We start from the raw sequence: 107334 nt of genomic DNA, 5'->3' as shown, positions 1-107334 counted from the left end.
TCGACTTGATCGACGACCGACAATTTAAAAGTCAGTGTGTAATCTCGTTGACTGCGTTTTGTGCCCGTATCCATTGCACCTTCCTGATAAGAAGCCAGAAGGTGTAAACCTTATTCAGGACGAAGCACATGGTAGAAAAAAGCCGAGGCGCGCTGTCCCGGCTTTATTGACCCGTCAACGATGCAAGTGCTCTTGCAGGACTTGTGCGCACAAGAGCAGGGCTTTTTTTGCCACATCGTAGCGAGCCGGATAGTTGATGAACCCGTGAGGCATGTCGATGTACTCCTTTTGTTGCACCCGGACATCTGCCTTCCTGAGCTGATGCGCGTACTGCCGTCCCTCGTCCCGCAATACATCAAGACCGCAGGTGATGATCAACGCCGGTGGCAGGCCTCGCAGGTTTTCAGCGTAAACCGGTGAAAGCCTGGGGTCTGCACGGGACACGCCCTGCGGTATGTAATGCTCGATGTACCACTCGAGCATTTCACCGGTCAGCCCAGGTCCTTTGGCGAACTCGTCATGTGAGGGGTTGTTCGCCAGGCAATCGAGCAAGGGATAGAGCAGCAGTTGAAACGCCAACCGTGGCGAACCCCGTGCGAGCGCCCACAGACTGACGGCAGCCGCCAGCCCGCCGCCGGAACCGCCGCCTGCCACGGCCATGCGCGATGGAGCCAGGCCCAGACCTGCGCCTTCTCCAATCACCCATTGTGTTGCGGCACAGCAATCGTCCACCGCCGCAGGGAACAGGTGTTCCGGAGGACGGGCATAGTCCACGGCCACAACGGCGCAGCCTGCCCACTCACACATGTGCCGGCAAAAGCCATCGTGGGTATCGAGATCGCCGGTAACCCATCCACCCCCATGAAAAAACATCAGTACGGGGAAGGGGCCTGAGCCAGCGGGTGTATAGAGCCGCAGCGGCAGTGTTCGTCCCTGATTATCGATGATCAGGTCGCGAACCCTGACGACCATCGACGCGCGCAGTGCAGCCCTGACGGTTTCCACGTCGGGTCTTGAGCCTTGCCGCGGCGTCGTCATAGCTCGATCTCGCAGGCCGTGGCCTCGGTGGTGAGTTCGACCACATATTCCTTACTGATCAAATCGCTGACCGCCAGGCACATCAATGTCGGTGGATGCCCCTTGAAAAATTTCTTGTGCGCCTTGGCGATGTCCGGCCAGAACTTCATGCTGGTGGTGTAGATGCGGATACCGATGATGCTTCGTCGATCGACGCCAAGCTGATGGATGGAGTCTTCGATAATCTCCAGGCAACGCAGGGTCTGCTTGTACGCATTACCCGGCTTGAAGGGTTTGCCTTTTTTATCGAACGCCACGGTGCCGCCCATCAAAATCCGCTCACCGACCCGAATTGCCCGGCAGTATCCGGCGATTTTTTCCCATGGAGCTTGCGAAAAAACCCGTTGGATCTTCATTGTGTCGCTCCTTTGCCCAGGTCGATGGGCAGTGATTTCAATCCACGAAACTGCAGGTTATTGGTCCGCCACACCGCTGGCTTTTGCGCGATCAGTGAAAGCTCTGGAAACCGCTTGAACAACGAGGTGAACACCACTTCCGCTTCCAGTCGGAACAACGCGGTGCCCATGCAGAAGTGCTCACCCCGGCCAAATGCCAGGTGGTCGTTGGGCTTGCGCAGGATGTCGAAGCAGTCAGGGTTTTCGAACTTTGCCGGATCACGATTGGCAGCGGCGCGCATCAAGTAGACCAGGTCGCCTTGTTTCATCGTCACGCCGTGGATTTGCACATCTTCGTTGAGTACGCGATGACTGAAGGACCCGGCGGAATCGAAGCGCAGCATTTCCTCGATGGCCGGTTTGACCAGTGTCAGGTCGGCCTTCAAGGCCTGGTGCTGATGGGGATGTTCAAGCAAGTGCAGTAAACCAATGCACAGCTGATCGGCGCTGGTGGTGTAGCCCGCCACGAGGATAAAAACGATCTGTGCCAGCACCTCTTCCATGCTTGATGCGCTGTCTTTGGCGGCCTCCAGCACCCGGCTGACCAGGTCGTCCTCAGGCTGTTTTCGGCGCTGTTCAATGATGTCGGCAAAGTAGGCGTACATTTCCTCCACACCCTTGAGCGCTTGCGCCGGTCCGTAGTCGGGGTCGAGACTGCCGACCAGGAAAATCAGGATGTCATCGGTCCAGCGCCGCAGCTTCAATGCGTCCTCGCGGGCGATGCCGTAGAGTTTGGCGAGGATCAGCGCCGGTATGCGGTTGAAGAGGTTGGCCATCAAGTCGGTTTGGGGTTCGAGGCAGGACAGTTCCTCGTCGGTAATGACCTCGATGGTTTGCCGCAAGGTCTCGATGGCGCGGGGTGTAAAGGCCCTGCTCAACAGTTGGCGGCTGGCCTTGTGTGCTGCACCGTCCTGGGAGTACATCCAGTCCGAGGCGAGTTTGACGAACCCTGCCAGTTGCGCCCGTTTTTCCTCGGGCACCTGCGCATCGACCAGTTGTTGCATGCGGTTCGAGGAATAGCGCCTGGTATCGCCCTGGGCGGCGAAGACATCGCTGTAGCGGGTCAGGAACCACGCCTTGAAGTGGGGGCACCAATAGGCCGGATGATGCTCGCGCAGGTAGCGGTAAGCCGGGTAGGGTGTGCGAACCGTGTCGCGATCGGTGAAGTCGAGCAGCGCTTGAACGTCCATGGTCATGACTCCCCATACAGTGCCGCGGTGAACTGGTGGATGTAGTCCGGTTTATCGATAGGCGCGCTGACCAGTTCACTCGGCGGCGCCAGCAAGGCAGCCAGCGTGGCCAGTTGGTGTTCGTTGGCATGGCTGTCCAGTTCGCTGCCGTTGGCGACGAATCCGCCCTCGCTCAACGGCGCAGCAAACACTTCGATCAGGTCTTGCAGCGTTTGCGACGACACCAGATGGTTGTTCTCGACTTCCTCGATAATCAGGTCAAGGGCGCGCGCATAGGTCAGGGCCACGGCCTGGCGATGGGAGACTTCGCCCGGATTTCGACAGCGTTCGACCAGGGTCTTTTCAGTTCGCTGGGCAACGTTGGCGGTAGGACGTGAGGCAAAACGCGGCCGGGTGATTGCGTCCCTGGCCACCTGGTAGGCCATGACACTGTTGTCCCCTGCAAACGTCACGCTGATCTCGCAGTCCATGCGCAAGGTGACGATCTGGTTGTAATGGTGGAATCCCTGGGAGCCACAGATTTCCCGGCACATGCCCATGACATCCAGCGCGATCCAGGTGCCGACGCTTTTGGCGACGGCGGCGAGGATGTGCAGTTCCTTGCGCTTGTGCGGTAGGTCCCAGTGCGCTTCGAATTTCGCCACGATCGCCTGTTCCAACAGCTTCAGGGCGAGCGCCTTCAGTTGTTCGGTGTATAGCCGTTGGCGGATCACCGGTTTGACCAACAGGGGCTCGCAGGTGTTGCCGGTTCGTAGCTGGCGATGGCCGGTGAAACGGTAAGCCAGGTGGGTGCACAGGCTGGCTCCACTGCTTGCTGCGGCCAGGAGCAACAAACGCTCTTGAATGAACGTTTCCATGGCGCAGGTCAGGCGTTCGCTACGGGGGACATCGCTGCTGAACGTGCCGTCCCTGGTGAAGTGTGCGTGCCGTTGCATCAATGCATCCGGCGCCAGTTTCATCTGGTCGAAGCAAATGCCGGCCACCTGGTTGGCGTGGATTCCACCCTTGGGATCGCAGGCCACGACCTTGACGCCAGGCAACAACGGGCCATTTTCCTGTTGGCGGATCTGTACCCGAAACCAGTGCGGCCCTTCGTCCTCGCCGTCGACGATCAAGCGCGCCAGCACCATGACCACTTGAGCGGCGTGCAAGGCATTGCCGATCCAGTACTTGCAAGCCGCCGGGGAAGGCGTATGCAGGATCAGGCACTGGCTCTGCGGTTCAAAGGTGACGCGAGTTTGCAGGTTGCGCACATCCGAGCCGCTGTTGATCTCGGTGCAGCCAAAGGCATAAACCGCGCCCATTTCGATCACTTCCTGGCGGTAGCGCGCCACTTGCAACGCGCTTGCCTGGGCGAACAGGGCGTTGCCGGCGATCATGTGGTCGACGACCGAGGAGAACAGCGCGTAGTCGTAGGCGCCAATCAGCCCCGTGCGTTCGTACATCTGGCGAAAATCTGACTGGCGGGCCTGTCCCAACCACATGTCATTGGTGATCAGGCCATCGCGCACAATCGTGCGCATGCGTTCGATCGTCAGGTCCATGTAGTCGCGCAGCGGCAGCTGGTGGCGTTTTTTGGGGTCGAACAGCGGGGTGACCAGCCGTTCCCGGAGTGAAATGCTCATCGGATGTTCCTCTCGTAGATTTCGAAAAAAATTTCGAAACCACCAGAGTCAGAGAGCTGGCGGAACTTGAAGCACGCGCAATCGCCAGCTGTAGCAGCAGTGGCTATTTTTCTTGCCCATGGCTGCGTGCGCGAGGGATTCGCGGTGTTTCACAAGGCGGCGCGGTTCTGTCAAAGCGCAAAGCCAGCATCGCCACCCAACAACGTTGAGTTTTTCTCCATAGCCAGACTTCCTGTGTCATCGCTACTGGACTTTTACGGCGAGCCAGACTTCGTAGTGAAAGGCAGACAACTCTGTGCGGTACGGGTTGTACTTTAGCCGCTGAACAGTTCAGGGCAAGGTGAAATACGACCACTAGTCGGACGTCGTACGGGACAACACCTCGCCAATACTGCGCCGCCTGGCCTGCAACTCGGTGGCGTGGATCAGCTGTTCAAGGTCTTCGGGGGTGACGTCAATGAAGGCTTCCATTTGCGCAAGGGCCAGTTTCAGGTCCTGGGCCGTGATCGCCTGGCTGTCGACGGGAGGGTGGTCGGCGGGAACGACGGCCACCGGTTCGCTGGCGCGTTTCGGGTAACGGATGCGCGTCAAGTTGTTGTAGGCCAAGGCGCTGAACAGCATGGTCGATGCGGCGAGCATCACCGGGCCCAGGGCTTTCCAGTCCATGGCAATGGTCGCGGGGTCGGCCAGCACCAACAGCAATGCCAGTGCCCCGGCCGGCGGGTGCAGGCAACGCAGCCAGCACATCAGGATCAGCGCCATGCCCGCCGCCAGGCACGCGCTGCCCAGGGTCCGCCCCAGCACGTGGGCCACCAGCAGCGCTACCACCGCGGCACTCAAGTAGCCGCCGAGAATCGACCAGGGTTGCGCGAGCGCGCCGGACGACACGGCAAACAGCAACACCGCCGAGGCACCCAGCGGACCGACCAGGTGCTGCGCCACTTGCATGCCGAATACCTGAGCGCACAGCCAGACGCTGAACATTGTTCCCAGCGCCATGCCGATGGCAGCGCGACTCCATTCCGAAGGGCGGGTGTTGATAGCGGCGGGCAACCAGCGAGCAAGCATGATGAACATCGTTCCGTCAAAAACCGAGGAAAAAAAAGGGCTTGCCTGGGAAACCCGGAAAGCCCTTGAAGGTGTTCCAACTGTTGGGGGAGGAACGGCGACAGTGTGCCGCGCCTTTCCGATGCTGACAAATTCATATTAATGAAGCTTCAGTTCATAATTTCTGATGTATCGGGAATCGCATTTCCATTGGATGTCCAGCGCCATGGCCAGCACCGCCATGGGGCTCTGCTTGTGTCTGGCTAATGGCTGTTTCTTCGCACGTTTTCTGTAGGAGCGAGCATGCTCGCGATGGATTTCCCGGCGCCGCGGGGTATCAGGCTGCCCAAGTCATCGTTGGCGACCATCGCGACGGGTGTTATGCGACCACTTGAGCCGCCGGCCATTGCTGGTAGGGGATGGGCAACTTGCGCGACTCGCCGCGGCCCATCGGGAAGTACAGGAAACCATTGCGCGCCAGGCGCTCGGCATCGTACAGGTTGCGGCCGTCGAAGATCACCGGTGCATTGAGGCGCTGGCGGATCAGATCAAAATCCGGTGCCTTGAATTGTTGCCATTCGGTGCAGATGATCAGCGCGTCCGCACCGTTGAGTACCGATTCCGGGGTGCCCATCAGCATCAGCCTGCTTTCATCGGGGTACAGTTGCTGGGTTTGCTGCATGGCTTCGGGGTCGAACGCGCGGACATTGGCGCCAGCGGCCCACAGCGACTCCAGCAATGGCCGGCTCGGCGCATCGCGCATGTCGTCGGTGTTGGGTTTGAATGCCAGGCCCCAGACGGCGAAGGTCTTACCGCGCAGATCGCCTTTGTAGAAGGCCTTGAGGCGCTCGAACAGCTTGTGTTTCTGCCGCTGGTTGATGGCTTCCACCGCTTGCAGCAGGTCGCTTGTGCAATTGGCCTCTTCGGCGCTGTGGATCAGGGCACGCATGTCCTTGGGGAAGCACGAGCCACCATAACCGCAACCGGGGTAGATGAAGTGGTAGCCGATGCGCGAATCGGCGCCGATGCCCAGGCGCACCGATTCGATATCGGCACCCAGGTGTTCGGCCAGTTCGGCGATCTGATTGATGAAGCTGATCTTGGTCGCCAGCATGCAGTTGGCGGCGTACTTGGTCAGTTCGGCACTGCGCAGGTCCATGAACATGATGCGTTCATGGTTGCGGTTGAAGGGTGCGTACAGGTCACGCATCACCTCGCGCACGTCTTCGCGTTCGCAGCCAATGACGATACGATCCGGGCGCCGGCAATCGGACACGGCCGAGCCTTCCTTGAGAAATTCGGGATTGGACACGATATCGAACTGCAACAGGCGCCCGACCTTGATCAGGCACTTGTCGATATGCGCCCGCAACGCATCGCCAGTTCCCACCGGCACCGTGGACTTTTCCACGAGGATCAGCGGTTGTTCCCGGTGCCGCGCCACCGCCTCGCCGACCGCCATCACCTGACTCAGGTCTGCCGAACCATCGTCACGCGACGGCGTACCGACAGCAATAAACAGCACCTGGCCATGTTGCACCGCGAGTTTTTCATCGCTGGTGAATTGCAAACGACGGGCGTCCAAGCCTTCGCGCACCAGGCTGGCCAGCCCCGGTTCGAAAATGCTCACGTGGCCCTGTTGCAACAACTCGACTTTTTTCTCGTCGACGTCCATGCAGACCACGTCATGGCCCACTTCAGCCAGGACGGCCGCTTGCACCAGGCCAACGTAGCCGCTACCCAAAACACTGATTCTCATGGCTTGCTCCTGCCCCGATCGAGTCCGACCAAGGTTTAGCACTGCCATGTTTCAGTTCGTCTATCGGTTCGTCGGCCAGAACGGTGGTTGCCGGCAGAGTATTTGACTTTCAAGGCCACGACCGGCAGCGTAGCGGCCATCCCTGTCTTACAGCGTTTTTCTGCTTCCTCTTTATTCAAGGCCGTTTCGTTTGACTGACTTACCTGCTGCTGATCCAAAAGCCGCCAAACCCAATCCCCTGACCCTGTATCTGGCCCGACTGGCCCCCTCCAGCCAATTGACCATGCGATACGTCTTGCAGGACGCCGCCGACCGCCTGGGCTTCGAAGACATGAATGTCGAGGAGATTGCCTGGCACGACCTGCAACCTGAAGACGTCATCGCCCTGGTCGCGACCTTGCGCACCGACGGTTATGCGCCCAACACGTCGTCGCTGTACGTCAATGCGGTGCGCGGAGTGATGAACGAAGCGTGGCGCATGAGCCTGATCAGCCAGGAACACTTGTTGAAAATGCGCTCGGTCAAGGGTATCGCCGGCACGCGCCTGTCCCAGGGGCGCAACCTGCGGCGCTCATTGATCCAGGAATTGATGGAGGTCTGCGCCGCCGATCCTCGGCCACAAGGCCTGCGCGACGCCGCCATCATTGCGATCCTGTACGGTTCTGGCATGCGCAAATCGGAGTCGGTGAACCTCGACCTCAATCAGGTCGACTTCAATGAACGCAGCCTGCGCGTCACGGCCAAGGGCAACAAACAGTTGATCAAGTACGCCCCGGCGTGGGCTTTCGCCAAGCTCGATGCCTGGCTGGAACTGCGCCGCTCGATGCTAAAGGAAGGCGAAGAGGACGATACGTTCCTGTTCAACCGTATCCGGCGTGGCAGTCACATCACCCGTGAGCGCATTACCAAGCACGCGATCTACTACATTGCGCGCCAGCGGGGTACGCAGGTGGGGGTGAAAATCATGCCGCATGATTTTCGCCGGTCGTTCATCACCCGGGTGATTGAAGAACACGATCTGTCCATCGCGCAAAAGCTGGCGCATCACAGCAATATCCAGACCACGGCCAACTACGATGTGCGCGACGACAACGAGCGGCGTCGGGCGGTAGATCGCTTCGACCTTTGACGGCCTTGGCTCAAGGTTCGCTCAGCACGTGCGCGTGGCCGATCGTCGAGACCTGGACGGCGCTGCCCGCCGGCGGCGCATACATGCCGGAGCTGCGCACCAGCAAGGATCGGCCGATAGGCTGGTCGGGGGCGCGAGGCTGCAACTCCACGGTCAAGGTGCAGGTGTTGCCGCTGAAGTCGCGGTCGATGACCTTTGCCCGGCAGCCAGCGACACTGGTGTCGTCGGGCAAGATGCTGGCCAGTTGCAATTGTTCGGGGCGGAGCATGATCTGCGCCGAGTGGTTGTTGCGATGATTGTTGACCGGAATCCGGCCCAGGTCGCAATGCGCCCAGCCCGCCTCGATCCGGGCCGGCATGACCACGGCGTCGCCAAGGAACAGCGCGGTCTGTTCGTCTTCGGGGTAGCGGTAGAGGTCCAGCGGATGGCCTGACTGCACCAGCCGGCCATGGCGCATCACGGCCAGTTGATCGGCGAAGGACAAGGCTTCGCTCTGGTCGTGGGTGACCAGGATGGTGGTGATCCCTGCGTCTTCCAGCAGGCGGGCGACCATCTTGCGCATGACCGCGCGCAAACCGGTATCGAGTGCCGAAAACGGCTCGTCCAGCAACATCAGGCGCGGCCGCTGCGCCAGTGCCCGTGCCAGCGCAACACGCTGCTGCTGGCCGCCGGACAACTCGTGGGGCCAGCGCGCGGCCATGGAAGAATCGAGGGCTACGCTGTCCATCAACTGGGCGACACGCTCGTGCTTTTGGTGGCCTTTGATCGACAAGCCGAAGCCGATGTTGGCGGCCACGGTCATGTGCGGAAACAAAGCGCCGTCCTGCGGGACATAGCCAATCAGGCGCTGGTGTGCCGGTACTTCATGGGTGCTGTCGACCAGGGTTTGACCATCGAGCGACAAGCGGCCGGAGTCAGGGAATTCGAAGCCGGCAATCATGCGCAGCAAGGTGGTCTTGCCCGAGCCCGAGGGGCCGACAATGACCGTACGGCTGCCGCTGGGTACCGACAGGCTGACGTTATCCAGGGCTTTATGGGCGCCGTAGGACTTGTTCAGTGAATGCAGTTCAAGAGTGTTCATCGGCCAGCCGTTTTTTTCGATTGGTGATAAAGGAGCCCGGTCAGCGGCAGCGACAACAGGATCATCAGCAGGGCATAGGGCGCTGCCGCGACATAGTCGATTTCGCTGGTCATGGCCCAGAACCCGGTAGCGAGGGTCCGCGTGCCGTTCGGCGCGAGCAACAGGGTGGCGGTCAGTTCATTGGTGATCGCCAGGAACACCAGCGCCGCGCCGGCAGCCGCCCCCGGTGCGGCCAGGCGCAGGGTGATCAGCCACAACGCGCGGGCAGGGGAGCGGCCCAGGCTGCGGGCGATGTTTTCCAGTTCCACGGGGGCCTGGGCGATGCCCGCGCGCAAGCTCACCAGGGCCCGGGGCAAGAACATCAGCAGATAAGCCAGGAGCACGGTGATGGTGGTCTGGTAGATCGGCCGGGCAAAGTGAATGGTCACGGTCACCAGGGCCAGTGCCACGACGATGCCCGGCAATGAGCTGGTGATGTAGTTGCAGCTTTCCAGTATCCGTTGCATCCGTCCGGGATAGCGGATTGACAGCCAGGCGATCGGAATGGCCGCGCAGGTGGTCAGGGCCGCGCCCGCGAGACCCAGCAGCAAGGTCTGTTGCAGGGCCGGCAGGAGCTCATCCAGGTCCCAGGCTTGCACGCCGCCGGCGATCAACCATCCGCCAAGGGTGATCAGGGGCACCCCCAGCGCCAGGGCACATGTGACGCCCTGCAAGGTCAATGCGAGCACCCTGGCCGGGGTTTTCAGGCGCACCACCCGTTGCTCACGGGCGCTACCGGAGCCCACGCGGGCGTAGCGCGCATGGCCCCGAGCGGCGGATTCCACGGTCAGCATCACCAGGCAACACAAGGCAAGCACGCTGGCCAGCATGTGGGCGGCAGGCCCGTTGAAGGTGGACTTGAACTGATCGAAGATCGCGGTGGTGAACGTGTCGAAGCGGATCATCGCGTACAGGCCATACTCGGCCAGCAGATGCAGGCCGACCAGCAATGCGCCACCGCAAATGGCCAGGCGCAACTGCGGGAGCACGACGCGAAAAAATACAGCCCACGGCTTGAGTCCAAGGGATTCGGCGACATCTTCAATGGCCGGGTCGAGGCGCCGCAGCGTTGCCGCAATCGGCAGGTAGAGAAACGGGAAGTAGGCAATGACCGACACCAGCACCCCGGCCAACAAGCCGTGGATCGGCGGCACCAGGCTGACCCAGGCATAGCTGTGGACAAAGGCTGGCACCGCCAGGGGCGCCGTGGCCAGTAACGACCACCAGCGCCGCCCCGGCAGATCCGTGCGTTCGGTCAGCCAGGCCAGTGCCACACCCAGCGCCACGCAGAGGGGAATGGTCAGCACCACCAGCAACACGGTGTTGGTCAGCAACTCGCCCACCCGCGGGCGGAACACCAAGGTCACCACCGTGGACCAGCCGGTTTGCAGGGACACGCCGATGACGTAGGCAATCGGCAGCAGTGCCAGTAACGACACCAGCACCGACAACCCGACCACCCACGCGCCACCGCGGCTCGCGAACACGCCGCGTGACCGTCTACGTAAATTGGCGGGTAGCGCTTGGGCGGTACCCACCGGCAGGATTTCAGGCATCAATTAGAGCAGTCCTGCCTGAGTCATCAGCTCCACGGCTTTTTTACTGTCGAGTTTCGAGGCGTCCACGGACGGCGCGGCGAGCTGCTGCAAAGGCACCAGTTTAGGGTTGGATTCGGCGTTCTTGCCCACGGCATATTCAAACGACTTGCCGTCCTTGAGGATGGCCTGGCCATCCTTGCCAGTGATCCACTTGAGGAACGCCTGGGCTTGTTCCTTGTGTTTGCTGGAGGCCAGGACGCCACCTCCGGAAATGCTGACAAACGCGCCCGGGTCCTTGTGTTTGAAGTAGTGCAAGGCAGTGTTCTTGCTGTTCTCGCCGGTCTTGGCCTGATCGACGAAGCTGTAATAGTGGTAGATCACGCCGCTGTCGATCTGCCCGGCATTCACCGCCTTGAGCACCGAACTGTTGCCCCGGTACGCGCTGAAGTTGGTTTTCATCGCCTTGAGCCACTCCAGGGTGGCGGCTTCGCCTTTTTGTTCGAGCATGGCGGCAACGATCGCCTGGAAGTCGGCGCCACCCGGGGATGCGCCCCAGCGGCCTTTCCAGTTCGGCGCGGCAAGGTCCATGATCGATTTGGGCAACTGGTCTTGCGGCAATTTGCTCGGGTTGTAGACGAACACCGTGGAACGTGCAGCGATGCCCAGCCATTTGCCGTGGGCCGGGCGGTAGGCTGAATCGACCTGCTCCAGGGTGGTTTTGTCCACGGGCGCGAACAAACCGGCGTTGTCGACCAGCACCATCGCCGGGGAGTTCTCGGTGAGGAATACATCGGCCGGCGAGTCGGCGCCTTCCTGCACGATCTGGTTGCCCATTTCGGTATCATCGCCGTTGCGCAAGGTCACCGGAATACCGGTTTGCTGCGTAAAACCTTCGACCCAGGATTTGGTCAGGCTTTCATGCTGTGCGTTGTAGACCACGATACCAGCGGTATCGGCGGCGTACGCGTGACCAACGCTCAGCAAAGCGGTGGCCAGCAGGGCCTTTTTGAGGAACGAAGGGATAGGGGACTTCATGCGGCGCCGGCTCCTGTTTTTTTTGGGTCGTGCAAACTGATTCAATCGAGAAAAAGAACGACGTCAATTATTCTAGATCAATACGAATCATTTGCAGATTCAAGGCGCGCTAATGTAAAGCCCCAAATGAGAAAAAATCGTCAAATCCTGTGGGCGAACCTTTGTGGCGAGGGGATTGCATCATTGGTTGGCATTTGTGGAGGGACAACCTTTTTGCGTGCCAGCCGCTGCCTGGCTGATCAGCGCGGCCAGGCGCCTGACGTTGTTCTGCTGCGCGGCTACCAGCTCCTCGATCGAGGGGCCTGATGGCGTCTGCAGGGTGCTGCGGCAATTGCCGATGACGTCCTCATGGCCATTGCTGCTGCGCAGGCGCCATCTCACGTCGAGCAATCCATACTGGCCAGGAATCGAATCGAAGCGCTGTACCTCCAGGCGCACCGACAGCTTGCGTTGCGGATTATTGTTGATCATCTGGTCGAGCAAGGCACTGCGCAACTCATCCACCAGGCTGGCACCCCACCAGTCGGTTTCCAGGATCGCCATGCCGGTATTGCCCTGGCGTACGACAATCTGCGGGCGATCGACCTGCGGCGGGACGCTAAGCAATTCAATCTCGATTTGCGCGCCATTGCGTGAAGTACCCGTCAGTTGGGCTGGGGTCAGGGTGTGAAACTGGATTGGATCGCTGCGGCAAGCGGCGAGCAACGACAACGCGGCGAACAAGGTGATTTTCAGCGAAAAAGCCATGAATGTTGCTCCTGTGGTCATTTGCTCGGCGGCCCTTGCATATCGATCGGCGCGGCATTGTTTGGACGGCCGCGTATCAACGATTCCGGATGCCGGCCCAGATAATCGGCCAGATCACGCAAGGCGCGCGAGGTGCGTCCGAGTTCGTCCAGGGTCTGGCCGAGTTTTTCCCGTTGCGGCGAGTCATCGGCAAGCGTCGAATTGGCCGATTGCAAGGTGGTGCTGGCCGATTGCAGGGTCTTGCTCACGTCCCCCAGCGTGCTTTGTACGCTAGGCAAAGTCTTGGCATTGAATTGCGACAAACCCTTGCGCAATTCGATGAGGTTGCTGTCCAGATTGCCGGCGATCCGTTCGATGGGCAGTTGATTGATCTTGGTGACCATGGCCTCGAGCTTTTCCTGCAATTGTTCGAGGCTGCCCGGAATCGTTGGAATGGAAACGGGGCGGGCGGTGGGATCGAAAACGACTTTCTCCGCCTTGGGGTAAAAATCGAGTGCAATGTATAGCTGGCCGGTCAATAGATTGCCGCTACGGGCCTGCGCACGCAGGCCGTTTTCGACGAAAGAGCCCATCAGGCGGACGCCCGCGGCTTCGTCATTGGGGTCATGATTCAAGGCCTTGAGCATTTTTGCGTGGGCCTGGCCGAGTCGCTGCGGATAAATCACGATGCCGACATTGACCGGGAACGTGCGTTTCTTCGCGTCGAAATCCAGATTGATCGAGACAACTCGCCCGAATTCGACACCCAGGAATTCCACCGGTGCATCGACCTTGAGCCCGCGCAGCGCCTGATCGAAACGTAAACTCAGGTATTGCGCCTTGCCGTAGGGCGGGGCGAGGGCTGTTTGCTGGTCCTCGAACAGTTCGTAGGCATATTCTTCCGGGGCCGGTTTGTCGTCGGGGCTGTATTCCGGCGCACGGAACGCAATCCCACCCACCAGCAAGGAAGACAGGGACTCGGTCTTGACCGCAAAACCGTTGGCACCGACGCTCACGTCCACACCGCTGGCGTTCCAGAATCGGGTGTTCTCAGTGACGTACTGATCATTGGGGGCGTGGATGAATAGTTCGATGTTCACCCCTTTGCCATCGGGATCCAGGGCGTAGGCCACGACCTGGCCGACCGGAATCTTGCGGTAGTAGACCGGCGAGCCAATATCCAGTGACCCCAGGTCCTGGGTGTGCAGGGTGAAACGCTTGCCCGGCTCGCCATAGGTGATGGCTGGCGGGTTTTCCAGACCTTTGAAGTTCTTGGCGCGTGCATTGTCCTGGCCGATATCGGCGCCGATGTAGTCCCCGGACAACAGCGTATCGATACCCGACACCCCGCCAGCGCCGATCCGCGGCCTGACCACCCAAAACTGCGAGTCTTTGCGGGTAAAGCTTTCGGCCTGTTTGGCCAGTTTGATGGTGGCATTCACGCTCTTCTGGTCGTTGGCCAGTTCCACGTCCGAGACATGGCCGATCACCACGTTGCGGTATTTGACTTCGGTCTTGTTGGCGGTCAGGCCGTCACCGGTCTTGAACTTGACCGTGATGGTCGGCCCCTCCTGCAAGATGCTGTGAACCACCAGCGATATCCCTACCAGCACCGCAACGATCGGTACGATCCACACGAGCGAAAAGCTGAAGCGGCGGGTCTTGATCGGAGCTTGCCCCGGGACCAGCGGCCCGTCAGTGGCTTGTGACTTCATCCGTGACCTCCTCATTTAATGGTTTTTGCCGCTCTTTATCCCAGATCAGTCGCGGATCGAAACTCATCGCGGAGAGCATGGTGAACACCACCACCAGGCCAAAGAACAAAATCCCCGGCCGCGGTTCGATATCGGCCAGGGCCTGGAACTTGACCAGGGAGGCCACCAGGGCCACCACGATGACGTCAAGCATCGACCAATAACCGATGAGCTCGACAAAACGGTACATCTGCGAGCGCTCGCGCAGTGCCCACTGGCTATCGCGCTGAACGGTCACCAGCAGCAGCGTCAGTGCGACGAACTTGACGCCTGGCACCGCGATGCTGGCGATGAAGATGATCAGGGCAATGTCCCATGCGCCGTGCTGCCAGAACTCGATCACGCCGCTCATGATCGTGCTGTCGGCGCCATTGCCGACCATCTTGGTGTTCATCACCGGCAACAGGTTGGCCGGGATGTAAAACACCAGGGCGGTGAACATATACGCCCAGGTCCGGGTCAACGAGTTGGTTTTACGTCGATGCAGGGGGGCGCCACAGCGCTCGCATTCATGGGGTTCGAACGTCATGTCACAGGCCAGGCCGCAGCTGTGGCAAAGGCACAGGTTGAGATCGCTGGCGACAGGAGGTGTTGTCATACGATGTCCCACAGTTCACGGATATCGCGGCCGGCAATGCGGATCATCATCAGGCTGAGGATAGCCAAGGCGAACAGACCGATGCCGGGCAGCACATCCAGTAACCCGGCGAGCTTGATCACGGCGACCATTGCTCCCAGCAGGCAGACTTCCAGCATGCTCCACGGCCTGAGGGTTTCCAGCCAGCGCATGCAAAACCTGAAGCCGGGGGCGCGCCGCGAGGTGAGGGCGTAGCTCAGCACCCAGATCAGCAGCAGCAACTGGAAAATCGGCGCGATGATCATGGCGATTGCCGCCACCAACGCAATGAACGTGATCGGCCCAAGGCTCAGCGCCAGTACCGAATCCCAAAGGGTCGCGCTGTTTTTCAGGCCTTTGAGGCTGATGCTCATGACCGGATAGAAGTTGGCGAAAATCCACAGCACCAATGCCGTGAAGGTCAATGCCAGGCGCTGCTCCACGGTCAGGCCGTTATAGCGCTGAAGTACACCGCCGCAGCGTGTACACAGGGTTTTCTGATGTTTGGCGAGTGTGACTTTTTGATACACGCAGTCGCAGTGCTCGCAGATGATCAGTTGATCAGTAGTTGCCATGGGCCAGGCTCAACAGGAGGCACGAAGTTCAGAGCACCCCCTCAATATAGAAGTGACTCGCGATTGAGCAAATCGAAATAAAGGTTATGGGGTTGGCGCATGGGCCTGGCAGTCGACCAGATGCACCCGATTTACTGTAGGAGCGAGCATGCTCGCGATGGTCGTCAACGATGACGAGGGGAGCCTGGCACCCCGCGGTGCTCTCAGGTTTTTCGCGAGCATGCTCGCTCCTACAGAGACCGCCGGGTGCCGCAAGGGGCACAGGGGTTAACCGAGCACTTCGCGCATTCGGTACCACAGCATGCCGAGCGCCAGCAGCGGCGAGCGCAGGGCGCGGCCGCCCGGGAAGGTCATGTGCGGAACGGCGCTGAACACATCGAAGCCTTTGCTGTGTCCGGCCTGGATCGCTTCGCCCAGCAGTTTTGCGCACCAGTGGGTCACGTTGAGGCCATGGCCTGAGTAACCCTGGGCGTAGAACACGTTCGGGTGCTGGCGCAGGCGCCCGACCTGGGGGAATCGATTGGCCGTGATGCCGATCTTTCCGCCCCATTGATAGTCGATGCGCACATTCGCCAACTGCGGGAAGACCTTGAGCATTTGTGGGCGCATGTAGGCCGTGATGTCCCGTGGATCGCGCCCGGAATAATGGCAGGCACCGCCGAACAACAGGCGCCGGTCTGCCGAGAGCCGGTAATAGTCCAGGCCGACTTTCTGGTCGCACAGCGCCAGGTTATGCGGGATCAGCTGCGCGGCAACCTCGGCCGACAAGGGTTCGGTGGCAATGATGTAGCTGCCGGCCGGGAGCACCTTGCCGCTGAGTTTCGGTTCGAGTTCTTCCAGGTGGGCGTTACAGGCGAGCACCAGGCTTCCCGCGCGAACCGTGCCGCCCGCACAACGAACCTTTACGGTGTCACCGTGGATCAACTCCAGCACCGGACTCTGCTCGAAGATCTGCACGCCAAGGGATGACGCAAGCCGCGCTTCGCCCAGGACCAGGTTCAAGGGGTGCAGGTGACCGGACCCCATGTCGACCAGACCGCCGGCATATACGCCTGAATTGACCACGTGCGTGCGAATCTGTCCGGGCTCGACCAGGCGAGTTTCGTGGGCGTACCCCGATTCCTTGAGCGCTGCGTATTCAGATGTAAGTCCGGCAAACTGCGCCGGGGTGTTAGCCAATTCGCAAAAGCCCCAGCGCAGGTCACAATCGATGCCGTGTTCGCGGATTCGCCGGCCCACCAGCTCGACCGATTCGATACCGGCGCGCTCCAGATAGCGCACGCCTTCGGCCCCGATATGCCTGGCGAAACCACTGACGTCATGACCAATGCCGCGTATCAGTTGTCCGCCGTTGCGCCCGCTGGCACCCCAGCCGATTCGCCGGCCTTCCAGCAGGATCACCGAGAGACCGCGCTGGGCCAGTTCGATGGCCGTGTTGATGCCGGTGAAACCACCGCCAATCACACAGACATCGGCCTCAAGGTCCGCTGTCAGCCCGGGAAATTGCGCCATGCCATGGGCCGACGCGGCGTAATACGAGCGAGCATGTTCCTGTGTGTACTGGTTCATTGGTTGGACTTCACTTTGCTCCACGAACGGGTCATCAGGCGCATGATCGACTGCGGCGGGGTGGTGGAGATATAGAGCTTGTCGAGCACTTCCTGCGGCGGGTAAACCTCGGGGTTGTTCACCAATTCAGGGTCCATGTACTGCTTTGCCGCCGGATTAGGGTTGGCATAGCCGACCGAGGCACTGACCTTGGCGATCACTTGCGGATCGAGCAGGTTATTGATGAACGCGTGTGCCTCTTTAGGGTTGCTGGCGTCGGCGGGAATGGCCAGCAGGTCGAACCACAGGTTGCTGCCTTCCTTGGGAATGGCGTAGGCGATGTTCACGCCGTTATTGGCTTCCTTGGCCCGGTTGGCGGCCTGGAACACATCGCCGGAGTAACCGAATGCCACGCAGATGTCGCCATTGGCCAGGTCCGAGACGTACTTGGACGAATGGAAATAGGTGATGTACGGACGGATGCCCAGCAGCTTGGCTTCGGCTTTCTTGAAGTCTTCGGGGTTCTCGCTGCGCGGGTCCATGCCCATGTAGTTGAGGACTGCGGGGAACACTTCATCGGCCGAGTCCATCATCGATACGCCGCACTGGCTGAGCTTCTTGATGTTTTCCGGCTCGAACAGCACGGCCCAGGAATCGATGTGGTCGATGCCCAGCACCTGCTTGACCTTGTCAACGTTGTAGCCGATGCCGTTGGTGCCCCACAGGTACGGCATCGAGTGCGCGTTGCCCGGATCGTTTTTCTCCAGCAAGGCCAGCAGCTTCGGGTCCAGGTTCTTGAAGTTCGGCAGTTGCTCGCGGTCCAGCTTGAGGAACGCGCCGGCCTTTACCTGACGGGCGAGGAAGTGGTTGGAGGGCACGACCACGTCGTACCCGGTACGCCCGGCGAGCAACTTGCCTTCCAGGGTTTCATTGGAGTCGAAAACGTCGTAGATCACTTTGATCGAGGTTTTTGCCTGGAAGTCGGCGAGGGTGGTCTCGCCGATGTAGTCGGTCCAGTTATAGACACTGACCTGAGGCTGAGCCTGGGCGACGGCGCTGAACAGGACAGTCAGCGCGAGCGGAACCATGGATTTCAATAGACGCATATCGACACCTCTTGGAATTATTGGTTTTTTCAGGTGATGATCGTTCCCACGCTCTGCGTGGGAATGCCTCAAGGGACGCTCTGCGTTCCAATGGGACGCAGAGCGTCCCAGGCTGCATTCCCACGCGGAGCATGGGAACGATCATTCAGGGGAGGGTTAGACGCTCAGCAACAGGAACTCGCGCTCCCAAGAGCTGATCACGCGCTTGAAGTTCTCATGCTCGGCGCGCTTGACCGCGACGTAGCCACGCACGAACTTGTCGCCCAGGTAACGGCTGACGGTGGCGCATTCTTCCATCTGCGTCAGCGCGTCTTCGATGGTGATCGGCAGGCGCAGGTTGCGCCGCTCATAGGCCCGGCCCTGCACCGCGGCGCTCGGTTCAATGCGCTCGACCATGCCCAGGAAACCGCACAGCAGGCTGGCGGCGATGGCCAGGTAAGGGTTGGCATCGGCCCCGGGCAAGCGGTTTTCCACACGCATGGCGTCGGGGCTCGAGGTCGGTACGCGCAGGCCGACAGTGCGGTTTTCTTCGCCCCATTCGACGTTCACCGGTGCCGAAGTGTCCGGCAGGAAGCGGCGGAACGAGTTGACGTTCGGCGCGAACATCGGCAGGACTTTGGGGATGTACTTCTGCAAGCCACCGATGTGGTGCAGGAACAACTCGCTCATGTTGCCGTCGGCGTCGGCGAAGATCGGCTGGCCGGTGGCAATGTCCACCACGCTCTGGTGGATATGCATGGCGCTGCCCGGCTCATCGCCGACCGGCTTGGCCATGAACGTCGCCGCGACATTGTGCTTGAGCGCCGCCTCGCGCATGGTGCGCTTGAACACCGTGATCTGGTCGGCCAGGTCCAGGGCGTCGCCGTGGCGGAAGTTGATTTCCATCTGCGCCGGGCCGTCTTCGTGGATCAGTGTGTCGAGGTCCAGGCCCTGGAGTTCGCACCAGTCGTAGACGTCTTCGAACAGTGGGTCGAATTCGTTGGCGGCGTCGATGGAGAACGACTGGCGACCGCTTTCGGCGCGCCCGGAGCGGCCCATCGGGGCCTTGAGTGGCAAGTCCGGATCTTCGCAACGCTGGGTCAGGTAGAACTCCATCTCCGGCGCGACAATCGGCCGCCAGCCTTTATCGGTGTACAGCTGCAGGACTTTCTTGAGCACGTTGCGCGGCGACAGTTCGATCGGGTTGCCGAACTTGTCGAAGGTGTCGTGAATCACGATGGCGGTCGGCTCGATCGCCCAAGGCACGACATACACTGCATCGGATACCGGTTTGCAGACCATGTCGATATCCGCCGGGTCAAGCAGGTCGTAGTAGATGTCGTCGTCGACAAAGTCCCCGGTTACCGTTTGCAACAGCACACTTTCCGGCAGGCGCATGCCTCGCTCATGCAGGAACTTGTTGGTGGGTGCGATTTTGCCGCGTGCAATGCCGGTCAGGTCGCTGACGACGCACTCGACTTCGGTAATCTTGTGATCTTTCAGCCAAGTGAACAGCTGATCGAAAGGGACATTCATAAAGACCTCGTTATTGGTTTTATTAACGCCAGGAGAGGCCGGTTTCATCCGCCGGACACTTCCCCTGTAGCGCGTTGACGTCTATCTTGGGCGAGCCTTGCGGTTCCATCTATCCACTTTAAGCAGGACAAAGCGCACCAAAAGAGTGCGTAAGGTCGCCCAATGACAGTCTGCAATTCACTACACGTTCAAGCGTTCAATACCTGTGATATCGCCGAGCAAATCCGAGCCACACCGGGCTGGGTCCAGCATTACCAACAGATGTCGCCGGGGCATTTTGCCGGCAGGGTGCGCTATCTGGATCTACAGGGCGTAGAGATTTACGAAGAGCACATGAACACCCGGGTCGAGCAGAATTTCAGCGCGCCACAAGGCGCGCTGGCGTTTTGTTTCGACCGTAGCGACAACGCGCTGTACGTGTTGAACGGCGAAAGCCGCAACATCTGGATCACCCCGGAGAACTACCAGGAAATCGCCGTGGTGTTCGGGCCCGAGTTTGTCCAGCGTCACGCCCTGGATGTCGCGCGGCTGGAGGGGTTGTTCATGGCGCCGCTCAATTCGCAGCAAAATGCATTGTTCAGTCGTTGGCTCAGCGCAACCCTGACCCAGCTGTCGCAGACCTACGACCCGCCAAGCCGAGAAGCCTTGACCCAGCAGCTGCTGGAGGATTGCCTGTTCATCCTCGACAACGCCTGTACCTGCCTCGATCCGGGTGCATTGCAGCGCCGGGCAGGGGAGCGGGCGATCATGAAGCGGGTAGGGGAATGGGCGGCGGATAGCCCCGAGGAACACCTCGACCTGCTGGCTTTGTCCAAGGTCGCGGGGGTTTCGCTGCGCCAGTTGCAGCACGCCTTCAAGACCTTCACCGGCATGGCGCCGACCCAATGGCTGCGCCTGCGCCGTCTGAACAGCGCCCGCCGCGAACTGCTCAGCCGCACGCCGGCACAAACCACCGTGGCCGAAGTGGCGATGCACTGGTCGTTCTGGCACCTGGGGCGGTTTTCCAGCAGCTATCGCGCGTTGTTCAAGGAACTGCCGAGTGACACCCTCAAGCGTGCAAGCGTGGTCCAGGCCGTCGGGCGTGGCCGGCGCTAGAAAGTCGGCGGGGTAATCACCCAGATCACCACGGCATCCACGACGCCGGGATTGCCATAACGATGCGGTTCCTGGCTGGAGAAACTGAAGCTGTCACCTTCATTGAGTTGAAAGTGGCGCTCGCCGACCCACAACTCAAAGCTGCCTGACAGCAGATAGCCGGCTTCTTCGCCGTCGTGGCTGTAGCTTTGCTGGCTGTAGGTGCCGGGCGGGAAACGCGAGTGGAGCATTTCCAGCTGACGGTTGGCTTGCGGGGTCAGCAACTGGTCGACGATGCCGTCTTCGTAATGGACATTCAGGCGGCTGTGCTTGCGCACGACAATGCCGTCGTCTTCAGGATCGGTGACCGCCTCGCTGGCGAAAAACCATTGGATGGTCACGCCGAGACTGCGGGCAATGTTGAACAGCGCCGGGATCGAGGGATAGGCGAGATTGCGTTCCAGTTGGCTGATGTAGCCAGCGGTCAGCTCGCTCTGTTGCGCCAGTTCCGCCAGGGTCATGCCCCGGCGTTTACGCAGGCCGCGAATCCGCGTGCCGAGAAAATGCGGTTCGGCCTGGGTCTTGCTGTCATTGCTCATACTGAGTTCCAAACCGGTAAGCTACGGCCCACTGTAGGAGCTGCCGCAGGCTGCGATCTTTTGATCTTGTATTTTGAAAGCAGGTCAAAAGATCGCAGCCTACGGCAGCTCCTACAAAGGTTGGCGCTAAAGCCCCGGAGTATAAACAGGCTTAAAGCTCCCACGCGACTTTAAGTCCCTCATAAATCGCTTCTTCGGCGGTACGCGGCGCCAGGCAGTCGCCGATACGCCGAAATTCCACCAGGCCTTGCAGTTGCGCGCCCAAGGTATCCACCGGCTGATGGCCCTGGCAAAGCACCAGCGTATCGACGTTCTCCATCAGCATCGGTTCGCCGCTGGCGGTGTGTTGCAGGTAGACCGTGTTGTCGTCACAACCGTACAACCGGGCGTAAGGGATGACGGGAATGGCGAGCTTGTGCAGCTCGCCAGCCAATTGATCGCGCACGTACAGCGGCAGGTTTTCCCCGCAATGGGTGCCGTTGACCGCCAGTTGCACTTGATGTCCGGCACGGGTCAGGCGCTCGGCGATACCGGGGCCGATCCAGTCGCAGCGCCAATCGACCACCACAACCGAACGGCCGATTTTTACCTCCTCACGCAGCACTTGCCAGGCATCCACCACCTGCAGTTCGCCACCGCGCTCGAAGGGCGGCCAATAGGGTTTGGCACCCGTGGCGACGATCACCATGTCCGGCTTTTCCTGCTCCACCAGAGCGCGGTCGACCCGGGTATTGCGCACCACACGCACCCCGGCCAATTGCATTTCCCGCTGCAGGTTGGTGCTGGCACCCCCGAATTCACTACGCCTTGGCAGAAGTTGCGCGAGCAACACCTGGCCGCCCAGTTGCGCGCTGGCTTCGTACAGTGTCACCTCATGCCCGCGCTGGGCAGCCACTGCAGCGGCTTTCATCCCGGCCGGCCCACCGCCGACGACCATGATGCGTTTGCGTTTTACAGTCGCTTGACGCTGGCCAAATATCAATTCACGACCGGTTTCCGGGTGCTGGATGCAGGAGATCGGCAAGCCCTTGTGGAAATGCCCGATGCACGCCTGATTGCAGGCAATGCACGCGCGCACATCTTCCACGCGGCCGTCGTCGGTCTTGTTGGGCATTTGCGGATCGCAGATCAACGCCCGGGTCATGCCGCACACGTCGGCCTGGCCGCGCGCCAGAATCAGCTCGGCTTCCTGGGGCTGGTTGATGCGTCCGGTGACGAACAAAGGAATGCTCAAGCCAGCCTTGAAGGTCCCAGCCTCCTTGGCCAGGTAGGCCGCTTCGATCGCCATCGGCGGCACGATGTGCACGGCCCCCCCGAGCGATGCCGAGGTGCCGGCGACAATGTGAACGTAGTCCAGCTGAGGTTGCAGCGATTGCACGGCAGCCAGGGACTCGTCTTCGGTCAGCCCCTCGGGGTCGCGTTCATCGGCAGAGATGCGCAGGCCGATGATGAAGTGCTCATCGGTCGCAGCCCGAATCGCAGCGATGACTTCACGCAGGAAACGCAGGCGCTGCTCCAGCTCGCCGTTGTAGCCGTCGGTGCGCCGGTTGACGCGCGGATTGATGAACTGCGCCGGCAGGTAACCGTGACTGGCGACCACTTCCACGCCGTCGATGCCGGCCTGGTGCAGGCGTCGGGCCGCCGCCGCGTAACCGTCGACAATCTCGTCGATCATTGCCTGGTCCAGCGCCCGTGGCATGACCCGGAAACGCTCGTTCGGCACCGCCGATGCCGAGTAAGCCACGGCCAGCAGGCCGTCGCTGGATTCCATGATTTCCCGTCCCGGGTGGAACACCTGCGACAACACCACCGTGCCGTGGGCGTGGCAGGTTTGCGCCAGCTTGCGGTAGCCCTCGATGCATTCATCGTCGGTGGCCATCAGAACGTGGGAGGTGTACCGCGCACTGTCATGCACCCCGGCCACCTGCAGCACGATCAGCCCGACACCACCTTCGGCACGTGCCCGGTGATAGGCAATCAGCTGCTCGTTGACCAGGTTGTCAGTGGGCATGGAGGTGTCGTGACCGCTGGACATGATGCGATTTTTCAGGCGCTTGCCACGGATCTGCAAGGGTTCGAACAGGTGAGCAAAAGCTGGGGTCGGGCTCGACATGGTGCGCATACTCCTACAGTGGCAGCAGATTCTCGTTGTTTTTGTTGGTCTATAAAAATTTACCTGCAGTAAAAAATCAACTTGTTTTTTTACTTGGCCTTGATTAGCTTCGTGTCGAGCCCGCTCCTGGGGCGAACCTCACCAACAATAAAAAAGGGCCATGCCGACCTTGGGTCGCCTGGCACCTGCACGAGGAACCACTGATGAAATCGAATACGCTCAAGCACGGTTTTTATCCCTTGGCGCTGACCCTGGTGATGGGCCTTGGCAGCGCACAGGCAGCATCGGAGATGGTGGTGGTCGGTTATGGCGGCGCCGGTCAAAAAGCCCAGGACGTGGCGTTCTTCCAGCCTTTTGCCGCCGTGGATCAAAGCAAAGTGATCCAGAGCGAATACAACGGTGAAATGGCCAGGATCAAAGTGATGGTCGACACCGGCAACGTCGACTGGGACGTGGTGCAGATCGAAGGTCCGGACCTGATGCGTGGCTGCGAAGAGGGCATGTATGAGCGACTGGACTGGACTCGCCTGGGTCGCAGCGAAGAGTTGATCCCCGAGGCGGCGCAAGAGTGCGGGTCCGCCGCGTTGGTGTGGAGCGTGGCGATTGCCTACGATCGCGACAAATTGGCCCAGGCCCCGACGTCATGGGCAGATTTCTGGGACGTACAGAAAATCCCCGGCAAGCGCGGGCTGCGCAAGCGTGCGGTGTACAACCTGGAGTTCGCCCTGCTGGCGGACGGCGTGAAAACCGAAGACGTCTACAAGGTGCTCGGTACCCCGCAAGGCGTGGACCGGGCATTCGCCAAGCTCACTGAGCTAAAGCCTTACATCCAGTGGTGGGAAGCCGGGGCGCAACCGCCGCAATGGCTGACCGCTGGCGACGTGGTGATGACCTCGACCTACAGTGGGCGCATCGCCGACGCCGCGCAGAAAGGCAGCCACCTGGGCCTGGTCTGGCCCGGCAGCCTGTATGGCATGGACTACTGGGCAATCATCAAGGGCTCCAGGCACGTCGACCAGGCCAAGCGCTTCATTGCCTTTGCCAACCAGCCGGATGCACAGGTGAAATACGTCGAGCAAATCCCCTACGGTCCGACCAATATCCAGGCCGCCGCGCGCCTCGATGACAAACTGGCGCAATGGGTGCCCACGGCGCCGCAGAACCTCAAGGGCGCGTTGTCGATGAATGTCGGCTTCTGGGTCGACCATGGCGAAGAACTGGAAGAACGTTTCAACGCCTGGGCCAGCAAATAAGTACAGGGGATGGCTGGACCTGTCGAAGCGTCCAGCCGTACTGTCTGCCCAACCGAACCCCCTGGAGACCCAGAACGATGAATAACATCGCAACCGCCCTGACCGCCCCTGAACGCAGCGCGACCGAACAGCGCCTGCGAGAAGAACTGGCGGCCTGTTATCGCTTGATTGCACATTTTCGCATGACCGACCTGATCTTCACCCACATCTCGGTGCGTATTCCAGGGCCGGAGCATCACTTCCTGATCAACCCCTACGGGCTGATGTTCGATGAGATCACCGCGTCCAACCTGGTGAAGATCGACCTCGATGGCAACGCGGTGGAACCGTCGCCGTACCCGGTGAATCCGGCCGGTTTCGTGATCCACAGCGCCATCCACGGTGCCCGCGAAGATGCGCAATGCGTGCTGCATACCCACACGAAATCCGGTTGTGCAGTGGCGGCGTTGAAGTGCGGGTTGTTGCCGGTGAACCAGATTTCCATGGAGTTCTATGGCCGGGTGGCCTACCACGACTACGAAGGCGTGGCCCTGGACCTGAGCGAGCAACAGCGACTGGTGGCCGACATGGGCGACAAGCCGGTGCTGATGCTACGCAACCACGGCCTGCTCACCGTCGGCGAAACCGTGAGCCAGGCATTCTTGCGCATGTATTACCTGGAAAAGGCTTGCGAAATCCAGCTGGCGGCGCAGGCGGCCGGGGAGTTGGTATTGCCGTCGGCGCAGGTGTGCGCGCATACCGAGCGCCAGTTCAATGACCCGGGACGGCCACTGGAAGAGGGTGAGTTGAGCGACCCTGATGCCATGCAATTGGCTTGGGCGGCATTGCTCCGAATGCTGGATCGGGTGGCGCCGGGGTATCGGGACTGATCGGGATCATATGTGAATGGACTGACGCTTTCGCGAGCAGGCTCGCTCCCACCATTGATCGGGTCGTTGACAAATATCGTGCACGACAAGAAACCTGTGGGAGCGAGCCTGCTCGCGAAGGCGATCTTTCAGGCGGGCATACTCTTGCTGTACATTCGTTCAACTCGCAAGCCATAACGCGAGCCTCAACGATCGACAAACCAGGAGCAGTCGCCCATGAATCAGGAAGCCCGTTTTTCCCGCATGGAACCGGAGTTGCGCAAGGCCAATCTGATCGAGGCGACGCTGGTGTGCCTCAAGCGCCATGGTTTCCAGGGGGCGTCGATCCGCAAGATTTCCGCTGAGGCGGGCGTATCGGTCGGGCTGATCAGCCATCACTATTCGGGCAAGGACGAACTGGTGGCCGAGGCCTACATGGCGATCACCGGGCGCGTCATGACGCTGTTGCGCGACGCCATGGAGCAAGCGGCACCCACGGCTCGGGAGCGTTTGTCGGCGTTCTTTCGCGCCTCCTTCTGCGCCGAATTGCTCGACCCGCAACTGATCGACGCCTGGCTCGCCTTCTGGGGCGCGGTGAAAACCGCCGAGGCGATCAACCAGGCCCACGAGCATTCCTATGGCGAGTACCGCGCGATCCTGGGCAAGGTGCTCAGGGAGTTGGCGCAAGAGGAGGGCTGGGAGCACTTCGACGCCGACCTGGCCGCGATCAGCCTCAGTGCGTTGCTCGATGGCCTGTGGCTGGAGTCCGGGCTCAATCCCGGGACCTTTACCCCCGAGCAGGGCATCCAGATTTGCGAAGCCTGGGTCGACGGTTTGCAGGCCGGCGGCCGGCAGCGGTTTTGCGTGCAGACGAGTAGCTGTTGATCACCCGTTCAGCAGTGGCTACTCTCTGGCACTGATGCAAGCCCTCTAATAAGAAACAAGCAGGACACCCAGCAATGACTCCTCGGGTACTGATCGTCGATGACGATCCGCTGATTCGCGAACTGTTGCATGCCTACCTGTCACAGGAAGGCTACGACGTGCACTGCGCCGCCACGGCGGAACTGGCCGAAACCTTCCTGGCCAGCCAGGCTGTCGACCTGGTCATGCTCGATATCCGCCTGCCAGGCAAGGACGGCCTGACCCTGACCCGCGAACTGCGGGTGCGCTCGGAAGTCGGGATCATCCTGATCACCGGGCGCAATGACGAAATCGACCGAATCGTCGGCCTCGAATGCGGCGCCGATGACTACGTGATCAAACCCCTCAATCCACGGGAACTGGTGTCGCGGGCAAAAAACCTGATACGCCGGGTACGCCATGCACAGGCGCCACAGCCGGTTGCCGCTGTCGCCAAACCGGTCAAGCAGTTCGCCGACTGGGCGCTGGACACCGACCGCCGGCGCTTGATCGATCCGGACGGCAGCGAGACCTTGCTGACCCACGGCGAGTACCAGCTGCTCAGTGTATTTTTGCGCAACAGCGGCCACACCCTTAGCCGCGATCAATTGATGGACCAGATCCGCAACCGCGAATGGGTGCCCAACGACCGTTCGATCGACGTGCTGGTCGGGCGCTTGCGCCGCAAACTGCATGACGATCCCGCCGAACCGCAACTGATCATTACCATCCATGGCGCCGGCTACCTGTTCACTGCCAGCCTGGCGGCGTGACGACGGTGGGACGGTTGCTCTGGGCGCTACTGATGTTGTTGGCGAGCAACGTGCAGGCGGCGGACAAGATCCGCTATTGCGATTACCCGGTGTATCCGCCGATTTCCTGGAGCGATGGCAAACAGGTGCGTGGCCTGGCGCCCAGTGTGGTCCGGCAGTTGTTCGGCCAACTCGGCTATGAGGTCGAGATTGTGGTACTGGGTAACTGGAAACGCTGTCTGCTGGACGTCGCCGAGGGCCGGGTCGATGTGGTGCTGGCCTACAGTACCGCGCAACGGGAACAGAGCATGCTGTTCTCCACCGTTGCGGTGCTGCGCGAAGAAGTGGCGTTGTTCATCAATCGCCAGCACCCGGTGAAGTTCGAACAATTGCAGGACCTGGCCCACTACCGTGGCGGCTTGCTGTTCGGTGAAAGCTACGGCGTGGCGTTCGATCGCATGGTCGCGCAACACAACAACATCGAATGGGTCGCCAGCAGCCGCCAGAATTTCGGCAAGCTGATTCGCGGGCGCATCGATTTCATCACCCAGGAGCGCCGCACCGGTGAGCTGTACGTGGAAACCCTGCCCGGCGCCCAGGACATCGTGGCCTTGCCCAAGGCCCTGAGCGTGGACTATTTGCGGGTCGCCGTTTCCCGCCGTTCGCCGTTGTCCGCCCACATGCCGCAGATTGATGCGCAATTGCAGCGCATGGTGGATGCCGGTGATATCCAGCGCCTTCTCAATGAAAGCGAGGTCATCTATCGCGACATGATCAACCTGCCGGCGAACGCACCATGATCCGAGCACGTGCCGGTGGACTGCTGCGGCGACTGCTGTGGTTCATCCTGCTGTTCAGCCTGTGTTTTACCGTGCTGGCCAGCAGCGTGCAGTTGTATATCGAGTATCGCCGGGAAATGCGCGAGATCGACTCGCGCATGGAGCTGATCCGCGCCGGTTACCTGGCCAGCCTGGAGCGCAGTCTCTGGGATCTGAACCAGGAGCAGTTGAATGTGCAGCTGCGCGGCCTGGTGGATTTCTCCGACGTCGCCAGGGTGCATTTGACCGGTCCCGATTTCGACCTGGTGCAGGGCAATCCCGCGCCGGCAGGGCCGTTGCGCATCGAGCGCTTTGCCCTGGATTACCAACCACCTGCAGGTTCCTTGCGCCATCTCGGCGAGCTGGAAGTCAGCACCGACCTGAGGGCGGTGTATCAACGCCTGTATGCCACCGGCTTGACCAACCTGCTGTGGATGGCGGTGTTTTTCTGCGGCCTGGCGGTGGCGCTGTCGGGGCTGTTTTATCGCCTGGTGACCCGGCATCTGAAAGTCATGGCTGAATTTGCCCGGCGCATTGCCGCAGGGCAATGGCACGAGCCGCTGCGCCTGGACAAGCGTCCTGGCGCGCAAAACGACGAAATCGACACCGTGGCCCATGCCCTCGACGACATGCGCAGGGCGATCCTCAGCGACATCGACCGCCGGGAAACCGACCGCCTGGCCCTGCAGGACAACCGCGACGAATTACTGCGCAGGGTCGAGCGGCGCACGGCCAGCCTGATGCGCGCCAAGGACGACGCCGAAGCGGCCAACCTCGCCAAATCACGGTTTTTGGCCACCATGAGCCACGAACTGCGCACGCCACTCAATGGCATCCTAGGCATGGCCGAGCTGCTGAGCGGTGCCCGTCTCGACCCGCAGGACAGCAGGCGCCTGGATGCGTTGCACAAAGCGGGCGAGGGGCTGCTGACGATCCTTAATGAAGTGCTGTATTTCGCCAAGCTGGAGGAGGGTACCAGTCCCCCGGAACCGGTAAATTTCTCGATGCGCCAACTGCTCGATGAAGTCCTCACGCTACTGGAACCCAAGGCGCTGGGCAACGACACGATCCTGCATTGTCGGGTCGATCAAGCGGTGGCCGAGCTTCACCACGGCGCCGAGCAATACCTGCGCCAGGTGTTGAGTAACCTGTTGGCCAACGCGATCAAGTTCACAGCAAGCGGTGACGTTTGTGTCGAAGTGGCATTGCTCGCATTGCCGCCAGATCAGGGCGGACAGCGTCTGCGGGTAAGTGTGACCGACAACGGCATCGGTATCGCCCCGGCGATGCAGGCGAAGATTTTCGAGCGATTCACCCAGGCCAGTGAAGAGGTCGCACAGCGTTATGGCGGCACGGGACTGGGGCTGGCTATCTGTAAGCATCTGGTGGAAAAGATGGGGGGCTGCATCGGCGTCAGCAGCGAAGTCGAGCGCGGCAGTTGCTTCTGGTTCGAGTTGACGTTGCAGCCGGCCATCGAGGCCATTGCCTCGACGCCCACCTATACGGCGGGTCCGGCGCTGGACATCCTGGTGGTCGAGGACGTAGCGCTCAACCGCGAAGTGGCCGAGGGCCTGTTGCAACGGGACGGGCATCAAGTGTGGCTGGCCAACGACGCTGAACAGGCATGGGCGCAATGCTCGGCGCGCAGCTTCGATCTGATCTTGCTGGATGTGCACCTGCCGGGCATGAGCGGCGTCCAGTTGTGCAAACAGATCCGTGACAACGACGGACCGAACCGTGAAACCCGCATCTTTGCCTTGACCGCCAGCGTGCAACCGGCGTTGGTCCGCGGTTATCTGGATGCAGGCATGGATGGCATCCTGGCCAAACCCCTGAAGCTGGACAACCTGCGACAGGTGCTGGCGGGGCGGGCAACCACCGGCCTGTCCGAGGTTGACGACGCAGCGATGGACTGGCCGTTACTGCGCACCCATCGCAGTTTGCTTGGCGAGCAGAAAGTACAGGGCTTGCTGACCGTATTGCGCGATTCAATCGTGCAACACCGTGAGGCACTGGGCGAAGCCATTGAGGCCGATGATTGCACCGAAGTCGCACAACTGGCGCACCGCCTGGCCGGCAGCGGCGATTCCCTGGGGTTTCGTGCCTTGGCCGAGGCATTACGGAGTCTGGAAATCGCGGCGCTGGGCAATGACCAAACCGCGATTCGATCGTTGGTGCCCTTGGTCGAAGCGCAACTGCAAGGGTCGCTGCACACGCTCAAAGGCCTGTTGCAGAGCTGACGTACAAATTTGTTACGACTTTCTACAACTTCGATCTTTACGTACAACAGGGCCTTACATGGCTTTCCAATAATCGACGCAACCGCCGCAGCGCGGTCTTCGAAGCTTATTGGAGATAATAATAATGAATTGCCGTAAAGCTGCTTCCTCCCTGCCTGACTTCCCGTCATGCGCTGCCCGCCTCAGCGAGTCGGGGTGCCGGGCATGAGCGAAAACACCGATCGTAAAGGCATCCAGCTGACTCGGGCCCTGAAGAGTCGGCACATTTTCATGTTGTCCCTGGGCGGCGTGATCGGCACCGGGCTATTCATGGGCTCCGGCGTGACCATCAACCAGGGCGGGCCAGTGGGGGCGATCCTGGCTTATCTGGTCGCCGGTTTCCTGATGTACCTGGTGATGGTCTGCCTCGGCGAACTGTCGGTGCAGATGCCGGTGTCCGGTTCATTCCAGACCCACGCGACCAAGTTCATCGGCCCGGCCACTGGCTTCATGATCGGCTGGGTGTACTGGATGAGCTGGGCCACCACCGTAGGCCTTGAGTTCACGGCGGCTGGTATGTTGATGACGCGCTGGTTCCCGGCGGTGCCGATCTGGTATTGGTCGGCGTTGTTCGTGGTGGTGCTGTTCGGCATCAACGCGATGGCAACCCGTGCCTTCGGTGAGGCGGAATACTGGTTTTCCGGGATCAAGGTGGCGGCGATTCTCGGGTTCATTGTGGTCGGTGTGCTGGTGATTTTCGGCGCAATCCCGCTGACCAGTGGCGCGCCTGCGCCGATGATGACCAACCTGATCGGCGATTCGTTGTTCCCCAACGGCATGTCCGCGGTATTCGCGGTGATGATGACCGTTGTCTACGCCTTCCAGGGCTGCGAAATCATGGGTGTGGCGGCGGGCGAAACCGACCAGCCGGAAAAAAGCATTCCCCGCGCCGTACGCAACGTGGTGTTTCGCGTGCTGATCTTCTACGTCTTGGCAATCGTCGTACTGTCGGCCATCGTGCCGTGGCAGCAGGCTGGGCTGATGGAAAGTCCGTTCGTGCAAGTGTTCGACATGGTTGGCATTCCCTACGCCGCCGACCTGATGAACTTCGTGATCCTCACGGCGATCCTGTCGGTGGGCAACTCCGGCCTGTATGCCTCGACGCGCATCCTGTGGGCCATGTCGAAAACCGGCATGGCGCCAAAAAGCCTGGCGCCGTTGAGCAAGCGTGGCGTGCCATTGCGTGCGTTGAGCATCACCTTGTGTTTCGCCCTGGTGTCGCTGATGACCAGCTTTATTGCCGCCGATACCTTGTTCATGGTGTTGATGGCGGTGAGCGGGATGTCCGGCACCGTGACCTGGATTGTCATCGCCCTGGCGCAGTACAAGTTCCGCAAGGCCTACCTGCGCGACGGCGGCAAGCTCAGCGACCTCAAGTACCGCGCGCCGTGGTTCCCGGTGTTGCCGCTGATGTGCATCACGCTGTGCTGCTCGCTGTTCGTGTTCCTGGCACTGGATGAAACCCAGCGACCATCACTGTATTGGGGCTTTGGATTTATTGCGCTGTGTTATGGCGCGTATTTCCTGTTCCATCGCAAGCGTGAAGAGGTGTTGGCGCCAAGCCTGCCGAGCGCATAAACCCCTGTCTCAACACCCCTCCTGTGGGAGCGAGCCTGCTCGCGAAAGCGGTGCATCAGTCAACAGAAATGTTGAAAGTGGTGCCGCCTTCGCGAGCAGGCTCGCTCCCACAGTTGTTTCGGGCTCTCTGTAGGAGCGAGCATGCTCGCGATGAACCCGAGAACGCCGCGGGGCGCCAGGCTTCCCGCGTAATCGTTGACGACCATCGTCGGAACGCCGCCCGGAGCATGCTCGCTCCTACAGCCGCCTGTCGGTAGTTGTTCGAAGTTGTAACAGCACCAAATGCGCAGTGCTGAATCTAGATAATTAATCCAGATAAAACAGATGCTTACGCGGTTTTCGGTTTGTTACAGCCAATCTCACGAGTAATTGCCGCCTTACTGAACACTCGTTTAGTATGGCCCCAAGTCGCATCACCTCAGACCAATCACAATAATTCGAGGATTCGCATGACTACCCACGATTCTCTGCTCAGTCAGGTCGAAGCCGGCGTTGCCTGGATCACCCTCAATCGCACCGCCCAGCGCAATGCGCTGGACATTCCGACGCTAAAAAACCTGCACGCCTTGCTCGACGCCTTCAACGCTGATCCTGCGGTGCGCGTGGTGGTATTGACGGGCAGCGGTCGCAGTTTCTGCGCCGGCGCCGACCTGGCTGAATGGGCCGAAGCCGAGGCATGTGGCGCACTGGAAACCTACGGCTGGACCGAAACCGCCCACGCCCTGATGACCCGTTTGCACAGCCTGGATAAACCAACCATCGCCGCCATCAACGGCACCGCCGTCGGGGCAGGGATGGACTTGACCCTGTGCTGCGACCTGCGCATCGCCGGGCAGTCGGCCCGGTTCAAGGCTGGCTACACCAGCATGGCCTACTCGCCAGACGCTGGTGCCAGTTGGCACCTGCCACGGCTGATTGGCACCGAGCAAGCCAAGCGCCTGCTGTTCCTCGATGAACTGTGGGGTGCCGATCGGGCCCTGGACGCCGGCCTGGTCAGCGAAGTCTGCGCCGACGATCAACTGCCCGTCGTCGCCGGCGAGCTCGCCGCACGCCTGGCCGCCGGGCCGACCTTTGCCTTCGCCCAGACCAAAAAGCTCATGCGCGAAGGCGCCGATCGCAGCCTGGCCGAGCAACTGCAAGCGGAACTGGCTGCCGGCCTGTTGTGCGGTCGCAGCGAAGACGGCAACGAAGCGTTGCGCGCCGCCACGGAAAAACGCCCGGCGCGTTTTATCGGTCGCTGACCCTCGGTAAACCTTTAACAGCACTCGAACAACAGGTAGCACCCATGAATTTCCAACTGACCCAAGAACAAGAAATGTTGGTGGACTCGGTACGCAGCTTCGTCGAGAAGGAACTGCTGCCCTATGAAACCGAGGTCGACCGCGCCGACGAAGTTTCCCCGCAATTGGCCGCGCAGATCCGCGGCAAGGCGATCGCCGCCGGTTTCTATGCCTTCAACATGCCCGAGGAGGTAGGCGGTGGTGGCCTCGATTACCTGTCCCAGGCACTGATCGAGCGTGAGCTGTCCAAGGTCTCCTGGGCGCTGCACGTGTTTGTCGCGCGGCCGTCGAAGATCCTCATGGCCTGCACCGGCGAGCAGATCAACGACTACCTGTTGCCGTGCATCCAGGGCGAGAAAATCGACTGCTTCGCCCTGACCGAACCGGGTGCCGGCTCCGACGCCAACGCGATCAAGACCCGCGCCGTGCGTGAGGGCGACGACTTTGTCCTCAACGGCAGCAAGCACTTTATCAGTCACGCCGGCCACGCCGATTTCGCCATCGTCTTTGCCGTCACCGACACCTACGAGCATAACGGCAAGAAGCGCAATGCCGTGACCTCGTTCCTGGTCGATCGCAACACCCCGGGCATGACCATCCGCCGGGGGCCCAAGTGCGTGAGCAACCGCGGTTACCACACCTTCGAAATGTTCTTCGACGACTGCCGTGTACCGGCCTCCAAGGTGCTGGGTGAAGTCGGCAAGGGCTGGGATGTGGCCAACGCCTGGCTGACCGCCGGCCGGGTGATGGTCGCCGCCAACTGCGTCGGCCAGGCGCAACGGGCACTCGACGTCTCGCTGCAATGGGCGGCGGACCGCAAGCAATTCGGCCAGCCGATCGGCACCTACCAAGGCGTGTCGTTCAAGCTGGCGGACATGGCCACGCAAATCCGCGCCGCCGAACTGCTGACCCTGCACACCGCCTGGAAAATGGACCAGGGCACCATGACCGACGGCGAAGCTGGCATGGCCAAGCTGTTCGCCAGTGAAGTGCTCGGTCGCGCGGCCGACGAGGCGGTGCAGATATTTGGCGGCATGGGCCTGATGGACGAAGGTCCGGTGGAACGTATCTGGCGTAATGCGCGGATCGAACGAATCTGGGAAGGCACCTCGGAAATCCAGCGGCACATCATTTCCCGCGAACTGCTGCGGCCGCTGCTGCGCTGATCGCCCGGAGAATTGCCATGTCCCAGACTATTCGTGACAACCTCAAGCGCATGCTCGCGCCACGGCATGTGGCCTTTGTCGGCGGGCGCAGCATGGCCCGCGCCCTCAAGCGCTGCGCCGAGGGCGGCTACCCAGGGCAAATGTGGCTGGTCAACCCGCAACACGACAGCCTCGAAGGCGTGCCTTGCGTGCGCAACATTACCGACCTGCCGTGCGGACCGGACGCAGTGTTCATCGCCACCAACCGTGAGCTGACCCTGACTTGCGTTGCTGAACTGTCCGCCATCGGCACCGGCGGCGCGATCTGCTACGCCTCGGGTTTCGCCGAAACCGGCGCCGAAGGCCAGGCCCTGCAACAGCAGCTGCTCGAGGCCGCTGGCGACATGGCCTTGCTCGGTCCCAACTGCTACGGCCTGCTCGACTATCTGCACAGCAGCGCGCTGTGGCCGGTGGCCCATGGTGGCAAAGCGGTGGAGAAGGGCGTGGCGGTGCTGACCCAAAGCGGCAATTTCGCCTACAACCTGTCCATGAGCGACCGCTCGCTGCCGGTGGCCTACATGGCCTCGGTCGGCAACCAGGCGCAACTGGGGGTGGCCGAACTGATGGACGTGCTGCTCGACGAGCCGCGCGTCACCGCCATCGGCCTGCATCTGGAAGGCCTGAAGAACGTCCCGGGTTTTGCCCGCGCGGCGCACAAGGCGCTGGAGAAGGGCATTCCAATCATCGCCTTGAAAACCGGCGTGTCGCAGATCGGTGCCGAACTGGCCCTTAGTCACACCAGTTCGCTGTCCGGTTCCGATGCGCTGTACGACGCGTTGTTCGATCGCCTCGGCGTCATCCGCGTCAGCGGCCCGGTGAGCTTCGTCGAAACCCTGAAAGCGGCGGCGTGTGGAAACCTGCCGACAGGCAACAGTTTGATCGCGCTGGCCTGCTCGGGTGGCGATGCCGGCCTGATCGCCGACTACGCCGAACGCAACGACTTGACCTTGCCCAAGCTCGATGCCGGGCAAGTCGGCGAACTGGCGCAGGTGCTGCCCAGCTACGCCAACCTGGTCAATCCGCTGGATTTCACCACCGCCATCTGGGGCGACAGCGAAGCCCTGGACCGCATGCTCGACAGCGCCCTGCGCACGCCAGCCGACGCGGCAATGCTGGTGCTCGACTACCCGGCGCAATTTACCGGCGAGCGCAAGGAGTGCGACCTGCTGCTCGACCTCTACTGCAAGGCGCTGCAACGTCACGGCAAGGCCGGTTTCGTCACCTCGGCTTTCCCGGAACTGTTGCCGCCTCACGCCCGTGAGCGTTTGCATGCCCAGGGTGTGGCGGCCTTGCAGGGCGTCGAAGACGGTTTGGCGGCGTGGGGGCGCATCGCCGGTTACCCACGCAAGCGCCAGGCATTGTTGACGCTGGGCGAGTCGGCACTGGTGCCGCTGTGCCCTCAAGCGCTGGCAGGCCAAGGGCAATTGCTCAACGAATGGGATTCCAAGCAGGCCTTGCGTGCATTTGGCCTGCCGACGCCCGACGGCGTGTTGAGCACACCGGACAATGCGCTGAAGGACGCCGCAGCAATGGGGTATCCGCTGGTGGTCAAAGCCGTCAGCGCACAACTGCCGCACAAGACCGAAGCCGGTGCAGTGGCACTGAATCTCAAGGACGACACCGCTTTGCGCGCCGCGTTGGACAGGATGCGCGCCAGCATCAACGCGTACGCGCCGCAGGTGGCCTTCGATCGACTGCTGCTGGAACCCATGGCCAAGCCGCCTTTGGCCGAGCTGATCGTCGGCATCAAGCGCGAAAACGATTTCGGCCTGGCGCTGGTGATTGGCGCCGGCGGAATTCTGGTGGAGTTGCTCAAGGACAGTCGCAGCCTGTTGCTGCCGACCACCGACGGCGCGATCCGCCAGGCCTTGCTGAGCCTGCGCAGCGCCCCGTTGCTGCAAGGTTTCCGCGGTCGCCAGGCGGCGGATCTCGACGCGCTGGTAGCGGCGATCCGCGCCGTGGCCGACTACGCCTGCGAAAACGCCGCGCAACTGCTGGAACTCGATGTGAACCCATTGTTGGTCGGTGCCGATGGCACGACCGCGGTCGATGCGTTGATTCGCATCGCCCATGCGTGAGGACCTGAACATGCAAGACAAAACCTTGACCGGAGGCCAGGCGCTGGTGCGCCTGCTGGCCAATTACGGCGTCGATACCGTGTTCGGCATTCCCGGTGTACACACCCTCGAGCTGTATCGCGGGCTGCCCGGCAGCGGCATTCGCCACGTGCTGACGCGCCACGAACAAGGCGCCAGTTTCATGGCCGACGGCTACGCCCGGGTCAGCGGCAAACCCGGCGTGTGCTTCGTGATCACTGGTCCCGGTGTGACCAACGCCGCCACCGGCATCGGCCAGGCCTACGCCGATTCGATTCCGATGCTGGTGATATCCAGCGTCAACCACACGGCCAGCCTGGGCAAGGGCTGGGGCATCCTGCACGAGTGCCAGGATCAGCGCGCAATGACGGCGCCGATCACTGCATTCTCGGCGGTGGCCCTGACTGCCGAAGACTTGCCGCAACTGATCGCCCGTGCCTACGCGGTGTTCGACAGCGAGCGTCCGCGCCCGGTGCACATTTCGGTGCCGCTGGACGTGTTGTCGGCGCCGATCGCCCGTGACTGGAGCAATGACGTGGTGCGCCGTCCGGGGCGCGGTCCGGCATCCGCCACTGCACTCGATCAAGCCGTGGCCAAGCTCAACGGTGCGAAACGACCCATGATCATTGCCGGTGGCGGTGCACTCGATGCCGCCTCGCAGCTGCAGGGAATCAGCACCCGACTGGCTGCGCCGCTGTTCACCAGTGTCGCGGGCAAGGGCTTGTTACCACCGGATGCGCCGCTCAACGCCGGTTCCTCACTGTGTGTGGAGCCGGGCTGGAACCTGATCGCCGAGGCCGACGTGGTGCTGGCGGTCGGCACCGAAATGGCCGACACCGACTTCTGGCGTGAGCGCCTGCCGCTCAACGCTGAGCTGCTGCGAGTGGACATCGACCCGCGCAAGTTCAACGACTTCTACCCGTGCGCCGTGGCCTTGCATGGCGATGCGCAACAAACCCTCTGCGGCCTGCTCGGGCGACTGCCGTCCGAGGTACGTGATGCCAGCGCTGCGATTGCCTCGGTCAGTGCACTGCGTGAAGCGATCAAGGCCAGCCATGGTCCATTGCAATCGATTCATCAGTCGATTCTTGAGCGCATTGCCGCAGAACTGCCGCAAAACGCCTTCATCAGTACCGACATGACTCAACTGGCCTACACCGGCAATTACGCGTTCGACAGTGCCGCAACCCGCAGCTGGTTACACCCGACTGGCTACGGCACCCTGGGTTACGGCCTGCCGGCCGGGATCGGCGCCAAGTTCGGTGCGCCGCAACGCCCGGGCCTGGTGCTGGTCGGCGATGGCGGTTTCCTCTACACCGCGCAGGAACTGGCGACCGCTGTCGAGGAACTGGACAGCCCGCTGGTGGTGTTGCTGTGGAACAACGATGCGCTGGGGCAGATCCGTGACGACATGCTTGGCCTGGATATCGAGCCCATCGGCGTGCTGCCGCGCAACCCCGACTTCGCCGCCCTTGGGCGCGCGTTCGGTTGCACGGTGAACCAACCGCAAAGCCTGGCCGAGTTGCAAACGGACCTGCGCCACGGCTTCAAGCGCAACGGCGTGACCCTGATCGAACTCAAGCATGCCTGCGCACACTGATCTGTATTTCAAGGGGATGAAGCCATGCGCTTTTCCGATCTGACTCAACGTATCGCCGGTGACGGCGCTGCCGCCTGGGATATTCATTACCGTGCACTGGCCATGCTGGAGCAGGGCAAGGACATCCTGCTGTTGTCCGTGGGCGACCCGGATTTCGACACGCCGCAACCCATCGTGCAGGGCGCCATCGACAGTCTGTTGGCCGGTAACACCCACTACGCCGAGGTACGCGGCAAGCGCGCCTTGCGGGAGGCCATCGCCAGGCGCCACCACCAACGCAGCGGGCAGCGGGTGACCGCGGACGAAGTCACCGTGCTGGCCGGCGCCCAGTGCGCGCTGTTCAGCGTGGCCCAGTGCGTGCTCAATCCGGGCGATGAAGTGATCGTCGCCGAGCCGATGTACGTCACCTACGAAGCGGTGTTCGGCGCTTGCGGCGCCAAGGTCGTGCCGGTGCCGGTGCGCTCGGAGAACGGCTTTCGCGTGCTGCCCGAAGACGTCGCCGCGCGCATCACCCCGCGTACCCGTGCCCTGGCGCTGAACAGTCCGCACAACCCGTCCGGTGCAAGCCTGCCGCGCAGCACCTGGCAAGCGTTGGCCGAATTGTGCATCGCCCACGACCTGTGGCTGATTTCCGATGAGGTCTACAGCGAGCTGCTGTTCGAAGGCGAACACGTCAGCCCAGCGAGCTTGCCAGGCATGGCTGAGCGCACCGCGACCCTCAACAGCCTGTCGAAATCCCATGCCATGACCGGGTGGCGAGTGGGTTGGGTGGTGGCGCCGCCGTCCCTGGCCGCGCACCTGGAAAACCTTGCGCTGTGCATGCTCTACGGTTCGCCGGATTTCGTTCAGGATGCGGCGGTCGTGGCATTGGAAAGTGAGCTGCCGGAACTGGATGCCATGCGCGAAGCCTATCGCGAGCGTCGTGACCTGGTGTGCGAGCACCTGGTCGATTGCCCGGGCGTGCGCGCCTTGAAGCCCGATGGCGGGATGTTCGTGATGCTCGATATCCGTGAAACCGGGCTCAGCGCCCAGGCGTTCGCTGATCGCCTGCTCGATCGCCACGGGGTGTCAGTACTCGCCGGTGAAGCGTTCGGCCCGAGCGCGGCCGGGCATATTCGCCTCGGCCTGGTGGTTGGCCCTGAACCCTTGCGCGATGCCTGCCAGCGTATCGCCCGTTGTGCCCAGGAACTGATGGAGGCTCAGCTACATGCTTAATCACAAGGCGCTGTTTATCGATGGACGCTGGCAAGTCCCGTCGGGCCAGGGCACCGCGCAAGTGATCAACCCGGCCACCGAAGAAGTGGCGGGCAGCGTGCCCTTGGGCGATGAACGCGATGTCGACAACGCCGTGGCCGCCGCGCGCAAGGCCTTTGGTCCATGGTCGCGCACTCCGTCGAGCGTGCGTGCCGGTTACATCCGTGCGTTGGCGGAACAACTGAAGAACCGCGCCGATGAAATGGCCTCGGTGATCACCACTGAACTGGGGATGCCGGTGCAATGGTGCCGTTCGGTGCAGGTGGATGGGCCGATCATTGGCCTTGAGCAATACGTGGAACTCGCAGGCCTGATGGACGAAGTGCGCGAAGTCGGCAACTCGCGGGTGTACCGCGAGGCGGTGGGCGTCTGTGCGTTCATCAACCCCTGGAATTACCCGCTGCACCAGCTGATCGGCAAACTCGCCCCGGCGCTCGCGGCGGGTTGCACGGTGGTGGTCAAGCCAAGCCAGGAAACCCCGTTGCACGCGTTTTTGCTGGCACAGATGATCGAGGACATCGGCCTGCCGGCCGGGGTGTTCAACCTGGTCAGCGGACCGGGCTCCAAGGTCGGCGAAGCCTTGGCCAAACACCCGGACGTGGACATGGTGTCGTTCACCGGTTCCACCGGCGCCGGCGTTCGCGTCTCACAGGCCGCCGCGCCTTCGGTCAAGCGCGTGTGCCTGGAGTTGGGCGGCAAGTCGGCGTTGCTGATTGCCGAGGACGCCGATCTGGAGGCGGCGGTGCGCTACGGCGTTCAGGACGTGATGATCAATTCGGGGCAGACCTGCACCGCGTTGACCCGCATGCTGTTGCCAGCCAGTCGGTATGCCCAGGCGCTGGAGATTGCCCTGGAGGAAACCCTGAGCCTGAAGATGGGCGATCCGCAGGATCCGCAGAGCTTCCTTGGGCCGATGTGCTCCGACGGGCAACGTCGCACCGTGCTCGATTACATCAGGATCGGCCAGGAAGAGGGCGCTCGCTTGTTGTGCGGCGGCGACGCGGCGCCGGACTTGGAGCGTGGCTACTACGTCAGCCCGACGCTGTTCGCCGACGTTAACAACCGCATGCGCATCGCCCAGGAAGAAATCTTCGGCCCGGTGCTGTGCCTGATCCCTTATGAGGATGAGGTGCAGGCGATCCAGATCGCCAACGACTCGCCGTTTGGCCTGTCCAGCGGGGTCTGGGCCGGCAGTGCCGAGCGTGCCTTGCAACTGGGCCGGCAGCTGCGAGCCGGGCAATGCTTCCTCAATGGCGCGGCGTTCAACTATCAGGCGCCGTTCGGCGGCTACAAACAATCCGGTAACGGGCGTGAATGGGGGGAAGAGGGGCTGGGCGAATTCGTCGAAGTGAAGGCGATCCAGGTGTGACCGTCAACGACTCAAAGACTGTATGCACCGGGCCCAGGCCCGGTGTCTTGCGTGGTTTTGCACGGGTATTTCATTAGCTTTTATCAGGGGCAATGCAATGAGCGATAACAAAAACAAGATTACTCAAGCGAACAATGAATTGAGTTTCCCGCGCAGGGACTTCCTGAAGTACAGTGCCGCCGCCGTGGCGGTGGCTGGGGCGTTCTCCATGGGCTTGCCGTCAGGCGCCTTCGCTGCAGAAGCCACGCCGAAGCCGGGCGGTGTATTGCGCCTGGGACTTGCCGGCGGCAGTACCACCGACTCGAAAGACCCGGGCTCCTGGGCGGATACCTTTACCTTCGTCGGTTTCTCGGCGGTCTATAACACCCTGACTGAAATCGCCGTTGACGGCACCGCGATTCCGGAACTGGCCGAGAGCTGGACCTCAACCCCTGATGCCCGCGTCTGGACCTTCAAGCTGCGCCAGGGCGTGACCTTCCACAACGGCAAGAGCCTGACCGCCGATGACGTGGTCGCGTCGATCCAGCATCACCTGGGCGAAAAATCTACCTCGGCGGCCAAGACCGTGCTGGGCGATGTGGCCAAGGTCAGCGCCAATGGCAGCGACAGCGTGGTGTTCGAACTGCACTCGGGCAACGCCGATTTCTCTTATGTGGTCGCCGATTATCACCTGGCGATCCTGCCGAGCAAGGACGGCGTGGCGGACTGGCAGGCTGGCGCCGGCACCGGTGGCTATCGCCTCAAGGACTTCGAACCGGGCGTACGCATGACCCTGGAACGCAACCCCGATTACTGGAAAGCCGGGCGTGCGCACTTCGCCAGTGCCGAGTTGATCGCCATCGCCGACGGCGCAGCGCGGGTCAACGCGCTGGTCACCGGGCAAGTGGACGTGATCAACAAGGTCGACCTCAAGACCGTAGCGTTGCTCAAGCGCAACCCGAACCTGGTCATCGAGGAAACCAAGGGCGCCCAGCACTACACCTTCCCGATGCTCACCGACAGCCAGGTGTTCCAGAACAACGACGTGCGCCTGGCGATGAAGCACGCAATCAACCGCGAAACCCTGCTGGCTTCAGTACTGTACGGTTATGGCCTGGTGGGCAACGATCACCCGATCCAGCCCGGTAGCCGCTTCATCAACACCGCGCTGGAACAGCGCACCTATGACCCGGACAAGTCGCGTTTCCACCTGAAAAAGGCCGGTCTGGATTCGCTCAAGGTGCGCCTGCAGGCCTCCGACGCGGCGTACACCGGCGCCGTCGATGCCTCGGTGCTGTTCAAGGAGCAAGCCCGTGCGGCCGGGATCGACATCGACGTGGTGCGCGAGCCCGCCGACGGTTTCTTCTCCAACGTCTGGATGAAGCAACCCTTCACCACCTCGTTCTGGTACAGCAGCCTGACGGCCGACCGCATGTTCAGCATCGGCTACGCCAAGGGCGCGGCGTGGAACGAAACCCATTGGGACAACCCGCGTTTCAACCAGTTGCTCAACGCTGCCCGGGGCGAGATGAACGAGCCGCTACGCCGGGAGATGTACAACGAAATGCAGGCGCTGTGCCGGGACGACGGCGGGGCGATCGTGCCGCTGTTCGCCAGCTCCGTGGCGGCGCGTTCCAACCGCGTGGCCCACGGTGGGCAGACCGCGCCATACGGAGAGCTCGACGGCTTGCGCGTGATCGAGCGATGGTGGCAGGCGTAAGCGCTCGCCAAACCAATGAAGAACCCTTGTAGGAGCGAGCATGCTCGCGAAAAACGTCCAGACACTGCGGGCACTCAGACTGCCCGCGTCATCGTTGACGTCCATCGCGAGCATGCTCGCTCCTACAGGGGGAAATGGTGGTCTTCGTAAGGAATCGCACGGTGAATAGTATTTTTAAGTTGCTACTTCAGCGTTTGGCATTAGGGCTGTTATCGCTATTCGCGGTGTCAGTCATCATCTTCCTCGCCGTCGGCCTGCTCCCGGGCGATATCGCCCAGGCCATGCTCGGCCAGTCCGCCACCCCGGAAACCGTGGCGGCTTATCGCGCGCAACTGGGCCTGGACCTGCCACCCCTGACCCGTTTCGGGCAGTGGATCTGGCAATTGCTGCACGGTGATCTCGGCGTATCGCTGGCCAACCAGCGGCCTATAGCCGAACTGGTCGGCAGTCGCCTGGGCAACACCTTCAGCCTGGCACTGTTGGCCGCGCTGGTGTCGGTGCCTTTGGCGTTGTTGCTGGGCATGCTCGCGGCGTTGTACCGCAACAGCTGGTTCGACCGCCTGCTCAACACCTCGGCCCTAAGCGCGGTGTCGTTCCCCGAGTTCTTCGTCGCCTACATCCTGATCCTGGTGTTTGCGGTGAAACTCAATTGGTTCCCGAGCATTTCCAACCTCTCGCCAAACGCCAGCCTGGGTGAGGTACTGGAACGCTCGGTGCTGCCGGTGGCGACCCTGAGCCTGGTGGTGATCGCGCAGATGATGCGCATGACCCGCGCCTCCTTGATCAACCTGCTGGCCAGCCCCTACATCGAAATGGCCCGTCTCAAGGGCATCAGCCAGTCGCGCATCATTTTCCGGCATGCCTTGCCCAACGCCCTGGCGCCGATTGTCAACGTGGTGGCGCTGAACCTGGCGTACCTGGTGGTTGGCGTGGTGGTGGTCGAGGTGGTGTTTGTCTATCCGGGCCTTGGCCAGTTGCTGGTGGACTCGGTGGCCAAGCGCGATATCCCGGTGGTCCAGGCTTGCAGCCTGATCTTTGCCGCCACCTACATCTTGCTCAATACCAGTGCCGACGTGCTGTCGATTGCCAGCAACCCACGCCTGATGCATCCAAAGGGGTAGACCATGAGCCTGCTTAAACAATTGCTCCGGGCGCCGCTGAGTGCGAAGTTCGGATTACTGGTGATCGTCGTGTATATCCTGGTGGCGCTGTTTGCCCCGGTGCTGGCGCCGTTTGGCGAAACCCAGGTGGTGGGCGAGGGCTTCGCGCCGTGGGGCGGGCAGTTCCTGTTGGGCACCGATAACCTGGGGCGCGACATGTTCAGCCGCCTGGTCTTTGGTGCGCGCAACACACTGGGCATCGCGTTCCTGACCACGGTGCTGGCGTTCCTGCTCGGTGGCACCTGCGGCCTGATCGCGGCGATCAAGGGTGGTTGGGTCGATCAGGGCCTGTCGCGGGTCGTTGACATCCTGATGGCCATTCCGCAATTGATCTTTGCCTTGCTGATTCTCAGTGTGGTCGGCACCACGGCCACCTCACTGGTGCTGGTAATCGCGCTGCTGGATGCAACCCGGGTGTTTCGCCTGTCCCGCGCCGTAGCGATGAACGTGGTGGTGCAGGACTTCGTCGAGGCCGCGCGCCTGCGCGGTGAAGGCCTGTGCTGGCTGGTGACCCGCGAGGTACTGCCCAACGCCGCAGCGCCGCTGATTGCCGAATTCGGCCTGCGGTTCTGCTTCGTGTTCCTGTTCATCAGTGCGCTGTCGTTCCTCGGCCTGGGTATCCAGCCGCCGACGGCCGACTGGGGCAGCATGGTGCGCGACAACGCGGTGCTGATCACCTTTGGCGACATCAGTCCTTTACTGCCCGCCCTGGCCGTGGCCTTGATCACGGTCAGCGTCAACTTCGTCGTCGACTGGATGCTGCACAAGTCCAGCGGCCTCAAGGAATGCTGAACATGACGACATCCAAACCTTTGCTGGAAATCCGCAACCTGCACATCGAAGGTCACTACGAGGACGCCTGGCATCCGCTGATCAAGGGCATCGACCTGACCTTGCAACGCGGTGAGGTGCTGGGGCTGATCGGTGAATCCGGGGCGGGCAAATCGACCCTCGGCTTGTCTGCCATGGGCTATACCCGCGACGGCTGCAAGATCACCGGCGGCACGGTGCATTTCGACGGCATCGACCTGCTCAAGGCCAAACCCGAAGCCTTGCGCAAATTGCGCGGCCTGCGCATCGCCTACGTCGCGCAGAGTGCGGCAGCCTCGTTCAACCCGGCCCATCGTTTGATCGACCAGCACGTGGAAACGGCGGTGAAGAATGGTGGCATCAGCCGTGAACAGGCGATGCGCGAAGCGGTGGACTTGTATCGCGTGCTGCGCTTGCCCAACCCCGAACAAATCGGCCAGCGTTACCCGCACCAGGTCTCCGGTGGCCAGCTGCAACGGGTCATGACCGCCATGGCGATGGCCTGCCACCCGGACTTGATCGTCTTTGACGAACCGACCACCGCCCTGGACGTCACCACCCAGATCGAAGTGCTGGCGGCGATTCGCGATGCGGTGAAGACCTACGGCAGCGCGGCGATCTACATCAGCCACGACCTCGCGGTGGTGGCGCAGATGGCCGACCGCATCATGGTGCTGCGCCACGGCAAGCTGGTGGAAGAGGCCGAGACCTGCAAGATGCTCGGTGACCCGCAGGAGGACTACACCAAGTCGCTATGGGCGGTGCGCAGTTTCCGCACCGAACCCAAACCCTGCCCGCAACAGGAAAAACCGCTGCTGGAACTGCGCAACAGCTGCGCCAGCTACGGGCGGCAACCGGTGCTGCATGACGTTTCCTTGAAGCTGTACCGTGGCCAGACCCTGGCGGTCATCGGTGAATCCGGCAGCGGCAAAAGCTCCACGGCGCGGCTGATCACCGGCTTGCTGCCACCGACCCATGGTCAAGTGCTGTATGACGGCGAACCGCTGCCCGCGGATTTTCGCCAGCGCAGCAAGGAACAACTGCGGCGCGTGCAGATGATTTACCAGATCCCGGACACGGCACTGAACCCGCGCCAGCGCATTGTCGACATCATCGGCCGGCCACTGACGTTCTATCTGGGCCTCAAGGGCAAAGCCATGCGCGCGCGGGTGGCCGAGCTGCTGGAGATGATCGAACTGGACCCGGCAACGTTCATGGAGCGTCAGCCCCGGGAATTGTCCGGCGGACAGAAACAGCGGATCTGCATCGCCCGAGCCCTGGCCGCCGACCCGCAACTGATCATCTGCGACGAAGTCACCTCGGCCCTCGACCAACTGGTGGCCGAAGGCGTGCTCAAGTTGCTCAACCGCATTCAGCAACAGCTCGGCGTCGCCTACCTGTTCATTACCCATGACGTCGCCACCGTGCGCGCGATTGCCGACGAAGTGCTGGTGATGCAACGGGGCAGGGTGGTGGATCATGGCTCGCGCAGTGCTATTTTCACCCCACCGCATCAAGACTATACCGGGCTGCTGTTTTCCTCCGAACCCCAGATGGACCCCGACTGGCTCGACCGCTTGCTGGCCAGTCGCGCTACGCCGAATTCAAACCCTACGCTGGAAAAAGTCTAAGGAATCACCATGAAAGTACTGATCGTCCATGCTCACCCCGAGCCACAATCCTTCACCGCCGCCCTGCGCGACCAGGCCGTCGCGACCCTTGAAGCCCAGGGCCATGAAGTGCAGGTCAGCGACCTGTACAAGATGAACTGGAACCCGGTGGCCAGCGCCGATGACTTCTCAAAGCGGGAAAATCCCGAGTACCTGGTGTACGCGCTGGAACAACGCCTCGGCGTGAAGAGCCAGTCGCTGGCAGCGGACATTCAAACCGAGCTGGACAAACTGCTGTGGGCCGACCTGTTGATCCTCAACTTCCCGATCTTCTGGTTCTCCACCCCGGCCATGCTCAAGGGCTGGATCGACCGGGTGCTGGTGTCCGGTATCTGTTATGGCGGCAAGCGCTTCTACGATCAGGGCGGCTTGGCCGGTAAAAAAGCATTGGTCACTGTGACCTTGGGTGGGCGTGAACACATGTTCGGTGAAGAGGCTATCCATGGTCCGTTGCAGGACATGCTGCGGCCGATCCTGCGCGGTACGTTGGCGTATGTTGGATTCGATGTATTGGAACCGTTTGTGGCTTGGCATGTGCCGTATATCAGCGATGAGGCGCGTCAGCAATTTCTTGTGAACTACACCCAGCGCCTGCAACAGTTGAGCGACGACCAGCCGCTGGTGTTTCCGAAGTTATCGCAATTTGATGAACAGTTGTACCCGCTTGGTCATTAGAAGTGAGACGGCCAGATCTGCGGTGCACCGCAGATCTGGCTTCATGCATTAATCCGATTTTACGAAGTTGTTTATGTAGGATTATATTTTTTACCTTTACGCAGATTGGCATTTTTTATAGCTGTATCGAACGGGATGCCTAGAGCATTTCTCTCAAATGCGATTAATTCAACTTCAAAACTAGTTCTATGTGCATGCGCATATGAAGTCAGTGCTTCAGCGCTCAACTGGCCGCCAGTTGTTTTAGGAAGGTGCGTAAAAATTTTATCAAGGGCGGAACTGTTAGTTATTGGTCCGTTGTAATGTAGCTCTTGAAAAAAAATCTCTCTAGCGATATCGCGGTTAACTATGCCAGGGCTTAGCTCTGAAAGTTGGTGAGGCTGAACTGCCTTTAGTGCGATGCTTGTAAGTGATTGAGGGTTACCAATTTTAAGTCCTGTTGGGTGCCTCCTGTAGATTAATTCGGTTTGCAGTTGTGCGGTTTCTTTGTTGAATTTAAAGGAGTCCGCCTGGATGCTTGAGATTACATTGTCAATTTCCTTGTTGAGTTTTGTTTTGTTTATTTTGTTGATGATGCTTTGAAAAGGGTTTTTAAGGAATTTTAAAAAATGGCCGGTAGGATCAATAAAATTAGCCGGATCACCCTTGCAGTACGCATAGGTATTAAATCCACCCTTCCCAAAAGGGCTCATGCTGTCCGGGCTATTAAATCGCATCAACACTGGGTTGAACGCCCGATAACCGTCGCCCAACAAATAATGCCCCGTCTCCGGATCCGGCCGTTCACCGTTGAACCCTAATAGGCTAGTCAACCCGTTTTCGGCATGGCGATGCCCATAAGGGGAGTAAGCGATAGCTTGTCTCTCGTTGTTTTTCTTGAGTGTGTTCAGTACCGAGCGTTGCAAGTCAGTCGCCAGTAATGTGGTGTCGTGCGCATCTTGTTGGCGCTTTTGCTGTGCCAGGAGAAAGTCATCGTGTTGGACGATGGAGTACTCGATTGCACCCTGAATCTCGGTGGTCAGGCGGTTTTTGCAGTAAAAACGGTGTCGTTTCGCAGTATCGGACAAAGAATGACTGATCAGTTTATCCAGCGAATCGTAGCTATAGCGGATGAGCCAGGGTTGCTTTGGATTGGACATTGGGCGCTCCGAGCGTTCAAGGTCTGGGAGGGCTTGAGTATCGAGAGATTTATCGCAGACGAGAACTAGCAGAACTGATAGTCGGAAACCTCGCACGCCTTGAACACGAACTCTGTGGGAGCGGGCTTGCCCGCGATGAGGCCATCAGCTTCAACATCTATGTCGAATCACCTACCGCTATCGCGGGCAAGCCCGCTCCCACAGGGGACAATGTCGTCTTTAAATGACGAATCACGCCGTGATTGTTCTGAATACGCAAACACTGATGTCGCCGAGAATGGAATTGTTGGTGCAGTGGCCGGCTTGTAGCCTCCATCTCGCCGAACACCGGGATTTGCCAACGATCCGGTGGAGCTCCAGCCAGGGCTCATCAAGACGTCCTGCCTTGCTTTCGGCCTTACGCCCCTTCGGGGGTTTGGCGCCTAATAAAAATAAGGAAGGCAGGTATGAGTATTCGTGCATGGGCTTGCGCTGCGACCCTGTTCGCCCCGGTTCTGGGTGCAGGTATGGTGTTTCCCACAATGGCTCGCGCCGCGGAAGACCCGATGGGCTCGCTGGTGCGCGGCGTGTTTGGTGACAGCCTTGAGCGTGAACACGGCATCAAGATCTACGGCTGGGGCCAGGCAGGTGTGATCTACAACAACAACGGCACGGATGACGTCAGCAAACAAAGTTTCTTCAATACCGACGAAGGCGTGAACCTCAACCAGTTCGCCCTGGCTGTGGAAAAGAAACCCAAGAGTAATGTGGTCGGTCGTGTCGGACCGTTTCCCGGCCCCATGCCACAAGAAGCGGACTGGGGTTTTAACGTCACGGCACTCTACGGCAAGGATGCGCGTTACTTCAAAACCTACGGTTGGGACGAAGACCTGGGCGTCAATCGCGACAACAAGGCTGAAGATCCAGCGTTCACCATTGCCCAGGCCTACGTCGATTTCTATTTCCCGGTGCTCGGCGGTTCGGACCTGATGATCGGGATTTTCCACACACCGCTGGAAAATGAAATCGGCTTCGCCTTGCCCTCACCGGCGCCGACGGACTTCTACTCGCACACCTATTCCTTCATGCACGGCCCGGCCAAGCATGCCGGCGCGCTGTACTCGTTCAAGCTGCCATCGGCACCCGGCGAAAGCATGCTGGGCTTTGAACTGGGGGTGGTGCAGGGCTGGAACAACCTGCAAGACCCCAACCATGACCCGGATGTCATCGCCAACGTACGCTGGCGTTCGGCGGATTTCAGCACCTGGATCGACTGGGAAAACATCTATGGCAACGGCGCTGGCGACAGCTTCGCCGAATGCAGTTGCGGCTCGCCGATACCGGCTGGCACCAAAGATGACGACTACAAGCGACTGGCCTCTTACCTGACCTTGTCCCAGGTACTCGACCCGAACAACCGCGTGGCACTGGAGCTGAACTATGGCACGCAGGAGCAGGGCGCTTTCGCCGGTTTCGCCAATAAAGGCGATGCCACCTGGTACGGCACCGATGTTAACTGGTACCACAAACTCAGCGAAAACCTGATGTGGAACAGCCGCGCCGAGTGGTTCTACACCGATGCGCCCGTACACGTGATGATGGCCAACATCGACCCGAACACCGGGATTCCCGACCCGACCTGGGGCAGTTTCTACGGTGTTACCACCAACCTGGCCTGGACCCCGACGCCCAACGTGCGCCTGCGTCCGGAGTTGCGCTACGACATCCATTCCGGCCCCGGTCGCGATGCCTACGCCGACGGGCAAAAGGACTCGCAAGTAGTTGCGTCCTTCGACGTCAGTTTCTTCTTCTAACCCGACACTTCGCTGACCCGGCTTGATGGTTCAGCCCACAGGTCGCGTTCTCGTTCGTCCGGACGCTGCCGGCCCGTAGCCGCACTGGAGTATTTACATGACAGACAAAAACGATAAAAACCTGTTAGCCCGCGACGTCTCACGTCGTGATTTCCTGCGTGGCAGCGGTGTTGCCGCCACAGGGATTGCCCTGGCGAGCCTGCCGTTCAACTTCGCCGTCGGCAGCGAGCGGGTGATCAAGCTCGGCTACGTCAGTCCGCAGACAGGGCCCCTGGCCCCGTTTGCGGCCGCCGACAACTACATCATCGACTCGCTCAAGCAAACCCTGAAGAACTCGATCAATGTGGCTGGCAAAGTGTACCGCCTGGAAGTCATCGTCAAGGACAGCCAGTCCAACCCCAATCGCGCGGCAGAGGTGGCGAGCGAGTTGATCCTGTCGGATCAGGTCGACCTTATGCTGGTGTCTTCGACACCGGAAACCACCAACCCGGTGTCCGACCAATGTGAAATCAACGAAATCCCCTGCATTTCCACCGTGGCGCCCTGGCAGCCATGGTTCTTCACCCGTGGCGGAAAGCCTGACCAGGGCTTTGAGTGGACCTACCACTTTTTCTGGGGCCTGGAGGATGTGATCGGCACTTACACCTCGATGTGGGGCGCTATGCAAACCGACAAAGTGATCGGTGGCCTGTTCCCAAATGATGGCGATGGCAATGCCTGGGGCGATTCGAAACTCGGGTTTCCACCGGTGCTGGCGCAGAAGGGTTTCCAACTGGTCGACCCCGGTCGCTTCCAGAACCTGACCGATGATTTCTCCGCGCAGATCGCTGCGTTTAAAAAGGCCGAGGTCGAGATCGTCACAGGCGTCGTCATCCCCCCGGACCTCACGACGTTCTGGACCCAGGCCCGTCAGCAGGGTTTCAAGCCCAAGGCGGTGTCGGTAGGCAAGGCGTTGCTGTTTCCCACGGCGGTCGAAGCATTGGGCAAGGCTGGCAACAACCTGTCGACCGAAATCTGGTGGAGCCCAACACACCCGTTCAGTTCGTCGCTGACCGGTGCCAGTGCCGGGCAACTCGCCCAGGGGTTCACCCAGGCCACCGGCAAACAGTGGACGCAACCCCTGGGCTTCGTGCACGCCCTGTTCGAACTGGCAGTGGACATTCTCCAGCGCACCGAAGAAATCGGCAATGCACAGGCCGTGCGCGACGCCTTGCTCAAGACCAACCTCAACACCGTAGTCGGGCCGATCAATTGGAACGGCGGGCCGGTGAAGAACGTTGCCAAGACGCCGCTGGTCAGTGGCCAATGGCGCCTGGGCAATGACAACAAATACGACCTGATCGTGACCAGCAATGCCACCGCGCCGGCGATCCCGCTGGGTGGCGAGATGCAGGCCATTACGTATTGATCGCGCTCAAGCAAGCAGGTGCTCCATGCAACAGCCACTTCTACAACTGAACGATGTGCATAAAAGCTACGGCTCGGTGAAGGTTACCGATGCCATGAGCCTGAGCCTGAAACCCGGCGAGGCCCTGGGCATCATCGGTCCCAACGGCGCGGGTAAAAGCACGCTGTTCAACCTGATCGCCGGTGGCGTGACGGTGGACAGCGGCAGCATCCACTTCGAAGGTCGCAACGTCACCCGCGAGCCGGTGTTCAAGCGTTGCCAACAAGGTATCGGACGTTCCCACCAGATCCCGCACCCGTTCGTGAAAATGACCGTATTCGAGAACCTGCTGGTAGGCGCTACCTTTGGCGCGCAGTTGCGCGACAAGGAGGCCAGCCAATGGTGCGCGCAGACCCTGGAACTGACGGGGCTGATGCGCAAGGCTAACGTGCTGGCCGGCTCGCTGACGCTGCTCGACCGCAAGCGACTGGAAATGGCCCGTGCCTTGTCGACCCGGCCACGTTTGCTGTTGCTCGATGAAATCGCCGGTGGCCTGACCGAACCGGAATGCCTGGCACTGGTGGAAACCATCCAGGGCATCCACAAGGCTGGCGTCGCCATCATCTGGATCGAACACATCGTCCATGCCTTGCTGGCGGTGGTCAGCCGCCTGACGGTGATCAACTTCGGCGCCAAACTGGCCGAAGGCGAGCCGCGCCGCGTCATGGCCGACCCACGGGTCCAGGAAATCTACATGGGCATAGGGAGCTGAGACATGACGACCCAAACACACCTGCTGGCCATCGATAGACTCTGCGCCGGCTATGGCGATTTTCAAGCACTGTTCGACATCAGCCTAACGCTGGATGAGGGCGAAACCGTGGCCGTCATCGGCTCCAACGGTGCCGGCAAATCGACGTTCCTGCGCTCGCTGGCGGGGCAGATCAAGAACCAGGCGAGTGCCATCACCTTCAGGGGCCAGCCCATCGGTGACCTGGCGGCCAACCAGGTGATAGCGCGCGGCATCGCCCTGGTGCCGGAAGGCCGAAAGCTGTTCCCTTCGCTGACCGTCGAGGAAAACCTGCAGATCGGCGGCTACAGCAAACGCCCGGGCCCCTGGACGCTGGCCCGTATCTATCAACTGTTTCCGGTTCTGGAAAAGCTGCGCAAACGCCCCGGCACCGCGCTGTCCGGCGGTCAACAGCAAATGGTTGCGATTGGCCGGGGCCTGATGGCCAACCCGCACTTGCTGCTGTGCGACGAGATCAGCCTGGGGCTGGCTCCGACCACGATCAAGGACATCTACGCCGCGCTGCCCTCGATCAAGGCTGACGGCACCACGGTGATTCTCGTCGAACAGGACATCAATCAGGCGCTGAGTGTCTGCGACCGTTTCTATTGCTTGCAGGAAGGGCGCGTGTCCCTGACCGGCCGGCCCGGGGACGTCGACAAGGCGCAAATCAAAGCCGCGTACTTTGGGGTTTAGTGATGGAATGGCTCAATACGCTTCTGCAGGGCATGTTGCTCGGTGGTCTCTACGCAATGTTCGCGGTAGGGCTGTCACTGATGTTCGGCATCATGCGCCTGGTCAATATCGCCCATGGCGATTTCATCGTTCTGGCGTCGTACCTGGCGCTGATGGTGGTCAACCACCTGGGTTTCAGTCCGCTGGCAAGCCTGGTGATCGTCGTGCCGGTGATGTTCTGCCTTGGCTACCTGCTGCAACGCGGCCTGCTCAACCGGACACTCGGCCAGGACATTTTGCCGCCGCTGCTGGTGACCTTCGGTCTGTCGATCATCGTGCAGAATGTCCTGCTGCAGTTTTTCAGCGCCGACAGCCAGAAGTTGTCCCAGGGCGATCTGGAAGTCGCAAGTGTCGGCTTCGGTAGCCTCAACGTGGGGATCATGCCGCTGATGGTGTTCGCCAGTGCACTGCTGATCATCGGCGGCCTGCAATTGCTGTTCTATAAAACCGCGCTGGGCCGTGCGTTCCGCGCCACCTCCGATGACCAGCAGACGGCACGCCTGATGGGCGTGAACAACGCCCATATCTTTGGCCTGGCCATGGCGCTGGCGATGGCGGTGGTGTCGATCGCCGGGGTGTTCCTGGCGATTCGCACCAGTTTCGATCCCACTGTGGGGCCGGCGCGTCTGTTGTACGGCTTTGAAGCAGTGATCATCGGCGGCCTGGGTAGCCTGTGGGGCACGCTGGCGGGCGGGGTGATTCTCGGTATCGCCCAGGCGCTGGGCGCGAAAATCGATCCTGGCTGGCAAATCCTCGCCGGTCACCTTGTGTTTCTGCTGATTCTGGTCGTGCGCCCGCGTGGCCTGTTTCCCCGGAGTGTCGACTGATGAATGCCTTGAATAATCCTGTGCTGGCCTACCGCGTACAGCGCACAACCACCAGCAGCCGGGTCGGCCTGTCATTGCTCGGCCTTTGTATGCTGGTGCTGATCAGCGCGCCATGGTGGGCCGATCGTGCCAGCCTGCGGCTGGTGGTGGAGTTCGCCTATTACCTGGCCCTGGCGCAAATGTGGAACCTGTTGGCGGGTTACGCCGGCATGGTTTCGGTCGGGCAGCAGGCGTTTGTCGGCCTGGGTGGGTACCTATTGTTCATGCTGTCGACGCAACTGGGGGTGCCGCCCTTGTTCGCCGTGTTGCTCTCGGGCGTGCTTGTCGCGCTGTTGGCGATTCCCACCGCATTGATCGTGTTCCGGCTGCGTGGCGCCTACTTTGCGATCGGCACCTGGGTGGTGGCCGAAGTCTTTCGCCTGGGGCTGGCACAGATGAGCAGTCTGGGCGGCGGTTCCGGGCAAAGTCTGCCGGCGGCGATCGTACGTCAGATCGGCAATGACCGTGACGGGCGCGAGATGCTGGTCTACTTCACCGCACTGGCGATTGCCATCGGCGCAGTGGCGCTGGTGTTCTTCCTGTTGCGTTCACGCCAGGGCTTGGCGTTGGCGTCGATCCGCGACTCCGAGCCGGCCTCCGGCAGCCTGGGCGTCAATACCTTCCGGACCAAGCTGATGGTGTACGTGTTGGCGGCCGGTTGCACCGGGGTGGTCGGGGCGCTGATCTTCCTGCAAAAGCTGAGGATCTCCCCGGATGCGGCGTTCAACCTGCAGGACTGGACGGCGGTGGTGATTTTCATCGTCATCATCGGCGGCATCGGCACCCTGGAGGGGCCATTGATCGGCACTTTGATCTATTTTGTGTTACGCGGATGCCTGGCCCAATACGGTGCCGTGTACATGATCATTCTGGGGGTGGTCGCGGTGGTGATGATGCTCAAGGCGCCGCAAGGGGTGTGGGGCCTGATCAGTGAGCGGTTGGGCTGGCAGGTGTTTCCCATGCAGCGGCGGTTGTCGGTGCAACCCCGGGCATGAGTTGGCGTCCGGTTTATGTAGGAGCGAGCCTGCTCGTGAAAAACGCCCGGACAACGCGATCATTCAGGCAGGTTGCGTTATCGTTGACGTCCATCGTCGGAACGCCGCCCGGAGCAAGCTCGCCGCTACAGGGCTGCCACTCATCCAGAGAACCTGCCCCATGGATCGTTTACTCAGTGTCGAAGCCTTCGTGCGGGTTGCCGAAACCGGCAACTTCGCCAGGGCGGCCCAGCAACTGGGCGTGACCCGCTCGGTCATTTCCCACCGCATCCAGCAGTTGGAGCAGTTCATCAATGCGCCGCTGTTCCACCGCAGCACACGCCATGTCCGCCTCTCCGAGGTCGGGGAAACCTATTACAAGGAATGCGCGGACATGGTTGCGAGTTTCAACTCGCTGACCGAACACATGCGCGAACTGCGCGCCAAACCCACCGGCAAATTGCGGGTGCAGATGCTGCCCGGATTTGCCATCGGGCACTTTGGCCGCCTGTTGGCCGAGTTCACCCGGATGTACCCGGACATTGAAGTGGACGTCATCGTCAACGACCGGGTGGTGGACCCGATCGAAGAAGGCTTCGATGTAGCGTTCCAGATGTTTCCGCCAATGGCCGAAACCCTGATCGAGCGCAAATTGTTCAGCGTTCGCCGGCTGTTTTGCATGTCTCCCGATTACGCCAGCGAGTTCGGCGTGCCCACCCATCCCCAGCAATTGCTGCAACACAAGATCGCCCTGTACGAGGGCTATCCGTCGCGCAACCGCTGGCTGTTCAATCGTGAAAACGAACAGGTGGAATTGAGCCTGCCAGGCCAGGTGCGCTCGAACTCGGTGCACCTGTTGCGTGATTACGCACAGACCGGAGTCTGTATTGTCTGCCTGCCGACGCTGGTGGCCAGTGACGATCTGCTCAGCGGGCGGTTGATTCCAGTGTTGCCCGAGTATGCGTTGTCTTCCTTCAACTTCTCCGCGGTGTATCCCGCGACCCAGCGCCGCGCCTTGAAGGTCCGTACGTTGATCGACTTTCTGGTGGAGAACTTCGGCGATGAGCCCTGCTGGGATAAACCGTTGCTGGAGCGTGGCTGGGTGCGCTAATGAACCTCGCACCCTGTAGGAGCTGCCGCAGGCTGCGATCTTTTGATCTTTTGATCTTTTGAACGATTAACGCAAGATCAAAAGATCGCAGCCTCGTTGCACTCGACAGCTCCTACACAGCTCCTACACAGCTCCTACACAACTTTTACAGTGTTTGCGTTTCGCGAACACTGTTGTCGCCGGTCCTCTAATTGTCCCGGGACCAGGCGCGACGTACTGTTGGCTCACTGTTACTACAACAACAAAACGGTGAAAACCCATGAGTAGCGCGGCAATCGAAACGGTCTTCGGCTCGCTGGACAAATACACCAAGGGCTCGGTGGAAATCATCAGTGGCCAGGCCAGTCACTACGCCTTTTCCAACGTTTTCGAGGTGGCGGAAAAATCCCTTCCTTATGAAAAGGTCGTCGTCGGTCTCAACCTCGGCTACGTCATTGAAACCCTGCGCGCCGAAGGCCAGTCTCCCTGGTACACGGCCGCGCACGACGAATTCGCCATCGTCATGGGCGGTGAAGTGCGGGTGGACTTCCTCAAGCTCGATGCGCCATTGACAACAGGCGAGGGCACGCAACTGGCAGGCGAAGTGCCGGCGGGCAAGCCAATGGGCTACGTCCTGCTCAAGCGCGGTCACCAGTGCCTGCTGCCGGTGGGCACCGCGTATCGCTTCGAAGCCAGTCGCCCGGGCGTGATCCTGCAGCAGACGATCAAAGGCCCGTTGTCGGTCGAGAAGTGGGCCGACATCTGCTTCAAGTGATCTGCCCAACCGTCCCCGCCCACAAGAAAAAAAGGAATCCCGCCATGGCCATGCTTGAAACCGCAGCCCAAACGCCACTGTTCGCCGATGAAGATGTCCAGGCCAGCGCCGCCCATCCCGTCACCGGTTATCGCTCTTTCAAACTCGGCGCGTTCGAACTGTCGCGCGACGAGTATTTCGCCCGCATTACCTGGCCCGCCAAAGGCCAGACCCGCTCGCACTTGATCCCGGCCGATGCCTTTCTGCGTGCCTTGATGCGCGACGTGGCCTGGGGCTTTTTCTACGGCTGGGTCAACTTCGACCACGTCATCGGCACCCGCAATTACTACGGCAAGGTCGACCTGTACGCCGGCACCTTCAACGGCACGCTCAAGGCGGCAGGGGTCAACTACACCGAAAACTTCGAAACGCCGCTGATCATGGCGACATTCAAGGCGATCCTGCGCGACTGGACCAACGCCACCTTCGACCCCTTCGCCGCACCGGAAGAAACCGGCAGCGCATTCGGTCGCAAGAACGGCAACAACATCGAGGCCATCGAGCGCTTCCGTATCGCCACCCGGCGCATGCCCGGCCTGCCGGATGATTCGCCGCTGCGCAACGATCTGCCGGTCAACCGCCAGTTCATCGATGTGCCGCAGGACGAGCCGGAAATTCACCCAGCGGAAGGTTTCGAAGGCCAGCTGCATGCCTTCAACCTGCACAAGTACCTGTCGCGCTCCGACGTGACCTGGAACCCCTCGGTGACCTCGGTGTGCAAGGCCAGCCTGTTCTGCCCGACCACCGAAGAATTCATCCTGCCGGTGTTCCATGGCAATGACCGCATCGAGTGGTTCCTGCAGCTATCGGACGAGATCATCTGGGATGTCGGCGACAAGGACGACGGCAACCCCCGTGCGCGCATCACCATGCGCGCCGGCGATATCTGCGCCATGCCCGCGGACATTCGTCACCAGGGCTATTCGACCAAGCGCTCGATGTTGCTGGTCTGGGAAAACGCCACGCCGAACCTGCCGCAACGCTACGAAAGCGGCGAACTCAAGCCGTATCCGATCGAGTTCTAAGACCCGGTGTCTTGCCCGGCCTTGCGCCGGGCCATGCACTCAGCCATCCCGTCAAACACTGCGTCCTAGCGCGGTGCGAGGAAACCATTATGCAAAATCAGCTCTATATCGATGGCCGCTTCGTGGATGCGGTCGCCGGCGGCACCATCGATGTCGTGTCGCCCCATGACGGCTCGTTGATCACCCGCATCGCCGCCGCCGAAGCCGCCGACGTCGACCTCGCGGTGGCCGCCGCCAAACGTGCTTTCCCGGCCTGGTCGGCCCTGGGTGCCGCCGAGCGTGGGCGCCTGTTGCTCAAACTGGCGGACAGAATCGAGCAGTGCAGCGAAGAACTGGCGCAGCTGGAGTCCTTGAACACCGGGCACCCGATCCGTGATTCCCGTGGCCTCGATGTGCCGCGCACCGCCGCGTGCTTCCGCTACTTTGGCGGCATGGCCGACAAGATCCAAGGCGCGGTGATTCCAGTGGAGGCCGGGTTCCTCAATTACGTGCAGCGCAAGCCGATTGGCGTGGTCGGACAGATCGTGCCCTGGAACTTTCCGTTGATGTTCACCAGTTGGAAGATGGGCCCGGCGCTGGCGGCGGGCAACACCATCGTTATCAAGCCCTCGGAAATCACGCCGCTGTCGACCTTGCGCATTGTCGAGTTGATGACCGAAGTCGGCTTCCCCAAAGGCGTGGTCAACGTGGTGCCGGGTTACGGCCATACCGCGGGCCAGGCGCTGGCCGAGCACCTGGACGTCGGCAAGATTGCCTTTACCGGCTCAACCGCGACCGGTCGGCGGATTGTTGAAGCGTCGAAGAGCAACCTCAAGCGCATTCAACTGGAACTGGGTGGCAAGGGTGCGAACATTGTATTTGAAGACGCCAATCTGGAAGCGGCGGTCAACGGCGCTGCCTGGGCGATCTTCCATAACCAGGGCCAGGCCTGTATCGCCGGTTCGCGGCTGATTCTGCATGAAGACATCGCTGATGCATTCCTGGAACGCTTCATCGCCCTGGCCAAGTCGATCCGCCTCGGTGACCCGATGGACCCTGACACCGAAATGGGCCCACTGACCTCGGCCCTGCACCGCGACCGGGTGCTGGCCTACATCGATATCGCGATCGAGCAGGGCGGCAAGATCCTCGCAGGTGGCAAGGCACCGGACGACCAGGCCCTGGCCAAGGGTTTCTATGTCGAACCTACCGTGGTCGAGGCCAAGCCGGGTGACCGTGTCTGCCAGGAAGAAGTCTTCGGTCCCTTCGTCACGGTTGTGCGCTTTCGCACCGACGAAGAAGCGCTGGCCATTGCCAACAGCACTGAGTACGGACTGGGCAGCGGCCTGTGGACGCAGAACCTCAGCCGCGCGCATAAAATGGCCGACGCGATCCACGCGGGCATGTGCTGGATCAACTGCTACAAGCGCGTCAGCCCCGGCAGTCCGTTTGGCGGCGTAGGGCAGTCCGGTTATGGCCGGGAAATGGGCTTTGAAGCGATCCACGACTACACCGAAGCGCGCTCGGTGTGGGTCAACGTCGACGCGAAAATCCCCCCACACTTCAAACGCTGAGGTCGGCCATGAATCCTTTTGTTTACCAAAGCCTGCCGACCCGCGTGGTGTTCGGCTGGGGCAAGCTCTCGGCACTGGCTGAAGAAATCGAGCGCCTTGGCGCCCGACGGGCGCTGATCCTCACCACGCCGGAACAGCACGGGCTCGGCGAACGCGTCGCGGCGTTACTCGGTGAACGTGCCGCGGGTGTGTACCCGCACGCGGTGATGCATGTGCCGCTGGAAGTGGCGCAAGCGGCGCGCATCGAGGCGGCGCGCCTGGATGCCGATTGCTGCGTGGCCATCGGCGGTGGCTCGACCATTGGCCTGGGCAAGGCGATCGCCATGGATTCGGGGTTGCCGATTGTGGCGGTGCCAACCACCTATGCGGGTTCGGAGATGACGCCGATCTACGGCCTGACCGAAAACCGCCTGAAGAAAACCGGACGCGACCCACGGGTGCTGCCGAAAACCGTGATCTATGATCCCCAATTGACCCTGACCCTGCCGGCGCAGATCTCCGCCTGTTCGGGCATGAACGCCATGGCCCACGCGGTGGAAGCCCTGTACGCCGAGGATGCCAACCCGATCATCGGTTTCATGGCCGAAGAGTCGATCCGCTCGCTGGCGCAGGCATTGCCGGGAGTGGTCAAGGATCCCGGCGATCCCGACGCTCGCAGCCAGGCGTTATATGGCGCGTGGCTGGCGGGCATTTGCCTGGGTTCGGTCGGCATGGCCTTGCACCACAAGCTCTGCCACACCCTGGGCGGTACGTTCAACCTGCCGCATGCCCAGGCCCACGCCATCGTCCTGCCCCATGCGGCGCATTACAACCGTGAGGCCGCCGCCGAACCGTTGCAGCGTGCCGCGCGGGCCCTGGGTGGTCGCGAGGCCGGCGAGGTGGGCGCGTTGTTGTATGCACTCAACCAGAAACTGGGTATTCCATTGGCACTGGCCGACATCGGCTTCCCGGCAAACGGCCCGGCTGAAGCCGCGCAAATCGCCTGCGCCAGCCCTTACTACAATCCACGGCCGTTCGAACAAGGCCCGATCGAAGCGCTGCTGACCCGTGCCCTGAAGGGGCTGGCGCCAGCCTGATCAACCGTGCGCCAGCACCTGTCGGAATAAAAACAATGACCGATGAAGACAAAGCAATCGAGAAACTCATCTCCGAGCAGGCGGTGAACAGTTTCGGCGACGCGCCCAATGCGCGTTACCGGCAAATCATGCAAAGCCTGGTTCGCCACCTGCATGCATTCGTCAGTGAGGTCGAGCTGACCGAGCAGGAGTGGTTCGAAGGCATTCGCTTTCTGACCGAAACCGGTCACAAATGCGATGGCCTGGTGCGCCAGGAATTCATCCTGCTGTCGGACACCCTCGGCGTATCGATGCTGGTCGACGCGATCAATCATCGCCACAGCGCCACGGCCACCGAGACCACGGTGTTCGGGCCGTTCTACATCGAAGGCATGCCCGAGCGCGCGTTCGGCGAGAACATGGCCTTCACCCCGGGCGAGGCGGCGCTGGTGCGCGGACGGGTGGTCGATACCCAGGGCAATGCCCTGGCCGGCGCGGTGCTGGACGTTTGGCAGACCGCCGAAAACGGCATGTATTCGGGCCAGGACACAGAACAGCCATTTGGCAATCTACGCGGGCGCTATCGCACCGACGCCGACGGCTGCTTTGCGATCCGCACGATTGTCCCGGTGTGTTATCCGATTCCGACCGATGGCCCGGTGGGGCGTATGCTCGAGGCCGCCAATCGGCACCCCTGGCGGCCGGCGCACCTGCATTTCATGATCGAGGCGCCGGGGTATCGCAAACTGGTGACCCATCTGTTCAATCACGATGATCCGTACCTGGCATCCGATGCGGTGTTCGGGGTCAAACAGTCGTTGCAGGTGATCTACGAGGATCGTACCCGCCACGATGAGCTGTCCGCGCGGTTGGGCATGCCATTGCCGTTCAAGCGTGCGTGCTACGAATTCGTCATGGAGGTGGCGTGAGTCATGGGCCAGTTTTTTGCCGTATTCGCCACCGATCACCCGGATTCCCTGGCCCTGCGCCAACGCTTGCGGCCCAGCCACCAGGCGCATTTGCGTGGGACCGATGCACACCGCGTGGTCGTGCGCCTGGGAGGCCCGACCCTTGATGACGCAGGCTTGGCGATGAATGGCACGCTGCTGGTGATCGAAGCCGGCAGTCTGTCCGAGGTGGAATCGTTCATCCAGGACGATCCCTACGTCCAGGCCGGGCTGTTTTCGAGCATCCAGATTCGTCCCTGGCACTGGAGTCTCGGCAATCCGGAACGGCGGGGCTGAGCATGACCGTCATCACCTTGTGCCAACGGGAAGACATCGCCGACGGCGGCGCCCTGGGGCTGCCGCAGCACCAGCACCTGCATCCCGCCGGCCTCGTCGCGGTGCGCCAGGGCGAGCAGGTGTGGGTGTACATCAACCGCTGCCCGCATTTTTCCGTGCCGCTGGACTATCGCCCGCAGGAATTCTGCACCTATCGCGGCCAGGTGCTGATGTGCGCGCATCACAGCGCGATGTTTCGTTTCGAGGATGGGCACTGTATCGATGGGCCGTGCCAAGGCGCGCGGCTGGAGCCTGTGCCGGTGCGCTGGGTGGAAAACAGCCTGGTGATGGAGGTGGGTGAGGAGGGCTGAACTACACTGTTTCAGGGTGAACCACGCCCATCAGGAGATCATCATGAAAAGGTTGTCACCCATCGGCCTGTGCGTCGCACTGTCGTTTTGCAGTGCCCAGGGATGGGCCCAGACGGTAGTACCGCTGAAGGGCCAGACTTCGCAACAGACTCAACTGGATATCAACGAATGCAACAGCATCGCCGCCAGCAGTGCATCGACCACCTCGACACCTTCTGGTGGACGGATCAAGGGTGCGGCAGTAGGCGCGGCGGCCGGCGCGGCCGGGGCCCAGGTGCGCGGTCGTCAGCATGACGAGTTCTATGATCGTGTCGATGACGATACCAAGCAGGACTACCGGCAGAACCGCGCCAAGGAAACGGCGGCGGCGGGCGCCGTGGTCGGCGGCTCGCGCCAGCGCCAGGAGCGTCGGGCGCAGGAGAAAACCAACGCTGCGAACACCTCGACGGCGTATACCAGTTGCTTGCAGGGCAAGGGTTACCAAGTCAATCCGTGAACTTTCACGTACTTGTAGGAGCGAGCATGCTCGCGAAAAACCTGAGAACACCGCGGGGTGCCAGGTTTCCCAGGTTATCGTTGATGACCATCGCGAGCATGCTCGCTCCTACAGGGAATGTTCTGCCGCTGATCCAGCAAATACACCATCAGGCACGCATACAACGTTACCGCAATGAACAACCCCATGCGCACCGCAAAGGCGGTGTAGACATCCTTGCCCGCCAGGCTGTCCTGGACCGATTGGCCCAACAGGATAATCAAGGTGATCAAGGTGTTGAGCCAGAAGCCCGGGCTCAACCGCCCCGGGCTCAGGCCATAGAGCTTGCGCGCCAGGATCAGGGCGAACAGCAGCATCCACAGGAAGAACATCCACAGGTGCACGAAGACCGTCAGTGCGCTCCAGAACGCAATCGCCAGCAGGCCGCCGAGCAAGGTCGAGCCAATCAGTTCGCGGGCGGCGTCGCGGGCGTTGGTGCTGGAACTCTGCTGGCCGAGGCTCACCGCCTTGAGGACGATGGGCAGGTAGCTGGCGGGGTCGATCAGTGCCAGCAGGAAGGTCGGGATCACGATCAGGGTTGCGCGCAATGCGACGCGGTCGACGTCTGTCTCAGACAATGCCGGGGCGGGCGGGGGCGTCGGGGCGTTGGCGGGTTCCGGGAACAGCCAGTGACTGACCCTTCCGACCAGGACCGCCAGAAGCAAGCCGCTGGTCAACGCCTTGATCACCGTCGCGGCCAGGCCGAAGTCGGCGACCCCGGCCGCCGGGATCATGGTCAGGCCGATCACCAGGAAGGTCACCACCAGGTTATTGCCACCCCGCTGGCCAAAGCGAAACACCATCAGCAGGCCGACGCCGATCAACAGCACACCGCTGAAGGCGTAGTAACGCAGGAGCGGGATCAGCAGCAGGCCGATGCCGGTGGTCAGCATCGCGGTCAGCGCCAGCACCAGGGTGGCCTTGAACGGCAACGGGCGATTGAGGCTGACCAGCAACAATGCCCCCAGCACCGGCGCGAGGAACGGGATGGGCATAGCCAGGCCAAAACTCGCGGCCAGGCACAGCGCCGTACCACAGGCCAGGCGCAGCGCGCGCTGCACCCTGGGCGAGCGCTCAGTAGGCATAAGACAACCAGCTCATCAGCCACAGGAACAAGCGGCCCAGCGGGTTGAGCACGTTGCCTTCGGCAGGGAAGGCCATGACTTCGGCCTGGCCGCCGGAACGGATGGCACGGTTGTCCTTGAGCAGGGTCAGTGACTCGGGGGAAAACTCGATGACCACCGGAAAACGCTGGGCCGGGCGCAGCCAGTCACGGCTGTTTTGCACCGTGGGCAGGCTGCCGGGCGCGGTCGGCTGACCCACGCTGACGCCGTAGCCGATACTGCGTACCCGGCCCTGGAACACTTCGCCGGGCAGCGCATCGAGGGCAATCGACACCGGGGTTTCCGGCCGGACCAGCGCCAGGTTGTTCTCGGTCATGTCGGCGCTGATCCACACATCGTGGATCGCGATCAGGGTCATCACCGGGTTGCCGGCCGCGGCGAATTGGCCGACATCGGTGCGCAGGTCGGTGATCAAGCCAGCCGAACGGGCGCGAATCTGTGTGTTGGAAAGGTCCAGCTCGGCTTTCGACAGGGCGGTCGCGGCACTGCGCAACAGGGCGTTGTCTTCCTCGCTGCCGCCTTCCTGCTCACGGGCGCGCTGCACTTCGGCGCGGGCCGCGGCGACCTGGCTGACGGCTGCCTCGCGGTTGGCGCGGGACACCTCCAGCAGGCGCACGGAAATGGTCCCGGGGTCTTCGCGGTACAAGCCCTCGAGACGCTGATTGTCCTGTCGCGCCTTGAGCTCGTTGGCCTGCGCCGCGCGCAGACTGGCTTGTGCCGAGGCGATACCGGCGGTGCTGGCGCCGATCTGCCGGCGGGTGGATTCCAGGTCGGCGCGCGCACGATCCACGGCGATCTGGTACGGCTGGGGGTCAATCTCGAAAATCACCTCGCCGGCCTGCACATCCTGGTTATTGCGCACGTTGACACGTGTCACCCGGCCGGCGACTTCCGCCGCCACCGGAATCACAAACGCCCCCACCCGAGCCTGCTGGGTATAGGGGGTGAAGCGGTCAGCCAACAGGTACCAGGCCAGGCTCAGGACGATCAGCAGCAACACCCACTTGATGCCTTTTTTCGTCGGGTCGGCGGCGGGCGGTGCGGGCTGGGGGGAAGGCGCGGCTTCAGTCATGGTTCTTTCACCTGATTGGGCAAAGGGAAGGCGGGCTGCTGCGCCGGGGGCTCGGCGAGCAGGTCGCCCCAGTCGGTGCGTTGTTCCATCTGCTGGCGCGTGGCGCGGTCGACCTTGGGCTGGGCGCTGTACCAACCGCCGCCCAGGGCCTTGTACAGGGCAATTACATTGCTCACCGCATCGCCTCGGCTGAGCAGGTAGCTGTCCTGCAGTTCGAGCAGCGCCCTTTGGGCATCCAGCACCCGCTGGAAGTCCGAGTAACCTTCGCGGTAGAGCGTGTTGGCCAGGGCCAGCGAGCGTTGCGCGGCTTTTTCCGCATCGCGCAGGATGCGCTCACGTTGCAGGGCGCGGGTCAGGCCGTTGGCGGCGTCATCCGCCTCGCGTGCGGCCTGTCGTACCTTGTCGCGATAGGCTTCGATCAACTGCTGCAAGCGCGCATCCTGCACGCGCACGTTGTTGCTGATGCGGCCGTAGTCGAACACGTTCCAGCGCAGGCTCGGGCCGCCGATCAGGTCGAGACTGCGCGAGGTTCCGCTCAAGGTATCGGTCGACCAGACGATGCTGCCGAGCAACGTCAGGGCCGGGTAGAAATCGGTTTCGGCGACGCCGATCAGCGCCGACTGTGCTGCAACGTTCAGCTCGGCCGCACGCACATCGGGCCGGCGCAGCAGCAGATTGGCCGGGACATCCTGCAAAACGGCGCGATCGACCAGCGGGATCAATTCGCTGTTGTCGACCACCAGTGGCAGCGCACCGGGCGGCTGGCCGATCAACACGGCCAAGGCATTGCGAGTGCGAGACAGCTGATCTTCCAGTACAGGAATGGTGCTCAACGTGCCCAGGTATTGGGTCTTGGCTTGTTGCAGGTCAAGTTCGGCGGTCTGCCCACTGTTGAACAGTCTTTCGGTGATCTCGTAATTGCGATGCTGTTGGCGGGCGTTTTCGTTGGCGACGCGCAGGCGTGCCTCGGTGGTGCGCAGGAAGAAATAAGAGTCGGCGACCTGCGCCCGCACCAGGACCAGCACGTCGTCATAGTTGGCTTCAGCCGCAAAGTAGCTGGCATCGGCGGCTTCGATGGCACGGCTGAAGCGTCCCCAGAAATCCAGTTCCCAGCCCACATCGAATCCGGCGCTGTGCTGCCAGAAATGGCTGTCTACCGGGTTGGCTCCGCCGGATTGATGGCGGTTGATGTAGACGCTGTCAGCGCTGATCTGCTGCAGTTGCGGGTATCGCCCGCTTTGCGCGATGCCCAATTGCGCGCGGGCCTCCATCACGCGCAAACCGGCGATCTTCAGGCTGGTATTGCGCGCATCCGACTCGGCGATCAACCGGTCGAGCACCGGGTCGGCGAAAATTTGCCACCATTGGCGGGTGTCCGGGTACACCCCGCGTTGGCTGGCATGCTCAAGGGCCGGGGTGTTCCAGTGATCGACCCAGTCTTCGCCGGGCGGCTGGAAGTCCGGCCCGAGTCGTACGCAACCGCCGAGGACCACTACGCCTAACAGCAGTAGCTGGCGGCGTCGCATCCACGTGGATGTAGCTGATTGCATTGGGCGTTTTCCAACCAAAGGACATCACAGCAGCATAGTCGTCGGCTTGCCTTCTGCATGGCGTTGCCAACCAATAGGTAAAAACGTCGCGACTGTCGTAAAAACGACCTGTTTGCGCTGAACGCGAACCGCCATCAGTTTTCTGTTGAACGAGTGTTCAGCTTGAACTATGTTCGTTTCACCTTCTTTCCCGGCTGGTTGCGGGCTTGCGTTTCTTCATCTTGAACGAGGCACTGGCATGCGGTTTTCACCCTTTGTTGAGCGGATCCCGGAACAAGGCGTAGCCGCTATTGATGACCCCCACGGCAGCGAACTTAACGATCGGCCGGTTTTACGTGAAGCGCTCGCCGGGCACTACGGCAGGCTGTTGGGGCGTGAGCTCAACGCCACCAACGTGATCACGCTGACAGGGGCGCAAGACGCCTTGTTCATCACGTCGAAATGCCTGCTTGCCGCCGGGGACGAGGTGATTGTCGTCGATCCGATGTACCCGACCTGCGACGCGCCGCTCAAGGCCTGCGGCGCCACGCTGGTGCGGGTGGCGTCCGTTGATGCAGCGCTGCTGGCCAAGGCGATTACCCCGCGCACCCGGGCAATTTTCCTGTCCAGCACGGTGCTCAAGCACGACACATTGCAAGCCATCGCCAGACTCGCCGTTGCCCATGACCTGTGGGTGGTCATCGATGAAGTCCATGAGGACCTGGCACTGCAGCACCAAAACCTCAGCCTCACGGTAGCGCCGGGCATGGCCGAGCGTTGTGTGGTGATGGGTAGCCTGGCGAAATCCCACCCAATGGCCGATTGGCACATGGGTTGGATCATCGCTGATCCTGCCCTCGTGGCGCGTGCCGAATCCCTGGTGTTGGCCAGGACCTGCGAGCGTATCCATGATTTTGTCCTGGCGTTGAAAACCCAGGGACCACGGCCTGTGGTCAGCGGCGTGACGAGCAGGCCGGTCAGCGAACCGGTCACCGCGCGAACCATGATCGAAGTCGAAGGCCTGCACAAACGCTTCGGCAACATCGAGGTGCTCAAGGGCGTGTCCCTGACGGCGCGCGAGGGCGAGGTGATCTCGCTGATCGGCGCCAGCGGCTCCGGCAAAAGCACCTTGCTGCGCTGCATCAACATGCTCGAAGTCCCGGACCAGGGACGCATCCTGGTAGATGGCGAAAGCATTCACCTGAACCACACCCGCCCCGGCGCGCCGCTGGTGTCGGACGCCAAACAGTTGGTACGCATCCGGTCCAGCCTGGGCATGGTGTTCCAGAACTTCAACCTCTGGCCCCATCGCACGGTCCTGGAAAACCTCATCGAAGCGCCGACCCAGGTCTTGCGCGAAAGCCGGGCGGAGGCGACCGAGCGCGCCGAAGCCTTGCTTGAACGGGTGGGGCTGGCGGCCAAGCGCAACGAGTACCCGGCCTTTCTCTCCGGAGGGCAGCAACAACGGGTGGCCATCGCCCGGGCCCTGGCCATGCGGCCCAAGGTCATGCTGTTCGACGAACCCACCTCGGCACTCGACCCTGAACTGGTCGGGGAAGTGCTGCGGGTGATCCGCTCTCTCGCCGAGGAAGGCCGGACCATGATCCTGGTGACCCATGAAATGGCCTTCGCCCGCGATGTTTCTTCCAAAGTCGCCTTTTTGCATCAAGGGCTGATCGAGGAAACCGGTACGCCGGACGACGTGTTCGTACACCCACGCAGCGAGCGTTGCCGGCAATTCGTCAACGCTCATCAAACTCGCTAAAAACAACAAAAGACGGGGCAAAAACCATGGGAAATCGACGTTTGGCAAACTGGTTGACTGGCGCGGCCGCTGTAATGCTGGCTGGCATGAGCGCGGCGCAGGCACAACCGATCAGGTTCGCGGTCGCCGCCGAACCCTATCCGCCGTACACCGAGAAGCAGGCCAACGGCGAATGGAAAGGTTTTGAAGTGGACCTGATCCACAAGCTGTGCAGCGAAATGAAAGCCGAGTGCGAGATCAAGGAAGTGGCATGGGACGGGATTATTCCGTCGTTGCTGGCGAAGAAAATCGACGTGATCTTTTCCTCGATGTCGGTGACCGAAGAACGGGAAAAACAGATCGCTTTCAGCAAGGCCTACTACGACTCCGTGGTGGCGGTTGTCGGACCGAAGGACGCTGTCGTCAAGAAATACCCGGACGACCTCAAGGGCAAGACCATCGGCGTGCAGAACTCCACGGTCAGCGCCAGCTACCTGAAGACCTACTACGAAAAAATCGCCGACGTGAAGTATTACGACACCCAGGACTCGGTCAACGCCGACCTGATCGCCGGTCGCCTCGACCTGATGATGGCCGACGGCACCGCCATGGCGGCCTTCGTCAAGACCCCGGATGCCAGCAAGAGCAACCTGGATTACCTCGGCGCCGTGCCATACGACCCGATCTTCGGCAAGGGCGTGGGCGCAGGCCTGCGCAAGGACGACACCGAGCTCAAGGCCAAACTCGACAAAGCCATCCAGGAGCTGCTGGCGAGCAAGGATTATGACGACCTGTCCCAAAGCTACTTCGGCACGAGCGTGAAGCCGGCGTTCTGATAGCCAGATCTGTACACAGATCCTGTGTGGGAGCGGGCTTGCTCGCGAAGGCGGTGTGGCGGTCGACATCATCGCTAAATGGCATACCGCTTTCGCGAGCAAGCCCGCTCCCACAGGGGCAAGTGGCGCCTTCAAGGAAACTGACTGGAGAGCAACATGCCTGCAATGTTCGATTTGATCGGTTTCAGCGAGCAAGGATGGGGGGCGGCGCTGCTCAAGGGACTGGCGATGACCCTGCAGATATCCGCCGGGGCCTTCGTGCTCGGGCTGGCCATCGGCCTGGTCGTGGCCTGCCTCAAGTTGGGCGGGCCAAGACCGATTGCCGCGCTGGCGCGCGGTTACACCACCTTGTTCCGCGCGGTTCCGGAACTGCTGCTGATCCTGTTGCTGTACTACGTCGGCTCCATGCTGCTCAACGCACTGATGGCAGCGCTGGGTTACGGCGCGGTGAACGTCAGCGGCCCCTTGGCGGCGATCGTGGTGCTAGGCCTGGTGCAGGGCGCCTATGCGTCGGAGATTTTTCGCGCGGCGATCCAGGCCATTCCTTTCGGCCAGATCGAAGCGGCAAAAGCCTTCGGGCTGCACGGCTTCGCTTTGTTCCGCCGCGTCACGCTGCCGATCATGGCGCCCTATGCGATGGCGGGGATGGCCAACCTGTGGATCAACCTGATCAAGGACAGCGCCCTGATCAGCGTGGTCGGCACCAACGAACTGTTGTACACCGCCCGGCAAGGCGCAGGCTCGACGCGTCATTACCTGTTGTTCTACCTCACGGCCGCGGCGCTGTATTACGCGGTAACGCTGGCTTCCAACTACCTGTCGGGACGGCTCGAGCGACGTATTCGTCGCTGGATGCCACTTGTCGACTGAACCGGCAGAGAGAATGAAATGATTCCAACGTGGATAGTTGAATACGCATCGCTGTTGGCCCGCGGGCTACAAACGACCCTTTTGATCCTGTTGATTGCCAGCGTGTTCGGTTTTTTCCTGGCGGTGCTGGTAGCGCTGGCCAGGATCTCCAGGAACAAGGTCATCGCCAAGATCAGTCTGTTTTATACCAGCGTGACCCGCGGCACCCCCTTGCTGATCCAGATCTACATTTTCTACTACGGCCTGGGCAGTCTGTTTGCGCAGTTTCCATTGATTCGCGGCAGTTTCCTCTGGCCATACTTGCGTGATGGTTACTGGTACATCGTGTTCGCCCTGGTGGTGTCGGTGGGGGCCTATGTCGGCGAAGTGATCCGCGGTGGCTTGCTGGCGGTGCCCAAAGGCGAAATGGAAGCGGCTTCGGCGTTCGGCATGACCCCGCGCCAGGCCCTGTTGCGGGTGCGGTTGCCCCGGGCGCTGCGCTTGCTGTTGCCGACGTTGGCTGGGGAAACCGTGATGCTGCTCAAATCCACGGCCCTGGCCTCGACCATCGCCGTGATCGATCTGTTGGGCGCGGCCAACGTGGTGCGCGCCCAAACCCTGCAGGTGTATGAGCCGTTGCTGCTGGTGGCCGGTGTCTACGTGTGCCTGACGTTCCTGATCGAGGCGCTTTTCGCCTTCGCCGAGCGTCGTGGCACCCCGGTTCGCAGGTCTGCATGATGAAGAGCACGCCATTGGTTGACCGCTCCTTGCAAGGCATCGGCCTGTGCACATTGGGCTACGCGTTCCTGTCCTTGCAGGATGCCGGTATCAAGTGGCTGGTGGCCGATTATTCGGTGTTCACCATTCTGTTCTGGCGCGCCCTGGTGGTGGTGCTCGCCTGTTTGCTGCTCGGCCGTTTGCAACTGGTTCGGCGTGCCTGGCGTTCGTCCAGCCGGCGGCTGCTGGTGGTGCGCGGCTTGCTGTCGATCGCTGCCTGGCTGCTGTATTACACGGCGGCCCGCGACCTGACCCTGGCGGAGATGACCACCCTGTATTTCTCGGCACCGATCATGGTCACGGTGCTGGCGATGGCGATTCTCAAGGAGCGCGTCAACGGTTGGCAGTGGTTCACCCTGATCATCGGGTTCATCGGCGTGGTGATTGCTTGTCGCCCCAGCGACATGGGCGATCCGCTGCCGATAGTCCTGACCCTGTTGGCAGCGATGTGCTGGGCGTTCACCTATATCCAGTTGCGCCAGGTGGATGAGCAGACCTCGGTGCTCGAACAGATGTTGATCACCAACGTGGTGTTCGTCATCTGTATGGCGCTGGCGTTGCCCTGGACCCACACGCCAGCACCGGTTCCAGCCTGGCTGGGCATGCTCGGTGCGGGACTGATGGGCGGCATCGGCCAGTTCCTGCTGTTCGCCAGTTTCCAGCGTGCCACCGCGACCGTGCTGGCGCCGTTCGAGTACACCGGGCTGATCTGGGCGTTCCTGCTGTCGAGCCTTATCTGGGGCACGCTGATGGATGTGTCGTTGATGATCGGCGCCGGGTTGATCGCGGTCAGCGGCACCCTGGCGATGATTTTCGGCCGGCACCCGTCGCAGGAGGTCGTCGGTGCCGAATGCTCGGTGTCGCAGCCTCTCTATCCCGAAGCGGCCGAGGGCAAGCCCGATGGCGGCCGAGCGAGTGTCGTGGATCAATGACAGGAGGACTGGCTTATGGCGCAGGATGTTTCGTTCGAGGTTCGCAACAACAATGGTGAACCGGTACAGGTCGGTGCCTGGCGTTTCGAGGGCGGCCGCGGTGGGCCCAAGGTGCACTTGCAGGCCGGGGTACATGCCGATGAAATCGCCGGCATGCTGGTCCTGCACCTGTTGATGCAACGCCTTCAGGTGGCCGAGTCCCAGGGCCGCCTCAACGGCAGCGTGACCGTGGTACCACAGGCCAACCCGCTGGGTATCGGTCAGTTTCGCCAGGGGCGGATCCTGGGACGTTTTCACGATGCCAGCGGTCAGAACTTCAACCGTGGCTTCGATCGGTCGGCCGCTATGCCGCGGCCTTCGACCAATGTCCAGGAGTGGCAACAGAAGCTGGTGCAACTGGCGGCACCGGCGGATGTGATGCTGGACCTGCACACCGATGACGAAGCGCTGCCCTATCTGTACGTGCACCGCAGTTTCTGGCCCCGTGGCCGTGCACTGGCGGCGGCGCTGCGGATGGACCTGGCGATCATCTGGGATGACGGCGGCGACGGTTCGTTCGAGGAAACGATTATTGCGCCATGGCTGCGCGACGGCACGACTGGGCAGCGCCTGGCCGCGACCCTGGAGCTGCGAGGGCAGGGTGACGTCAGCGACCGTTTTGCCGAGCAGGATGCACAGGGGCTTTACGCCTGGCTTTGTGGCCAAGGCATCATCGACGATGCGCTGGCGCCCGCCGACTGGCCCGTCGAGGCCGTGGAGATGGGCCACATGGAGACCATTGTCGCGCCGCAGCCCGGGGTGCTGATCTTCGAGAAGGAACTGGGCGATCGGGTCGAGCAGGGACAGCGCTTTGCACGAATCCTACGTCGCCCGGGCGACCCGTCCTCCGAAGTGGTGCTGTATGCCGAGCAGACCGGACGCCTGGTCACACGCTACCGCGATCGTTTGATCGCCCGGGGCATGGGGGTGGCGAAGTTCACTGGCAGTCGCCTTTCGCGGCACTGGAGCGGCGGGTTGCTGGATCCCAACTGAGGCGCAACGGCGGCAGTGGCCGATCACCGGCGTGCATGTTGAACGCCGGTTGACGATATCTGACAACCGTCCGTCGCTGGACTACGCTGCGATACGTACCCCTGTCCAGAACCCAGTGACGTAAGGAACGGATGCATGCGCAGCTGGTTGCTCGCCCCATTGATCGTCATTGTCGCGATGTGCTGGTCGGTACTGCTACGAGCCGAGGACGCGCCCCCGCCGCTGGAGGCGCAACCGGCGCCTGCGGAATTGAAAATTGCCAATCGCAGCATCATCGTCTTTCGTGGTGCATTACTCGGTGAAGCGCCGCAGACCCGGGTCAAACGGGCCAGGACAGCGATTAACGAAGCACTGGATGATGCGGACGACCTGGGTGTCACCCTTGATGGCATCCAGGATAGTTACCTGGTGCTGCTGGGTTCCAAGCGCGCGTTTATCGTTTCCCCCAAGGATGTCGATACCACCGAGTTCGAATCAGTCAGGCAGGCGGCTGAAAGTGCTGCTGGCAAACTGCGCCAAGTGGTGGCCGAAACCCAGGAAGCCCGTAGCCTGCACTTGATTCTCAAATCGCTGGCGGGTGCCGCGCTGGCTACCGGTATCTATGTTGTGTTGCTCTGGGGCATGGCGTACCTGCGCCGTCGCTTGCTGAAAAAGCTGCCGGACCTGATGCACCGGCACACCCAGGCGTTGAAAGTCGGACGGGTGCAGGTGATCGATGCCAACTACCTGTATCCGCTGGTCAGCCGCCTGCTGGGGATATTACGCTGGCTGGTCGTCTTGCTGCTGACCTACGAATGGCTGGGTTTTGTCCTGTCCCGCTTTCCCTACACCCGGCCTTGGGGCGAAAGCCTCAACAACTACCTGTTGGAAGTCGCCGGTTATTTATTCCAGGGCATCGTCGGCGCCATACCCGGACTGGGCGTGGCGTTGGCGATCTTTTTCATTGCCCGCGGCACCACGGTCTTCGCCCGTCGGATCCTAAGGCGCATGGCCACCCCCGGCACCTTCAGCTGGTTGAACCAGGAAACCCTGCAACCGACCCAACGCCTGACGTCGCTGGCCATCTGGCTGTTTGCCCTGGCCATGGCCTATCCCTACCTGCCGGGCGCCGGCACTGAAGCCTTCAAGGGTTTGTCGGTGCTGATCGGCCTGATGATTTCCCTGGGCGCTACCAGCGTGGTCGGGCAGGCGGCGTCCGGGTTGATCCTGACCTACACGCGCACCTTGCGCCCCGGCGAGTTCGTGCGCATTGGCGAATACGAAGGCACGGTGACGGAGCTGGGCATGTTTACCACGCGCATTCGCACCGGCCTTGGGGAAGTACTGACCCTGCCCAATTCAATGATTACTGCCACCGTCACCAAGAACTATTCGCGCACCGTGCAGGGCCCGGGTTATGTGGTCGACACCGTGGTGACCATCGGCTACGACACGCCGTGGCGTCAGGTCGAAGCCATGCTGCTGGAAGCGGCCAGGCGCACCCCCGGGGTCCTCGAGGAACCGCCGCCGCAGGTGTTCCAGACCGCCCTGTCGGATTTCTATCCCGAGTATCGCCTCGTGGCCCAGGCCATCCCCAGCCAGCCACGCCCGCGCGCGGTGCTGTTGAGCATGTTGCACGCCAACATCCAGGACGTGTTCAACGAGTACGAGGTGCAAATCATGTCGCCGCACTACCTGGGTGATCCAGAGCAGGAGAAGAGGGTGCCCAAGGACCAGTGGTATACGGCACCGGCGCACAAAACCCGGTAAATCTGAGTTGAGCCACGGTTGGATACCCGCATGAAATTGACTAAACGCCACCATGCCTTCGCAGGCTTCATTCTCCTGGCCCTGGGCTTGATGGGCATGTCTGCGCTGTTGCTGCTCAAGTCCGAAACACAGCGTCGGGAAACGCGCTTCGCCGAATACGTGCAGAATATCTCCGGCATCGTGCGCAACCAGCTCGATACCAACGAAGCGGTATTGGCCGGCTTCTCGGCATTTCTCCAGGCGGTCGACCAGAGCGACAACGAGGCGGCGGCGCGTTATGCCGCCGCGGTGATGTCCGCTTACCCGCATCTGTACATGCTCGAAGCGGCGCGCGCGGTGCCCCTGGCAGAGCAGTCGGCCTTCGAAGCAATGCTGCGTCGCACCTGGCGACCCGATTTCACGCTCAAGGATTTCCCCACCCTTACCCGGCAACCGGCACGGCACCAGGCCTTTTTGCGAGAGACCTGGCCGGTGTTGTTCATGTATCCGGTGCTTGCGCAGGCCAATGCGATCTACGGCGTCAGGCTGGAAACCGTCGACTATCTGTCATACGCGCTGGCCCGCACCTACAACAATCCCAAGCCAGTGGTATCACCGGTGTTCACCATGTACGAGGGCGGCGATGCGTTCATCCTGATGCAATCGGTCAGCCGGCCTGAACGGGTGCGCGAGAGCTCCCGGCCGAATTTCTTCGGCAGTACCATGGTCGCCTTGCTGTTGGTCAGGACGGGGTCTTTGCTGGATGCGGTGATCCATGCGAACGTGGACCCGCAAGTAAACATTCGCGCTGTGCTGCAGACCGCGGCGGGGACTGAAAGCCATGTCTTTGCGACCGGGCGCGGACAGGCCGGTTTTGTCGACCGTTTTTTCCTGCCGCTGCTTGAGGAGCAGGTCGAAATTCACAGTGCGTCCCAGCCCATGACCTTGCTGTTTGAACGACAGTTGCGTCTGGCAGACGTCCTGAGCGGACAGACCTTGCTGCTGCTGGTGCTACTGGGTGCCTCGTTCATACTAATTCCGTTGCTGCTGATCCGGCATTTCAAGGCACTGGAACGAGCGGAAGTCGAGCACCAGCGTTCAACCTACCTGGCCACCCACGATGTCCTCACCGATCTGCCCAACCGCTACCTGTTTGCCGATCGATTCGATCAGGCATTGACTCACTGGAAGCTCGACCGGGTTGCATTTGCCGTGTTGCTGATCGACCTGGATCATTTCAAGGACATCAATGACCATTTCGGCCATGAGGTCGGCGACCAGGTCCTGCGGGCGCTGGCCAGTCGCATGCTGGGGGCCACGCGCACCGGGGACACCGTTGCCCGCTATGGGGGCGATGAATTCGTGGTGCTGGTGACCGACCTGGACGACCCGGAAAATGCCGAGATCAAGGCATCGAAGATGCTCGAGGCGATCGGCCAGTCCATCATTACCAGCGCGGGCGAGATCTCACTCTCGTGCAGCATCGGCATTGCCTTGTGTCCGCTGCATGGGCAGACGCTCGATACCTTGCTCAAGGCTGCCGACCAGGCCATGTATGGAGTCAAGCAACTGGGGCGAAAAGGCATTGCGATGACCAAGGCCCTGTAGAAGCGAGCTTGCTCGCGAGGGTGGTCAACGATTACGCGTGCTTACTGGTTGAACGCGGCGCACTTGAGTCCATCGCGAGCATGCTCGCTCCTACAGAGGATTAAGGCCGTTTCCGCGGTCAACCACCAGACCACCACCTGAGCAAGCTAGCTCGCGATGGACGTCAATGAGGCCCCGGATAACCTGACTCACCCCGGTGACCGAGGGTTTTTCGTTGGAACGCCGCCCGGGGCAGGCACGTTCCTGCAGGAGTGCTGACTCTCGGATCAATGCCTGCACTCCGACAACACCACCTGGCAGGTACTGGGTGTGCCGCCGGAGCGACCGGCATAGCGGATGCAGTTGTTCAGGGATTTCTGCCGCGCGATGCTCAAGGTCGAGCCCCAGGCGAGACCGCCTTCGCCAGCGGTAGGCAGTGCTTTGGCATAGCAGCTTGAGCCCATGTTCGAGGCTGAGTAACGGGCCGTGGCGGTCTTGCCTGAACATCCCGCTGTCAGCACCAGGTTGATGGCGATGAGGGAGGGCAGAACCCATGACGAGCATTGGCGCACTGTTATCGCGGTCATCGCGTTTCCCCTGCTCAAGCGGCTGTCGTGCCTGATTAGTCTAGTCGGCCTGGCCCTTGATGAGCGGGCCGCCGATCAACAGTCATGGTGCCCTTGTCGCATAAATTTGAAATGCACGGTGTAACTCGACAAAATCGCGCCCCCATGCGGCCAAAGGCGCCGCACGTTCGGGGTCAAAAGGGGCGGCAGTTGAACGAACAGACATTGTCCATGCGCCTTGAGCGCGTGGCGGCGCATGTGCCAGCCGGTGCGCGCCTGGCCGATATCGGCTCGGACCACGGCTACCTGCCGGTGGCGTTGATGCGCCGTGGCGTCATTGCGTCGGCAGTGGCCGGTGAAGTAGCGGTGACGCCGTTCCACGCGGCCGAACGCACGGTGCGCGAGAGCGGCCAGCACGCACGGATCAGCGTACGCCTGGCCAATGGCCTGGCGGCGATCGAGCCGCAGGACAAGATCACGGCGATCAGCGTCTGCGGCATGGGCGGCGAGACCATCCGCGACATTCTTGACAGTGGCAAGGCACGCCTGAGCGGCCAGGAACGCCTTATCCTGCAGCCCAACGGCGGCGAACAGCCACTTCGCCTATGGCTGATGGAAAATGGCTACCGCATCCTTTGTGAGGAAGTGCTGCGGGAAAATCGCTTTTATTACGAAATCATCGTCGCCGAGCGCGCCGAACCGATGGTGTATAGCGCCCAGGAACTGTACTTCGGTCCATTGCAGATGCAGGCCCGCAGCCCGGTGTTCCTGGCCAAGTGGCAGCGAATGCTGTGCGTCAAGCACAAGACCCTGGGCCATTTCGCGCGGGCGCGGCAGGCCGTGCCGGACGAGAAGGTGCAGGACATCGCCCGGCAGGCCCGATGGATCACTGAACTGCTGGCTTAACCCCAACCGGGACTAGCAACCACGCAACTGCGCCGGACTCACGCCAAGACGCTGCCTGAAGGTGGTGGTCATGTGCGCCTGGGAGTTGAAACCGCAGGCGTGAGCAATGTCCGCCAGCCTCGCGGTCGAATCGCGCATCATGGCACGCGCCTTGGCAAGGCGCCGGTCAATCAGGTAACTGTGCGGGCTTTGCCCCGTCGCCTGCTTGAACGCACGCATGAAATAGCCTTCGGACAACCCGAGCAATTGCGCCATTGCCTGCACACCCAGCGGGCCGTCAAGGCCGGCATCGATGAACTCATCGAGCAGGCGCATGCGGGAGGGCGTTAGCGAGCCTTGCAGCGGTGTCGACAAGCCTGGGTTCGTTGTGGCGCGTTCAGCCAGTGCGAGTGCCCAGGCCTCCCAATCGTCGGCCACCCCAGCCTGCAACAGCGCACCGCGCATGCGCAGGGCGAGGGCGGTCGCCTGGGGATCGATGCGGTTGTTGAAGGCCCGATCCCCCGGCAACACCCTCCCATCGGTGCGGATCACCCGCAGGTACTCACCGCCCGTTGGCGATTCAGACAATACGTCACACCCGGTGGGGACGAACGCCAAGCCGTTGGGCATGGCAATGAAGGGTTGTACCCGATCGCTGCCGATGGCGTGCAGGCCGCGCTGGCTGTCGAAGGCAAAGCCAATCGCCGACTGGTTCGCGATATATCGGGTCGCGTAGGCGCTGCCCGGTAGCAGTTCGATCGCCCATGGCCCGACCTCGATACGGCGCACCGGTTCAGGCGGGAATGGCGGTTGCAGGCGGTTAAGAGGGTTCATACACACCATAGTAATTAAGAAGGGGGCCGAAAGTCAGGTCGGTTTTCTGAAAGCCGGCCAAGGGCGTGCGTGGCTAGACTGGGCCAAACCCCTGGGAGCCTCCTCATGCACACACTGACTCGCGACGATATCGAACAAGCTGCTCGCCTGGTTTACCAGGTGATGCCTGCCACCGCGCAGTACCCTTGGCCCTTGCTGGCGGAACGCCTGGGTTGCACCGTGTGGGTCAAGCACGAAAACCACACGCCCACAGGTGCATTCAAGGTGCGTGGCGGCATTACCTTCATGCACTGGCTCAAGCGCACGCATCCGCACGTGCGGGGCATTGTCACGGCCACCCGCGGCAACCACGGCCAGAGCCTGGCGCTGGCGGCCAGCGCGCTGGGGTTGAAGTCACTGATTGTCGTGCCGCAAGGAAACTCGCTGGAAAAGAACAATGCCATGCGCGGTTTTGGCGGCGAAGTGGTCGAACATGGCCGTGATTTCGATGAGGCCCGCGAAGAAGCCGCACGCCTGGCACAGGTCCATGGCCTTTACCTGGTACCGCCATTCCACACCGAGCTGGTCAAAGGCGTGGCCACCTATGCGCTGGAACTGTTCAAGGGCGCACCGGACCTGGATACCGTCTACGTGCCGATTGGTTGTGGCTCGGGGATTTGCGCAGTGATTGCCGCCCGCGATGCGTTGGGCCTGAAAACCCGAGTGGTGGGCGTGGTGTCCACCGAGGCGGCAGCCGCAAAGCTATCGTTTGAAGCAGGTTCGATATGTGAGACCGCCTCGGCCGATACCTTTGCCGACGGCCTGGCCGTGCGCAAGCCGATTGCCGAAGCCTTTGCCGTCTACGCGGCAGGTGCAGCGCGGATCGTGTCGGTCAACGAGGCGCAGATTGCCGAGGCCATGTGCATGTATTACACCGATACCCACAATCTCGCAGAAGGTGCAGGCGCCGCCGCCCTGGCAGCGCTCATCCAGGAGCGCGACGCAATGAGGGGCAAAAGGGTGGGGGTGATTCTGTCCGGTGGCAACGTCGACAGATCGGTGTATGCGCGCGTGATCGGCTGACAGGTTTACCCCTCCGTCAGAAACGGCGCACTCGACTATCATGAAATCAACCCCAATGGGCAGCGGGCGTGGCGGGACAAAGTAGCCGCCATGCCTATCCCCGCGCCATTGTCGATGAACTTCCAGGCATTGGCCGCCCATGAACCTTTCAGAGTTGATCTGGCCCCGGTTGCAAACGCTCACCAGGCAAGCGCTCAAGGAGCAAGAGGCCGGGCATCAGCAAGACAACACGAGTATCAGGGCGGCCAACTGGGACGTGGACACCGATGCGGCGCTTGAAGAAGCGCGACGGCTCGATGATGCCGAATCGGATCGACGAAAAACCGCAGACGCCAAAGCCAGCCTCTACCTGGCAGTCGTCACCGCGCTCGCACCGGTGTTAGCCGCTTTGCTCGCGAGTATCTGGAGCGACAAATCAACCATCGGCTACAACATCGTCTCGTTGGCCATCTTCCTGGTGGCCACCTTGTATCTGTTTCGCGCAGGCATCTGGGCATTTGAAACGCTCAAGGTATCAGCCTCAAGCCGGGTCGACGCCAGTGACCTGGCGAGCCTGTGGTGCAAGACCGATCCCAAGCCCGAGCTGGTGGAGAAACTGCTGCTTGCCGTGAGGCACAACCACACCGGGACCCATCGTAAGCTGTCCTGCATCAGGATGGCCCATGCGTTTCTGCTCAGGGCCTTCCTGTCGTTTATCCTGTTGCTGATCGTCCAGGTGGCGTGGGTACCTGTTTGTCAGCTGATTGCGTTGGGAATCTAACGATCCGTTGTACCTGGTTGTTAAACGAGCGGCTGTTGTACCGATCATTCATCATTTCATTGGAACTCCCCCTCACACTGTCCCGTCATCAGAAGGGAGGGGGGCTGCGGGTGTTTCGTGGCGAACCCTGATAACGCTTTTCTTCACTCAGAAGGCGAGGGACGACATGAATACTACAGACAGCACGACAGATGACCGGTCAGGCAAACCCAATACCGCAACACCAGCCCCTGATTTTGAACACCTCAAGGAGAACGTGACAGAAGCGCTTGGCGGTGCGAGACAGCAGGTGGATGAGCAGTTTGGCCAGTACCGTGACACGGCAGCCGATCAGATCGAGGCCCTGGCCCAAGGGGCAAAATCTTTCGTTTCGGAACTTGAGGACAAGGACAAGCTTGGCATGTCCGACTACCTCGCAGACATGGCGGAGTCCATGAGTGGGCTGGCGGGGAATTTGCGCGGGAAAAGCGCGGAGCAGCTGCTCCACGACGCGGCCGATCTGGCGCGCAATAATCCGGGATTGTTCATTGCCGGCAGCATTGCGCTGGGCTTTGGCCTTTCGCGCTTTCTCAAGGCCGGCACCGCGCCTGCGGCGACAGTCAGCGATGGTGGCGATCCGGCGGCAGGTCGTTCAATGCCTCCATCAGGTGGTTTTGGCGCTCAACGACCTTACGAAACCTCCGTTGCGCCACGTCCCGATCACAACCCGGGTCTGGCAACCGGCATCACGCCGGCCTCGCCGAACGGACAGGATCATCCGTCAGATTTTGCGACGAATCCGACTCCCGGTTCCACGTCCTTTAAAGGAGCGCTGTGATGAACAGAGATAACCCAGATCTGCCGGGCGCAAGACCGGTGCCCGTGCCTGAGCCTGACGCTTCGGTGGTCGGGCTGTTGCGTCAGTTGACGCGCGAAGTGCCCTCGTTGTTCACCAAGGAACTGGCGTTGGCCAAGGCTGAGCTGTTAGCCAGCCTTACGACGCTCAAGGCTGGCATTGCCGGTGTCGCTGGCGGGGCGATTGTGCTGCTGGCGGGATTCATCATTCTGCTGATGTCCGTGGTCTATGGCTTGAGCATGGTCATGGCACCGTGGCTGGCCGCACTGATCGTCGGTGTCGTGGTGATGATCATCGGGTTCGCCATGCTGCAATCCGGGAAAAAACAGTTCGAACCGTCCCACTTGAAGCCTGATCGCACGCTGGATGCCTTGAACAAAGACCAGGAAGCGCTGCGTAGGAGAGTCTCATGAACAGTGAATTCGAAATCGAATCGCAAAAAAGCCCCGAGACCATCGAGCGTGAAATCGATGCGCAGCGTGCAAGCATTGGCAACATCGTCGATGCGCTGGAAAGCAAGTTCACCCCGGGTCAGGTCTTCGACCAGGCGTTGTCTTTCATGCAGAGCAACGGCACTACGTTCCTGAGTAACCTTGGCACCAGCGTGCGCAATAATCCGGTGCCTGCGGTGGTGACGTCGGTGGGGCTGTTATGGTTGATGATGAGCCAGAACCGTCCACCGACTCCTCGTCCTGTTTATCGAGCGCAACCACAGCAGAACAAGGTAGGGGAGTGGACCGATGGCCTGGCGGATGGCCTTGACGGTGCGCGTGAGCATTTGCACCAGACTGCCGACACCCTGAAGGAGGGTTACCAGACGGTCAAAGGCAAAGCGGCGCACTTGGGCGATAACCTGGGCGCTGCCGGCGAAAACATCAGCCATGCCGTGCACGATGCCAGCGATCGCCTGGTGCGCGGAACGCAACAGATGAGCAACCAGGTCAGCCAGTTGCTGAAGGAACAGCCGCTGATGATGGCCGCTGCTGGCATCGCCGTGGGGGCCATGTTGGGGGCAGCATTCCCATCGACAGCGACCGAGCAGCGCTACATGGGCAAGACCGCCGCAGGGTTGGCCGACAAGGTCAAGCAGCAGGCTCGGGAGGGGTTCGAAGCGGTGCGCGATACGGTGACTAAAACCACCGAGCACACCGATGCGGAGAAGCCCGAAGGGGATCGCCCCGTAACCGGCAGCCAACCAGCTGATCTGTCTCGTGGGTTGGGTACGTCGTAAGGCATCAAGCGAAAGGCGGGAGGTCGAATCCTGGCCTCCCTTTTTTTTTGGCTTTTTCCAGTGTGGGGGTGAGCATGCTCCGGGCGGCGTTCCGAGGGTGGTCTCAGATGCTCCGCGTTTATCCATGAGCCCCGCGTTATCGTTGACGTCCATCGCGAGCATGCTCGCTCCTACAGGAATGCAAAGCGACAGCGGTTGAAATCGTGCCGGCAGGAAAAGTTTTAAGGGTTTGAACAATGGCCGACGACTGGTGTGAAGAGCGCCGGATTCATAACGCGAAATACCGCCCGTCGCGAGTCATTAATCTTTTTTAAAATTTTTGCGAGGGCAGCTCCTTCAGATGACTGTGGGCGCCGCATTCGGTCAATTGCCGGATGGGTATCGACGCCTTTGAGGCCTGAGGAGATTCATCATGTTCCTGCATAACAAACGACTTCAATACACCGTTCGCGTTGCCCAACCCAATCCCGGTCTGGCGAACCTTTTACTTGAGCAATTCGGTGGAGCACAGGGGGAATTGGCCGCCGCGTCCCGCTACTTCACCCAGGCGCTGGCCGAGGAAGATCCTGGCAGAAAGGATCTGCTGATGGACATTGCCACCGAAGAGCTCAGTCACCTTGAGATCGTCGGCTCGATCATCGTCATGCTCAACAAGGGTGCCAAAGGCCGCGTGGCCGAAGGCGTGGAAGAGGAGGGCGAACTGTACCGCGCAATCAACGGCGCTGGTAACGACTCGCACATCACCTCCTTGCTGTACGGGGCCGGTGCGCCCCTGACCAACTCAGCCGGTGTGCCCTGGTCGGCAGCCTACGTCGATACCATCGGCGAGCCCACGGCGGACATGCGTTCCAACATCGCTGCCGAGGCGCGCGCCAAGATTGTTTACGAGCGACTGATGAACGTCACCGATGATCCCGGCGTGAAGGAGGCCCTGGGCTTTCTGATGACCCGCGAAATCGCCCATCAATTGTCCTTCGAAAAAGCCTTGCACTCGATCCAGCCTAACTTCCCTCAAGGCAAGCTGCCGGGCATGGCCGATTTCACCAACGTGTATTTCAACTTGTCCCAGGGCGAAGGCAGTACGCGTGGGCCGTGGAACCAGGGGGACGACTGGACTTACGTGGAAGATCCGCAGCCGGCAGTCGATGGCGGTGACGGCACAGCCAGTGTGGAGCTCAGTGCCGAGGAAAATTCATTGCTGATGGACCTGAAGGCCCGCACGATGTCCGACCCCGAAAGCGATCCAATAACGGGCGCCGATCTGGGTGCAGGTGTGCAGGGACGTGAGGAAGCCTGATGAAGTGCACCGCACGCCGTTCTGGCGTGCGGTGTTTTCATTGCAACGGATACAGGAGATCTCATGCCCGAACCGTCAGCTCCTGTCAGAGCATCGTGGTACAGCCCGATTAAAAGGGCTGGATGGACAAGCCTGGTTTTCTGGTCAACCCTCGTTGGGGTCGTCATCCTCCTGCTGATCAGTGGATTCAGCGCCTTCGACGGGCCCAACCGGGTCAACCTGCACTATGCGTTTCTAGGCGGTCTCGGCGGCTTTGCCGCGACTGCGCTCGGCGCCGTGATAGCGCTGGTCCTGCACGATATCTGCGCACGGACACAGGACACCATGCTGGGCTTTGCCGCGGGCATGATGCTCGCCGCCAGTTCTTTTTCTCTCATTCTCCCGGGGATCGCAGCGGCCCAGGCGATTTGCGATAACAAGCCGTTGGCGGCCTGTGTCGTCGTATCGGGGCTGGCTTTAGGGGTGGCGCTGATGATCGGTCTCGAACGGTTTGTGCCCCATGAGCATCTACAAAGTGGACGCAAGGGGCCTGAAGCCGAGCGCTTCAATCGAGTCTGGCTGTTTGTCCTGGCCATCACCTTGCATAACTTGCCTGAGGGCATGGCCATCGGCGTCAGCTTCGCCAATGGGGACATGAAGGTGGGATTGCCACTGACAACGGCGATTGCCATCCAGGATATCCCGGAAGGACTTGCCGTCGCGTTGGCGTTGCGCGTGACCGGGATCTCGGCACTGCGTGCCGTGGTGATTGCCGTTGGGTCAGGGCTGATGGAGCCGCTGGGCGCCGTGGCCGGTCTTGGCATCTCCACGACGTTCGCCTTGGGCTATCCCGTTGCCCTGGGGCTTGCCGCCGGCGCGATGATCTTTGTCGTCTCCCATGAGGTCATCCCCGAGACCCATCGCAATGGCCACCAGACGCCCGCGACGCTGGGGCTGATGCTGGGGTTTGGCGTAATGATGTTTCTCGATACCGCATTGGGCTGAACCAGAACGCCTGAAACATGGTCGGCGCCTCTTGTCGGTCCCCATGAACCTGCCTCGAACCGTGTTGATCCATTCAGAAATTACTCGGGAATTCCACTGCCATGAACGCCTTCACAAACCGACTGACGCCGGCACAGGAACGAAGATTGTGTGCATTGGACGCCTGGTACCAAGCACTCGATGACATTGCACTGCGCAAGGAATCTCCGGATGCCTATCACGAAGAACTGCTCAGACAATCAGATGAAATGGATCGCCTGCGCATTGTCAGCTGGCAAGAGTGGCGTGATCTGCGCAGAAAGGCCGACCTGGCCTTTCTGCGCGCAGTAGCGGGAGAGGATTATCACCCCGTGGGCCAGGTGAGCGATGGTGACGGGGCGGTTGATGACCAGGGGTGATTACAGGCGACAGTGTGAAAGGCGAGGGCACATCGATGAACAGACGGTTGAAGTTCGGAATTGAAGAGGAATACTTCATCACTGACGTGCACACCCGGCGAATGACCGATGAGCCTCCCGGCGCTTCGATCGAAGCGTGCCAGGAGGCGATGGGCAGTTGCTTTGCTTATGAAATGTTCCAGGGCCAGATCGAAGTAGCGTCCCCTATCTTCACCTGCATGCCGGAAGCCGAGAACTACCTTGTCTCTGCTCGCACACGTTTGCAGCGTACGCTGGAGCCCTACGGCCTTGGACTGCTCTGTGCGGGCAGCCATCCTTTGGCCGACTGGCGCACGCAGCAGGCCACCGGGCAAGATCATTTTCTCCAGCTGTTTGACGACTACCAACGGGTCGCCCGGCGCAGTGTGCTGTCGGGGCTGCACGTACATGTTGAGGTGCCGGGTCACCTTGATCGTATCCAGGTGATGAACGAAGTCTTGCCGTGGACGCCGCTGTTGTTGGCACTGAGCAGTTCTTCGCCCTTTTGGGACGGTGCCGACAGCGGCTTCATGAGCTATCGGCAAACGGCCTGTGACGAGTGGCCGAGGATGGGCATCCCGGAGTACTTCGAAGATGAGGCTGCCCATGACGCCTACGTCGCGCTGCTGATGCGTACCGGTGCCATCAGGCAGGCCAGTGAATGTTGGTGGGGAGTGCGTCCTGCGTCGCGCTATCCGACCCTGGAATTACGCATGACGGATGCCTGCCCGCGCCTGGAAGACACCTTGTGTATCGCCTCGTTTTTTCGACTGCTGGTGGCCTATGCGATTGATCAACCCCGGCCTGGGTCGGGCTATTCGCAAGAGTCCCGTTGGATCCTCAAGGAAAACCGGTGGCGCGCGAAACGGTCAGGCACGCAGGGGGCATTCATCGTCGAAGGGTACGACCGACCCTTCTCGGCCGAGCAGTGGCTTGTCCTGGCGCAGCAGATCCTGGGTGAAACAGCGCGGTCAATGCACGTGGAAAACGTCTTTGCCCAGGCCCGCCGGATCCTGCGCAACGGCACCAGTGCCGACCGACAGCGCAGCGTTTACCGGCGGGCCCTGTGCAGCACAGGCGATACCCACGCCGCACTGGTTGAGGTGGTGGATCAACTGCTGATGGAAACGTCGCAAGAGCCCTGCGTAGTTGATGACCTGCAACCAGCGGTCTGTGGGTCGTGAGCCAACATTAACGACACAAGGCGTTACCGGGAGGCGCCATGCCTATTGCCGACGACACTGTTGAATATCTGCGCGAGCACGCATTGCTGCTGACCACGGCGGAGTCGTGCACCGCCGGAAAAATCATCACCCTGCTTTCCGAGGTCGAAGGCAGTGGCGAGCTGATCGAGAGCGGCTATGTGGTCTACTCACCCGAAGCGAAGCAGCGACTGTTGAGGGTAAGTCCCGACACGATCGCAACGTTCAATCTGACCAGCTGTGAAGTGGCGCGGGAAATGGCTCTGGGAGCCTTGCACGACAGCACCGCGAATGTGGCTGTGTCGACGACAGGCATCCTTGGCCCTGATGACGTCGACGGGATTCCCGCTGGCACCATTTGTTTTGCCTGGGCTTATCAGACCGAACGGGGGCTGAGCATCTTCAGCCGGCAGCATCGGTTCATCGGTTCGCGTTGTGAGGTGCAGCGGTTGGCGGCAGACCACTCATTGAAGCTGCTGCCGCATTTTCATCAACGCGCGTTGGCCGGCGAGTGTGGGTAGGGACAGCCATGGGCGACAAAGCCGATTACCGGAGTTGTGATTGAGTTCTGCGTGCAACAAAAAAAACCGTAGGAGCTGGCTTGCCGCCCATGATGCTGGAGGTGCCTATCAGGTAGCCAGGACCGTGGCGCTGTCGTCGTCCACAGGCAACGCAATCTGGTTATCGTCAGGCGTCAGGATGACCTTGCGGCAATCGTCTTCCTTCTTGTCGAACATCTTGTACCCCTCGGCTGCCTGTTCCAGCGACAGTCGATGGCTGATGATAACCTCCGGGGCCAGGCGACCTGTCTCTATATGATCCAGAAGCTCTGGCAGGTAACGCTGCACATGGGTCTGTCCCATCTTGAAGGTCAGCCCTTTATCGAAGGCATCGCCGAACAGGAAGCCATGGATGAACCCGGAATACACGCCTGGCACGCTCACGACCCCGCCACGCCTTACCGCGGCAATGCACTGGCGCAACGCTTTGCCACTGCTGCCTTCAAGCTTGAGGGTGGCCAGCACTGTCTCCGTGGTGCTGCCCTTGGCTTCGAATCCCACCGCATCCACCACGCCATCCACGCCGCGCATGCCTTTGGTTTGGCGAATGATAGTGTCTGCCGGGTCATCATCTTCATCGAAATTGATCGGTATCACGCCGTAGGTTTTCTGTGCGTAAGCCAGGCGGTAGGGGTGGTGATCGACCATGAAAATCTGCTCGGCTCCGAGCATCCTGGCGCAGGCCGCACTCAACAACCCGACAGGGCCGGCGCCATAGATGGCGATGCTTGAACCGTTGCCGATACCGGTGTTCGTCACCGCCTGGTAGGCGGTGGGCAAAATGTCCGACAGGAACAGCACCTTCTCGTCCGACAGGGTGCCCGGCACCTTGAAAGGTCCGGTATTGGCTTTGGGAACACGCACATACTCCGCTTGCCCGCCAGGTATGCCGCCATACATGTGGCTGAAACCGAACAACGCGGCGCCGGACGGGATGGCTTTCTTGTTCAGGATCGCGCCACGCCCGGTGTTGGTGGTTTCACACGCGGCGAACAGATCCAACTGACAGAAGAAGCAGCTGCCGCAAGCGATAACGAAAGGGATCACCACACGGTCGCCTGGTTGCACGGCAGTGACTGCCGAGCCCGCTTCTTCGACGATTCCCATGAACTCATGACCGAAGATATCGCCATGCTCGACTGTCGGGATTTTCCCGCGATACAGGTGCAGGTCCGAACCGCAGATGGCCGTGGCCGTAACCCGAAGAATAATGTCGTCGCTATCCTCGATCACGGGATCGGGGACAGTGTCGACTTTTACGCTATGCGCGCCGTGATAGGTGAGTGCTCTCATGACGTCCTGCCCCTCTCGCTAGCTTGATGGTAAGTGGGAGAGGAGCAATGAGGGCGGTTAGTTCACCGAGATGATGGAAAGGTGTGACTAGCGGTCTCGAGGCTTGAGGCGCGTTTCGGAATCATTGGCGCCCGCAACAGTCAACCGACAAATACTGCATGGGTCCGGTGTCATGCCTATTTCCGTCCGCAACGCAGGCTGTCCGCTCTGGTTAGCAGTCGGTGGCCATCATGGCCGCGTTTGATTCGGCGCTGACGGCTGCGCGTGCCCAGTTTGCGATCACCATCAGCTTTCATATTGTCCTGGCCGCGCTCACGATCGGCCTGGCCAACTTCCTGATGGCGCTTGAAGCGCTTTGGCTGTGGCGCAGGCAAACGATCTACCTGGACGTCTACCGCTACTGGCTGAAAGTGTTTGCCCTCACCGTGGCGGTGGGCACGGCGTCGGGGCTGATCCTGGAGTACCAGTTCGGGCTCAACTGGTCGCGGCTGTCGACCCAGGCGGGCGACATCCTCGGCCCGTTGATGTTCTACGAAGTGCTGGCGGCCTTTTTTCTGGAGGCAGGCTTTCTTGGCATCATGTTGTTCGGCATGAAGAAAGTCGGCCCGCGCCTGCATTTTTTTGCCACTTGCGCCGTCGCCATGGGATCGCTCCTCAGCGCCTTCTGGATCCTGTCGGCCAATTCCTGGATGCACACACCCGCCGGCTACGCCATTGGCGCCGATGGACGCTTCATCGCCCAGGATTGGTGGGCAATCATCTTCAATCCTTCCTTCCCTTATCGGTTTGCGCACATGACCTTGGCAGCGTTTCTTGGTACCGCGACACTACTGGCCGGTGTCAGTGCCTGGCAGCTGTTGCGTGCGCCGCAGAACCCGCGGGCGCGGCTGGTGTGGTCCATGGCGCTGTGGGCGATAGCGGTGCTCACCCCCGTGCAAATCGTCGCTGGAGACCTGCATGGCCTGCACAGTCTCCACGTGCAGCCACAGAAAATCGCCGCCATCGAAGGCTCGTGGACTCGCCCGAATGAAGGGGCAGGGGAGCCGCTACGGCTGTTCGCCTTGCCGGACATGACAGAGCGGCGCAATCATTGGGAACTGGCAATTGCGCGCGTGGGGTCGCTGTACCTGCGGCATGACCTGAGTAGCACCATCGCCGCCCTCGACGAATTCCCGCCCCAGGACATCCCCCCTGTGCCCACGGTGTTCTTTGCTTTTCGCGTCATGGTCGGCCTGGGCCTGTTGATGTTAGGGCAGGGCGTGGCCAGCCTGGTCCTGCGTTGGCGACATCGCCTGTACGCCACGCGCTGGATGTACAGGTGGTGTGTCGGGATGACCCTGGCTGGATTCCTGGCGATGTTGAGTGGCTGGACTGTGACCGAGGTTGGCCGCCAGCCGTTTACGGTTTATGGATTGTCGCGCACGGCCGACAGCCTGTCAGCGGTTTCCCGGGAACAGGTGGTAGGCGCGACATGGACAATCCTGGCGTTCTACCTGGTGATCTTTGGCGTGGGCCTGTGGGTGTTGCTGCGAGTGTTGCGTGAGCCGCCGCACGAGGGCGAGCCCGGCCCGCAGCCGACACTGGCCGATGAGACGGGTGAGTCCTGAGGGCATCGATCCATGCTGGACAATGACTGGGTAATAGTGCTTTCAGCCGCCGCCCTGGGATTTTCAGTGTTGAATTATGTGCTATTGGACGGCACTGATCTTGGCGTGGGTGTGTTGCTGGGCCTGACACGCGATAGTCAGCTTCGGCGTGCCATGGCCGTGACTATCCTGCCGATCTGGGATGCCAACGAAACCTGGCTGGTACTCGGTGGCGGTGGTTTGCTGGCGTTGTTTCCGCTGGCCTATGCGATCCTGCTGCCGGCACTCTACCTGCCCTTTATCCTGATGTTCCTCGCACTGATCCTGCGAGCCGTAGCCCTGGAATTTCGCGATTACTCACCCAATGAGCGAATCAAGCGCGCGGTCGACGGCTTGTTGTTGGGCGGTTCGCTGCTGACGGGTGCCTGTCAGGGGATCGTATTGGGGACGCTTGTGCAGGGTATACCCAATGATGGCCGGCAGTACAGCGGCGACGGCTGGGAGTGGCTGGGTATTTTTCCGTTGTATTGCGGCGCAGTGCTGGTCGTTGGCTACACGTGGCTGGGTGCCTGTTGGCTTTACTGGCGTTCTGAAGAAGAACTGCAGCGGCGATCAGCTCGCCAGGCGCGGGCGTTGGCAAGCATGACGCTGGTGCTACTGGCCGTATTGGTGACCTGGACAGTGAACCTGGACGCTCGATATGCGTACCGGTTGGCAAATCCACTTGTCTGGCTGCCGGCTTCACTACTGCTCCTGGCATTGCTGTGCGGCTTCATTTCGGGTTTTCAAAGCCGCCGGGATTATTTGCCGCTGTTCGCTGCATTGGGCATCTTTGTTTTAGCCTTTGCATTGATGATTGCAGCGCTGTATCCACTGATTGTCCCGCCGCAGCTGACGTTGCAAGCGGCTGCTTCAAGTCCGACAAGCCAGGTGTTCATGTTGATCGGTTTCGCCGTGCTGATACCGGTGACGCTCATCTACAACACCTACGGCTTCAGTGTCTTCAGCGGCAAGGTGCGTGCCTTGGAGGGCGACAAACAACGTATGGGAGATTAGCTTGGCGGTCGGCGCATGGGGGTGAGCAGGTCAACAATCGCTTTGCCTGTCGCCTGCCCCCGATTTTCTGGCTGCCCAATGTGTCAGCGCAGTAAGAGTCCCGCGGCCCTGGCTCGCAAAGCCATTACCAGATTGGCTGGCATTTTTTTGATTTCTTCAGGCCAGAGCGCCAGATGCCCCCGAAATTCTCTCGATTCATCGTCGAATTTTGAAATATCAGCAAGCACGAAGCTGTATCGACTGAGGTAAGCCGCAGACAAATCATCGGCCAACGCCCGCGCAGGCTCGCCGGCCAACGCCAGGCACCATTGGGCAATTTCAACGATTCGTTCACTGGGTGTACGCGGCGCCACACCGTGCAGGAAGTTCAGGATGTATTGGTTGTAGAGCAGAGCGCCTTGCTCGGGCTCTTCCGTAGGGTTTCCGGGGCAATGTCGTCGTTCCCAGGGAAGCATGTAGACCATTTTGTCCAGCGCAGTCTGAAGAACATAATCCGACGGCTTAACCAATCGATGCATAATCTTCTCCGGATAAAAAAACGGTTTAGCTATGGTAGCTCATCCATGGAAGCCAATAGCCTGTATGAAGAAATTTGCGGAAAATATCCGTTGTTGCGGTAATGGCCGCTTAGGGTTTGGGCTTACGGCAGCTTACTTTTCCAAATGCGGGAACGCCGGGCCAGTGAAAAACTGGGCAAAAGGCTCTTGGTTTGACGGGGTACCCAAATCCAGAGCTAAAGCGAGGCGGCCTTAAAGCCGACCTGACTGTTACGGGTGCACCTGATCCCTTGTGGGAGCGAGCCTGCTCGCGAAGGCGGCAGCACATTGATCGTTCCCACGCTCTGCGTGGGAATGCCGCCAGGGACGCTCCGCGTTCCGCTGACGACGCATTAATTGAGCCGTGCGCAACGGTGATGCGGGGCGTCACAGGAAGCCCTGTGTGAAATTGGTTGCCTGCGTACATATCCATTGCTGCGGTAACGGCGGCTTACGGTTTCGCCCTTACGGCGACTCCCTTTTTCAAACGCCAAAAAGGAAGCAAAAGGCTTTGCCCCACCACTTGGTGCCTCGCCTGGGCTCGGCATGCCAGAACGAAGGCATTGCTCCGTGGGTCGCCGCGATGGGCCATCCTTGGCCCAGCGCGGCTAAACCGGCGTCCTGCCGGTTTCCCCACTGCGCAATACCTGTGTTCGGCCATCGTGGTTAACGGGGCGCTCGCGATCAACAGCAGAGCGAGGCGGCCTTAAAGCCGACCTGACTTTGACGGGGGCACCTCGATTGATCGTTCCCACGCTCTGCGTGGGAATGCCGCCAGGGACGCTCCGCGTTCCGCTGACGACGCATTAATTGAGCCGTGCGCAATCGTTATGCGGAACATCACAGGATGAAAACGATCAGGTCAGTCCGCCTCGCATAGCTTTTGCTCTACATTGGCTTTTTGAAGGTTCTGCCCAGTGGGGGCGAGTTCATACACCCAGTCAAAATATGCGCAGGCCCTGCGCTCCTGGCTCGGCCACACGATGAAACTGGAAAAATCCTCTAAACAAAACCATCCCGCCGCTCAGCCACCAACAGCAACGACTGCGGCGCTGGGCTTTGCGGGTGCTGTGGCTCCTGCAGTCCGGCCAGCCGGAACCCGGCCATGTCCAGCGCATTGAACCAACTGGACAAGGTTCGCAAGTACCACGGCATCGGTTGCCACTGCCCCTCGAATCCGCCAAAAGTTTCTTCCCGCCAGCCGTCCTGATAGTCGCCCGCAGCGACGGTCCAAGGATGCAGCGTCTGGATCACCAGCGCGCCGCCGGGGGCGAGCAGGGCGTTCATGGCTGCGAGCAAGGGGATGATGTCCTGGTGCAGCAAGGCGAAGTTGGCGCAGATCAGGTCGTAGTCGCTGCCGATTGAAACCTTCGAATCCGCCAGCTCTTCATAACTGGCCAGGTACACCGTTGAGGCGCCGGCCGCGCGCGCTGACTCGACCAGCGTAGCGTCGCCGTCCACGCCGACGGCCTCGATGCCTCGTTCCGCCAATGCACGCAACAGCCAGCCCTCGCCACAACCGAGGTCGAGCACGCGTGCAGGTTGGCGGCCCATTATCGCCAGCAGGATGGCCTGGTCAGTGACATTGCGGCGGCTTTCAATGGCGCCGGTGCGCACGGCTTCGATCCACGCGTGGGCATTGTGGTGCCAGCTCTGGAGGAGAGTGGTTTCGTCGGCAGGCATGGCGATGTCCGAAGTGGTGGGCTGGATAGAAGCATAGGTCAGGTGAACGCGGACCATTGGTCCTGCTGCGCCTGATTGGGACAATGCGCCCTGAGCGTTGTCGAATGGAGTGACAAGCAAAGGTGCATGAGCTGGACGTTATCGCACCCGCGTTTTTCAATCCTATTCAGATTGAGAGGTGGACTGATGAACAACATTATCTACATCGTCGGACTGGTGGTGGTTATCGCGGTCGTCCTGTCGTTCCTTGGATTTGCATAGCGCGTGTCAAGGGCACCAGCGACGGTCAGAGCCCGCCCGTCGCTGGGCTGAGGTTATCGATTAAAACGCTCGGCCAGGCTGTGCAGGTACTCGGCCATCCCTTCAAGATCCTGGCTGATGGCCGCGCCTTGCTTGGCCTGCCCCGCACTGTGGTCGCACAATTGAGCAATTCGCGTGATCTGTTGATTGATATCTTCGGTCACGTGACTTTGCTCTTCCGACGCCGACGCCATCTGCTGGCTCATATCGGTGATCCGGCTGACGGCCTGGCTGATACCGACCAAGGCGGCCTGCACCGCCTCGACACGCTGCATGCTGTCGCGGGAAATCTGCTCACCCCGGGTGGCCGTCGTGACTGCGCGATCGGCACCGATGTGCAGGGAAGCGATGATGCCGTGGATCTGTTCGGTGGAGGTGCGGGTGCGTTGGGCCAGGGATCGCACCTCATCGGCAACCACGGCAAAACCGCGACCTTGCTCACCTGCCCGGGCCGCCTCGATCGCCGCATTGAGCGCCAGCAGGTTGGTCTGTTCGGCAATCGACGTGATGACATCCACGACGCTGCCGATCGACTGCGTCTCGCTCGCCAACGCATTGACCGCCTGGGCGATTTCGTTGACGGCGGCGTTCATGGCCTCCATGGCGCGCAGGCTTTGTCCGGCCAATTCGCTGCCATCCCTGGTCAACTGGTCCGCCTCGCAGGCGGCATGCGCGGTGCTGATGACGTTTTGCGTCACCTGCTGATTGGTGGCCGCCATCTGTGAGATGGCGGCGGCGGACTGATCGGTTTCGCTGCGCTGGCGGTCAAGTGCCTGCGCTTGCAAGCCGGACAACTCGGATGATTGCGCCGCCTTGGCCTTGACACTGACCCCGGCATCCACGAGCCGACTCAAGGCTGTCTGCAAGCGGGCTTCCTCACTGAGCATGGCCATGTCCAGTTGCCCCTGGGGACCATGGTTATCGCTGTAGGTGAGTGCGACCAAGCGATCGGCAAAAGCTTTCGGATGCTCGGCCAGGGTGCGCTGTATGGCGCTGCGTTGTCGGGACACGATCAGGAACCAGGCAATCCCCAGGCTCACTACCAGCACCCCTTGGGCCGCCGCTTTTTCCAGCCACTGATCAGCCAGCAGTGAAACCGTGGTTGCCATCAGTAATGGCCAACCCTGTTGCAGCGGCCGGAAAATCCGCGCACTCAGCGCGACGATCGGCTTGCCGGCGCGCATCCTTGCATAAAGCGCGCTTGCCCTGCGCACCTGGTCGCGACTGGGCACCGAACGAACCGACTCGTAACCGCTCAGGCGGCCGTTTTCATAGATGGGCGTGACGTAGGCACTGACCCAATAGAAATCACCATTCTTCGCACGATTTTTCACAATCCCCATCCAGGGCTTGCCTTGCTTGATGGTGTGCCACATATGCACGAATACCCCGGGCGGCATGTCGGGGTGCCGGACCAGATTATGCGTCTGACCAACCAGTTCGTCGTAGGTGAAACCGCTGATGTCGACAAACGCGTCGTTGCAGTAAGTGATTCGGCTATCGAGATCGGTGGTGGAGATCAGGCGTTGATCGGCAGGGAATAATCTTTCATGGTCGGTTACGGGCAAATTCACACGCATAAAATGCGATCCCTATACGGATTTTTATTATGGTCTGGAACACGTAAATCAAAAAATACGCGATGTGTTCTACGCGTATCCCGCGAGCGCCGACCCCGCATCGGACGACACTTTCTTTTCATTTGATGACAGGGACGCCCTGCGTTTTTCTCGGCCTCCCAAAACCGGTGCCCTGGTCAACCTTACTCCACGTCATGAATTGGTTAGCCTGCTCACGAATTGGCCTAGTATTTGCTATCAATTAGCCATCTGAGTGTCGCAATGGACGAAGTGGATGTCGCTATCAAGTAATTTCATGCAATTGTCCGCCAACGAAAAACGCTGGCTACCCTGGTTCGGCAAGACTGGAAAACTCACGATGGGCTGGTCATGCTGGCTCAATCGGTCGGCTTATCCGGTGATCGAGCAAACCTTCGAAGCCATCGCTGAAACCCGGGTGCAGTTGCTGCAGAACTGGACACGCGAGAAGTGGGAGCACCTGGCGGAACTGGCGGAACACCTGAGTGCTGATTTCGCCAGCCTCGACAGCACATCGTTGGTGGACAAGCTCGTCCAGGCGGAGGATTTTTCGGAGTTGTTTGTCGTTGACGCCAGCGGCAGTGTCATCGTTTCAACCTGGAGCCAGCGCGGCAAAGCTCGGCTGGAGCACACCCGCGCATTGGCGCAAGGATTGAAGGCGCCGTTCCTGCATGGCCCTTACAGCGATCCGCTGACCTTGCAAATCGGCCCCTCGTCTTCGCGCTTCTTTGATGAAGTCACGCTGATGTTCTATCAGCCCCTGAGGGTCGATGGAAAAGTCCTGGGCTGCCTCTGCGGCCGCATACCCAACGATGTGTTGGGCGATCTTATCCAGCGTGAGGCCGGGCACATTTTTGCCGAGTCGGGTGACAATTACCTGTTCATGGCGCAATCGCGTTTCGATCCCGCCATTGAGCCCGGTACCGCATTGTCACGTTCACGTTTCGAGGACGGCACCTTCAGCCACGGTGAAAATCTGAAGAGTGGCGTACACACCCCCTGGAAGACCGTGCAGATCCAGCGGCACACCGAGCTTGAGCTGCGCTTCACCGACCCGGCGACGCAACAACTGCACCCCGGCGTACGCGAGACTATCCGCAAGGGCTCCAACCTCTTCGTGACGTATCCCGGTTACTCCGACTACCGGCACATTCCCGTGGTCGGCAAGGGCGTTACCTTCCAGTTGCCCGGTTCACCTGACCGCTGGGGCATGATGTGCGAGGCCGATCTGGAGGAGGTGTACCGCCGACGCTCGCTCAGCCATGGCCTGATGAAACCCTACATCGCGACCATGGCCGGTCTCTTTGCCTGCAACTACATGGTGCAGCACTACAGTGGCCTGGACCAGGGCATGATCGATACCGTCGAGGTCTTGAGCATGGCCGGCGCCGCGTTCCTGTTCAGCCGGCTCGGGCCCAAGCGCCTGGCGGCAAGGTTGAACGAGATGACGGGCGTGATCCGGACCATTGCCGAAGGCGAGGGCAACCTGCGTCAGCGCCTGGACATCAAGCGCATGGCCAATGATGAGACGGGCGACATGGGGCGCTGGATCAACAGTTTCATCGACCATCTGGACTCGGTGGTAGGGCAAGTGGTGAAGGCCAGCAGCAACGTCGGCACCACCAATCAGATGATGCTCGGACGCAGCCAGCAAGCCAGTGACACTTCCAGCGAAGTCTCCGAAGCGGTGCATCGCATGATGCTGATCGTCGAAGACCAACTGGGCGAGATCCAGCAGGCCTCTGCCAGCGCCGAACAAATGAAACAGGCGATGGATGAAGTAGTCACCCGTGCCCGCGAGCAATTTCTGGCCGTGCAGCAAGGCACGCAATCCATTCGCGATGTGGTCGAACGTTCTTCATCGAGCGTGCAGTTGCTCGACAGCAGGATGACCCAGATCGGCAAGATAACCGGCCTGATCAGCGACATCACCAACCAGACCAATCTGTTGGCGCTCAATGCAGCCATCGAGGCCGCTCGCGCAGGGGAACATGGGCGAGGTTTTGCAGTGGTCGCCGACGAGGTACGCAGCCTCGCCTCACGCACCTCGCGGGCGGCCGATGACATTCGGCAGATGGTCGAAGGCTTGCAGAACGAAACGCAAAAAGCCGTCAGCTTCATGGAGGAGGGCGTCAAGGACGTCGATAACAGCCTGCGCCTGGCCGAGGATGCCTCTTCGGAAAACGTGCAGTTGCATCAGGCGGTAGAGAGCATGTTTGCGATCATTCAACAGCTCAACACGCGCAGCCTCGACTACGGCAAGACGATCAAGAAGGTCGACCACTGCTCCACGCAAATGCGCCAGACCGTGGTGGTGCTGCAAAACAGTGCCGAAACGGTGCGACTCAATGCCAACAAGCTGCAGAAGCTGGTGGGGCAGTTCGAGGTGAGCGGCAATGGCGCGAGTGTGGCGGCTGTTTGAGTCCGTACGCCGGTGTATTCGGTGCTGATTGATATACCTTGAAATGAGCCTGTTATTCCATAAAACAAGTACTAACGATTTTTATATTGCGTTTTAATCTAATCAGTTATTTTCGATTGATTGGAGTACTTGTCTTTGAAAAGCAAAGCGTTTTTACCCCTTGGCCTGGCCTTGCTGACTCTCTGCTCAACAGCGTCCGCAGGGGCCATCCTTGATCGCGTCACGCAAAAAGGCGAGTTGACCGGCGTCCTGATGGAGAGCTATCCGCCGTTCTCTTTTCTCAACGAGCAAAACCAGTTGGACGGGTTTGACGTGGATGTGGCCAAGGCGGTTGCGCAACGTCTTGGCGTGAAGCTCAAGCTGGAAACGCCATCCTGGGATGTCATCGCCGCCGGTCACTGGAACGGTCGTTATGATATCTGCGTGTGCTCGATGACCCCGAGCAAGGCCCGCGCCGAAGTATTCGATTTCCCTGTCGAGTACTACCAGTCGCCGGCGGTGATCGTGGTGAATGCCAATGACAACAAGATCACGGCAGGCAAGGATTTGTCTGGCAAAAAAATCGGGGTGATCAGCGCCTCGACTTATGAAGCCTACCTGAACAAGGACCTGGCGATCGAAGGCGCCGAAGACAAGCCTTTGAGTTTTCCTTTCGATAATGTCCAGGTGGCGCCGTACGACAACGAGACGGTTGCCTTCCAGGACCTGGTACTGGGTACAGGCGTGCGCCTTGACGCGATGGTCACCAACCTGATCACGGCCCGCGAGCGTATCGCCCAGGACCCTCGCTTCAAGATTGCTGGCGATGCGCTGTATGCCGAACCGAACGTGGTGGCGATTGAAAAGGGCGATGCGCAATGGAACGCCAAGGTGACCGAAGTCATTGGCCAACTGAAGGCTGACGGAACGCTGGGCAACATTTCGCAGAAGTGGATCGGTGCCGACATCAGCCAATGACAGCCCAGAACCCATACCCGGCCAAAGCGACGGTGGCCGCCGAAACCGAGAAGCGTCGTGTTCACCTGTTATCGGGATTTCGCACGCGCCTGTATCTGACGTGGGCGACGCTGTTGGGATTGTGCGTCATGTTTTTCATGAGCTTCGATCTGAAGTTCTCAATCATTCTGGAGAAGTTGCCGAATCTGCTTGGACTGCATCTGGGGCCGAACGGTTTCCTGCAAGGCGCCGCGCTGACGTTGTTCCTATGCTTGTGTTCGATCTGCCTGTCCTTGCTGCTGGGCTTCGTGACGGCGCTTGCACGACTGTCACGCAGCGCAGTGGCTTACGGCATCGCCAGTTTCTATGCCTCTTTTTTTCGCGGCACGCCGCTGCTGATCCAGATCCTGCTGATTTACCTGGGCTTGCCGCAATTGGGCGTCGTACCTGGCGCTATCAGTGCGGGGATCATTGCGCTTTCGCTTAATTACGGGGCTTACCTCAGCGAGATCTTTCGTGCCGGTATCCAGGCGGTAGCCCCCGGGCAACGCGAAGCGGCGATGGCGTTGGGCCTCAGGCCGGCAGCGACTTTTTTGCACATCATTTTGCCGCAAGCGATGCGCACGATCATCCCGCCGACAACCAGTCAGTTCATTTCAATGCTCAAGGACTCATCGCTGATCTCAGTGATGGGTGTGTGGGAGGTCATGTTCCTGGCGCAGTCCTATGGGCGTTCTTCTTATCGCTACATCGAAATGCTCACCACCGCCGCCGTCATCTATTGGTTGCTGTCCATCGGGCTTGAACTGATCCAGCACCGCCTTGAACGCCACTACGGCAAAGGTTTCAAGAACCCGCGTTGATGTTTCGCCCCCGTTTCTTACTCAATCAGGAACCACGATGTCCGATCCAACTCCTCTTCTGTTTGCGCTCTATGAGCAAGCCAGCGTGGGCTGTGGCGGTGCGCCAAGCCTTTGGACTCACCCGGCTGATGAACGCCTGGCAATCAATTCCCTCGGCTACTGGTCGAACCTGGCGCGCATTGCTGACCAGGCGCACCTCGACATGCTGTTTTTTGGCGATGTACTGGGTTTCTACGACGTGTTTGGCGGCAACGCTGATGCGGCGATGAAATGGGCCGTTGAAGCACCGGCCAATGACCCGCTGATGATCATCCCGGCGTTGGCCGCCGTCACGCAGAACCTGGCCTTTGGCGTTACCGTGACCACCAGCTACGAACATCCCTTTACCCACGCCCGACGCTTCAGCACCCTGGATCACCTCACCAATGGACGGGTCGGCTGGAACATCGTCACTTCATACCTGTCCAGCGCCGCCCGCAACTTCGGTCTGGAGCAGATGATCAAGCACGATGACCGGTATGAGCGCGCCGAAGAGTTTCTGGATGTGGCCTACAAACTCTGGGAGGGCAGTTGGGCCGACGATGCTGTGGTCGCGGACAAGGCGCGCCAGCTCTATGCCCGGGGCGAGCGCGTGCGTGCGATCAACCATGCGGGTGAGCATTACCGGGTGGCCGGGCCGCACCTGACCTCGCCATCGCCACAACGCACGCCTTTGTTGATTCAGGCGGGCTGGTCGGGGCGCGGTCGTGATTTCGCCGCCAAACACGCTGAGTTGATCTTCATTGCCAAGTCCAACCCGCAGGAAATTCGTCTGGGGCTGGAGGAAATATGGGCCAAGGCCCAGGCACGTGGCCGTCAGCGCGAGGATGTAAAGTCGCTGACGGTGCTGCGTATCGTCACGGCGAAGACAGAAAGCGAAGCCCAGCGCAAATATGACGAACTGCAAAGCAACTATCACCTGCAGGCACAGCTGGTCAGTTATGCGGGTGACACCGGTATCGATATCGGCCGCTACGCCGACAGTGAGGCACTTTCCACCTACACCGAGGGCATGACCTCCTACGTGATGCACCCTGATGGCAGTGGTAAACCCTTGACCGCGGGTGACGTCAAACAGCGTTTTGCAAAGGTCACCCGAGGTAGCGATCTTATCCTGGTGGGCACGCCACACCAGGTGGCCGAGCGCATCGAGGAGCATGCGCGAATCTCCGGCACCAGCGGCTACATGCTCAACCCGCTGATCAGTCCCGGCAGCCTTGAGGATTTCGTTGAACTGGTCATCCCCGAGTTGCAAAAGCGCGGGCTATACCGCACCCGGCCGCAAAGTGGCACCTTGCGTTCACGGTTGCGCGCCGACGGTTCGAGTCATTTGCCTGCCTCGGCTTATGGCGCCTCGTTCCGTTTTGACTGAGTGTTGCAGGCGAATGCGCAGTTGAGGTCAAACGGCACATGCGCCTGCACCCCGGTTGTCAGCGTCGTCATCGCCTGGTGATGAAAGGAACGCCCCCGCGCGATGGCGCTGGGGCGCGATTGTGTTGGTCCTTGTCCTTCAATGCGCCGCGACAGGTTGGCTAGCCGGTGCATCGGCTTGGGTGCGAATGATCAAGAGTGCTGCCGCTGCTATCGCCAACGGCACGATCAGCGCTGAGTAATAACCGGCAGGACCTCCGTGCTCCAGAAACCAGCCGCCGCTTGCCGATCCGATGATGGCGCCCACCCGGCCCAGTCCAATCGCCCAGCCGGTGGCGGTTGCCCGCAATGCGGTGGGATACGCCTGGGCAACCATGTAGTTCAAGACGATTTGCTGCCCACCAATGCCCAGGCCTGCGAGACCGGCGAGGGTGAACACCAGCGCCCAATGGGTGCCGCTATTCGCCAAGCCCAGGCACAGGGCAATACCAAAGACAAACAAGGCCAGCAGCAATAGCCGAACGTTGATTTTCGGCAAGATGATTGACAGCGGAATGGCACACACGACAAACACGGCGTTGACCGCAACAGTGCCCATGGGTGCCTGCTCTGCCGGCAGTCCCGTTGCTTTGAGAACAGTGGGCAGCCAGGACAGGAACATGAACCATGCCACCCAGTTGAAAAGGTAGACCGTCCATATGCCAAAGGTATTGCGCGCCAGGCCGCCAGAGAACAGGGAAGTGACACTGGTTTTTACATCGGCCTCCGGGACGCTGTAGGTGCTGCCCGGGAGTGTTGGATTCCTGGTGATGCTGGCGACAATTTTCCCGATCTGTTCAACGCTGCCACGGGTCCGTTGCCGGGTCAGGAAATACAACGACTCCGGCAGTGCGAACATCAAGACCAACACCAGTACCAGCGGCACGATACCGCCAACGGCGAAGATGCCTTGCCAGCCAATCGAGGGCAGCATCCTGGCCGCCAGCAAGCCGCCCAGAATGGCACCCGCAGGTAAACCGAGCAGGACCGTGGTCATGATCGTGCCGCGTTGTCTTGCGCTGCCATACTCGGCGGCGAGCGAGAGAACCACGGGTGTTGCACCGCCCATGCCAAGCCCGGCGATAAAGCGCAAGACCAGGATCTGCTCGGTAGTCTGGGCAAATGCCGTTGCCAGGGAGGCGAAACCGAACAAGGCAACCGACCCGATAATGGCGGGCCGGCGGCCGAATTTGTCGCCCATCAGGCCCAGTACCATGGCGCCGAGCACCATGCCGACAATTCCGGCGGTCAGGATGGGCGCCAAGGCGCCTGCGCCGAGTCCGAAGGCCTCAGTGATCGAGGGACCGGTAAAGGCAATGGCTTGGGTATCGAATCCATCAAGAATGGCGACGAAAAAACAAAGGGCGAAAACCCGCCACTGAAAATAGCTGACTCGAGTGCTATCGATCAGCTCGGGAATTGAATAATGAGTGCTCATGACTGCTCCATTCAGTAAGGCATTTTTTATAGTTTTTACGCGCAGGCAGACCCTGCCGAATCACAGGCTAAGTGTGATGTCCGGTGGGGTCTAATATCATTTGGGTGCTAAGCGATACCTTGGGGGTATGGTAGGCAGGCGCCAGCGAGGCACTTGTCATTGAAAAGATTTACGGGCTGAAGAAAAACAAAGCGCAGTTCGAAACTGCGCTGTAGTGACGGGTCTGAGCGAAGGGCGAAAGCATCCAGGCCAGTGTGCCTGCCATTTTATTGGCTGGAGCGAATGGCCCCTCCATCAATCAGCAGATTCTGCCCGGTCAGGTAGCCCGCGTGACTGCTGCACACGAAGGCGCAAAGAGCACCGAACTCCTCGGGTGAGCCGAAGCGTTTAGCGGGAATTTCGCGACGGCATTCGTCGAGGAAGGCTTCACTGTCCTGGCCCAGTTCTTGCGCGGCGGCGACCAGGTTGTCACGCAGGCGATCGGTGTCGAATGAGCCCGGTTGCAGGTTGTTGATCGTCACATTACGACTGGCAATGTTGTCCTGCCGGGCGAGTCCTGCGACAAACCCTGTCAGGCCACTGCGGGCGCCATTGGACAGGCCCAGGCTTTCGATGGGCGATTTCACCGCACTCGAGGTGATGTTGATGATGCGGCCAAATCCGCGGGTCGCCATGCCGTCTACCGTTGCCTTGATCAGCTCGATAGGGGTCAGCATGTTGGCGTCCAGCGCCTTGAGCCAGGCATCGCGGTTCCAGTCGCGGAAATCCCCGGGAGGAGGGCCTCCAGCGTTGTTGATCAGGATATCGAAATGCCCGTGGGCAGCGAGGGCTGCCGCACGTCCCTCAGGTGTTGCAATGTCGCCGGCGACGGCGATCACAGTCACTTCAGGATTCAACGACCTGAGCTGACGGGCTGTTTCATTCAGCGCCTGTTCGCCTCGGGCAGTAATCACCACGTTCACGCCTTCGCTGACGAGTGCCTGGGCGCAGGCTTTACCCAGGCCTTTGCTGGCAGCGCACACCAGCGCCCAGCGTCCTGCTATTCCAAGGTTCATGCGTGTATTCCTGTAAGAAAAAAGCTCAAGTTAAGGGACAATACTGTTCACTCAAGCATGGGGTTGTAGTCAAGAACTGGATTGGGTGTGTTTCCATTCCTGCGGTAACGGCGACTTATGGTTTTGCCCTTACGGCGACTCCCTTTTTCAAGCGCCGGTACGGACCGGACACATGGTTAACGGGGCGCCAAAAACAAAGCGAGGCGGCCTTATAGCCGACCTGATCTTTGCGGATACCCCCAATCCCCTGTGGGAGCCAGCCTGCTGGCGATTGACGTTAACGATAACGCGCCCCGTCTGGATGAACGCGGTGCCTGGAAGTCCATCGTCGGAACGCCGCCCGGAGCAGGCTCGCTCCCACAATGGGATCGCAGACACACCTGCAACCAGGTCGGCTGTCAGGCCGCCTCGCTTTTGCTTTTGCTTTTGATTTTCTTGCCCCTCGCGGCGTGCCCTGTAGGAGCGAGCATGCTCCGGGCGGCGTTCCGACGAAAAACCTGAGGGCTCCACGGGGTGTCAGGCTCCCCGCGTCATCGTTGACCACCATCGCGAGCATGCTCGCTCCTACAGGCCGGGCGGCGTTCCGTTTTTCCAAGTGACCCGCTGTAAAAGCGGAACCCTAGGTGGCCGTTACCGCAGGAATGGATATGCACCCAATCCAACCCCGCCGCCGCGCCAACCTAAAGTGAACAGCATTACAAGAAAAGGGCTGTCTATTCATGCAAGATCCACCGTTGCAGACGGTTTTGTCGATCGTGCCGCAATCCCCATGAAGCGCCGCACCCGCTCTCCTTGGGCATCGCACAGGATGGTTTCAGGTGCGGCATCGAGTTGGATATTGCCGTTCTCCATGAAGATCACCCGGTCGGAGATCGACATGGCAAAGTCCATTTCGTGCGTCACGATCAGCATGGTCATGCCTTCCCTGGCCAGGTCGCGGATCACGTTCAGCACGTCGTTGACCAGTTCAGGGTCGAGGGCCGAGGTCGGCTCGTCGAACAGCATGATCTGCGGCTCCATGGCCAGGGCCCGGGCGATCGCCACACGTTGTTGCTGTCCACCGGAGAGCTGGTGCGGGTACTTGTGGGCATGGGCCAGCAGGCCGACCTTGTCCAGCAACGCATACGCACGATGTTCACTCAGCTCGCCCGGCTGGCCGTGGTAACGCGGTGCCAGGGTGACGTTATCGAGAATGGTGCGGTGCGGGAACAGGTTGAAGTTCTGGAACACCATGCCGATGTGCCGCACGCCTTTGCGCAGGCGGGCGCTGTTGGGTTTGTCCGAGGCTTCGATGAATGTTTCGCCGAACAACGAGATGTCGCCGCTATCGATGCTTTCCAGGCCGTTGACCGTGCGGATCAGCGACGTCTTGCCGGAACCGGATGGCCCGATGATCGAGACCACCTGGCCGTAGTCGACACTCAAGTCGATACCCAGCAGCACTTTGTGCGTGCCGTAGCTCTTCTGGATGTTCTTCAGTTGCAGGATAGGCGTCGTGTTATTGCCGGCTGCCTTGCGCGCACTGTCGGGCAAGGCTTCGGCGCAGGCCTTGAACTTGGCCACGGCGGCGTCATCGAGGGTGTGCGGCTTGCGGAAGTTAAGGTCCAGGTAGCGCTCCAGGCGCTGCAGGAAAAAGCCGAACACGGTGACGATCAACACGTAGTACACGCCGACCGCCGCCAGGGTTTCCATGACCAGGAAGTTGGTGGCGTAGAGGCGTTGGCCGACCGTGAGGATTTCGGTCAGGGAGATGACCGAGACCAGCGACGTCAGCTTGACCACCGTGATGTATTCATTGATCAGGGTCGGCAGCGAGATACGGAACGCCTGGGGGATCACGATCAAGCGCTGCATGCCGAACAGGCCGATACCCAGCGCGCGTCCGGCCTCCTTTTGCCCCTTGGCCACCGAGATCAGTCCACCGCGGTGGATTTCCGCCATGTACGCCGCTTCCGTGACCACCAGGGCCAGCAAGCCGGAATAGAAAGGATTGGACAGGATGGGCCCGCTGCTGGGAAACAATTGCGGAAGGTTGTAGACGAAGACCACCAGCACCAGCAGCGGGATGCTGCGGAAGAACCAGATATAGACCGCTGCGGGAATGCGCAGCAGAGGCGAGTGGGACAGCTTGGCCGTGGCCAGGACAAAGCCCAGCAGCATGCCGATGAACCAGGCCAGGGCACTGAGCTGGACCACCGTGACGCAGGCATTCCAGAAGTCTGGCAGGGAGAACAGGGAGAAGAAATACGACCAATCGAATTGCATGGGGCACCTCGATCTGCCGCCCCCGTGCAGAGGCGGCAGATGACCAGACTACAAGGACAGGTTCTTAGTGGGAGGTTGGTTCTTCCAGGCCATATTTCTTCAGAATAGCGGCGTACTCACCGCTCTTTTTGGTTTCCTCGAACGCTTTTTGCACAGCCTGGAAGGTTTCGTCGTTACCTTTCTTGACGAAGATGCCCAGGGTTTGTTGATAGATCGGGTGCTCAGTGGTGATCACCACCCGGCCATTGGTCTTTTCCGCGATCATTTTTGCCGCGCCGGCGATTTCGACCTGGGCCTGGATGTTTTTGGACAGCAGGGCCTGGGTCACTTCGGGTGCCGAGGGGTACTCGCTGACGGTGATGGCGCCTTTGTTGTTGGGCACGCAGTACTCATCGGACAGCTTCCTGAATTCCTTGACCCAGGTCGTGCCTTGTTCCAGGCCCAGTTTCAACCCGCACAGGTCTTCAGGTTTTTTTGCGTTGATCTCGCTGCCCTTGGGCACCATGACGGCGGCACCGGTGTTGGCATAGGCGATCGTCTGGGCCTGGGTCTGGCGCTCTGGGGTGATGTACATGCCGGAAATCACCGCGTCGTATTTGCCGGAGTTCAGGCCAAGGATCAGGCTGGGGAACTTGGTGTCGACGAACTCTGCCTTGGCGTTCATGTGTTTGGCCAGGGCCGCAGCCAGCTCGGGATCCGAGCCCACCACGTTCTTGTCCTTGTCATAGGACTCGAACGGCGGGTAGGTGATTTCCATCCCGACCTTGAACGTGTCTGTCGCTGCCATGCTCATCGAGGCGCCGAGCATACCGGCTGCCAATACAGCCAGGCCCAACAGGTTCTTGTTCTTGTTTTTCATTTTTTACTGACTCCGGCGTTGGTAGGGTGTAGCTGAAAACTTCAATCAGGACGGTTGCGCCTGATTTTTCAGGTGTCCGAAACTGGCGGGCTTACGTGCCTTGCCTGGCAGTTGAACGTCCCCGTTGGCCACTCTCTGGCGCAGATACTGATAGGTCTGCAGCGCCTGGCCATACATGTGTTCGCCGATCGTGATCTCTTCGTAGTCGTTGCCGGCCTGGGCGAATCCTGGCAGCGGTTTGATCTGGGTGTGATAGTCGCAGGCATAGAACAGCGGAAAGGAATAACGCTCCTCCTTCACACTGCGCACCCGGTGCGCCGTGGCAACGAATGCGCCCGCGGTCATCACTTCCAGCATGTCGCCGATGTTGACCACAAAGGCATCGGCAATCGGTGGTGCATCGATCCATTGTCCGAGGTTATTCATCACCTCAAGGCCCGGTTTGTCGGCCAGGAGAATGGTGAAGCACTCGTAATCAGTATGGGCGCCAAGTCCCGGTGCGTCATGGGCGGCCCCGTCGAACGGGTAGTGGATCAGGCGCAGTTTTGACGGCGGACGGGTGACCAGGCTGTCGAAATAGTTTTCTTCCAGGCCCAAGGTCAGGGCAAAGCCTGCGAACAGGCGCCGGCCCAAGGCGAAAATCGCTTCATAGTAGGCCTGCACCGCCGCCTTGAAACCTGGCAGCTGCGGCCAGTCGTTTGGTCCCAGCAGCGGCGTGTTGGCCAGCACCAGCGGGTCATCGGCCGGGACTTCGAAACCGACGTCGAAGGCTTCCTTGTGGTCCGGCTTGCCTTTGGAATAAACCTCTTCGCCTTCGGGTACAAAACCCTTGTGGGTTTGTGAAGTGCCGATGTAGTGCTGCATCTTGGTGTCGAAGGGTTGGTCGAAAAAGTCCTTGGCCGCCTTGCGCAGGTTGGCGATCAGCTGCGGGTCGATGCCGTGATCGGTGATATAGAGAAACCCGACATCGCTGGCGGCGCGCCCCAATTGTTCTGCCACGGCCAGGCGGTGTTCCAGTTCAAAACTGAACAGGCCGGCGATGTTGACCACCGGGATGCTGTTGAAGTTGGCTTTGCGTGTGTCAGTGCTGATGCTTTTATTTTTATTGTCAGGCATGACGCGTCGGCTCCCTAAGGATGGCTTGAGTGGTAGAAACGCTCGAAGTGTTCGCGCTCGGTCTGGCCCATCCACACGTTCAATGACCACAAGTCGGCCACCGGGACATTGGTGAAGGGCAAATGATGCAAGTAGCCGTCGGCGCCGAATTCCGGGGTCAGGGTGCTGACCTGGTAACCGCGGGCTTGCTGCGAGCGCCAGATGCTTTCCCAGTGCTGCTGATGGAATGCCAGTTCCTTGGCATATTCAGGCGCTCCCGGGTGCGGAACCTGTGGGCCCTGGTCATAGCCGACCCGGGCCTGGATATGGTGAACCCGCTCGACGAAAGCGCTCAGGTCATCGGCCGGATCATTTAACAGCCGCTCGCAGGTCACGACCCAATGGCTGATGTCACTGGTGAACAACAAGTCGGGCAGCTGCCGGATCAACTCCAGGGTCACCCAAGGGTTGAACAGCGACCGCGAGCGGTGGGTTTCAAAACTGCAGACCTGGCCGTGCTTGCGCGCCAGTTCCAGTGCCTGGCCGAAGAACTCCACTTGTTGCGCCATGGCCCAGCGGTCATTGCCCGCCAGCACGTTGACAAAGCGTGGGCGCAGCTCGGCGGCCAAGGCCAGTTTGCGATCGAGGTCATCGAGGTGGGTGGCAGGGGAGGCCGACTGGTCCGGCAGTACATCGTAAGCGGTGAAAACGGTACTGATGTAACCCACGCCGTTGCCCTGGAGGAAGGCCCTGAATTCTGCTCTTTCATGCGCATCCAGTGGCAGACGCGCTTCCATCCCGTCAAAGCCTGCATGCAGGAGCTCCTCAAGCGCCTGGGCCTTGCTGGCGGTGTAACCCCACAACGTGCGGAATATTTCCAGCTTCATCGGTGATCCTCGGCCAGTTCGCTGTGGAGCC

At 60.8% G+C, this 107334-nt stretch carries 95 protein-coding genes and 1 pseudogene; 62 read left to right on the top strand and 34 right to left on the bottom strand.

The window, feature by feature from the left end; genetic code table 11:
* Nucleotides 1-174: 174 nt before the first annotated feature.
* The 5 genes from CGA21_RS08215 to CGA21_RS08195 all read right to left on the bottom strand — a co-directional run bounded on the left by CGA21_RS08215 (nucleotide 175) and on the right by CGA21_RS08195 (nucleotide 5355).
* Nucleotides 175-1038, bottom strand: a complete 864-nt coding sequence (locus tag CGA21_RS08215; RefSeq protein ID WP_188263943.1) for an alpha/beta hydrolase — start codon at nucleotides 1036-1038, stop codon at nucleotides 175-177.
* The gene (locus tag CGA21_RS08210; RefSeq protein WP_110747337.1) at nucleotides 1035-1433 is read right to left on the bottom strand and encodes a Rid family hydrolase; all 399 of its coding nucleotides are present in this window, start codon (nucleotides 1431-1433) and stop codon (nucleotides 1035-1037) included. The genes CGA21_RS08215 and CGA21_RS08210 overlap by 4 nt, the downstream gene beginning before the upstream one ends.
* A complete protein-coding gene (locus tag CGA21_RS08205) occupies nucleotides 1430-2662 on the bottom strand; it encodes a cytochrome P450 (RefSeq protein ID WP_188263942.1) in 1233 nt (410 codons plus the stop codon). The genes CGA21_RS08210 and CGA21_RS08205 overlap by 4 nt, the downstream gene beginning before the upstream one ends.
* A gap of 2 nt (nucleotides 2663-2664) precedes the next feature.
* A complete protein-coding gene (locus CGA21_RS08200) occupies nucleotides 2665-4287 on the bottom strand; it encodes an acyl-CoA dehydrogenase family protein (RefSeq protein WP_188263941.1) in 1623 nt (540 codons plus the stop codon).
* A gap of 354 nt (nucleotides 4288-4641) precedes the next feature.
* Nucleotides 4642-5355, bottom strand: a complete 714-nt coding sequence (locus CGA21_RS08195) for an HPP family protein (RefSeq protein ID WP_110747847.1) — start codon at nucleotides 5353-5355, stop codon at nucleotides 4642-4644.
* Here CGA21_RS08195 and CGA21_RS08190 point away from each other — a divergent pair.
* Nucleotides 5354-5497 carry a hypothetical protein gene (locus CGA21_RS08190; RefSeq protein ID WP_188263940.1) on the top strand — a complete coding sequence of 48 codons (144 nt, stop codon included), beginning with the start codon at nucleotides 5354-5356 and terminating at the stop codon, nucleotides 5495-5497. The genes CGA21_RS08195 and CGA21_RS08190 overlap by 2 nt on opposite strands.
* 216 nt (nucleotides 5498-5713) lie before the next feature.
* On the opposite strand, the gene CGA21_RS08185 is transcribed toward CGA21_RS08190, so the two are convergent.
* Nucleotides 5714-7093: a UDP-glucose dehydrogenase family protein gene (locus CGA21_RS08185; protein WP_110747328.1), complete on the bottom strand. Its 1380-nt coding sequence runs from the start codon at nucleotides 7091-7093 to the stop codon at nucleotides 5714-5716.
* 190 nt (nucleotides 7094-7283) lie between these two features.
* Between CGA21_RS08185 and xerC the strand changes: the two genes are divergently transcribed.
* A complete protein-coding gene (gene xerC / locus CGA21_RS08180) occupies nucleotides 7284-8222 on the top strand; it encodes a tyrosine recombinase XerC (RefSeq protein ID WP_411157061.1) in 939 nt (312 codons plus the stop codon).
* 10 nt (nucleotides 8223-8232) lie between these two features.
* On the opposite strand, the gene CGA21_RS08175 is transcribed toward xerC, so the two are convergent.
* From CGA21_RS08175 to CGA21_RS08130, 10 genes are all read right to left on the bottom strand, one after another.
* On the bottom strand, nucleotides 8233-9303 hold the full coding sequence (locus tag CGA21_RS08175; protein WP_110747327.1) for an ABC transporter ATP-binding protein: 1071 nt from the start codon (nucleotides 9301-9303) through the stop codon (nucleotides 8233-8235).
* Complete coding sequence (locus CGA21_RS08170; protein WP_188263939.1) at nucleotides 9300-10898, bottom strand: ABC transporter permease; 1599 nt, start codon at nucleotides 10896-10898, stop codon at nucleotides 9300-9302. The genes CGA21_RS08175 and CGA21_RS08170 overlap by 4 nt, the downstream gene beginning before the upstream one ends.
* A 3-nt stretch (nucleotides 10899-10901) precedes the next feature.
* Entirely contained in the window at nucleotides 10902-11915 is a 1014-nt protein-coding gene (locus CGA21_RS08165; RefSeq protein WP_188263938.1) for an iron ABC transporter substrate-binding protein, read from the bottom strand.
* A 180-nt stretch (nucleotides 11916-12095) separates the two neighbouring features.
* Nucleotides 12096-12662, bottom strand: coding sequence for a membrane integrity-associated transporter subunit PqiC (locus CGA21_RS08160; RefSeq protein WP_179055261.1), 567 nt, complete (start codon nucleotides 12660-12662; stop codon nucleotides 12096-12098).
* Between the two features lie 17 nt (nucleotides 12663-12679).
* A complete protein-coding gene (locus CGA21_RS08155; RefSeq protein ID WP_110747318.1) occupies nucleotides 12680-14356 on the bottom strand; it encodes an intermembrane transport protein PqiB in 1677 nt (558 codons plus the stop codon).
* Nucleotides 14337-14993, bottom strand: coding sequence for a paraquat-inducible protein A (locus CGA21_RS08150; RefSeq protein WP_110747315.1), 657 nt, complete (start codon nucleotides 14991-14993; stop codon nucleotides 14337-14339). The genes CGA21_RS08155 and CGA21_RS08150 overlap by 20 nt, the downstream gene beginning before the upstream one ends.
* A complete protein-coding gene (locus CGA21_RS08145) occupies nucleotides 14990-15586 on the bottom strand; it encodes a paraquat-inducible protein A (RefSeq protein ID WP_110747312.1) in 597 nt (198 codons plus the stop codon). The genes CGA21_RS08150 and CGA21_RS08145 overlap by 4 nt, the downstream gene beginning before the upstream one ends.
* A 267-nt stretch (nucleotides 15587-15853) precedes the next feature.
* Entirely contained in the window at nucleotides 15854-17155 is a 1302-nt protein-coding gene (locus CGA21_RS08140) for an NAD(P)/FAD-dependent oxidoreductase (protein ID WP_110747308.1), read from the bottom strand.
* Nucleotides 17152-18240 carry a polyamine ABC transporter substrate-binding protein gene (locus tag CGA21_RS08135; RefSeq protein ID WP_188263937.1) on the bottom strand — a complete coding sequence of 363 codons (1089 nt, stop codon included), beginning with the start codon at nucleotides 18238-18240 and terminating at the stop codon, nucleotides 17152-17154. Before CGA21_RS08135 ends, CGA21_RS08140 begins: the two co-directional genes overlap by 4 nt.
* A gap of 156 nt (nucleotides 18241-18396) precedes the next feature.
* On the bottom strand, nucleotides 18397-19755 hold the full coding sequence (locus CGA21_RS08130) for a glutamine synthetase family protein (RefSeq protein ID WP_033045488.1): 1359 nt from the start codon (nucleotides 19753-19755) through the stop codon (nucleotides 18397-18399).
* Between the two features lie 162 nt (nucleotides 19756-19917).
* On the opposite strand from CGA21_RS08130, the gene CGA21_RS08125 reads away from it, so the two are divergent.
* Nucleotides 19918-20850 carry a helix-turn-helix domain-containing protein gene (locus CGA21_RS08125; protein WP_188263936.1) on the top strand — a complete coding sequence of 311 codons (933 nt, stop codon included), beginning with the start codon at nucleotides 19918-19920 and terminating at the stop codon, nucleotides 20848-20850.
* Here CGA21_RS08125 and CGA21_RS08120 read toward each other — a convergent pair.
* A complete protein-coding gene (locus CGA21_RS08120; RefSeq protein WP_110747300.1) occupies nucleotides 20847-21428 on the bottom strand; it encodes a helix-turn-helix domain-containing protein in 582 nt (193 codons plus the stop codon). The genes CGA21_RS08125 and CGA21_RS08120 overlap by 4 nt on opposite strands.
* A 151-nt stretch (nucleotides 21429-21579) precedes the next feature.
* Nucleotides 21580-23541, bottom strand: coding sequence for an FAD-dependent oxidoreductase (locus tag CGA21_RS08115; RefSeq protein WP_110747297.1), 1962 nt, complete (start codon nucleotides 23539-23541; stop codon nucleotides 21580-21582).
* Between the two features lie 203 nt (nucleotides 23542-23744).
* Here CGA21_RS08115 and CGA21_RS08110 point away from each other — a divergent pair, with 203 nt between their 5' ends.
* The 18 genes from CGA21_RS08110 to CGA21_RS08025 all read left to right on the top strand — a co-directional run bounded on the left by CGA21_RS08110 (nucleotide 23745) and on the right by CGA21_RS08025 (nucleotide 46790).
* Nucleotides 23745-24794, top strand: a complete 1050-nt coding sequence (locus CGA21_RS08110; RefSeq protein WP_110747294.1) for an ABC transporter substrate-binding protein — start codon at nucleotides 23745-23747, stop codon at nucleotides 24792-24794.
* A gap of 77 nt (nucleotides 24795-24871) precedes the next feature.
* Complete coding sequence (locus CGA21_RS08105) at nucleotides 24872-25663, top strand: class II aldolase/adducin family protein (protein ID WP_188263935.1); 792 nt, start codon at nucleotides 24872-24874, stop codon at nucleotides 25661-25663.
* A 216-nt stretch (nucleotides 25664-25879) separates the two neighbouring features.
* Nucleotides 25880-26527 carry a TetR family transcriptional regulator C-terminal domain-containing protein gene (locus CGA21_RS08100; protein WP_110747288.1) on the top strand — a complete coding sequence of 216 codons (648 nt, stop codon included), beginning with the start codon at nucleotides 25880-25882 and terminating at the stop codon, nucleotides 26525-26527.
* Between the two features lie 74 nt (nucleotides 26528-26601).
* Nucleotides 26602-27318 (top strand): response regulator, encoded by a 717-nt coding sequence (locus CGA21_RS08095; protein WP_020800504.1) that lies wholly within the window; start codon nucleotides 26602-26604, stop codon nucleotides 27316-27318.
* 32 nt (nucleotides 27319-27350) lie between these two features.
* Nucleotides 27351-28097: a substrate-binding periplasmic protein gene (locus tag CGA21_RS08090; RefSeq protein WP_188263951.1), complete on the top strand. Its 747-nt coding sequence runs from the start codon at nucleotides 27351-27353 to the stop codon at nucleotides 28095-28097.
* Nucleotides 28094-30355 (top strand): ATP-binding protein, encoded by a 2262-nt coding sequence (locus CGA21_RS08085; RefSeq protein WP_188263934.1) that lies wholly within the window; start codon nucleotides 28094-28096, stop codon nucleotides 30353-30355. Before CGA21_RS08090 ends, CGA21_RS08085 begins: the two co-directional genes overlap by 4 nt.
* 204 nt (nucleotides 30356-30559) lie before the next feature.
* Nucleotides 30560-31972, top strand: coding sequence for an amino acid permease (locus CGA21_RS08080; RefSeq protein ID WP_110747279.1), 1413 nt, complete (start codon nucleotides 30560-30562; stop codon nucleotides 31970-31972).
* Between the two features lie 449 nt (nucleotides 31973-32421).
* Nucleotides 32422-33213: an enoyl-CoA hydratase/isomerase family protein gene (locus tag CGA21_RS08075; RefSeq protein ID WP_188263933.1), complete on the top strand. Its 792-nt coding sequence runs from the start codon at nucleotides 32422-32424 to the stop codon at nucleotides 33211-33213.
* 44 nt (nucleotides 33214-33257) lie between these two features.
* The gene (locus CGA21_RS08070; RefSeq protein ID WP_110747274.1) at nucleotides 33258-34418 is read left to right on the top strand and encodes an acyl-CoA dehydrogenase family protein; all 1161 of its coding nucleotides are present in this window, start codon (nucleotides 33258-33260) and stop codon (nucleotides 34416-34418) included.
* Nucleotides 34419-34435: 17 nt separating this feature from the next.
* Nucleotides 34436-36535: an acetate--CoA ligase family protein gene (locus CGA21_RS08065; RefSeq protein WP_188263932.1), complete on the top strand. Its 2100-nt coding sequence runs from the start codon at nucleotides 34436-34438 to the stop codon at nucleotides 36533-36535.
* A gap of 10 nt (nucleotides 36536-36545) precedes the next feature.
* The gene (locus CGA21_RS08060) at nucleotides 36546-38153 is read left to right on the top strand and encodes a 5-guanidino-2-oxopentanoate decarboxylase (RefSeq protein ID WP_188263931.1); all 1608 of its coding nucleotides are present in this window, start codon (nucleotides 36546-36548) and stop codon (nucleotides 38151-38153) included.
* Between the two features lie 24 nt (nucleotides 38154-38177).
* Nucleotides 38178-39368, top strand: a complete 1191-nt coding sequence (locus CGA21_RS08055; RefSeq protein ID WP_188263930.1) for a pyridoxal phosphate-dependent aminotransferase — start codon at nucleotides 38178-38180, stop codon at nucleotides 39366-39368.
* Entirely contained in the window at nucleotides 39361-40776 is a 1416-nt protein-coding gene (locus tag CGA21_RS08050; protein WP_188263929.1) for an aldehyde dehydrogenase family protein, read from the top strand. Before CGA21_RS08055 ends, CGA21_RS08050 begins: the two co-directional genes overlap by 8 nt.
* A 97-nt stretch (nucleotides 40777-40873) precedes the next feature.
* Nucleotides 40874-42475, top strand: a complete 1602-nt coding sequence (locus CGA21_RS08045; RefSeq protein WP_188263928.1) for an ABC transporter substrate-binding protein — start codon at nucleotides 40874-40876, stop codon at nucleotides 42473-42475.
* Between the two features lie 161 nt (nucleotides 42476-42636).
* Nucleotides 42637-43596: an ABC transporter permease gene (locus tag CGA21_RS08040; protein WP_188263927.1), complete on the top strand. Its 960-nt coding sequence runs from the start codon at nucleotides 42637-42639 to the stop codon at nucleotides 43594-43596.
* Between the two features lie 3 nt (nucleotides 43597-43599).
* Nucleotides 43600-44427: an ABC transporter permease gene (locus CGA21_RS08035; protein WP_179054842.1), complete on the top strand. Its 828-nt coding sequence runs from the start codon at nucleotides 43600-43602 to the stop codon at nucleotides 44425-44427.
* A 2-nt stretch (nucleotides 44428-44429) separates the two neighbouring features.
* The gene (locus CGA21_RS08030) at nucleotides 44430-46076 is read left to right on the top strand and encodes an ABC transporter ATP-binding protein (protein WP_110747257.1); all 1647 of its coding nucleotides are present in this window, start codon (nucleotides 44430-44432) and stop codon (nucleotides 46074-46076) included.
* A gap of 9 nt (nucleotides 46077-46085) precedes the next feature.
* Nucleotides 46086-46790 carry an NAD(P)H-dependent oxidoreductase gene (locus tag CGA21_RS08025; protein WP_188263926.1) on the top strand — a complete coding sequence of 235 codons (705 nt, stop codon included), beginning with the start codon at nucleotides 46086-46088 and terminating at the stop codon, nucleotides 46788-46790.
* A gap of 71 nt (nucleotides 46791-46861) precedes the next feature.
* Here the strand turns inward: CGA21_RS08025 and CGA21_RS08020 are convergent, their stop codons facing one another.
* Nucleotides 46862-47929, bottom strand: coding sequence for an RHS repeat-associated core domain-containing protein (locus CGA21_RS08020; RefSeq protein WP_188263925.1), 1068 nt, complete (start codon nucleotides 47927-47929; stop codon nucleotides 46862-46864).
* A 446-nt stretch (nucleotides 47930-48375) separates the two neighbouring features.
* Here CGA21_RS08020 and CGA21_RS08015 point away from each other — a divergent pair, with 446 nt between their 5' ends.
* The 15 genes from CGA21_RS08015 (at nucleotide 48376) to CGA21_RS07945 (ending at nucleotide 62101) form a co-directional block, all read left to right on the top strand.
* Entirely contained in the window at nucleotides 48376-49722 is a 1347-nt protein-coding gene (locus CGA21_RS08015) for an outer membrane beta-barrel protein (protein WP_188263924.1), read from the top strand.
* A 97-nt stretch (nucleotides 49723-49819) separates the two neighbouring features.
* Nucleotides 49820-51130, top strand: coding sequence for an ABC transporter substrate-binding protein (locus tag CGA21_RS08010; protein ID WP_179054838.1), 1311 nt, complete (start codon nucleotides 49820-49822; stop codon nucleotides 51128-51130).
* Nucleotides 51131-51155: 25 nt separating this feature from the next.
* Nucleotides 51156-51881 (top strand): ABC transporter ATP-binding protein, encoded by a 726-nt coding sequence (locus tag CGA21_RS08005; protein ID WP_188263923.1) that lies wholly within the window; start codon nucleotides 51156-51158, stop codon nucleotides 51879-51881.
* 21 nt (nucleotides 51882-51902) lie between these two features.
* On the top strand, nucleotides 51903-52595 hold the full coding sequence (locus CGA21_RS08000; RefSeq protein WP_179054851.1) for an ABC transporter ATP-binding protein: 693 nt from the start codon (nucleotides 51903-51905) through the stop codon (nucleotides 52593-52595).
* A 2-nt stretch (nucleotides 52596-52597) separates the two neighbouring features.
* Nucleotides 52598-53461, top strand: coding sequence for a branched-chain amino acid ABC transporter permease (locus CGA21_RS07995; protein ID WP_188263922.1), 864 nt, complete (start codon nucleotides 52598-52600; stop codon nucleotides 53459-53461).
* The gene (locus CGA21_RS07990; protein WP_188263921.1) at nucleotides 53461-54495 is read left to right on the top strand and encodes a branched-chain amino acid ABC transporter permease; all 1035 of its coding nucleotides are present in this window, start codon (nucleotides 53461-53463) and stop codon (nucleotides 54493-54495) included. The genes CGA21_RS07995 and CGA21_RS07990 overlap by 1 nt, the downstream gene beginning before the upstream one ends.
* A 160-nt stretch (nucleotides 54496-54655) precedes the next feature.
* On the top strand, nucleotides 54656-55585 hold the full coding sequence (locus tag CGA21_RS07985) for a LysR family transcriptional regulator (protein WP_188263920.1): 930 nt from the start codon (nucleotides 54656-54658) through the stop codon (nucleotides 55583-55585).
* Between the two features lie 259 nt (nucleotides 55586-55844).
* A complete protein-coding gene (locus CGA21_RS07980) occupies nucleotides 55845-56339 on the top strand; it encodes a hydroxyquinol 1,2-dioxygenase (RefSeq protein WP_188263919.1) in 495 nt (164 codons plus the stop codon).
* A gap of 44 nt (nucleotides 56340-56383) precedes the next feature.
* Nucleotides 56384-57403: a hydroxyquinol 1,2-dioxygenase gene (locus CGA21_RS07975; RefSeq protein ID WP_110747241.1), complete on the top strand. Its 1020-nt coding sequence runs from the start codon at nucleotides 56384-56386 to the stop codon at nucleotides 57401-57403.
* An 89-nt stretch (nucleotides 57404-57492) separates the two neighbouring features.
* Nucleotides 57493-58956: an aldehyde dehydrogenase family protein gene (locus CGA21_RS07970; protein ID WP_188263918.1), complete on the top strand. Its 1464-nt coding sequence runs from the start codon at nucleotides 57493-57495 to the stop codon at nucleotides 58954-58956.
* Nucleotides 58957-58964: 8 nt separating this feature from the next.
* Entirely contained in the window at nucleotides 58965-60032 is a 1068-nt protein-coding gene (locus CGA21_RS07965) for a maleylacetate reductase (protein WP_110747237.1), read from the top strand.
* 35 nt (nucleotides 60033-60067) lie between these two features.
* Nucleotides 60068-60940, top strand: coding sequence for an intradiol ring-cleavage dioxygenase (locus CGA21_RS07960; protein WP_110747235.1), 873 nt, complete (start codon nucleotides 60068-60070; stop codon nucleotides 60938-60940).
* Nucleotides 60941-60943: 3 nt separating this feature from the next.
* Nucleotides 60944-61255: a YciI family protein gene (locus CGA21_RS07955; protein WP_020799500.1), complete on the top strand. Its 312-nt coding sequence runs from the start codon at nucleotides 60944-60946 to the stop codon at nucleotides 61253-61255.
* Between the two features lie 2 nt (nucleotides 61256-61257).
* The gene (locus CGA21_RS07950; RefSeq protein ID WP_110747233.1) at nucleotides 61258-61605 is read left to right on the top strand and encodes a Rieske (2Fe-2S) protein; all 348 of its coding nucleotides are present in this window, start codon (nucleotides 61258-61260) and stop codon (nucleotides 61603-61605) included.
* A gap of 43 nt (nucleotides 61606-61648) precedes the next feature.
* The gene (locus CGA21_RS07945; RefSeq protein WP_110747231.1) at nucleotides 61649-62101 is read left to right on the top strand and encodes a YMGG-like glycine zipper-containing protein; all 453 of its coding nucleotides are present in this window, start codon (nucleotides 61649-61651) and stop codon (nucleotides 62099-62101) included.
* A 74-nt stretch (nucleotides 62102-62175) separates the two neighbouring features.
* On the opposite strand, the gene CGA21_RS07940 is transcribed toward CGA21_RS07945, so the two are convergent.
* From CGA21_RS07940 to CGA21_RS07930, 3 genes are read right to left on the bottom strand one after another with little or no spacing between them, the layout of a single operon-like run.
* Nucleotides 62176-63225, bottom strand: coding sequence for a DUF2955 domain-containing protein (locus CGA21_RS07940; protein WP_188263917.1), 1050 nt, complete (start codon nucleotides 63223-63225; stop codon nucleotides 62176-62178).
* Nucleotides 63215-64336: an HlyD family secretion protein gene (locus tag CGA21_RS07935; RefSeq protein WP_188263916.1), complete on the bottom strand. Its 1122-nt coding sequence runs from the start codon at nucleotides 64334-64336 to the stop codon at nucleotides 63215-63217. Before CGA21_RS07935 ends, CGA21_RS07940 begins: the two co-directional genes overlap by 11 nt.
* Nucleotides 64333-65886 carry an efflux transporter outer membrane subunit gene (locus CGA21_RS07930; RefSeq protein WP_188263915.1) on the bottom strand — a complete coding sequence of 518 codons (1554 nt, stop codon included), beginning with the start codon at nucleotides 65884-65886 and terminating at the stop codon, nucleotides 64333-64335. The genes CGA21_RS07935 and CGA21_RS07930 overlap by 4 nt, the downstream gene beginning before the upstream one ends.
* Before the next feature lie 169 nt (nucleotides 65887-66055).
* Here CGA21_RS07930 and CGA21_RS30350 point away from each other — a divergent pair.
* The 9 genes and pseudogenes from CGA21_RS30350 to CGA21_RS07890 all read left to right on the top strand — a co-directional run.
* Nucleotides 66056-66808 (top strand): annotated as a pseudogene (locus tag CGA21_RS30350) (pyridoxal phosphate-dependent aminotransferase); the annotation flags it as partial.
* 60 nt (nucleotides 66809-66868) lie between these two features.
* Nucleotides 66869-67630, top strand: a complete 762-nt coding sequence (locus CGA21_RS30345) for an ABC transporter ATP-binding protein (RefSeq protein ID WP_256874111.1) — start codon at nucleotides 66869-66871, stop codon at nucleotides 67628-67630.
* A 26-nt stretch (nucleotides 67631-67656) separates the two neighbouring features.
* Nucleotides 67657-68445, top strand: coding sequence for a transporter substrate-binding domain-containing protein (locus CGA21_RS07920; RefSeq protein ID WP_033042786.1), 789 nt, complete (start codon nucleotides 67657-67659; stop codon nucleotides 68443-68445).
* A gap of 156 nt (nucleotides 68446-68601) precedes the next feature.
* A complete protein-coding gene (locus tag CGA21_RS07915) occupies nucleotides 68602-69315 on the top strand; it encodes an ABC transporter permease (RefSeq protein ID WP_188263913.1) in 714 nt (237 codons plus the stop codon).
* Nucleotides 69316-69333: 18 nt separating this feature from the next.
* Entirely contained in the window at nucleotides 69334-70032 is a 699-nt protein-coding gene (locus tag CGA21_RS07910) for an ABC transporter permease subunit (protein WP_188263912.1), read from the top strand.
* Nucleotides 70029-71003: a DMT family transporter gene (locus CGA21_RS07905; protein WP_411157060.1), complete on the top strand. Its 975-nt coding sequence runs from the start codon at nucleotides 70029-70031 to the stop codon at nucleotides 71001-71003. The genes CGA21_RS07910 and CGA21_RS07905 overlap by 4 nt, the downstream gene beginning before the upstream one ends.
* A 15-nt stretch (nucleotides 71004-71018) precedes the next feature.
* Nucleotides 71019-72035: a succinylglutamate desuccinylase/aspartoacylase family protein gene (locus CGA21_RS07900; RefSeq protein WP_188263910.1), complete on the top strand. Its 1017-nt coding sequence runs from the start codon at nucleotides 71019-71021 to the stop codon at nucleotides 72033-72035.
* Nucleotides 72036-72170: 135 nt separating this feature from the next.
* Nucleotides 72171-73784, top strand: a complete 1614-nt coding sequence (locus CGA21_RS07895; RefSeq protein ID WP_188263909.1) for a mechanosensitive ion channel family protein — start codon at nucleotides 72171-72173, stop codon at nucleotides 73782-73784.
* 30 nt (nucleotides 73785-73814) lie between these two features.
* Nucleotides 73815-75371 (top strand): sensor domain-containing diguanylate cyclase, encoded by a 1557-nt coding sequence (locus CGA21_RS07890; protein WP_110747211.1) that lies wholly within the window; start codon nucleotides 73815-73817, stop codon nucleotides 75369-75371.
* Nucleotides 75372-75637: 266 nt separating this feature from the next.
* Here the strand turns inward: CGA21_RS07890 and CGA21_RS07885 are convergent, their stop codons facing one another.
* Entirely contained in the window at nucleotides 75638-75937 is a 300-nt protein-coding gene (locus CGA21_RS07885) for a hypothetical protein (RefSeq protein ID WP_110747209.1), read from the bottom strand.
* Between the two features lie 189 nt (nucleotides 75938-76126).
* On the opposite strand from CGA21_RS07885, the gene CGA21_RS07880 reads away from it, so the two are divergent.
* Nucleotides 76127-76822, top strand: coding sequence for a tRNA (adenine(22)-N(1))-methyltransferase (locus CGA21_RS07880; RefSeq protein ID WP_317451686.1), 696 nt, complete (start codon nucleotides 76127-76129; stop codon nucleotides 76820-76822).
* A 12-nt stretch (nucleotides 76823-76834) separates the two neighbouring features.
* On the opposite strand, the gene CGA21_RS07875 is transcribed toward CGA21_RS07880, so the two are convergent.
* The gene (locus CGA21_RS07875) at nucleotides 76835-77644 is read right to left on the bottom strand and encodes a helix-turn-helix transcriptional regulator (RefSeq protein ID WP_188263907.1); all 810 of its coding nucleotides are present in this window, start codon (nucleotides 77642-77644) and stop codon (nucleotides 76835-76837) included.
* A gap of 96 nt (nucleotides 77645-77740) precedes the next feature.
* Between CGA21_RS07875 and CGA21_RS07870 the strand changes: the two genes are divergently transcribed.
* From CGA21_RS07870 to CGA21_RS07825, 10 genes are all read left to right on the top strand, one after another.
* Nucleotides 77741-78697, top strand: a complete 957-nt coding sequence (locus CGA21_RS07870; RefSeq protein WP_188263906.1) for a threonine dehydratase — start codon at nucleotides 77741-77743, stop codon at nucleotides 78695-78697.
* A 139-nt stretch (nucleotides 78698-78836) separates the two neighbouring features.
* Nucleotides 78837-79457, top strand: a complete 621-nt coding sequence (locus CGA21_RS07865) for a hypothetical protein (RefSeq protein ID WP_110747201.1) — start codon at nucleotides 78837-78839, stop codon at nucleotides 79455-79457.
* Between the two features lie 166 nt (nucleotides 79458-79623).
* Nucleotides 79624-80274, top strand: coding sequence for a hypothetical protein (locus CGA21_RS07860; RefSeq protein ID WP_188263905.1), 651 nt, complete (start codon nucleotides 79624-79626; stop codon nucleotides 80272-80274).
* Nucleotides 80274-80705: a phage holin family protein gene (locus CGA21_RS07855; RefSeq protein ID WP_110747197.1), complete on the top strand. Its 432-nt coding sequence runs from the start codon at nucleotides 80274-80276 to the stop codon at nucleotides 80703-80705. The genes CGA21_RS07860 and CGA21_RS07855 overlap by 1 nt, the downstream gene beginning before the upstream one ends.
* The gene (locus tag CGA21_RS07850; protein ID WP_188263904.1) at nucleotides 80702-81523 is read left to right on the top strand and encodes a DUF3618 domain-containing protein; all 822 of its coding nucleotides are present in this window, start codon (nucleotides 80702-80704) and stop codon (nucleotides 81521-81523) included. Before CGA21_RS07855 ends, CGA21_RS07850 begins: the two co-directional genes overlap by 4 nt.
* A 412-nt stretch (nucleotides 81524-81935) precedes the next feature.
* Complete coding sequence (locus tag CGA21_RS07845; protein WP_110747194.1) at nucleotides 81936-82820, top strand: manganese catalase family protein; 885 nt, start codon at nucleotides 81936-81938, stop codon at nucleotides 82818-82820.
* A gap of 63 nt (nucleotides 82821-82883) precedes the next feature.
* Nucleotides 82884-83804 (top strand): ZIP family metal transporter, encoded by a 921-nt coding sequence (locus CGA21_RS07840; protein ID WP_188263903.1) that lies wholly within the window; start codon nucleotides 82884-82886, stop codon nucleotides 83802-83804.
* 101 nt (nucleotides 83805-83905) lie between these two features.
* Entirely contained in the window at nucleotides 83906-84202 is a 297-nt protein-coding gene (locus CGA21_RS07835) for a hypothetical protein (RefSeq protein ID WP_110747190.1), read from the top strand.
* A 35-nt stretch (nucleotides 84203-84237) separates the two neighbouring features.
* Nucleotides 84238-85404 (top strand): carboxylate-amine ligase, encoded by a 1167-nt coding sequence (locus CGA21_RS07830; RefSeq protein ID WP_188263902.1) that lies wholly within the window; start codon nucleotides 84238-84240, stop codon nucleotides 85402-85404.
* 38 nt (nucleotides 85405-85442) lie between these two features.
* On the top strand, nucleotides 85443-85943 hold the full coding sequence (locus CGA21_RS07825) for a CinA family protein (RefSeq protein ID WP_110747186.1): 501 nt from the start codon (nucleotides 85443-85445) through the stop codon (nucleotides 85941-85943).
* 108 nt (nucleotides 85944-86051) lie between these two features.
* Here the strand turns inward: CGA21_RS07825 and CGA21_RS07820 are convergent, their stop codons facing one another.
* Complete coding sequence (locus CGA21_RS07820) at nucleotides 86052-87275, bottom strand: zinc-dependent alcohol dehydrogenase (protein ID WP_110747184.1); 1224 nt, start codon at nucleotides 87273-87275, stop codon at nucleotides 86052-86054.
* Nucleotides 87276-87505: 230 nt separating this feature from the next.
* Here CGA21_RS07820 and CGA21_RS07815 point away from each other — a divergent pair, with 230 nt between their 5' ends.
* Together CGA21_RS07815 and cydB are read left to right on the top strand one after the other, a co-directional pair.
* Entirely contained in the window at nucleotides 87506-88882 is a 1377-nt protein-coding gene (locus CGA21_RS07815; protein ID WP_188263901.1) for a cytochrome ubiquinol oxidase subunit I, read from the top strand.
* Between the two features lie 12 nt (nucleotides 88883-88894).
* On the top strand, nucleotides 88895-89917 hold the full coding sequence (cydB, locus tag CGA21_RS07810) for a cytochrome d ubiquinol oxidase subunit II (protein ID WP_188263900.1): 1023 nt from the start codon (nucleotides 88895-88897) through the stop codon (nucleotides 89915-89917).
* Between the two features lie 83 nt (nucleotides 89918-90000).
* Here the strand turns inward: cydB and CGA21_RS07805 are convergent, their stop codons facing one another.
* From CGA21_RS07805 to CGA21_RS30125, 3 genes are all read right to left on the bottom strand, one after another.
* On the bottom strand, nucleotides 90001-90435 hold the full coding sequence (locus CGA21_RS07805) for a hypothetical protein (protein ID WP_020799224.1): 435 nt from the start codon (nucleotides 90433-90435) through the stop codon (nucleotides 90001-90003).
* A gap of 1020 nt (nucleotides 90436-91455) precedes the next feature.
* Nucleotides 91456-92136: a class I SAM-dependent methyltransferase gene (locus CGA21_RS07800; RefSeq protein WP_110747835.1), complete on the bottom strand. Its 681-nt coding sequence runs from the start codon at nucleotides 92134-92136 to the stop codon at nucleotides 91456-91458.
* A 314-nt stretch (nucleotides 92137-92450) separates the two neighbouring features.
* Nucleotides 92451-94016 (bottom strand): methyl-accepting chemotaxis protein, encoded by a 1566-nt coding sequence (locus CGA21_RS30125; protein WP_188263899.1) that lies wholly within the window; start codon nucleotides 94014-94016, stop codon nucleotides 92451-92453.
* 274 nt (nucleotides 94017-94290) lie between these two features.
* Between CGA21_RS30125 and CGA21_RS07790 the strand changes: the two genes are divergently transcribed.
* From CGA21_RS07790 to CGA21_RS07775, 4 genes are all read left to right on the top strand, one after another.
* Nucleotides 94291-96456 carry a methyl-accepting chemotaxis protein gene (locus CGA21_RS07790; RefSeq protein ID WP_188263898.1) on the top strand — a complete coding sequence of 722 codons (2166 nt, stop codon included), beginning with the start codon at nucleotides 94291-94293 and terminating at the stop codon, nucleotides 96454-96456.
* Between the two features lie 135 nt (nucleotides 96457-96591).
* Nucleotides 96592-97413, top strand: coding sequence for a transporter substrate-binding domain-containing protein (locus CGA21_RS07785; RefSeq protein WP_188263897.1), 822 nt, complete (start codon nucleotides 96592-96594; stop codon nucleotides 97411-97413).
* Complete coding sequence (locus CGA21_RS07780) at nucleotides 97410-98255, top strand: amino acid ABC transporter permease (protein ID WP_083349115.1); 846 nt, start codon at nucleotides 97410-97412, stop codon at nucleotides 98253-98255. The genes CGA21_RS07785 and CGA21_RS07780 overlap by 4 nt, the downstream gene beginning before the upstream one ends.
* A gap of 37 nt (nucleotides 98256-98292) precedes the next feature.
* Nucleotides 98293-99666, top strand: coding sequence for an LLM class flavin-dependent oxidoreductase (locus tag CGA21_RS07775; protein WP_188263896.1), 1374 nt, complete (start codon nucleotides 98293-98295; stop codon nucleotides 99664-99666).
* Nucleotides 99667-99804: 138 nt separating this feature from the next.
* On the opposite strand, the gene CGA21_RS07770 is transcribed toward CGA21_RS07775, so the two are convergent.
* The 6 genes from CGA21_RS07770 to CGA21_RS07745 all read right to left on the bottom strand — a co-directional run bounded on the left by CGA21_RS07770 (nucleotide 99805) and on the right by CGA21_RS07745 (nucleotide 107303).
* Nucleotides 99805-101142 (bottom strand): MFS transporter, encoded by a 1338-nt coding sequence (locus tag CGA21_RS07770; protein ID WP_188263895.1) that lies wholly within the window; start codon nucleotides 101140-101142, stop codon nucleotides 99805-99807.
* A gap of 266 nt (nucleotides 101143-101408) precedes the next feature.
* Nucleotides 101409-102197, bottom strand: coding sequence for an SDR family oxidoreductase (locus tag CGA21_RS07765; protein ID WP_110747170.1), 789 nt, complete (start codon nucleotides 102195-102197; stop codon nucleotides 101409-101411).
* Nucleotides 102198-102914: 717 nt separating this feature from the next.
* The gene (locus CGA21_RS07760) at nucleotides 102915-104462 is read right to left on the bottom strand and encodes an amino acid ABC transporter permease/ATP-binding protein (RefSeq protein ID WP_188263894.1); all 1548 of its coding nucleotides are present in this window, start codon (nucleotides 104460-104462) and stop codon (nucleotides 102915-102917) included.
* A gap of 64 nt (nucleotides 104463-104526) precedes the next feature.
* Nucleotides 104527-105321: an ABC transporter substrate-binding protein gene (locus CGA21_RS07755; RefSeq protein ID WP_110747165.1), complete on the bottom strand. Its 795-nt coding sequence runs from the start codon at nucleotides 105319-105321 to the stop codon at nucleotides 104527-104529.
* Between the two features lie 45 nt (nucleotides 105322-105366).
* Nucleotides 105367-106437: an isopenicillin N synthase family dioxygenase gene (locus CGA21_RS07750; RefSeq protein WP_110747163.1), complete on the bottom strand. Its 1071-nt coding sequence runs from the start codon at nucleotides 106435-106437 to the stop codon at nucleotides 105367-105369.
* Nucleotides 106438-106451: 14 nt separating this feature from the next.
* Complete coding sequence (locus CGA21_RS07745) at nucleotides 106452-107303, bottom strand: sugar phosphate isomerase/epimerase family protein (RefSeq protein ID WP_110747161.1); 852 nt, start codon at nucleotides 107301-107303, stop codon at nucleotides 106452-106454.
* Nucleotides 107304-107334 lie beyond the last annotated feature (31 nt).

Origin of the sequence: Pseudomonas sp. PSB11, assembly GCF_014596605.1 — a bacterium.
Classification (GTDB): Bacteria; Pseudomonadota; Gammaproteobacteria; order Pseudomonadales; family Pseudomonadaceae; genus Aquipseudomonas; species Aquipseudomonas umsongensis.
Note: the sequence above shows the minus strand (reverse complement) of the source record. Positions and strands in the feature narration are given on the sequence as shown.

Bases quoted from the DNA above. Each gene is read 5' to 3' on its own strand.
- CGA21_RS08215 (WP_188263943.1), bottom strand. From the start codon at position 1,038: ATGACGACGCCGCGGCAAGGCTCAAGACCCGACGTGGAAACCGTCAGG.
- CGA21_RS07905 (WP_411157060.1), top strand. From the start codon at position 70,029: ATGATGAAGAGCACGCCATTGGTTGACCGCTCCTTGCAAGGCATCGGC.
- CGA21_RS07955 (WP_020799500.1), top strand. From the start codon at position 60,944: ATGGGCCAGTTTTTTGCCGTATTCGCCACCGATCACCCGGATTCCCTG.
- CGA21_RS08005 (WP_188263923.1), top strand. From the start codon at position 51,156: ATGCAACAGCCACTTCTACAACTGAACGATGTGCATAAAAGCTACGGC.
- CGA21_RS07940 (WP_188263917.1), bottom strand. From the start codon at position 63,225: ATGCCTACTGAGCGCTCGCCCAGGGTGCAGCGCGCGCTGCGCCTGGCC.
- CGA21_RS08110 (WP_110747294.1), top strand. From the start codon at position 23,745: ATGAAATCGAATACGCTCAAGCACGGTTTTTATCCCTTGGCGCTGACC.
- CGA21_RS07910 (WP_188263912.1), top strand. From the start codon at position 69,334: ATGATTCCAACGTGGATAGTTGAATACGCATCGCTGTTGGCCCGCGGG.
- CGA21_RS08010 (WP_179054838.1), top strand. From the start codon at position 49,820: ATGACAGACAAAAACGATAAAAACCTGTTAGCCCGCGACGTCTCACGT.
- CGA21_RS07790 (WP_188263898.1), top strand. From the start codon at position 94,291: ATGTCGCTATCAAGTAATTTCATGCAATTGTCCGCCAACGAAAAACGC.
- CGA21_RS07835 (WP_110747190.1), top strand. From the start codon at position 83,906: ATGAACGCCTTCACAAACCGACTGACGCCGGCACAGGAACGAAGATTG.
- CGA21_RS07825 (WP_110747186.1), top strand. From the start codon at position 85,443: ATGCCTATTGCCGACGACACTGTTGAATATCTGCGCGAGCACGCATTG.
- CGA21_RS07915 (WP_188263913.1), top strand. From the start codon at position 68,602: ATGCCTGCAATGTTCGATTTGATCGGTTTCAGCGAGCAAGGATGGGGG.
- CGA21_RS07995 (WP_188263922.1), top strand. From the start codon at position 52,598: ATGGAATGGCTCAATACGCTTCTGCAGGGCATGTTGCTCGGTGGTCTC.
- CGA21_RS07865 (WP_110747201.1), top strand. From the start codon at position 78,837: ATGAACCTTTCAGAGTTGATCTGGCCCCGGTTGCAAACGCTCACCAGG.
- CGA21_RS07900 (WP_188263910.1), top strand. From the start codon at position 71,019: ATGGCGCAGGATGTTTCGTTCGAGGTTCGCAACAACAATGGTGAACCG.
- CGA21_RS07970 (WP_188263918.1), top strand. From the start codon at position 57,493: ATGCAAAATCAGCTCTATATCGATGGCCGCTTCGTGGATGCGGTCGCC.
- CGA21_RS07830 (WP_188263902.1), top strand. From the start codon at position 84,238: ATGAACAGACGGTTGAAGTTCGGAATTGAAGAGGAATACTTCATCACT.
- CGA21_RS08065 (WP_188263932.1), top strand. From the start codon at position 34,436: ATGTCCCAGACTATTCGTGACAACCTCAAGCGCATGCTCGCGCCACGG.
- CGA21_RS07975 (WP_110747241.1), top strand. From the start codon at position 56,384: ATGGCCATGCTTGAAACCGCAGCCCAAACGCCACTGTTCGCCGATGAA.
- CGA21_RS08055 (WP_188263930.1), top strand. From the start codon at position 38,178: ATGCGCTTTTCCGATCTGACTCAACGTATCGCCGGTGACGGCGCTGCC.
- CGA21_RS08100 (WP_110747288.1), top strand. From the start codon at position 25,880: ATGAATCAGGAAGCCCGTTTTTCCCGCATGGAACCGGAGTTGCGCAAG.
- CGA21_RS07930 (WP_188263915.1), bottom strand. From the start codon at position 65,886: ATGCAATCAGCTACATCCACGTGGATGCGACGCCGCCAGCTACTGCTG.
- CGA21_RS08140 (WP_110747308.1), bottom strand. From the start codon at position 17,155: ATGAACCAGTACACACAGGAACATGCTCGCTCGTATTACGCCGCGTCG.
- CGA21_RS08205 (WP_188263942.1), bottom strand. From the start codon at position 2,662: ATGGACGTTCAAGCGCTGCTCGACTTCACCGATCGCGACACGGTTCGC.
- CGA21_RS08080 (WP_110747279.1), top strand. From the start codon at position 30,560: ATGAGCGAAAACACCGATCGTAAAGGCATCCAGCTGACTCGGGCCCTG.
- CGA21_RS08155 (WP_110747318.1), bottom strand. From the start codon at position 14,356: ATGAAGTCACAAGCCACTGACGGGCCGCTGGTCCCGGGGCAAGCTCCG.
- CGA21_RS07950 (WP_110747233.1), top strand. From the start codon at position 61,258: ATGACCGTCATCACCTTGTGCCAACGGGAAGACATCGCCGACGGCGGC.
- CGA21_RS07805 (WP_020799224.1), bottom strand. From the start codon at position 90,435: ATGCATCGATTGGTTAAGCCGTCGGATTATGTTCTTCAGACTGCGCTG.
- CGA21_RS08145 (WP_110747312.1), bottom strand. From the start codon at position 15,586: ATGGCAACTACTGATCAACTGATCATCTGCGAGCACTGCGACTGCGTG.
- CGA21_RS07775 (WP_188263896.1), top strand. From the start codon at position 98,293: ATGTCCGATCCAACTCCTCTTCTGTTTGCGCTCTATGAGCAAGCCAGC.
- CGA21_RS07980 (WP_188263919.1), top strand. From the start codon at position 55,845: ATGAGTAGCGCGGCAATCGAAACGGTCTTCGGCTCGCTGGACAAATAC.
- CGA21_RS08030 (WP_110747257.1), top strand. From the start codon at position 44,430: ATGACGACATCCAAACCTTTGCTGGAAATCCGCAACCTGCACATCGAA.
- CGA21_RS08160 (WP_179055261.1), bottom strand. From the start codon at position 12,662: ATGGCTTTTTCGCTGAAAATCACCTTGTTCGCCGCGTTGTCGTTGCTC.
- CGA21_RS08105 (WP_188263935.1), top strand. From the start codon at position 24,872: ATGAATAACATCGCAACCGCCCTGACCGCCCCTGAACGCAGCGCGACC.
- CGA21_RS08075 (WP_188263933.1), top strand. From the start codon at position 32,422: ATGACTACCCACGATTCTCTGCTCAGTCAGGTCGAAGCCGGCGTTGCC.
- CGA21_RS07860 (WP_188263905.1), top strand. From the start codon at position 79,624: ATGAATACTACAGACAGCACGACAGATGACCGGTCAGGCAAACCCAAT.
- CGA21_RS07935 (WP_188263916.1), bottom strand. From the start codon at position 64,336: ATGACTGAAGCCGCGCCTTCCCCCCAGCCCGCACCGCCCGCCGCCGAC.
- CGA21_RS07765 (WP_110747170.1), bottom strand. From the start codon at position 102,197: ATGAACCTTGGAATAGCAGGACGCTGGGCGCTGGTGTGCGCTGCCAGC.
- CGA21_RS07885 (WP_110747209.1), bottom strand. From the start codon at position 75,937: ATGACCGCGATAACAGTGCGCCAATGCTCGTCATGGGTTCTGCCCTCC.
- CGA21_RS07920 (WP_033042786.1), top strand. From the start codon at position 67,657: ATGGGAAATCGACGTTTGGCAAACTGGTTGACTGGCGCGGCCGCTGTA.
- CGA21_RS08190 (WP_188263940.1), top strand. From the start codon at position 5,354: ATGATGAACATCGTTCCGTCAAAAACCGAGGAAAAAAAAGGGCTTGCC.
- CGA21_RS07890 (WP_110747211.1), top strand. From the start codon at position 73,815: ATGAAATTGACTAAACGCCACCATGCCTTCGCAGGCTTCATTCTCCTG.
- CGA21_RS08090 (WP_188263951.1), top strand. From the start codon at position 27,351: ATGTTGTTGGCGAGCAACGTGCAGGCGGCGGACAAGATCCGCTATTGC.
- CGA21_RS08060 (WP_188263931.1), top strand. From the start codon at position 36,546: ATGCAAGACAAAACCTTGACCGGAGGCCAGGCGCTGGTGCGCCTGCTG.
- CGA21_RS07895 (WP_188263909.1), top strand. From the start codon at position 72,171: ATGCGCAGCTGGTTGCTCGCCCCATTGATCGTCATTGTCGCGATGTGC.
- CGA21_RS08045 (WP_188263928.1), top strand. From the start codon at position 40,874: ATGAGCGATAACAAAAACAAGATTACTCAAGCGAACAATGAATTGAGT.
- CGA21_RS07870 (WP_188263906.1), top strand. From the start codon at position 77,741: ATGCACACACTGACTCGCGACGATATCGAACAAGCTGCTCGCCTGGTT.
- CGA21_RS07780 (WP_083349115.1), top strand. From the start codon at position 97,410: ATGACAGCCCAGAACCCATACCCGGCCAAAGCGACGGTGGCCGCCGAA.
- CGA21_RS07845 (WP_110747194.1), top strand. From the start codon at position 81,936: ATGTTCCTGCATAACAAACGACTTCAATACACCGTTCGCGTTGCCCAA.
- CGA21_RS08120 (WP_110747300.1), bottom strand. From the start codon at position 21,428: ATGAGCAATGACAGCAAGACCCAGGCCGAACCGCATTTTCTCGGCACG.
- CGA21_RS08210 (WP_110747337.1), bottom strand. From the start codon at position 1,433: ATGAAGATCCAACGGGTTTTTTCGCAAGCTCCATGGGAAAAAATCGCC.
- CGA21_RS30345 (WP_256874111.1), top strand. From the start codon at position 66,869: ATGATCGAAGTCGAAGGCCTGCACAAACGCTTCGGCAACATCGAGGTG.
- CGA21_RS07750 (WP_110747163.1), bottom strand. From the start codon at position 106,437: ATGCCTGACAATAAAAATAAAAGCATCAGCACTGACACACGCAAAGCC.
- CGA21_RS08175 (WP_110747327.1), bottom strand. From the start codon at position 9,303: ATGAACACTCTTGAACTGCATTCACTGAACAAGTCCTACGGCGCCCAT.
- CGA21_RS08115 (WP_110747297.1), bottom strand. From the start codon at position 23,541: ATGTCGAGCCCGACCCCAGCTTTTGCTCACCTGTTCGAACCCTTGCAG.
- CGA21_RS07965 (WP_110747237.1), top strand. From the start codon at position 58,965: ATGAATCCTTTTGTTTACCAAAGCCTGCCGACCCGCGTGGTGTTCGGC.
- CGA21_RS08015 (WP_188263924.1), top strand. From the start codon at position 48,376: ATGAGTATTCGTGCATGGGCTTGCGCTGCGACCCTGTTCGCCCCGGTT.
- CGA21_RS07800 (WP_110747835.1), bottom strand. From the start codon at position 92,136: ATGCCTGCCGACGAAACCACTCTCCTCCAGAGCTGGCACCACAATGCC.
- CGA21_RS07855 (WP_110747197.1), top strand. From the start codon at position 80,274: ATGAACAGAGATAACCCAGATCTGCCGGGCGCAAGACCGGTGCCCGTG.
- CGA21_RS07945 (WP_110747231.1), top strand. From the start codon at position 61,649: ATGAAAAGGTTGTCACCCATCGGCCTGTGCGTCGCACTGTCGTTTTGC.
- CGA21_RS08170 (WP_188263939.1), bottom strand. From the start codon at position 10,898: ATGCCTGAAATCCTGCCGGTGGGTACCGCCCAAGCGCTACCCGCCAAT.
- CGA21_RS07990 (WP_188263921.1), top strand. From the start codon at position 53,461: ATGAATGCCTTGAATAATCCTGTGCTGGCCTACCGCGTACAGCGCACA.
- CGA21_RS08020 (WP_188263925.1), bottom strand. From the start codon at position 47,929: ATGTCCAATCCAAAGCAACCCTGGCTCATCCGCTATAGCTACGATTCG.
- CGA21_RS08150 (WP_110747315.1), bottom strand. From the start codon at position 14,993: ATGACAACACCTCCTGTCGCCAGCGATCTCAACCTGTGCCTTTGCCAC.
- CGA21_RS08200 (WP_188263941.1), bottom strand. From the start codon at position 4,287: ATGAGCATTTCACTCCGGGAACGGCTGGTCACCCCGCTGTTCGACCCC.
- CGA21_RS08085 (WP_188263934.1), top strand. From the start codon at position 28,094: ATGATCCGAGCACGTGCCGGTGGACTGCTGCGGCGACTGCTGTGGTTC.
- CGA21_RS08095 (WP_020800504.1), top strand. From the start codon at position 26,602: ATGACTCCTCGGGTACTGATCGTCGATGACGATCCGCTGATTCGCGAA.
- CGA21_RS08130 (WP_033045488.1), bottom strand. From the start codon at position 19,755: ATGAATGTCCCTTTCGATCAGCTGTTCACTTGGCTGAAAGATCACAAG.
- CGA21_RS07840 (WP_188263903.1), top strand. From the start codon at position 82,884: ATGCCCGAACCGTCAGCTCCTGTCAGAGCATCGTGGTACAGCCCGATT.
- CGA21_RS08035 (WP_179054842.1), top strand. From the start codon at position 43,600: ATGAGCCTGCTTAAACAATTGCTCCGGGCGCCGCTGAGTGCGAAGTTC.
- CGA21_RS07815 (WP_188263901.1), top strand. From the start codon at position 87,506: ATGGCCGCGTTTGATTCGGCGCTGACGGCTGCGCGTGCCCAGTTTGCG.
- CGA21_RS07755 (WP_110747165.1), bottom strand. From the start codon at position 105,321: ATGAAAAACAAGAACAAGAACCTGTTGGGCCTGGCTGTATTGGCAGCC.
- CGA21_RS08185 (WP_110747328.1), bottom strand. From the start codon at position 7,093: ATGAGAATCAGTGTTTTGGGTAGCGGCTACGTTGGCCTGGTGCAAGCG.
- CGA21_RS07850 (WP_188263904.1), top strand. From the start codon at position 80,702: ATGAACAGTGAATTCGAAATCGAATCGCAAAAAAGCCCCGAGACCATC.
- CGA21_RS08165 (WP_188263938.1), bottom strand. From the start codon at position 11,915: ATGAAGTCCCCTATCCCTTCGTTCCTCAAAAAGGCCCTGCTGGCCACC.
- CGA21_RS08050 (WP_188263929.1), top strand. From the start codon at position 39,361: ATGCTTAATCACAAGGCGCTGTTTATCGATGGACGCTGGCAAGTCCCG.
- CGA21_RS07820 (WP_110747184.1), bottom strand. From the start codon at position 87,275: ATGAGAGCACTCACCTATCACGGCGCGCATAGCGTAAAAGTCGACACT.
- CGA21_RS08070 (WP_110747274.1), top strand. From the start codon at position 33,258: ATGAATTTCCAACTGACCCAAGAACAAGAAATGTTGGTGGACTCGGTA.
- CGA21_RS30125 (WP_188263899.1), bottom strand. From the start codon at position 94,016: ATGCGTGTGAATTTGCCCGTAACCGACCATGAAAGATTATTCCCTGCC.
- CGA21_RS07985 (WP_188263920.1), top strand. From the start codon at position 54,656: ATGGATCGTTTACTCAGTGTCGAAGCCTTCGTGCGGGTTGCCGAAACC.
- CGA21_RS08125 (WP_188263936.1), top strand. From the start codon at position 19,918: ATGACAGTCTGCAATTCACTACACGTTCAAGCGTTCAATACCTGTGAT.
- CGA21_RS07960 (WP_110747235.1), top strand. From the start codon at position 60,068: ATGACCGATGAAGACAAAGCAATCGAGAAACTCATCTCCGAGCAGGCG.
- CGA21_RS07770 (WP_188263895.1), bottom strand. From the start codon at position 101,142: ATGAGCACTCATTATTCAATTCCCGAGCTGATCGATAGCACTCGAGTC.
- CGA21_RS07745 (WP_110747161.1), bottom strand. From the start codon at position 107,303: ATGAAGCTGGAAATATTCCGCACGTTGTGGGGTTACACCGCCAGCAAG.
- CGA21_RS08135 (WP_188263937.1), bottom strand. From the start codon at position 18,240: ATGCGTCTATTGAAATCCATGGTTCCGCTCGCGCTGACTGTCCTGTTC.
- CGA21_RS08025 (WP_188263926.1), top strand. From the start codon at position 46,086: ATGAAAGTACTGATCGTCCATGCTCACCCCGAGCCACAATCCTTCACC.
- CGA21_RS08195 (WP_110747847.1), bottom strand. From the start codon at position 5,355: ATGCTTGCTCGCTGGTTGCCCGCCGCTATCAACACCCGCCCTTCGGAA.
- cydB (WP_188263900.1), top strand. From the start codon at position 88,895: ATGCTGGACAATGACTGGGTAATAGTGCTTTCAGCCGCCGCCCTGGGA.
- CGA21_RS07875 (WP_188263907.1), bottom strand. From the start codon at position 77,644: ATGGTGTGTATGAACCCTCTTAACCGCCTGCAACCGCCATTCCCGCCT.
- CGA21_RS07760 (WP_188263894.1), bottom strand. From the start codon at position 104,462: ATGCAATTCGATTGGTCGTATTTCTTCTCCCTGTTCTCCCTGCCAGAC.